Origin of the sequence: Tautonia marina (genome assembly GCF_009177065.1) — a bacterium.
Classification (GTDB): Bacteria; Planctomycetota; Planctomycetia; order Isosphaerales; family Isosphaeraceae; genus Tautonia; species Tautonia marina.
The window spans coordinates 1-115,343 of the sequence record NZ_WEZF01000005.1; the positions used below are offsets into that span (position 1 = coordinate 1).

The window sequence follows — 115,343 nt, forward strand, 5'->3', positions numbered from 1 at the left end:
AAATCTCAAGGATACCACTCAGGGAGCATGCTCGCGTGACAATTTCTGGGCAAATGTTTGGGGCTCGCGAAGATTTTGATGCACTGATTCCGTCGGGGAGTTTTGATCCGCGATTTTCGAATCGTTTGGGCTTGCATCGATGGAGCTGGGTGATGAACCTGGGAATCTCTTGAGATCGAATCAGACCGATTTCTCGAACCCGTATTTTCAATCAAGCAGGAGCATTTGGCGAAGATGATTGAGCGATCCTTGGGGAACAGCGGCCTTCGAGTTTCGGCCATCGGTCTCGGCTGCATGGGGATGAGCGAGTTCTACCACCCGAGTCAACGGAACGATGACGAATCCATTCGCGTCATTCATCGTTACCTCGATTCCGGAGGCAACTTTCTCGATACCGCGGATATGTATGGTTCCGGGCACAACGAGCAACTCGTTGGCAGAGCGATCAAGGATCGTCGTGATCGCGTCGTGCTGGCGACGAAATTTGGAAACGTCCGCGGGCCTGACGGTTCGTTCCTCGGTGTCCGAGGAGACGCCGCATACGTCCGGGAATGTTGTGAAGCAAGTTTGAAGCGACTTGGGATCGACGTCATCGACCTCTACTATCAGCACCGTGTCGATCCCAACACTCCGATCGAGGAAACGGTCGGCGCGATGGCCGAACTGGTCCAGGAGGGCAAGGTCCGTTACCTCGGCCTCTCCGAGGCCGCTCCGGCAACGATCCGACGTGCGGTTCAGGTCCATCCGATCACTGCGCTCCAAACAGAATACTCGCTCTGGACCCGTGATCCAGAGGAATCGATCCTGCCGACGGTTCGCGAACTCGGCATCGGATTCGTCGCGTATAGCCCACTCGGCCGGGGTTTCCTGACCGGGCAGTACCGGTCCATCGAGGATCTCCCTCCCGACGATTATCGCCGCAACGCCCCTCGATTTCAGGGCGAGAACTTTCAAAAAAACCTTGATCTCGTTGCGAAGATCGAAGAACTCGCCGCCGCAAAAAGTTGTACACCAGGGCAGCTCGCAATCGCCTGGGTGCTTGCGCAAGGGGATGATCTTGTCCCCATCCCTGGCACAAAGCGATCGCAGTACCTCGATGAAAACCTTGGTGCGATCAAGGTTCATCTCACAACCGAGGAACTTCAGCGACTCGATGCCGTTCTGCCGATGGGCTCCGCCCAGGGAAATCGTTACCCAGATCGCGCCATGCAAGCGATCGATCGGTGACCACGAGATCGATTCATGGTCCGTAGCCGGGCAAGGGAACGGGTCGGGGCTCGCCTTCTCTCACGAGGTAGCCGGCATCGATGGGCAGGTCGTCGAAACGATCAACATGGCCCGATGTCCAGGTGACCTCAACCGAGACGGCCCCCTCGCTCCTCCCGAGGCCGAAGTGGACCCGGGGGTCATGGGCCGACTGGTAACTCTGACCTCCGTGCCTCCAGGCAACTAGGCGATGATCGCCATTGGTCACGACGATCCGAGTCCCGATGGCGTCGCGAGACGAGGTGGTTCCCTCCAGATGGAAGGTTACAAAATGGCCACCGACCGTCCGGTTGCGAAACAAGGCGAGTGGACCGTCCTGAGGAAGCACCAGCAGGTCGAGCCGTCCATCATTGTCAAGGTCACCGACAGCGAGCCCTCGGCTCACTCGGGGGATTGTCCAGGGAGAACCCGCTCGCTCGGTCACATCGGTCAGCCGGCCACCTCGGCTCCCCAGCATCAGTTGGGTGGGCATGGCGTACGGATAGAGCGGCCGAGAGTCGTTGACCATCCCATTCGCGGAGGCCAGGTCAAGCGCGCCGTCGTTATTAGCGTCGAGGAAGGCGACTCCGAACCCGAGCAGGGAACGGCTCGGGGCCATTCCGATGGAGGTTGAGGCATCGGCGAAGAAGCCACCACCCAGATTCCGGTAGAAGGTCGTCCCTTCGCCGTAGAAGTTCGTGACCGCCAGGTCGGGCTTCCCGTCACCGTCGAGGTCGCCACAGGCAATCCCCATACCTGCCTGGTAGCCGCCATCGGCGTTTGACGCGACACCCGCCAGCTCCCCGACCTCCTCGAACCGGAGGCCCCCGCGGTTGAGGTACAGAAAATTGCCCGTCATATCGTTGGCCACATAAAGGTCAACGAGTTGGTTGCCGTCGAGGTCGGCCGCGACGATCCCAAGACCGCGACCATCTCGGCCGACAATCCCGGCATCCTCCGTCACATCGACAAATCGATCACCATCGTTCCGAAAAAGGCGATCGGGAACGGCTTCAAAGAGTAAGGGCTCGCAATAGGTCGGTTGTCCGGTGTCCTCGTTCACGCAGGAGCGAGGATTCTCCTCATCCCAACGCACGTAGTGGCAGACGTAGAGATCGAGGTCGCCGTCTCCATCCAGATCGGCCCAGGCCGCCGAGGTGGGCCACTCGGCCGGAATATCAAGACCCGTCGATTCGGTCACATCCTCAAAGGTGCCGTCGCCACAATTCTGCCAAAGTTCGTAGGCGTCGAAGCGGGTCAGGAACAGATCAGGAAAGCCGTCGTTGTCGAAGTCGCCGACCGCAATCCCATGACCGTATCCGCGGCCCGACGGGGAAAAGCCGGCCGCCACTGTCACGTCTTCAAAGGTCCCGTCGCCCCGATTCCGAAAGAGGCGATCACCACCATCTCCCGATCCGGTTCCGGAGGGGAAGTCCCCTCCCTGAGGCACGAAAACATCGATCCAACCATCTCGGTCGAAATCAAGCATCCCGACTCCACCCGACATGGTTTCCGGCAGGTGGTGGGCCGGAGAGTGATCGGCAACGAACTGAAAGTCGAGGCCAGCGGCTTTGGCCTCCTCCTCGAAGGTCGGGACCACGTCGACCACTGAGGTGTCGGGCGTCCGTTCCCTCAGAGGATCGTGTGATACCGGATCGGTCGCGACCAGCCGATCGGCAAGTGCCACTCCTTCCTCGGCCAGGACCCGTGCCGATTCCTTGAGCCGGGCAAGGGCCTCGCGGGCCTCGATCGCACCTGGCTCACGGCGAATGACGGCCAACCACCAGCCAATCGCCTCATCCCGACGTCCAAGGTTCTCGGCCAGTCCAGCCATCTCACGAGCGATCAGAGCCAGTTCGTGGTCCTTGAGATGGAAACGTCTTCCGTATTGATCACGAAGTTGGTCGACCTCGGCCTTCCGCCGTCGAAGGCCGGCCGCAACCTCGGTTTCCCCGGCTTCAATGGCAAGCTCAGCGAGACGATCAAGGGCCTCCGGATGGCCGGGAACCCACTCGATCAAGCGTCGGAGGGCCTCACGTTCACGGTCTCGATCCCCGTCCTGAGCCGCGAACCACGCGTCCAGTTCAAGCAACTCGCCAGGTTCAATCCGGTCGGGCGGCAGAAACTCCAGGGCACGTCGCGCCGCGCCCGAGTCACCGGCAACGATCGCCCAATCGAGTCGAGCCCTCCAGGTGGGAAGGTCGTCCGGGCGGGATTGCAGGCAGACATCAAGACCGTGGCCCGCCTCGTCGATCTGCCCAGCGCGCAGTGCGAGATTCGCCAACCCCAGTTGAACACGAACATCATCGGGATGTGTTCGCAGCGCCTCCTCGAACATCGCTCTGGTGCGATCCACGGGAACGGCTTCGGCCTCCAGGAGCCAAAGATCCCGGACAACCCGGATCGGATCCGTTCCCCCGGTCAGTTCATCACGAAGCCATTCGCGCGCCTCGGATCGCCTACCCTGAAAGCGGAGGAGTCGAACCATCATCTCGCGGGCCTCGGCCTCATGAAGCCCTTTCCGATCCAGGGCATCGAGAAGGAATCGCTCACCGTGATCGAAGGCTCCTCGCTCAAGTGCAACGGCCGCCCTCCGGGTCAAGGCAAGACCGGCAGAACTCGATTCCGGTGGGACCCGTTCCCAGGCAGCAAGGGCGTCGTCAAGATTCCCCTCCAGCTGCTCACAAAGGCCGAGCAGGTACGCAGCCTCACCCTGACCAGCTTCCCTCGCCGCAAGCGGCTTCAGGAGGACGAGGGCCTGAGCTACATCGCCCCGCTCCAGATTCCGCTTTGCCTCGGCCAGATGCCGCCGCTCCGTCTGTTCACGCATGATCCACTGCATTCCAAGCACGACAGGAACAAGCAACAGCACGACACACACAAAGCCAATGGCACGTCCAGACTTTCTAGGCATAAACATTCTCCCGCAAACTCTCTCGATTTCGGGATCGTCGAACAATAGAAGTAAGCCAGATTAACGAGTCACTGAGAAAATTTCCTTGACTCGGGGGAATTAAACCCGTTTATTAGCCTTGGGGTCAAGAGTTCCATCAACATCTCTGGACGTTTCTTTTCGGGATTTGATCGAAAATTCGTTCAATCTTACGGGAATTTCCGTCGGATTGGATGGGCGCTGATTGTGCGCCGATCGATCCCGAATTCAGGGTTCAGCCCCCGTTCCGGGGCGGGCCAATGCTCTGCCGCAGTGTGAAGGGCCGGCGTGAGCCTGATCAATGACCCCGACCTGCGTCGGCTTTGGAATGAGAGCGACCGAACGGCAAACCTCGCTCCCCAAAGGAGACCGAATTGATGCGTCACTCCGCGATTCGAAAGTCCGGCTTCACCCTGATCGAACTGCTGGTGGTCATCGCCATCATCGGCGTCCTGATCGCCTTGCTCCTGCCGGCCGTGCAGTCGGCTCGTGAGGCGGCCCGACGTGCCCAGTGCACCAATAATCTCAAGCAACTCGCACTGGCCTCGCACAACTACCACGATACCAACGGCGCCTTCCCCGCGGGGAGTTACTCCCCGGACTGGCTCGACCCGAACACCTTCCCCTCACCAGACGTGTGGCACGATCCGAACAGTACGTGCTGCCCGTGGGGAAGCTACAGTTGGGCCGGTGCCATTCTCCCCTTTGTCGAGGGGAATAATGTTTACAACGCGATCAATATCGCCCTGCCTGCTTACGCCTTTACTGTTCCCGAAGTCTCGGGTTGGGCCGGTCCCAGTAATGAACGCGGGCCGGCCGGTAGCCTGGCCAACTCGACCGCCGCAGGGGCAATGCCCAACGCCTTCGTCTGCCCGTCAGTCGACCGAGTCCAGCCGGAAAGCCAGTTCAAGGACTACGCCATCAACGGCGGAACCGGGATGTGCTGCCCGGAGCGAACCCGGACTCAGGCCCAGCGCCGGGCAGTCGGCGATGGAATGGGCGCGATGAATATGTACGTCAAGATGTCCGAGATTCGTGATGGAACGAGCAACACGATCCTTTACACAGAAAAAGCCCACAACGGCAACCACAGTTGGGTTCCTTTGAATGCGGGAAGCAATCAATTCCTCTGGGTTCATCACGTCTCGCAGGGATATGTCACCGCCGCCGAGCACAACGGCAACCCCTTCCCACCAAACTCGACCTACCCGAATTCACGAGGGGCCTTTGGACGGCATCCGGGCGGCGTCATGGTCGCATTTGTGGACGGCCACGTTGCATTCCTCAAAGAACATGTCAACTTTCAAACCTATCGCGCCCTGTTCACTCGGAGCGGGAGCGAGGTGATTTCGGCAGACTCGTACTGACGAGTTGCTATTGAGATCGAAAACCCCATACCCGGGGCCCTTTGCGCTTACCTTGGCGCGAAGGGCTTCTCGTGATCCCGGAACCGTGCCTGGACCGGCGACCCTGGGTCGAACCTAGCGCCGTCGGGCGCGGGCCTCCACGTTCCCTTTCTTGATTCGAGTGATTCTGAACATGAACAACCGAAAGTTCGTTCGGGTACCATTTCTGATCGCCCTTGTTATTACTCCGTTAGCCATGGTGGGCTGCGGTGGTGACCCCGACGCGCCAGAAATCGCTCGCGTTACGGGGCAGGTCACGCGAGGGGGGAAACCTGTCCCGAACCTCACCGTCAATTACATGCCGACCGAGGGACGGCCAAGCTGGGGAATCACCGATGCCCAGGGCCAGTACGAACTCGAGTACAACGCCGATTACAAAGGGGCCAAGGTCGGTCACCACAAGGTCTATGTTGTCTTCAACCCGACCAGCATGGATGGAAGTGTGGGGAGTGTCGAGGGGCTCACCGCCGAAGATCGACAGGCCATTCAGGAGAAGTATGGGAGTGAGCAGACCACCGCGATGGAGGTTGATGTCAGCGAGGACGGACAGGTCATCGACCTGAAACTCGACTGACTTCGGCCTCGGCCGGAAGGCCGGTTCATCGCTCACCTGCATTGCCTTCGAGAGTGCGTCCCATGCGGTCCCAACCCCTCTCGCGGTCTCAGGCTTCCAGGGACCTAGGCTGGCCTCTGCCCCACCGCGCTCTGATCTCGATGGCGGTGGTGCTGGTGGTGGTGCTGCTGATCGCGACTGGCTGTCACGATCCTCTGGCGAGTTCCGCGTCCGAAGCACCACCGCCCCCTCCCTCCCATCCCGCGTCCGGGCCGTGGTTCGTCGATCGAGCGCCGGAATTCGGCCTCAACGTGGTGACGATCAGCGGGTCCCCAGAAAAGCGGTCCATCCTGGAATCGCTCGGGGTCGGTGTTGCCCTTTTTGATGCCGACGGGGATGGCGACCTGGATATCTTCGTGGCCTCCGGGAGCCAGGTCGTCGAGGGCGAGGTCGTGTCCGCCGGTGGTCCCTGGCTCTTCCGAAACGACGGGCCCGGGCACTGGACCGACACCACCTCGTCATCGGGACTGCAGGCTCGAGGGTGGGCCCAGGGTGTTGCCGTTGCTGACTACGATGCCGACGGCGACCTCGACCTCTTTCTCGCCCAGCATGGCCCCGATGTGCTCTGGCAGAACCTCGGGGACGGCACCTTCCGTGACGTGACTGAAGAGGCGGGCCTCGGCCACGACTCGTTCTGGGGCGTCGCCGCGACCTGGGGAGACTACGACGGTGACGGATGGCCTGATCTTTACGTCACGAACTATGTCACCGTCGATGCTGCCGAGCCCCCGCCTCAAGTCGGTTATCGGGGCAGGTCCGTCCAGGTGTTTGCCGGTCCCGAGTCTCTTCGGGGAGAGCCCGACGTACTCTGGCGCAACCGAGGCGACGGCACGTTCGAAGACGTCACCGAATCCGTCGGTCTGCTCAGTCCCGAGGGCAAGGGAATGGGAGCTCTCTTCGCAGACTTCGATCGCGATGGTGATCTCGACCTCTTTGTGACCAACGACACCCAGCCCAACGAGTTCTTCCGCAACGAGAACGGCCACTTCCACGAGGAGGGTCAGCTCGTTGGCCTCGCCCTCAGCGAGATGGGGAGGGCCGAGGGGAGCATGGGGATTGACCTGGCCGACCTCGACGGCGACGGCTGGTTCGACCTCGCCTACAGCAACTTTCACAAGGAAGGGACCCGGCTCCTCATCAATCACGAAGGCCGGATGTACTCCGACATCGCTCGTCAATCCTCGGACGCACTCACCACAATCCTCTACGTCGGATGGGGCATCGTTCTCGCCGACTTTAACCACGATGGCCATCCCGACCTGTTCCAGGCCAACGGCCACGTCTACCCGCTGGGACCGACGGAACGCTACGACCAGCCTCCCATGCTCCTCCGGAACGTGGGAGCCTTGCGCTTCGAAGACGTCACCTCAGACTGGGGCCCGAGCCTGGCTGACCAGCGATCCGGCCGAAGCGTCGCGGCCGGCGACCTCGACCACGACGGCGACCTCGACCTGGTCATGACCACGATCGATGGTCCGCTCCGCGTGTTGATCAACGAAGGCCAACGCCTGGGCCACTCCATCACCCTTCGTCTCGTCGGTCGTCCCCCCAACCGAGACGCTGTCGGAGCCATCGCCGAGCTTCAAGCCGGAGGCAAAACCTGGATCAACACCGTCCGCCGGGGTGGCAGTTTCATGGCCGCCTCCGACTCTTCGCTCCACTTCGGCATCGGCCCCACCGACTCGATCACCTCACTCCAGATTCACTGGCCCGACGGCACCTCCTCGCTTTTTCCGGGCGAGTCGATCCCCATCAACTCCTCGATCACCCTTTCCCAGGACGACCCCACCCCGATCGTCCTCCCGTATCATCACACGGGCCGATGATTCCCCTTCAGAGTGCTGGTTGATCCACACCTTGATCGGGTCGGATGAACCAGCCTCACTACAATACGGCTGGCTGTCACCACCTTGAACCATCAGATTCAATTGACGAGGGCGAACTCGCGCTGAAACCGACCAATCTTCTCAGTTCCGACTGGACTTCATCGTCCACCATGGCCCCATTTCACAAGTGACTCAGAGTGGAGCGGAAGGGGATCGAACCCTCAACCTCAGCATTGCGAACGCTGCGCTCTCCCAATTGAGCTACCGCCCCTGAGCAAAAGAACTTTACCGCATTTCGGGGGCGGGCTCAAGAGACGATCGCTTCGGGAGTCGCAGGAACTGCGCTCACTCAACGGATCTCCCGGTTGCGAGAGGGAGGGCAGGGGGGGTAGGGTGTCGGGCATGCGATCAGTCACCGCATGATCCCGCGGTTTCGAGCGTCACCCGGAGAGGAAAAGCATGAGTCGCGTCATCCGATGGGGATTGCTGGTCCTGGTGTTGCCTCTTGGCGGGGCATCGGCTCAGGAACCTCGGCAAGACCAGGGATTTCCGGCATGGCTCGTTCAGTGGGAGCCGGTCGACGCCAACCCGCTCTTTGAAGGTGAGGGGGGAACGGCCTGGGACGCCAAGATCCGGGAACGAGGTTGGATCTGCCGAGAGCCGGACGGTTCCTATCGGCTCTGGTACACCGGCTATAACGAGGATCGATCCCCCACCCGATTCCTCGGCCATGCCACGTCGCCCGATGGCATTGTCTGGACCCGAGATCCGAGGAATCCGCTGCATACGGATCACTGGGTCGAGGACATGTGCGTGCTTCGCCAGGGCGATCGCTATTACATGTTCGCCGAGGGAAAGAATGATGTCGCCCACCTCCTGACCTCCGCCGACGGGATCGACTGGAAGCGCCAGGGGCCGCTCGACGTCCGCCTGACCAATGGCCAACCGATCCCTCCAGGGCCGTACGGCACACCCACGGTCCTCATCAAGGAGGGGGTCTGGCACCTCTTCTACGAGCGAGGGGATCGAGGAGTCTGGCTTGCCACGTCAACCGACCTCCAGGTCTGGACCAATGTGCAAGACGACCCGGTCATCCCGCTCGGTCCAGAGTCCTACGATCAGACGGCCGTGGCCCTGAACCAGATCATCGAACTCGACGGCGTCTACTACGGCATCTACCACGCCAACGCCCACCGACCCTGGCGCGACTGGACAACCTGTCTGGCTCGATCGACCGACCTGATTCACTGGGAAAAGTATGCCGGCAACCCGATCATTGCCGACAACCGATCGAGCGGAATCTTCATCGAGGAACCGGACGGCTGGGTCCTTTACACCATGCATCCCGATGTCCGGCGCTTTGAGTCCACCGGATCGGGCGATGAATCGAATCGTCCCTGAACAGACCGGAGGGTCGTGAGCGCGGAAACTCGCCATCGTCATCCCCTGTTTGCCGAGTCGGTCCCCAGGGTCCGGGGGATTCGTCCTGAACACGTCAGTGGTCCGAGGCCTCCTTGCCTCGGACTGGACGGCGATCCTCCGCTCGGGCCGCGGAGATCGTTCCAAACCCTTTTGAGTCATGAGACGGGGGGGATGATTCGACTCCCTTCGATCACCATCCGTGCCCGCGGTGACGACCATGCCCGTGGAACCCGCCGTGGCCACCCCGACCAGGGAAGCCGACGTGGCCAGGCACGCCGTACCCCGATCGGAATTCCCGGTACACCGAACCGCCGTAACCGTAGCCGTATCCCGGCCCATAGCCGGGAACTCCGCAGACGGGCGGGACCGGCGGCGGGCAGTAGCGAGGCGGTCGCACGTGCCCGCAGGGCGACTTGCAGCCGAGGTGGCAGCCGGAGGTCCGGCCGATTCCCACATTCACGCTGATGCCGCCAAAGCTGCCACCCGGGCCGATTCCGAATCCTGGGCGGTGGCCAAAGCCTGGCCCAAACTGAGCCGCCGCAGGAGTCGGTGATCCCAGCATGACCAGCCCGCCGGCCACCAGCGCACCGAAAAGACTCAGGGTCTTCAGATTCAATCGCATCGGAGATACCTCAATTCATGGGGTGAACTGCGAGTTGATTCCCGTGGGATGCTCCGCCGCCTCGAACCGCTCCGTCTCGGTCGTGTCCGGGGCATCCGTTGCTCCACGTCTCGAATCAAATCCAACAACCACGTGCCGCCCCGATCGTTCAGACGCCTCACAGAACCGTTCCCAGACGTTCCTTCCGCGTCGTGATGATCGACCGCTGGGCAGCGACGGTCTGATCGCACCCGCTGTGCCATTCCCACGATCCCGGCAATTAACCAACCCTGAACCTTTTTCAGGAAAACGACTTAGGTCGCGTTTCTCCGAAATCGAATTCCCTCAATCACGTGAACGAATCCACCAAAGTCCTGGCGAGGCGTGGGAATTCTGTTGCCTGCAACCGCGAGGGATCGTCCTTCGAATTGCCGAGATCAGAACGATCCCTGTCGCGGAGGATTTCGTTCAAACTGGGGTTTCCTGACTGCTGGGCATCTGGTATCAACCGACCCGCGGAGCAACACGCGCCGTGACGGGGGGGACCCGATCGGACGGGTCCACCGAGCCGACGTCGGGGCCTTCATGGACCGCTCGGTCCCGGCCCGTCCGTCGATTCGACGGAGCCCTCGGATCGGGACGACTCCCAAGGAGTGGGAGGCGAAACCATGGCCCGGTGGTGGCCGACCCGCTCAGAGAACGGTGAACAGACCGTTCGAGCACGGTTCCCAAGGATGGGGAGCGCAGGCATGCCCCTGCGGATGTCAATTGCCGCGGTGATCTCGCTGGGGCTGGCCGTAGGCGTCCAATTCGTCTCCGGTCAGGCCGCTCAGCAGCCGCCTCAGGTCGCCCAGCCTCCGGCCCCGAAGCCGTCGGCCGCCGACGATGCGCGGCTCGAACCGCCTCGGGTGGCGAGTCCCGCCGCGATCGCCAACAGTGACGCTCCCGCCGCAAGCGAGGTCACTCCGCCCCGAGTCGTCGAGCCCGACTCGAACGCTGCCAGGGGCTCGCTTCCTCAACTCCCCGTCGATTCCGCCGACATCGGGCCCCCCGCCGTCGCGTCTCCCCGGTCGCTCGACCTTCCTCCGAGCGATGGCATGGGCGAACTGCTTCCGCCCTCCGTGGCCGATCAGCCTGCAATGGCGATCGATCAGGAGCAGGAAACGCCACCCGCCCCTCCCGACCTGGCCGATGCCATGCCTTTCGACCTGGGTGGTGTTGCTCCGGATCTGCCCTCCCACGAGCCTCCGGACGAGCCCAATCCGGGCCTCAACGCTCCGATCGTTCCGGCCACCGTTCAGTTTGAGGAACTCCCGTCATTCGAGTCCGAGCCGGCCTCGGCATCGACCGATTTCGTCGGTGGCCAGCAGTCGCTCGGGTCTGAACTCCCTTCGGACGCTCCGGGAATCGAGTTCAGCGAACTCGCGGCTCCTCCCGGCGTTCCGCAGGACTCCCCCGCTGCGCCTGGGTTTGCCGACGCAATGCCCACGCCGGAACCGATTGAATCCCCCGAACTCGACTCGGCTCCAGTCTTTGAGGTGCCCAACGACCCTCCGGCCGACCTCGGGCCTCCGACCGACGACCCGGTCTTCGCCGGAGCAACGCCTGAGCCTCAAGACGCTCCCCCGGCTCCGGCCGAAGCTCCGGTATTCGATTCCCCGGCTCCCATGCAGGTCGAAGCCCCCCCGGCCCCTGCCTCCAATGGATCCCTGATCGGACGATCCCCAACGGATCCCCCATCGTTCTCCTCAACCGAACCCCCGGCCGACCCCTCAATTCGGACATCCGCCGCGCCTCAAGACGGCGTCGGTGCCATGTCGCAAAGCCTGGGAGACCGCTTCTCCGAAGGCCCTCGTGAAATCGGCCTGAACCTCGACGTGGCCATGCCGCAAACGTCGAACATCAACCTGCCGATGAAGGCCGTCATCACACTTCGGAATGACGGCCGAGACGACGCCTTCGATGTCGTCGTTCGCCTCCCGCTGCCCGACGGCCTCGAATTTCTCGAATCCTCTCCCCAGCCCGACGAACAAGCCGACGACGGCCGGATGCTGGTCTGGAAGTGGTCCTCTCTCGGCCCCAGCGACACCAGGTCCATCGACCTCACCGTCAAGCCCTTGAAGGCCGTGCCGATGGACCTCGTCCCCCGAGTCATGTCGGTCATGGCCGCCAAGTCGCGCACGACCGTTCAGGAGCCAAGGTTGAAGATCGACCTCGTCGGCCCCAACGACGATCAGGTCAAGGGGTCGGAAATCGACTTCAGCATCACCGTACGCAACAACGGCACCGGCCCGGCTCGACAGGTCAACCTGATCGCCACCCTCACCGGCGGCCTGAAGGGCTACGACCACAACGGCCAGCTCTCCGACGCTCCTCGCTTCGAGCAGATGATCGGCGATCTTGCCCCCGGAGAGGTCTTCGGCCCCGTGGTCCTCACGGTCCTTGCCGACAGCAAAGGCATGCAGAACTGTACGATCGAGGCCCTTAGTCCCGACGTCGTCCCCGCCACTCCGGTCAGTGCCAAGCCGGTCAATATCGTGGTTCCCGAGCTGGTTCTCGATGTCATTGGCCCCGAGAGTCGTCCCGTCGGCTCCGTCGCCGAGTACACGGTGACCATCACCAATCAAGGCACCCGCTACGCCTCCGATGTGGCCGTCGCCCTCTTCGCCCCCGAAAGCGGTGTGCCCGACGTTCCCCAGGACGCCAAGTACCGACAGGATCCCGACAAGCGCCTGCACAGCATCTACTGGCGCATCCCCCGGCTCGATAAGGGTGAATCCCGAGAATTCCGCGTCCCCATCCGGCTCGACCGCATCGCCCTCTACACCGTCGAGGCCGCCGCTCACTGCGAAGGCTTCCGCGAAGGGCGCGATACCAAACGCTCCCAGAAAACGACCGAGGTCATGGGGATCCCCGACGTCAAAATCGTCGACGTCACGCGCAAGGATACCGTGATCGACGCCGGAGACACCACCGAGTTCGAGATCCGGATCAAGAACATCGGCTCGAAGGAGGCCACCAACGTCTTCATCGACTTCTACACCAACGAATGGATCTCCGTCGAGGGGACCGACCCGCCCAACGCCAGGACGAGCGACGAGAACCCCTACCATCACGGCTTCGACCCCATCGATCGCCTCGCTCCCGGAGCCGACCGCACCTTCATTGTGACTGTGAAGGCCCAGAAACCCGGACCAGCCATCGCCAACTTTGATGTCCATGTCTACTGGGAAGGGATTCCGGACACCGCCGCCGTCCGAAGCAATAATCACGTCCGGATCGCCGAGGGCCAGATCGCCCGATCCGACTCGAACGCCCCGAAGTGATCGATCCATCTCGATCTTCCTCCGAACGACGCGCCGGCCCCTCATGTCCGGCGCGTCGATTCGTGCGCGAATCCGCGGCTTCCCCCCTCAATCCTCCTGCCGATCCCATTACAATGGCCTCTCTCGATGACGACCGGCCCTCCGCCGGACCATCGCCCCGCGATCCCACCGAGCGAGGCCACCATGCGACCGTCCTTCCTCCTCCTGCCGATTCCCCTCTCTCCCCGGAGTCGTGATTCCCGCTCCGTCTTCTTCTGGCTAGCCTCCCTGCTCCTGCTGAACACTGCCGGCCCCCTCCTGGCAAGTGACGGCACCAATCGCCTGGCCGATGAGTCGAGCCCCTACCTGCTTCAGCACGCCGAAAATCCGGTGCACTGGTTCCCCTGGGGTCCCGACGCCTTCGAGGCCGCCCGGCAGCAAAACAAGCCCATCTTCCTCTCGATCGGCTACCGATCCTGCTACTGGTGCCACGTGATGGAACGCGAATGCTTCGAAGACGAGGCCATCGCCGCCCTCATGAATGAGCATTGTATTTGCATCAAGGTCGACCGCGAGGAACGCCCCGACGTCGATCAGATCTACATGACCGCCTTGCTCGGCATCACCGGAGGGAGCGGCGGCTGGCCCCTCTCGATGTTCCTCACGCCCGACGGACGCCCCTTCTACGGCGGCACCTATTTCCCTCCCCAACCTCGTGATGGTCTTCCCAGTTTTCCCCAGGTGCTTGAGGCCATTCACGACGCCTGGACCAACCGCCGTGACGAGATCGAGCAAGACGCCACCCAACTCACCGCCTATGTGCGCCGCCTCTCCGATGTCGGCCCGGCCATCGAGGAGGTTCCGCTCTCTCGGGACCTCGCCGACCAGGGGCTCAATGCCCTCTCCCGACGCTTCGATCCTGAGTACGGCGGATTCGGCTTCGATCCCCAGCAACCGAAACGCCCCAAGTTCCCCGAGCCGTCGAACCTTGTCTTCCTCCTCGACCAGGCCCGCCGCGGCCAATCCCCGACCGGTTCCCTTCCCGAGCCGAAAGAGATGGTCCTAAAAACGCTCGACCGTATCTGCCGAGGGGGCATCCGCGACCACCTCGCCGGCGGCTACCACCGCTACAGCACCGATCGCTCCTGGACCGTCCCTCACTTCGAGAAGATGCTCTACGACAACGCCCAGCTCGCCTCCGTCCTCCTCGATACCTTCGAGCTGACCGATGATCCTCGATGGGCCGACGAGGCCCGCGCCACCCTCGACTTTGTCGCCGACACCATGACCCTCCCCGATGGCGGCTTCGCCTCCTCCCTCGACGCGGAAACGGAGGGAGAAGAAGGCGCCTTTTACGTCTGGACACCTGATGAGGTGAAAACCGCCCTTGGCGATGATGAAGACGCCTACGATCTTTTCGCCCGCTCCTACGGCCTGACTCGTGAACCCAATTTCGAAGGGGACCGCTTCGTCCTCCTTCACCCCGACACTCCCGGCGATCTCGCCGTCGCCCTCGGACTTGCTCCCGAACAGGTTGAAGACGCCCTCGCCCCGCTCCGCGCCCGGCTCCTCGACGCCCGCAACCAGCGCGAGGCACCCTTCCTCGACGACACCGCGCTGACCGCCTGGAACGGCCTGATGCTCGCCGCCTTTGCCGACGGGGCCCGGGTGCTCGATGAACCTCGATACCTCGACATCGCCAACCGCGCCGCTGACTTCCTGCTCGATTCCCTCCGAGACGACGACGGCAACTTGCTCCGATCCTTTCGAAGCGGCTCCAGCCGCTTGCCGGCCTATCTCGAAGATTATGCGTTTCTCATCCACGGACTCCTGCGCCTGCATGCGGCTTCCGATGACCCCGAACGGCTCGCCCAGGCCCGCGAACTGGCCGACCGGATGATTGCCTCCTTCGCCGATCCCCAGCGCGGCGGTTTCTTCTTCACGGCCGACGATCACGAAAGCCTCGTCGCCCGGGTCAAGGACCCGTACGACGGCGCGCTTCCCGGTCCGAATGCCGTGGCGATCCTCAGCCTGCTCGCTCTCCACCGCCTCACCGGCGACCCGATCTACCGAGACACCGCCCGAGACGCCCTGGACGCCTTCGCCCCGTCGATGGGACGGTCCCCGGCATCGGCTCCGCTCTTGCTCGTCGCCGTCGAGGAACTGCTCGATCTGGACAACGCCGCTCCCGCCCCGGCCGCCAACGCTCCGTTTACACCCGGCCGCCTCCGGCTCCCGACCGAGGCCCCCTCACCGACGACCAACCGGCTCAGGGTCGTCTCTCCCACCGTGTCCAAGCCTGAGGAACCCATCCAGCCTGGCAAACCGTTTGAAATCCGAGTCACCCTGACGATCGACGAGAAGTACCACCTGAACGCCAACCCCGCCGGCGCCCCGAACCTTGTTCCCACCCTTATCACGCTCCCAGACGACTCCCCGGTTCGTCTGCTCGACGTCTCTTACCCCCCCGGCGAACCCCTCACCCTTGCGGGGCAGGACGCCCCCATCTCCGTCTACTCCGGCTCGATCACGGCCGTCGTCCGCCTCTCGATCCCCGACGCCACCGAGGCCGATTCCCTCGACCTCACCCTTTCGATCCGCTACCAGGCTTGCGACGACCGCTCGTGCCTGGCTCCTGCCTCGATCTCCCTCCCCGTGACACTTAAGGTCGCTCATCCCTAAACGCTCACCAGCACAAACACCCAAACCGTTACATGATGATCCATCGGCCTCCCCTTGGCCTGTCCGATGGGTTTCGACGCGTTTCTGATCCGCCCCTTGCTGGAGTCCTCCGTGCCCCCCTCCGCCGTGCCGTTGTCTGGATTCCTGAATGTCGATAAACCCATCGGCCTGACCTCGCGCGACGTGGTCAACCGGGTCGTCCGCGCCTTTCGGAAACCGAAACCGAAGGTCGGCCACGCCGGCACGCTCGACCCCCTGGCCTCGGGGGTTCTGGTCGTTGCGATCGGTTCGGCCACCCGGTTAATCGAACAGGTCCAACGTCAGCCCAAAACCTACCTCGCCACCATTCTCCTCGGGGCGACCAGCGACACCCTCGACGCCGACGGCACCATCACCCCCGTCCTCGATCCCCCCATTCCTTCTGAAGCTCAGGTCCGTGACGCACTCGCCTCCCAGGTCGGCACCATCGACCAGCTCCCTCCCGCCTACTCGGCGCTTCGGGTCGATGGGAAGCGTGCCTATGACCTCGCTCGGGAGGGGAAATCGGTCGAACTCGCCCCTCGCCCCGTGCGGATCGATCAGATTTCCTTGCTCCGCTACGAATGGCCCCACCTGGAGATTTCGGTCGATTGTGGCGCGGGGACCTACATCCGGTCGATTGCCCGCGATGTGGGAGACGCCCTTGGCTGCGGCGGCCTGATCGCCACCCTCCGCCGGACCCGGATCGGCCCGTTTCTCGAAGACGACGCGATCTCTGCTGATCCCGAATTCCTCACGTTCGAGGCAATCGTCGGGCGACTTCGTTCCCCCCTCGATGCCGTGACCGATCGTCCTCACCTGCTCCTGAATGCCGAGCAGGCCGCCGCCATTGGCCGGGGGCAGGCGATCGAGGCGACTGCCTTCGACCTCACCGCGCCGAGTGTCGGAGAAGAGGTCGCGTTACTCGCCCCCGACGGCAGCTTGCTCGCCCTTGCCAAGGCCGATCCGACGTCCGGTCTGATTCAACCGCGCCGGGTCTTTGCCTCATCCTCGACCCCTTCCTCTCGATCGTCGAACTCGACCTGATTCGCTTGCGGGTGAGCCATTAGCGTCCTCCTCATGCAGCGTGCTCCGGAGGTGAATTGACTGAACATTTCTTTGCCGGCGGACGAACTTGGAGAAGACCCATTGTGTCTATCCCGATGCGGGGCGATCATGCTTCGTTGACGGCACGACACCCGCCGACCTAGAATCGGCGCGGGGTTGCAGCGTCACGGGAGAGCTTTGAGGCTCCCCAGGAGTGAGGCGAGGGTTTCTCGTCGCACCAAATCCTTTCCACTCCCCATCGAGGGTTATAGCCGCCTTGACTGAACTGAAGAGCACCGATCGGAAGGATCTCCGCGAACGGGCCATCCTTGTCGGCGTCCTGCTGCCCGACGGGCAGTATAACCCCGAGGACCCTCTCGACGAGATTCGAGGTCTGGCTCAGACGGCGGGCCTGGTCGTCGTCGGTTCCCTCCTCCAGAAGCGGCAACAGATCGACATTGCCACCGTCATCGGTTCCGGCAAGGTCGATGCACTCAAGGAGCTTTGCGAATCCCAGGAGGCCGACCTCGTGGTCATCGACCACGACATCGGACCCGCCCAGGGTCGCAACCTGGAGAAGGCACTCGGGGTGAAGGTCATCGACCGCACCGAGGTCATTCTCGACATCTTCGCCACCCACGCCCGCACCAACGAGTCGCGCTTGCAGGTCGAGCTGGCCCAGCTCGAATACTCGTTGCCGCGGCTGAAGCGGATGTGGACCCACCTCTCCCGTTACAAGGGGGGGATCGGTGTCCGAGGTCCGGGTGAAAAGCAGCTCGAAACCGACCGCCGGCTCGTCGAAGGACGCATCCAGGATCTGAAAGCCAAGCTCTCGAAGATCCAGGCCCGCAAGGAACGTGAAGTCGCTGCCCGAGACGCCGTGCCCACGGTTTCGCTCGTCGGCTACACCAACGCCGGGAAGAGCACCCTGATGAACGCTCTGACCGGCGCCGGCGTGCTGGTCGAGGACAAGCTGTTCGCCACGCTCGACACCCGGACCCGCCGCTGGAACTTCTCCGGAGGGGGCCAGGTCTTGCTTTCCGATACCGTCGGGTTCATTCGAGACCTGCCGCACTCCCTCGTCGCCTCGTTCAAGGCCACGCTGGAGGAGGCCCGCCAGGCGGATCTCCTGCTGCACGTCGTCGATGCCTCCAGCCCCGAGGCCGAGACCCAGATCCATGCGGTCAACGCCGTGCTTGAGGAAATCGGCCTGCGAGACCATCCCACAATCCTTGTGCTGAACAAGGCCGATCGTGTCCCCGATCGCTCCTTCCTTGATGTGCTTCGAGCCCATCACGACGAGTCGATCATCGTCAGCGCCGCCTCGGGCGACGGACTCGACCGCCTGGAACAGGCCGTCCGCGAGGCCCTCAACGAAAACGCCCTCGACGCCCGGATCGAAACCACCGTCGGCGATGGCCGCGTGCTCGCGTATCTGGCACAACACGCCTTGATCCGCAACCGGACCTACTCCGACGGCGACCGTGTGACCCTCGATTGCCGCCTCCCCCGCCGATGCCTCGGCTACCTCGCCGAGCAAGGCGTCGAGGTCAGCATCAACGATCAGGGCGTCTACGTCTGATCGTCCCGCGCCCCAGCGTTGCTCCGAACCCATCAAGGACCCGGCCGACCTCCGATCTCAACCCTCGGAGGTCTGCCGGGTCCTGCCCGTTTACCCCTCCCTCCGCTCAGACCACCCGCGCATGCGCTTCGCCTCGATGTTCGAACAGCATCGGGGCTGGGGTCGATTTCGCCACGCGGATCGAACCACTCGCAACCGGAATTCCTCACGGCCTGCGCGCCTCAGCAGGTTATCTCCCGATTCAAGCCCTGGTCTCGTTCACAAACCGGGAGCAGTCGGGACAAGAATTCAATCGGTTCCCCTGAAAACATGAATTTTCAGCCCTCATTCCCTGATACTTTGGGAGAAGGCGTTCCGTTCTCCCGGACGGCGTGCCCGCCATGATGGCTCATCGTTCCTGGCCCTGATTCCCTCTCATGCTGCCCTGACTCCCAGGATGATTGGCCATCCCTGCCTCACTTCTCGATCCAGGGACAAACGTGCTGTTGACTCCCGTCGTGCGCAACCAGACAAACCCAAATCTCGCCTCAACGGACGATGCAGTCTGGGATGAACACGCTCGACGATTTCGGCCTCCTCGACACACAACCTCAATCGCATCCCACAACGAAACGAACCGATTGAACGTCCCTCCGATTGCTAAAGACCGCGTCCTAACCTGCTTTACTCCAATAATTTACACCCATCATCCTCTGTCATCCGATCCGCGCACTGACAGCGCACCGCCGGGCGCACCGTCGCGCACCCGAGGGCCCGTCTTCTCCGTGTCGGTCCTCGACCCTCGTTCGGTCTCCCCACCGTTTCGCTCCAGCGCACGTCACGGAGCGCCCGGAACGGAACGAACCCAATTCGAGGCGATCACATCGACCACCGAATGAGCGCAAGCTCCTTTGAAATTAAGTGTTAGGTCAGCCACCCTACTTCCACAAGGAGCGATCCAAGAAGCGCTCCCGATCCGATCTGGCACAGAACCAAACCGCTTACCAGGCGAGCGATCGCCCAGAAACGCTCTTTGAGAATTTGGTGGAAGCATCAGGAGGGGCGATCCGATCTCGGATCGTCGAGCCTCAAGGAGCAACCTGGAAGGGAACGGACACAGTCCGCACATCCACGCGGGGCTCGATCCGTTCGAATACGTCGACCTCGAACGGCCGACCAATGCCATTTCCGGCGAGGTCTTCCAGGTCGGTATCGGCAACCAGGAGATATCGGCCGGGTCGCCAGGGCGCATCGGGAGTGAACGACCATCGCGTCTCGTGGTCCGTCACCTCGGACTGGCCAGACAGAAGACGCCCTTGCTCATCGGAGACGAAAACTAATCGACCCATCAGGGCATGATCGAGCGGTTCGGGCAACTGAACCCGGAGTGGTTCTCGGCTTCCGGCCATTGGTGTAGCGAGTTGCCAATCCGAGGGGTCGGGTGGAACCTCATCGGCGGGCAGTGTCTCAAAGACTTTGCGAAAGGGCTCCGCCAGAGAACGACCGGCAGAATCCGGCCATTCCGCCCCGATCTGGAGCGTGTAGCGTTGCCCCGCCTCCAGGACCGGGCCAAGCTCCTCCCGAGGAACAAGCCCTTGCTTGATCCGACCCGGATCAATCAGCAAGGTCAGACGAGTCCCCGACGGGTCCCACAGTTCCTCATCCAACTCAAGGAACGGGGACGGGACCGGATCACCGTCAGGCCCCAGCAACTGGAGGTGACGGTACACCTCTCCTCGACTCATGGGAGCGGAGAAGTGAACGTAGACGCGAAGCAGGTTTTCCGGAAGCTGATCCCCAGAGGGATAGACCGCAAGAATGCGGGTCGGTTCGGCGGAGTCGGCAGGGTCTGGGAGGGCCAGATCGGCTTCGATCGGCCTCACATCCGGGTCGGCGCCAGGGAGCAAGCCAGGCCGAAAGGTCGCTCGGTAGGTCGTTCCGGGTCGGATGGCGTATCGAGGTTCGAACCGGAGGCGATCCGAGTCCATCCGCAGGCGGCCGAGCATGGGCACATCTGCTCCGAGGACCGCGACCGTGAACAGCGTTTTGGGCCGAAGCCCTTCCTCCTTCAGGAGTTCCATCGTGGACGCATCGAGGCCGACGACCTCGAACGCTCCATCCTCCGCCAGCCGGATCGACGGCCCTTCGTTCCCGGCCGAGCCCAGAAGCCCGGCGACGCCCAAGAGCAAGGGGAGCCAGCAGGTCATGATGGTTCTCATCCCGGAATCGTGAAGGGCAGGGGAGTCCTGATCCATCTGGCTGCACACGACGGCCCGAGGCTCGGGAAATCCCGAGCCTCGGCGATCGCGAGCGAATGGCCCTTGAAATCAGGGGAGCTCGATCGACTGCAGGTCCTGGGCGCCGCTATCATCCTGGACAAGGATCAGGGCGTGCGTGTCGTTGAGCCGGTCGAGCTGGACCACACCGTTGAGGTGGCCGAGGGTCTCATAATCGAGCCCTGCGGTGTCCTCAATCCGGGTGGTGATCCCCTCGATCGACAGGGCCGGGCCGGCGTCGAGTTTCATGACGCCTCGGGCCGAGTTGGCGATCAGAAGCAGGTCGCGCCCGTCCTTCTGGTAGGCGACCATGTCGAGCGGGGTGTTGCGGTTGCCCAGCTCGGCGATGGTGGTCCCCTTCACATGGGCACCGGCCTGCAGCTCGTCCATCGGGATCTTCACCAGCGGGGTGCAGGTGTAGGCGGCCATCAGGTACGGCTCACCTTGAAGCTGCGTGGTGATGAAGGTCCGAATCGGCGACCGCGTTTCGAATCGCCCGTGTGCACCGTGGTAGATCTCCAGGCTGGCCGACTCGGCATCGGCCTGGAAGGGGACGGGAATCGCCATCAGGCGAGAGGAGAACTCCTCGTTCGACAGCCCGGCGACGAACAGGCGACCATCGACGAAGACCAGGTCGGTGATCGACTGGCTGCGAAGGCTCCGGCCGCGTTCCTCGGCGTTCGGATCGGGAGCGTTCGGCAGCATGGCCTTGGCGAAGGCCACGTCGGAGAGGTCAAGCACTTCGACTAGCCCCGATGGCTCGACGCGAACGATGGCCGGCTCGGCCTCCGGTCCCCGGCCTCGCGACACCGACAGGAAGGCGTTCCCCGTGGCCGGATTGACGGCCAGGTCGTTGATGAGGATCTCTCGGCTCTCCGTGCCAAGTTCGGCGGCAATCCGCTCGTTGATCTTGGCGGCCTGGATTGTTCCTCGGCAGGCGCATTCGGTGTCGCCCGTGGCAATGGCAAAAACGGCCGCGCCGGTGGAGTCGCCGACGAACAGGACCCCATCAGGCCCGAAGGCCAAGGCTCCAGCCGACTTCAGATCCGGTGTTCCCCGGTCCATCCCGGCGGTCAAGGTCTGGGCGTTTGCGGATGTGGCCACCAGGGCCCCGGCAGCCAGGGCCGCCAAGGCGGTGCGCATCGTCTGCGTCATGAGAAGACCCCTCTTAGGTTCAAACGTCTCGGGTGTCGATCGACGCGGGCGGAGTCGAGACTCCCCCTCAGGGAAAGTCGAGCGCCATCTTGGCCCCCACTGTCCCGAGAAATCAACCAACTACCCGATAATCGACCGGCTCCCGAGACGCCCTGGGTCTGAGACGTCCGGGAAGGCTCGGCCGATTCGGCGGGGCGATCAGTCGAAGTCGACCCGCTCGTTGCGAGCCCCTTTCGGTTCTTCCTCCACGTTGATCGGTTGCCAGTCGGCATCGGCAACGATGGTTTCCGAGTTGGGCAAGGCCGGATCCTGATCCACGCGGATCGTCTGCCGGAAGGGCTCACCATCGACCTCAAGGATGATCCCATAAGTACCGGGCGGCACGGGAGTTCCCCGGCTCCCCCGACCGGCGGTGAATCTCCTCCCTCCTTCCGGCCTTCGGGTCAGGTCCCAGACAACCCGGTGCAGGCCCGGCTGGCGCGTCGCGTTGAGGGGTTGCACGGTCTGGCCCGCGGCGTCGACGACCGTCAAGGCGATCTGCTTGGCCTCCTCGGTTAAGGAGTAATACAGCACGCCGCCGGTCGTCGGGTTCTCGCCATAGAACTTCCGATTGGTCCCCCCTCGGATTGGCTCCCGCTTCCATCGGACCGCAGGAAGGGGCTGATAGAGATGGGCCTTCGCGTTCCGGACTTCCTCGGTCAGCTCTCGGAGTGGGGTCACGTCGAGCACCCAGAGACTTCGGCCATGCGTGGCGGCCACGATCTCCCCGGCGGTGGGATGAACGGCGATCTCATGGATCGCCACCGTCGGCAGGTTGCTGTTGAGCGACTGCCACGACTCCCCTCGATCGACCGAGAACCAGAGGGCGAACTCGGTGCCGCAGTAGAGCAGGGCGGGGTTCTTGACATCTTCCCGAAGGCATCGGGTCGAACCGCGACGAAGGTTGCCGGTGATTGGTTCCCAGGTCTGGCCGTAATCCTCGGTGACGAAGAGATAGGGGTTATCATCGTCATTGCGGTGGCCATCGACGGCGACATAGCAACGGCCGGCCTCGAACCGGGAAGGTTCGATCGTGCTGATGCCCCTCGGACCAGGCAAACCAAGAGCCTCGGTGACATCGGTCCAATCCCCACCACCATTGCGGGTGACCCAGAGCTTTCCGTCGTCGGTCCCGACGTAAAGAACCTCTCCATCGACGGGAGACTCTCCCAAGGCCGTGGCGCTGCCTCGATCGGTTCGGGTGATCTCGGGAGAGATGATCCGAAGGTCATTCCCACGGTCGAGCGACTTGAACACATAATTGCCTGCGGCGTAGTAGATCCTGGGATTCTGGTTCGAGAGGATGAAGGGAGTGTTCCAGTTCCAGCGATATCGGCCCCCTTCGGAACGAGGAGGGCGAATGCTCCCACGCTCGCCGGTGCGGAGATTCACGCGCTGCAAGGCTCCGTACTGGCTGGTGTAGTAGATCAGGTCGGGGTCGTCGGGATCGACCCGGCAGCGGAATCCGTCGCCACCGCCCACGCGAATCCAATCCTCGTTGGTCGGGCCCTGACCGTTGCGGGTGGCGACCGGACCTCCCCAGGTGCCGTTGTCCTGGAGGCCGCCATAGGCGGAATAGAGGCGTCGAGGGTCGATCGCAACGTGGTAGAATTGCCCGAGCGCCAGGTGGTTCAGGTGGTCCCATTGCTCGCAGCGATCGTAGGTGACATAGGTGCCGCCGTCGTTGCCGAGGATGATGTGGCGACCATCGCGGGGGTCGATCCACATGGCGTGGTGGTCGGCATGGACGCCCTGGGCACCGTCGGCGGTGAAGGTCTTGCCGCCGTCCTCGGAACGGTGCAGAGCAACCCCCAGAACGTAGATGCGTTGCTCATCCGAGGGGTCGACGCGAATCTTGCTGAAGTACATCGGCCGGGGATTCAGGCTGTTGATCCGGGTCCAGGTGTCGCCGCCGTCGGTCGATTTGAAGACACCGCCGGTCTCGAAGCCTTCCGCTCCCTGTTCATCCTGCTTGTTTTCCAGTTGCCCGCCGAGGGACGCGGCGAATGGGAGTCTTGGTCCCTCCTGAGTTCGCCGAGCGTCAAACGTCACCATGAAGGTCTTGCCCTCGTCTCCACGACGAGCGTTGATCGTGACCGTCTCGCCTGCATGCTTCGATCGGAGAATGTCGATCAGATCCTGGTACGTCTCAACGTTGGATCCGTCGATCGCGGTGATGACGTCTCCGGGTTCAAGTCCAGCCCTTGCGGCAGGTCCGTCCGGACGAATTGCCGTTAGCCCCGCGCCGACCTCGGAATCCTCGCCCTGGATGCCCATCAGGGCGGGCTGTTTCCCTTCCGGGAGTTTGGGGCCTTCTCCAATGCGCTCCGATTCGACAATGGCGAAGACGATGTCCGGATTCGACCGGAAATAGGTCAGGCCGATGCGACCAAGCTTGCAGGTCGGCAACCCTTCCGTGATTCGGGAGAACGATTGACCGCCGTCGGTGGTCTTGTAGATTCCGGCCTTCTCACCAAACTTGACGGCGGGGTCGCCCACGTCGAATTCGTCGCGCCGACGCTCATAGGCGGCGACGAGCAACGTGTCGGGCTCTTTCGGATGCATGACCGCGTCGATGATCCCGGTGTTTTCGTCGAGTTCGAGAACCTTCTCCCAGGTTTCGCCGCCATTGGTGGTTTTGAACAGCCCTCGCTGCTCGTTCGGGCCGTAGAGTCGACCCAGCGCACCGACGTAAACGACCTCTGGATTCTCGGGATGGATCAGAATGCGGCCAATCTGAAACGACTCGGTCAGCCCCATGTTGGTCCAGGACTTGCCGCCATCGGTGGATTTGTAGACACCATCGCCGTATGAGACGGAGTTTCTCGGGTTCTGTTCTCCCGTGCCGACCCAGACGATGTTCGGGTCCGACGGGGCCACCGTGACGTCTCCAATCGAAACCGTGGTTTCTCGGTCGAACAGGTGAGTGAAGGAAATGCCGTTGTTCGTCGTCTTGAGTAACCCCCCGGAGGCTGTGCCAACATAGAATGTGCTGGGGTCCGTTGCGACGACTGCTAGGGCCACGATCCGCCCTCCCATGTTGGCAGGACCGATCGCTCGCCATTGTAGGTTGCCAATCCAGGTCGGATCGACCGGGAGAGCCGGCGGCCCAGCCAATGCCTGTTCCGCCTCCTCCTGCTTCAAGACTTCGAGTTGCCTGGTCAGGTCGTCAATCCGATCCTGAATTTCGGAAATGCGTTGATGAGGGTCGTCCTTCTCCTGAGCCCAAACCGGAGCCACCGCCAGGGTTGCGATGGCCAGTCCGACCACCATGCGCCTCGGTCCGCGAGGGATTTCGAACAGGGCGGTATTCCGATTCATTGAAGAAATCCTCAGGAGCCGATCTCAAAGGGGGCCGAACGAGCACAGCGAGGAGCGGCCTGATCTGCGTAATCGCCCAGGGTTTTCCATCTTACAAGAGCGATCGAGCGTGGGCATCCGGTCCTATCATTTTGAGAGTGCAGGGGGAACGAACCGATGAAACTGGAAGACTCCCGCCTCCACGAGATCGATTGTCCGCGAATCGCTGGGCTCAACTGGATGAATGATCGCAAGGAACCGGAGTGGAGACCCTGGACGAAGGCCGAGGAACTCGCCAATGCGGTGAGTCACGGGCTCGGGTTCGTGGCGGCAATCCTGGTGTTTCCGTTGCTGATCGACGGCGCTTTGAATGTCGGGGGGACAACCGCCGCCGTGGCCGCGGCCATCTTCGGGACCACGATGGTGGTGGTCTATCTCTCGTCGGCCCTTCATCATGCGCTTCCAGAAGGACAAACAAAGCGAACGATCGAGGTCGTGGACCGGGCGGCCATTTTCCTGCTGATTGCGGGAACGTATACTCCCTTCGCGCTCGGTGTGCTCCGAGGGACCTGGGGCTGGGTGTTGCTCGCAACGGTCTGGAGCCTTGCCATCTATGGAATCGTCCGGACCATCGCGGCCGGTACCATTCGGCCGTATCAGGGAACCAAGCTCTACCTGGTGATGGGCTGGTTGATTCTTCTGGTGGTGGGACCGGTCACGGAACGGATGGACCCGAGGGGGCTGGCCCTGCTGGTGGCCGGGGGAATGGCGTACACCATCGGCGTTGGATTTTATGCCTCGCATCGGATGAAGTTTCATCATCTGGTCTGGCATGTGTTCGTGATGGCGGGATCAGCCTGTCACGTGCTGGCTACACTCTGGTACGCGGTCGTCTGAGGGGGTCTGGAATCGCCGTCGATTCCCTGTCGATCGTGATCCGACGCCATCGATCCGTACCAATTCCGCCAGGCTCCCCCTTGCGTGGCCGGGCGACCGTGTCAGAATCGGGACGGGTCGAGGCGAAGAAGGCTCGGCGGTGTGCCGACTCGATCCGATCTGGCCTGATCGGTGAGTAACGCAACTGATGAACGACGATTCCGAGCAGCCGCGGATGCCCCCCGAGGCCACCGACCCGCCCCCGCAGGTCACGGGAACCAGTCCCGAGCACCGACCAACCGCGATCGACCGCGCCCTGAATCTGATCGAACGGCTCGGCAACATGCTGCCCGACCCGGCGGTCCTTTTCCTTATCCTGATGCTGATTGTCTGGGGAGCGTCGGCAGCCCTTTCCCCGATTGAGTTCACCGAGATTCACCCGGTCACCCAGGAACCGATTCGGATCCAGAACCAGTTGACCGGCGACAGCCTGGCCGACTTTCTGGCGAACATGGTGGCTACCTTCGTCGGCTTCCACCCGCTGGGAGTGGTGCTGGTGGCCTTGCTGGGCGTGGGAGTGGCCGAACACACCGGCTTCATCAATGCCGGGTTGAAGGCTCTGCTCGGGATCACGTCGCGGTCGCTGCTGACCCCCATGCTCATCCTGGTGGCGATCGTGAGCCACACGGCGGCCGATGCCGGGTACGTGCTGGTGATTCCGCTGGGCGGGGTGATTTTTCACGCGGCCGGACGGCATCCGCTGGCCGGAATCGCGGCGGCCTTTGCCGGAGTGTCGGGAGGGTTCAGCGCGAATTTCATCCCCTCCGGCATCGACCCGTTGCTCCAGGGGCTCACCCAGGCCGGAGCGCAGGTGATCGACGCTGATCGTCTGGTCAACCCGCTCTGCAACTGGTACTTCACGGCCGCTTCCTCCGCCCTGATCATCGTGCTCGGCTGGTTTCTCACGGATCGGGTGATCGAGCCTCGCCTGGCGATGACCAAGATCGATGGCGATCTTTCCGACCTTCAGCCGATGGAATCGCTCGGCCCGCGCGAGTGGCGAGGGCTGGTGGCCGCCCTAGTGGCGATGGTTGGGAGTCTCGTGGTGCTCGGTGTGCTCAGCTTCCCGGCTGACTCTCCCTTGCGGTCGCCCGAAGGGGGCCTGACCGACGCCAAGGCGCGGTTGATGCAATCGATCGTACCCTTGATCTTCCTCCTCTTCCTGGTTCCCGGCGTCGTTTACGGCTATGCGGCCGGCACGGTCGAGAACCACCGAGACATCATCAAGGGAATGAGCAAGTCGATGGCGGCGATGGGCTACTATATCGTCCTCGCCTTTTTCGCTTCGCTGTTCATCAAGGCATTCAACGATTCGAACATTGGTGCACTCATGGCCCTGAAGGGGGCCGATGGACTGCGGGCGCTCAAACTTCCGCCCCAGGTGACGATCGTCGGCATCATCCTGTTGACCGGAGCGGTGAACCTGCTGGTCGGTTCGGCATCCGCGAAGTGGGCGTTGCTGTCGCCGATCTTCGTGCCGATGCTCATGCAACTGGGAATCTCTCCCGAACTGACTCAGGCGGCCTACCGCGTGGGAGATTCGACCACGAACATCATCACCCCGTTGATGCCCTATTTCCCTCTTGTGGTGGTTTACTGCCAGCGCTATGTCAGAGGGACGGGGATCGGCACGCTCGTCTCATTGATGCTGCCGTACTCGGTGGTCTTCCTCGTGGTCTGGACGATTTTTCTCGTGCTGTACTGGATGCTCGGCATCCCGATGGGACTCGACGCGCCGTATCAGTATCCGTGATCCGGGCTCATGAGTGGTCGCGACGCTCAACGAGCCGCGAAGCCTCGGGGAGGGGAATTCACTACCTTCCCCGAGGTTGATTGGTCGTGATGGCAGATCAGGAGAGGTTCAGTCCCATGGCCGCGCGCCCCTGATCGGACAGTCGAGCGACCGTCCAGGGAGGGTTCCAGGTGAGGTCAACGACCACATCCTGGATTCCCTCGACTCTGCGAACATGTTCACGAATTCCTTCGCTCACGCGGCCACCACCTTGTGAGACCAGGAACTCGTGAACGGGACGCCCACGATGAGGCATGGTCACGATCACGTGGGCGACACCGGCGCGAACTCGGACATCGTAGATGTAGCCGAGATCGACAATACTCGCGTCGGCGGTATAGAGTTGCTCGTCTTTCACCCGATGAAGGGCTGCCCAGATGCTTCGTTTTTGATCGCCGAATTCCTCGGTTTCTCCAACCCGGGCGAGCGAACCCATCGCTTGAGGACGATCACTCTGGGGAAGCTCATCGGCGCGGCATGCGATCGGATTGAGGAGCCGTTGTCGCATCGCTTCCAGAGATCGCGCATCGTCTTCCCCTGAAAAGGGGAACAGGTGATAGGCGTTGCGTTGATGAAAGACGGTTCCGGCCTTCAGCACGGTCTTCTGCGCCGGGTATCGGCTCCAGAGTTGGCCGTGCCCTGCGTAATCGAGTGTTGGAGAGCCGGAATGGTCGATGCGATCATGCCCCTCGACTCGATGATCCAGCCAGAAGGCAAGGAAGGCATCGTGGCTCTGGTTGTGATAAAACCCAACGCCCCAGAGTTGGTTGGCGGCTTCGGGGGGAACGGGCCCGTCGTGCAGCTTGCCCGAGGCATCGAACCAGATCAGGTTCGTGTAGGAATAGCCGGAGAAGACCCATTCATCATCGCGCATCGCTTCGATTCGGAGATCCTTGATGGCTTCCATGGTCCCTTCCTTGAAAAAGTAGGGAAGCCCGGAATGGAAGGTGTAGGTTTGATCGATGTGCATGCGGCTCGGAGTGAACAGTGGATGGATGGGGCTATGGGGAAATCCCCAGCGGCGGACCCGAACGAAGATGGGACCACGCTCGACCTCGTAATCGGGACACTCTGCCCAGTTCCGCACCCGAAGTTTCTGGAATGAGCCATGATCGACGTAATCATGGGCCCAGTCGATTCCCGGAGGTTCACCATGCCCTTTTCCTCCGGCGTAGAGTTCCAGCCCATGCTCTCGACGTGAGATGAGGCGCTCGAGCTGTCCGACCTGGCTGGAGAGTTGAGCAACATAGTGGTGATTACTGATTTCCAGACCGTACCCCTCACCCTTGACCTTCAGGTCCGTGATGTAATCGGGGCGCTCGGCGTTCGGATTCCCGGTGAAGACGAGAACGATGGCCCGGTCGTGTTGCGGAACGTCTGCGAGGAAGGCCAACCGGCACCGCCAGTGCTTCTCGGTGCGCGTGACCCCGGACACCTGCGAGGGCACTTCATGGATGGTGCTGCGTTCGGCGTCGAACCGAGCGACCCGGAGTTCCCGGTCTGGGTCGGTGACCTGATCGGCTCGAAGACGGAGCCGAATCTCAATCGGCTCGTTGGTGCGGGCCTGGCCGATGGTCTCGAACAACGAAAGGGCCTGCACGAACCTCCAGCCGTTCCCCCAGTCGGCCCAGGGCTTCGGCAGTTCAGAAACAGCCACGAACTGCTCGGCATCCAGATCCGGTTCTTCCGGATCTGGCGTCACCTGGCGATCGAATCGAAGGGTATCCCGGATGGATTCTGCCAGCGATGAGGCCAGGTCGAGCCGCCCCTTCTGGTAAGCGTCTTGAAGGAGGCGGACCTTTTCCTGGACCGAGTCGGATCGATCGTTCGAGAGACTTCGACGCATGACGATTCTCAATTCCTCGGGAGATTTGAGGGGGACAGATGACCCGCGTTGTGCTTGACCAGGATGGTCAATGTCGATCCTGAAGCGCAACGCTGCCCAGGGTTCGGAGCCGATGATACGTCATGGAGCCGGCCATCGCTCGTTGGAAATGAGCGCCCCTCCTTGACATCGGACAATCGGAGTGCTGCCATAGCCCTCCAATCCGTCCGATCGAATTCCGATCGAGGCGGAATCAATTCGAGGAGCAGAAACGATGGCACTCCCAACCAACGGCCAAAGGTCCGAGGTATCGCGCCAGACTGTGTTGAACCCCATGTCTTCGATCTCGCGACGTGACTTGCTGGGGGGGGCAATGGCTGGTCTGGCCGGGCTGGCGATCTCGGGCGGATCGGAACGAGCAGACGGAGCTGTGCAGGAACGAAACACCGCTCAGACCACCGCCCGAGTGCGACCTCGAGGCCAGGTTGGTCCGCTGGATCTGAAGACGGAACCGCTCATTGATGCTCATTCGCATATCTGGACTCCTGATCTCGACCGGTATCCTCTTGCAGAGGGTTTCACTCGGGATGACATGCAGCCGGCCTCATTTACGGCAGAGGAGCTGCTGAAAACCTGTCGACCGCTGGGCGTGGGGCGGGTCAATTTGATCCAGATGAGCTATTACGGATTCGATAATTCGTACATGCTCGACATGATCGCGGCATATCCTGATCGCTTTGTCGGGACCGCGATCATCGACCCGGAAGGGGTTGATCCCGCGGCGGAGATGGCGAAGCTGGCGTCCAAGGGGGTTCGGGCGTTCCGTGTTCAGCCTCAGTTTCTCAATCTTCCGATCGATCGATGGCTCGATCATCCCGGCTATGAATCCATGTTTTCCTATGCTTCCGAGAGCAAACAGGCGATCAGCTTCCTGATTGATCCTGACGCGTTGCCGGAAGTCGATCGGGTGTGTCGAAAATACCCGGAGACGCCGTTTATCGTGGATCATCTCGCTCGAATCGGCGTTGATGGTGAGTTCCGAGAGCCTGAGATCGAGGCCTTGTGTGATCTGGCCCGGAATCCGAATGCTTACGTCAAGGTTGGGGCCTTTTACGCGTTGAGTCCGATGGGACCGCCGTATCGGGACCTCGCCCCCATGATTCGCCGCGTCGTTGCCGCGTATGGTTCTCATCGCTGCATGTGGGAAAGTGATTGTCCCTTCCAGGTCGTCGATCATTCGTATCAAGCAAGTATTGATCTGATTCAATCGCATCTTGACTTCCTTGATGATGACGACCGGCAGTGGCTTTTGGCCGGCACCGCGGAATCGTTGCTGTTCCCGGCCGCGAACTGATCTTCAGTAACCCAGCAGCGGCACCGAACGCGAGAGATCGGGACCAATCTCGGAGGCTGATTCATGAAGAAATTGATCAACGATCCGCGGAACGTGGTGCCGGAGATGCTGGAAGGCCTGGTTCGGGTTGATCCTGGGTTGACGCGCCTGGAGGGACACAACGTGCTCCTCCGGGCCGACTTTGCCGAGAACCGCGGGACTCACCGCCAGGTTGCATTGATTTCTGGAGGAGGGAGCGGCCACGAACCTGCTCATGCAGGGTATGTCGGCCAAGGCATGCTTTCGGCGGCCGTTTTGGGGGATGTGTTCACATCACCCCCTGCAGATGAAGTTCTCGCGGCGATCCGGGCGGTTGCCGGTCCAGCCGGAGTGCTGCTGATCGTCAAGAATTACACCGGCGATCGCATCAATTTCGGATTGGCCGCCGAACTGGCCCGCGCAGAGGGAATTCCGGTCGAAATGGTGATCGTGGCCGATGACGTCGCGCTGTCATCCTCGGTCGATCATGCAGGCCGTCGAGGACTTGCCGGAACGATCTTCGTTCACAAGGTTGCAGGAGCGGCCAGCGAAGCAGGGGCGTCGCTGGCCGCGGTCGCAGCCGAAGCCCGAGCCGCGGCCCAGGCGGTACGAACCATGGGGGTCGCGCTCTCCCCGGGTATTGTCCCCGTCTCAGGCAAGCCGGGCTTTGAGCTTGGGCCCGAGGAAATTGAGCTCGGGCTCGGGATCCACGGAGAACCAGGGATTCGACGTGTTCCGCTTCAACCCGTTGATGACCTCGTCGATCAATTACTCGATCCGATTCTTAAAGACCTGAATCCGTCGGAGGAAACTCCCGTTGCGCTCCTCGTGAATAACCTGGGTGCGACCCCTGTGATGGAGTTGATCCTTGTCGCCCGACGAGCCTTGTTGGTTCTGGACGATCGAAGACTCCTGGTGGAGCGGGTGTCTCTCGGCAGCTTCCTCACCTCGCTGGAGATGGCGGGAGTCTCCATCTCTGTGATGCTCCTTGACCGGCAACGTCTGGAACGGCTCGATGCCCCCACTCGAGCAACTGCCTGGCCCAATGCGGCCGATCGAATCCGTACCGGCCCGGTGTCAATTCCCGAGGCGTCGGGTCAGGGGATCGAAGCCGCTCGCTCCGACGCTCCGCCACAAACCGAACAGGGACGATTGCTAAAGCAAGCCCTTCACCGCATCGTCGACGCCGTCCTGGATTCGGAAGCATCGCTTACCGAATCGGATCGAGTGTCTGGGGATGGCGATCTGGGGATCAGCCTGGCTCGGGGGGCTCGGGCGATTGAGAAACTCCTTCCCTCACTTCCGACCGACGATCCGGCCGCCACGCTTCGAGCCCTGGCCATGACCATCCAGCACGCCGTGGGAGGGACGACCGGTCCCCTGTATGCGGCAGGCCTCTCTCGAGCCTCGACCTGCTTCGACCCTGCGTCCCCCCATGACGCTCGAACCTGGGCGAACGCTTTCCGGGTCGCAATTGACGCCATCGCCGAACTCGGCGGCGCCCAACCTGGTGATCGAACCATGCTCGACGCGCTCGCTCCCGCCTCGGCCTCCCTCGATCAGGCGATCCATGCCGGCGCTTCTCCTGATCACGCCTTACGCGAGGCCATCTCCGCTGCCGATGCCGGGGTGCAATCCACGCTTCAGATGCTCCCCCGCCGCGGACGAGCCAGCTACCTTGGCACACGTGTTCTTGGTCATCCCGACCCGGGCGCAGAGGCCGTCTCAATCTGGCTCCGCGCCCTCGCAAACTTCGGGTAACTCGTCCCCCACTTGCCCTCACGCGTGTCTCACATTTCCATTCCTCTCACAAATCTCCCAACTTCTGCACGATTTCGACTCCCCTCCATCAATCGGACTTGAAAGACGCGGCTCGTACTGATTTAATACAAACCCTGGCGTGTGAGACCCTGGCTCCTGTGATTTTTTCGTTGAATTTATAAGTTTATCCTCTCGGCTATCCAAATTGGGGAATGGTGTAACGGTAGCACGCTTGACTCTGGATCAAGTAGTCTAGGTTCGAATCCTAGTTCCCCAGCTTCCAAGAAACCCGCTGAAAAGGCGGGTTTTTTCATGCGCTGGAAGGACTTACGACGCCTTCGGCTTGCGTCGCTTGGTGTCAGAAGGTGCCCCGAAATGCCCCGGAATGTCGGCAGGTAGTGCTACCGAGAGTGCTACTGAAGGGGAACCGGAACCGGCGGCAGGGGGAACTGAAGACGACGCAGGCGGCGTATTCACTGCCCTTATCACTGCACCAGTGATTAAGACCGGAACCAGCGGCAGGGGGAACCGAAGGGGAACCGGCGGCAGGGTTCACCTGCTCTCTCATACCGAATTTCGCAGATGACTTACCATTGAGGGCGACGGCTCAGCGGAAGCCGGCCACCCTCGGACGACCTCGGGGTGGCCGATCAGCCACCGGCACCGCTCGACCAGCGTCCGCTCCAGCTGATCGAGGTCGTCGAAGCCCTGGTTGGCGACCGCCTCGCGCAGCAGCGGCCAGGTCGGCTCGACCCGCTGCAACTCCGGCGTGCAGGGGGGCAGCCGGTGCAGCACCCCGTTCGGCGGAACGACCAGCCGCCGGGCGACGGGCCAGCCGGTGTTGTCGACCAGCACGACCAGCAACCTGCGGCCCTCCGGGTCGGCCCACCGGGCGAACTCGGCCAGGGCCGCGCCCATCCAGTCGGTGTCGGCCCGCGGCAGCAGCAGCTGCAGGTTGCGGCCGCTGGCCGGCTGGACGAAGCCATGATACCGGGCACGCCCCAAGGCGACGAGCCGGCGTCCCCGGATCGCCAAGACGCGGCGGGCGACGGGCTTGAGCCCCAGCCGGGCCTCGTCCTCGGCCCACAGCTCGACCCGCCGGTCGGAGTGGCGGGCCCGCAGCTCAGCGAGCCGGCGGCGCAGGCGATCTTTTCCACGCCCGCCGGGCGGCAGGCGTGGCGGCCTCCGGGTGCCGCGGCCGCGAGAAGCCCAGGCCGCGCAGCCAGGGCCAGTTGCTGGGCTCGGAGGCGGCCACGCCCCAGCGGTCGCGGACGTAGGCGACGACCTTCGGGCCGGTCCACAGGCCGCCGTCGGGGGGCGAGCCCTACAAGGCCGCCCAGAGCTCAAGCGGCTTCTCGGTGGTCAGGGCGGACTGGCCGCCGTTCACGGCTTTGAGGCGGTCGGCCAGGCCGTCGGGGCCCTCGGCGTTCCAGCGGCGGATCAGGGCGCGGACCCAGCCGTCGCTCAGGCCGATCGCCACGGCGACCTCGGCGGGCGTGGGCGGCTCGTCGGGGCGGGTCAGCAGCCAGAGGGCCTGCCAGTGGGTCTTCTCGACGCCGTCGCGGCAGGCACGGTAGCGACGGGCGATCTCCTCGTGCGAGAGGTGGGGCGAGAGGGCAACCTGGGGCGAGCCATGGGACAGCCCTCCGTGATGGACCACCCCTATGATAAGGTCAGCGATCCGTGAAATCCGGTATCAGGTGGGCCCGGATTGCTTGACCACTGCCAGGCCCGGGACACTCGCTCGGCGAGATTCCAACCGAGGGTCAGCGCGTCCCGTCGGTGGAGGCCGCGCCAGAGTGTCGTCACGCCGGGCTCACCGTCGCGGGTGCGACCCAGGAAGCCTCCCAGCCGGGCCAATTCCGAACGGCTACTCTCAATCCGGGAGCCCTTTCCGGCGGCTCGGATCGCTCGACGGCTCGGTGCAAGATCTGCCACGACGCTTCGGGGAAGACCGCGTGTCAGACGGCCTCGGGATCGTGTCTAGCCCGGCATGTCAGCCAGAACAACCGCCAGGCGACCACGGCGGAGGTGGCCAGGACGCGTTGAAGGCGAGACGCATCCTCCAACGGGAGCCGTTCCACTTGGCAACCGCTCTTGAGGACGGAGAGAGAGCGCTATACCGCCCATCGTGTCCCGGCGACCCGGACCAGCTCCGTCCACGGCGTCTCGGCCGGGCTACGAGCCACGGCACAGGTGATAGGCCCGCTCGTCGCGTCTCTCCCGGTTCCGCCGGACCAGCAGCCAGAGCCGCCAGCCCCGTTCGTCGACCGAGCCGAAGGACACAGCCGCCCACTCGGAGCACCGCGGCCCCTTCGTGCTGGCCCCTGCTGGCAGTGATCAAGAGGGAGAGGGGTTCCGGAAAGGGGTGGCGAGATACGGACCGCTTACGTCGAAGTCACTCCTCGTGTTTCGAGGGCCGATCACGAGGAGTGCACGAAGCCGAGATTGATCGCCGCAAGTCCGACCTCGTCGGCATTGCCCGGATTCAGGAGATCGAAGCCCCGGGCGCCGAGCGAGAAAACCGCTCTTCCGCCGGCCATCACAATCAATGGTGATGTTGGAACGCCGCATCGTCAGGGTTGCCGCCGGCGAGCAGATAGGCCAGCAGGTCGAGGACTTCTTCCTTGTCCAGCGTGTTCAGCAGTCCGCTGGGCATGATGGACACAGGTGACGTGACGCGGTCATCGATGGATTGCTTGGCGATTTGCAGTTCTTGGGGTGGGCTTCCGTAGAGCATCGTCAGCGTGGACTCGTCCTCCGAGGCAATGACGCCGATCTGCGTCGTCCCGTCTTCGAGTGCGACGATCACCTGGCGGTACTCTTCGTCGATATTGCGTGAGGATTCCAGAATCTCCCGCAGCAACGCGCTCGCATCATGCTTGTACTTCTCCACCGTGGCATCGATATCGGGACCGACGGAGTGGTTCAAGCCGCCCGCGAGACTCGGCGAACCGGTCGCGTCATCCTTGCCCATTCTGTGGCACTGGATGCAGCCGAGCGTGGAGAACAGTTGCTTGCCGGTGTCGAAGCTCCGGTGTTGCGCGACGCGCTTCAGGTCTTCGACGAAGTCACTGTGTTTCCATTCGGTGACCTTGAGCTCCTGCTGGGGATTCTTGGCGAGAAACTCCTGGAGGTTGTCGGTGACGTAGAGCATGCCGCGCATCAGGCGATGGTGGCCGGGGAAGGAGCAGATATAGGGATAAGCCCCTTCCTCAGTCGGCGCTGTGAACTCGATGACCTCCTCCTGGCCGTAGTCGATCAGCTTACTATGCCAGAGGATTTCCGGACTGTCGGGCACGAAGCCGAGATCGAAGCCCCGAGCGCCGAGATTGATCGCTGCGAGTCCGACCTCGTCGGCCTTGCCCGGATTCAGGAGCATGATGTTGTGCGGCATGAAGTCGTAGTTGGCGAAGGTGAGCGACACCTTCGTGCCCGGCTTCAGGGTCAATTCCCGCACGTCGTACATCATCTTCTCGGGAACGGTGGCGATGCGGATCGTTGTCAGTTCGGGCGTCTCGCTGAGGATGCCGGACTCCTGCGACGAAGCGAGCGTCGCCTCAGCAATGATGCCGCCGCGCAGGGTCTTCTCGACGTTCAGCCAGAAATGCTGCACGGTCTTCGCGGCGATCCGGGCGTGCGGCTCGGGCGAATCCAAGACCATCTCCAGCAGTTCGAAATCCCGCACGTTGTGCTGCTGGTGCAGCCAGAGTGCCTCGAGCAAGTGGTGCGCGTCGTCTCTCTTCCTCGGATCGAACTGCTTGATCCATTCCTTCGTCGCGGCGATGACTTCCCGGGAATCGCGCTCGCTCAGCTCGATCCGTGTGCGGTGGCGGATGCCATCGACGGGTGACTTCAGATTGTCAAGCAGCGCGGCGATCGGCTGGCCGTCGATCGGGACGGGTTCCTGGAGCGGCCGGCCGACGGCGGTCATGCGGTAGATTCGGCCGTGTGCGTGATCGCGATTGGGATCGCGCACGTTATGCTGCATGTGGCCGATGATGACGTTGTGCCAGTCGCTGATGTACAGCGAACCATCAGGGGCGAAGATGGCGTCCGACGGCCGGAAGTTCTTGTCGCCGCTCATCAGCAGGCCACGCGACTTGTCCTCGGTCTTCGAGCCGTCGGCATTGATGACCGTGACCGTCAGTTCGTCTCCCGCGGGCTCGCCCCACACGGTCCCGGTTTCCGGGTTGCGCTCAAGGTCATAATGCTTGATGCCCAGGAAACCGATCACGTTGCAGATCAAGAAGTCTCCCTGCATCGACTCGGGGAAATGTGCGCTGCTGACGACTTCGTTGGCGGTGACGGGTCGGACTTCTTGCTTCAGCAGCTCGTGCATCTGGAAGCCGTTGCCCTCGGGCCGCACCTGGTACGCCCGGCCGCCGGTGCCGTCGGTGGCGTAGTGATAACCCCAGGAGTCGAACGAGATGCCGTGCGGGTTCGGCGAGTTCGTGGCGTGCATCGAAATCGTGTACCGCCGCGGGTCGAAGCGATACATGGCCGACGCCGAAGACTGCAGTGACGGCCCCCAGGGGTGCTCGTGGTTATGGACCATGAAGACGCCGCTCTGCCAGTAGATGCCGCCGTCGGGTCCGTAGATGAGATTGTTCGCGCCGTGATGCGTGTCGGAAGAGTCGAGCCCCTGCAGCACGTGGGTGCGCACGTCTGCCACGTCGTCCCCGTCGGTGTCTCGCAGGAACAGCAACTCCGACTGGCACGTGACGAGCACGCCGCCGTTCCAGAACTCGAAGCCGAGCGGATTTTGCACCTTCGCGAACTCCGTCACGCGATCCGCCACGTTGTCGCCGTCGTCGTCGTGAAGGATAATCAGCGCATCATTCATCTCTTTGAGCGGCTCCCACTTCGGATAGGTCGGCCACACGGCGGCCCAGAGCCGGCCTCGCGTATCGAACTGCAGCTGCACAGGATTGACGAGCTGCGGGAAGCGGGCTTCGTCGGCGAACAGGTTCACCTCGAATCCCTCGGCCACCGCCATGTGCTCGAGCCCCTCTTCGCCGCTGATGTACTTCAGCGAACCTTCCTTCACGGCGCTGGAACTCTCGCTGCCGCCGCCGACGTTCGAGACGACAGGAACCGGCCTGGGCACGTTGCTGTCGTCGACCTGCTTGTCGTCGCCGGCGGCCCGAGCCCACACGACCTCATCGCGGTTGGCCGTCATCACATCGAGCATCACGAGCTCGGGCTGGAGCACCTGGGCGTTCGTCTGGCCGTCGACGAATGCCAGCGTCGAGCGGCCGCCCCAGATGTCGTTCCCGTCGGAAGCATGGTAGCGGTTCCACCAGTGCATACTCTTGTCGAGCACGGCCTGACGCAACGCATCCGGCGAGTTCGAACTGCTGACCGGCCTGCCGAGCAACTCCCCGGCGATCACCTCGGCGAGCTGCCGGTTGCCCTCCTCGGAAAGATGCACGCCGTTGATCGTGAGCGGATCCGTCGAGTTCTCGTACAACTCCAGCGACGGATGGAACAGATCCACGAATGCAACCCCCGCCTCCGACGCCGCGGCTTCCGTAGCTCTCGTGTAAGCGGCGAGTCGCACGTTGTGGACTCGGCCGTCGGGCAAGTTGGGATTGCCCGTATCCTCGAACGCGATCGGGCTGAAGAGTACGATCCGCGGAACGTCCGCGCCGTTCGGCTTCGCGCCGCGTGTCCTCTTGACGAATTCGAGCAACTGCTCCCTGTAGTCTTCCGGTTTGGCGTCGAACGACTCGTTGTAGCCGAAGAACGCGAACACGACGGTCGGCTTCACATGCTGAAGATACGCGGTCATCGACATCTGCCCGGCGCTGCGCGGGTAGTTGTTCGGGCGATCGCCGCTGGTGCTCATGTTGCGGAAGCGGACGTGCCGGCCGACGAGTTGCGATTGCAACAGGGTCTCCAGCCAGCCGTCGTGCTGCATCCGATCCGCCAGACCGTTGCCGAGAATCGCGACGACATCCCCTTGCTGGAACGCAAACGGCAGCGTATCGCGATAATCGGCGGGCACTTCGGCCAGCGCGGTGTCGGGCGGCGATTGGGCCGGCTGCCTCCCGTCCGTGGCGCCACGCTGTGCCAAGCTCGGTCCGCCGGCGACGGGCATCCCCGGTTTCCCATCGTAAGTGAGATAAGTCAGCTTGCCGCTATCACGGATGTCAATCTCCATCGCTTGCGGGGCCGCGATGCCCGCCGCGCGGAAGACCTCGTCGCGCTCCGCGTCCAGCAGCGTGATCGTGAAGCCGTCCAGCCGGTTCTCGAACCCGCTGCGGTTCCAGACGCCGATCCGATCAATCTCGACCGATCGACCGAGATCAAGCTCCCACCACGGGTCCTTCTCGCCGTCATTCGAGGTGTGGGTCTGTCCTTGCTTGCGGTAGTCGGGATCCTTGTTGCCGTCGATCGCCCTCGACGCCAAGCCGCCGGCTCCCGTACTCGACTGCGTCGCCTTGCCTCCCGTACCGACATTCTTGCCGGCGTTGATCACTTCCACTTCAGCGAGCGTGAGGATGCGATTGTCGCCCGGCAGTTCGATGCGTACAAAGCGTGCGGGCTTGCCTGTGGCCAGTGTCGCAGCGGCCGATCCGTTCAGCTTTGTCGTTCCATCCTCCTTGCGATTGCCTATCTTTGGTGCGGCCGCGTTGGGCATCTGTGTCTTGTGGTTCGCCGGAATCGGGCTCTCGAATCCTTCGTAGGCTTCCGGCTTGATCCCGCGCGCGTGGCTGCCGTTGCCGAAGCTGTTCGGCTCGAACGGCCCGACAAGGGCGACGTTCGCATCGGGCTTGATCTCATGTTCCAGCCCCAGCGCCCAGAAACATCCGTTGATCAGCATCCGACGATAGCCGTCATTCAGCAGATCTTCCGACGCGCCGTAGAGCGACGTGAAGACTCTTCCCGCTTTCCCTGACTTGCTCTTGTACGATCGCGTCCACTCGGAAGGCATCGGCGGCTTGGTTGTATCGGCCGGAGAGTCGGGCGTCATGCCGTGAAGCGGCTGCGCCATGGTGAGGATCTCACCATCCGTCGGCTTGCCGACGTAACCCCCGGCCTGCACCCACACGTCTTCCACGCCGCGCAAAATCGGATGAGTCTGCTTGCCGTCGATGATCGTGATGCGAGTGCTCTGCCGATGATTGCCGCCGTAATGTCCGACCCAGGTCTGGCCCAGTACCTGATGCCCAAAGCCGAGTTCGTAGTCTTCGCCTTTATAGTCGAAGGAGTACTTGCCGAACGGGTCGGTCGCCTCCATCCTGAACGCATGAGTCGCCGTGCGCAGCCCGACCACCGGCCCGCCTCGATTGAGATAATCATCGAAGTGCCGCATCTGCTCGCGGGGAAAGTCCTGGAACCGGAGGAACACGACAGCCAGATCCGCCGTGTCCAGCGCCTCCAGCCCCGGCATGTTCGAGTTGCCGGGGACGATCTCGCCCGATTCCTCGTCGACATCGAACAGCACGGTACATTTGAAGCCATGATGCTTCGCGAGAATTCGCGCCAGCGCCGGCAGCGTCTCCTCGGACCGATACTCGTGATCGCCCGCAAGCAGCACGATGTGCTTGCCCGCGCCCGCGCCGCTCGCCCCCTCGTAAACAACTCCCTGAGCCTTCGCCGGCGCCGCAGTCATTGCCACGAGCAAGAGCGCTGCGATCATGAAATTTCTGCCAGGCATCAGCTTTCCTCTGTTTCGTTCCAGGGCCTCGTGAACGCGGAGCGGACTGGCGTAATTGTGGGTCATCTGAGCCCTCGGTCAGGTTTGTGAATCGGATCGTGACCCGCAGCATCGGTGAGGGACGGTTCCACCCGGTTCCTGGACACCGCGTCCGTTCACGGATCCCCGTCTCCCGGGCGATGCCCTTGTTGTAACACGGACACTCCTGTTGGCCAACGATGCGGCCGAGATGCAACCTTCAGAAGGGAAGGAGTCACCGCATGCCCGAAGTCGACTTTGCCGACTCCCAGCTTCCGCCTGATGAGCTGGCGACCTCTTGACCTTCAGGTTGTCAGGTTCTTGCGATGTGGGTCGCCCCGATTGGAGCTCCCGGTGATGGGAAACACATCGGCGTTCGGGCTCACGCCTCGGAACGGGAAATATGCACGCGAAGCGCTCCGGATCAGGCTTCGGTCGATGGCGTATTGGCCGTAGAGGAGCACGTGGTCCCACTCGATGGGGCTGACGTGATCGACGGGGAGAGGTCGATCCCCTCGACCCCCGGCCCGCATCCGCCCGCGACCCGCTCGCGTTTGTGGAGTTCGAGGGCGCGAAGGCAATGCCGCTCAGCCTTGTCCTTCTCGGCGAGGCCGAGGTACGTGTTGCTGAGGGTGTGATGCAGAGCAGCTTCCACGAGGGGTTGACCCTCAAAGCGTGTCCACACCTGTTCCGCTGCGCGATCGAGCACTGTGCGTAACTTGATGTCCCGATCGGGTTCGAGATTGGGATCAGCCAGAGCGAGAAGATCCTCATTGATGAAGTCGTTGACGGCCTGGGCAATCGCCGCCTCGTTCCGGGCGCGTTCGGCTTCCCGCTCGGCGGTGGCCTCGGCCCGCTGGGCGCGGAGGCGGGCACGCTGCTCATCCTCAAACCGGGATTGGGCGAGTTGCTCGGCCGCCCGGGCATCGTGCTCGGCCCGGGTGGCGCGAACGGCCTGCCAGGCGGTGCCGACGAGGCCGACGATCAGCGAGAAGAGGACCGTAGCGGTCGCGGCGAGGGCGGGGCGGTTGCGGCGGGCGAAGATGCGGAAGCGGTAGCCGGGTGTGTGAGGACGGGCGGCGATGGGCTCGTCGTTCAGGTAGCGCTCGATGTCGGCGGCGAGGCCGTTGGCCGTCTCGTAGCGGCGGGAGCGGTCCTTCTCAAGCGCCTTCATCGCAATCCAGTCCAGCTCACCGAGCAGCAGCGGGCCGAGGCGGCTCGGCTCGATCGAACGGTCGGCGGCCGCGGCGGGGAGCGACGCGATGGCGCGGAGCCGGGTGCTGGGGCGGGGAGGCTCGTCCTCCCGGATGATGCGGAGCCGCTCGTGGAAGGAAGCCGAGCGGAACCGCTGACGGTCAAACGGCATCTCGCCGACGAGCAGCTCGTAGAGGACCACGCCCAGGGAGTAGATGTCGCTGCGCGTGTCGATGTCGAGCTCGTCGAGCCGGGCCTGTTCGGGGCTCATGAACTCGAGCGTGCCGACGACCTGCCCGACCTGCGTGGCCAGCGTCGACTCCGTCAGCGCCGGGCCGACCGCCTTGGCGATACCGAAGTCGATCACCTTGGGCTCTGCCCGGCCGTCATAGTCGGTGACGAGGATGTTGCTCGGCTTGAGGTCCCGGTGGATGATCCCCTTCTGGTGGGCATGCTGCACGGCCTTGCAGACGGCGACGAACAGCTCGAGCCGATCCTTGATCGGCAGGTGACGTGAGTCGCAGTAGGCGTCGATCGGCTCGCCCTGGACCAATTCCATGGCGAAGTAGGGCCGGCCACCCTCGGTGGTCCCCGCGTCGAGCACGCGGGCGATGCCGGGGTGGTCCATCAGGGCCAGAGCCTGCCGCTCGGCCTCGAAGCGGGCGATAACCTGCTTCGAGTCCATCCCTGGCTTGATGAGCTTCAGGGCGACCTGCCGACGGACCGGCTCGGACTGCTCGGCCCGGTAGACCGTGCCCATGCCCCCCTCGCCGGCCGGCTCGAGGAGGGTGTAGGCGCCGATCCGGCCGTCGAACCCGTCGGCGATGCCCGGGGAGGGATCGCCGGTCGTCGCGGCTCGGCGCGGGCGAAGTGCCGCCCCAGTCGCTGGCCCACGCGCTCGAGTTCATCGGCCCATTCGAGGACATCCGCGGCAGTCGGTGGTGCAGACATGGCTCGGCCTCCGTGTGCGTAACACACTACGGGACCGAGACTTCAACTACAACTGTAGTATTAAGGAATTCATTGCCTCAGGCACCGGAGGGGATCCGCTGGAGCAATGTCACAACGAAGAGTGGTTCGTCTCGAGGATGCAAAGCAACGATGGCCATGACAACTCCCCCAAAGACATTCGGCCTCCAATTTAATTATAAATTGATGATTTTATCATTATTTTCGAAATTCTTTCATTTGTCTTTGCGGGAACGTGCCTCCTCAACGTTGTGATCCCTTTGAGGATGCTCTCGAACAGAGGCACGTTTACGGAAGCTCACCAGACCGAGGGGCGACGATCCCCTCAGACGCCTCGTCTGAGATATTCAAGGGAAATCTTGAAAACTCTCAAGCCATCAACAAATTCAGAGAGCCTGTCAGGTCACGGTTGAACCCAGACACAATCAGGCTGTATTATGATTGCATTACTCAAGCCGGGTCACCAGGCGAGGTCAAGATTGCAAGCGGCATCAGCGAGGCGGGGCCAGGCACCAGCTCCCTCCAAGGTTTCGCGAACTCCGGTGTGGTTGCGACATTGATGTCCTCCCTTTCCATCGAAGCCCGCCCCCTCGTACCGGAAGCCCTCGAAACGGACCAGAAGGCCCATCATCGTGAACCGATCCTGCTCGCCGAGGGCACGGTATCGGGGGAGTTGCAACGCAGAGTTGCTCCCAGTGAACGGGATCCGGAGCCCCTTCTCGACGCCAGACCTCCTCTCGGCGATCTGAGAGACTGCGGCGCAGACGACCGAGAATCCACACCGCTCCATGTCGCAGAAGGGCAAATTGTCGTGACGGACGATCACTCCGAGGACCAGCCGACTGAGGGCGATCAACACCACGACGCACCGCTTCCAGATTGGCTGGCCGAAGCCGATTTGCATGAGATTTTCCTCCACGGCGAGACCCTCCCCGACGACTGGCCAGCGACGGGCGATCTCGAACTGGAGCAGCTTGCTGATCTGCTCCACCTGCTGGATCAAGCCCAGCAGCCCCCGGTGTCGTTTCCAGAGACCGCGGTTGAAGGTTCCTGGATAGGAGGGCGTTCCACGGGCGACTCGGGCGGATTCCCTCCCCTGGGCCGATTTGTCATCGAGCGAGAACTGGGCCGCGGCGGGTTCGGCGTTGTCTATCGCGCCTACGACCCGGAAATGGACCGAACCGTCGCCCTGAAGCTCCCCCGTGCCGACGCCCTGGTCACCTCCGACACCCGCCGCCGTTTCCTGCGCGAGGCCCGCATCGCTGCCCGGCTGGACCATCCCCATCTGGTGCCCGTCTTCGAAGCCGGTCAGATCGGCCCCATCTGCTACATTGCCAGCGCCTACTGCGAGGGACCGAATCTGGGGCGATGGCTCCGCGAGCAGCCCAGGCCCCTCGAACCGCTTCTGGCGGCCCGGCTGGCCCGAGTGCTGGCCGAGGCCGTTGCTCACATTCACGCTCGGGGCCTTGTGCATTGCGACCTCAAGCCCGGAAATGTCCTGGTCGAGCCTCCCCGCGCTCCCAGCGGCGACCCGGTGCTTCGGCTCACCGATTTCGGTCTGGCCCGCCTGCTCGATTCCGCTCCCAGCGCCTCGACCGCCGCGAGGCCCATGGGGACGCCCCCTTACATAGCCCCCGAGTTGATCGAGGCCCGGCCCGACGCCGCCGGTCCCCCGGCCGATCTTTATGGTCTGGGAGCCATCCTGTTCGAACTGCTCATCGGTCGGCCTCCCCATCAGGCCGAGACCCCATTGAAGCTGATGCAAGCGGTTCTCGCCACGCCCCCGGACTCCCTCCGGAAGCAACGCCCGGAGATCCCCCGCGACTTGGAGGCCGTCTGTCTTTGTTGTCTGGAGAAGCGCCCCGAGGCTCGATACGCTTCGGCGCTCGACCTGGCCGACGACCTCGGGCGCGTGCTGCTGGTCAAGCCGACCCAGGCTCGGCCGTTGGGTCGCGTGCATCGAGCCGCTCGATGGACAACCCGACACCCGGCCGGGGCGGCGCTGATCGGCCTGGGATTGGTTCTACTTGTGCTCAGCCTTGGTTCGGCAATCGCGTTATCTCGGTCGAACATGCGGCTGGAACACGCACAGGCCGAGACGAAACGGGTCCTGGAAGGGGAGCGGCGGTTGCGATATGTGGCTACGCTCGCCCTGGCTCAGGAAGACGCTCGCCAAGGTCGGATTGAACAGGCTCAGCAACGGCTCCTGCAACTTGTCCCCGCCTCCGGAGAGGCCGATCTCCGTGACTTTGCCTGGCATTTCCTCGATCGCCAACTTCGTGTCGATCGCACGGTGATGGGCGTCCTGCCCGGTCTGGTCGAGCACGTCGCCGTTGGGCCCCGAGGCGATCTGCTGGCCAACACCAGGGGGCTCGTCCAATGGTGGCGGGTCGAGCTTCGTTCCGGAGACCGTCCCCGCATCCGGGAACTGCCGCCGCCGAAGATCGGCGGCCTCTACACCTGGGCCGTCGGGCCGATCTCCCCGAACGGTTCCCTCGCGGTCCTCAACGTGGATGACCGTCTGCTGGACGACCTGGATCAATGGCGAGCGATTGCCTCGCCGCCGCTGGACGTCGAGCCGAAACCCGTACCGGAACGTCGCGAGGCCATCGCGTTGCTCTCCCTCACCGACGGCCGGGTCGAGCTGGTGGAGGTCGAGGATCTGGAGCTTTCCATCCCCGGCGCCTTCTCGCCCGACGGTTCGACCCTGGTAGTCAGTCGGCGAGCCGAGGGGCAGGGGGTGCCGCTCATCGAGTCCCGGCAGGTCACGCTCGCCCCAGGACAACGGCTTTCGCTCGTCCTGGTCCGTGAGGCACGGGCGTTGTTCGTGCGCCCCGACGGCCGATGCATCGCCACTCTGCAGCCTGCTGTGGGTCAGTCGGCCGGAGAACAACCACGCGACCTGGTGATCTTCGACCTCTCAAGGGCAGAGGCCCTTCACCGCGTGCCACTGGCCGAGGGGGCATACCTGGCTGTCTCTCCCAGCAGTCATGGTCCGATCGTCACCACGGCGTCCGGCAATCTGGAATTCCGCGACGTGAACTCGGGAACAGTGAACCGCGTCGTCTCATTGTCTGAAGAGCCCGTCAACGGAGTCGTCGTCTCAGGTGACGGTACACGTCTGCTCGCCACCGACGAGACACGGCAGGCCGCCCTGATCGATTCGGACACGGGTACGGTCTCTCAGGCGATCACATGGCTGCCTAGCCCGGTCACCGCCGCCGGATTCCTCCCTGGAAGACCGGATCTCGTCCTGGGGCTGGGGAACGGGCAGGTTCTTCTCTGGCACCCCCGACCACTCTCTGAGCCCCCTCAACCGAAAGGCCACGACGATGAGGTCTGGGACGTCGCCTTTTCCGACGACGGACGTCTCCTGGCCTCGTTCGGCGGCGACGGACTCGTCAAGCTCTGGGATCGCCAAACAGGGGCGATTTTGAAGGAGCTGGAGGGGCACGACGGCTGGTCTTCTTGCCTGGCCATGGCCCCCGGCTCCCGACGACTGGCCTCGGCCGACTTCCTCGGGCGGGTGCTCACCTGGGATCTCAACACCGGTCGAATCGCTCAGGAGTTCCAGGGGCATGATGCCCGGGTCCGCGACCTGGCCTTCAGCCCCGACGGAAAGCCCCTTGCTGCCGGCGGCGACTTGGGCGAAGTGGTTCTGTGGGACGCCAGGACCGGGGCGGAGAAGGCTCGGCTCTCGGGAGCGGGGGCAAAGGTCCGGAGCCTGGCGTTCCGGCCCGACGGTCGCGTACTGGCCGTGGCCGACGACGTGGCTCGAGTGCAGCTCTGGGAGGTTCGAGGACACCGTCGAATCGGTTCGTTCGCGGCCGGTTCGATCACCTCGGCATCCTCGGCGGTCACCTGCGTCGCCTTCAGTCCCGACGGGCAGACCCTCGCCGGCGGCGACAACCTCGGATCGGTGATCCTCTGGGACGCGACGAGTGGCCGGGAAGTGGTGCGACGGTCGCTGCTGCACGCGGAAGAGGTCAGCGACATCACGTTCAGCCCCGACGGGCGCTTGCTGGCCACGGCGGGGCAGGACGGCGTGGTGGCGCTCCTGGACGTCGCCACCGGAGAGGCCCACCTCGCGTTCACCGACCACCAGGGAGGGGTGAATGCGGTTGCGTTCAGCCCCGATGGCCGCACGCTGGCCTCGGCCAGCCACGACGGCTCGGTTCGTCTCTGGTGGGCCGGCCCCGGCGAGCCACTCGATTGACCCCGAACCAATCGGGGCTCGGACGGTGCTTCCACCGAATCAAGAGAGAATCTTCCCTGGTGTTCACCCCGAGGTGTTCATCGGTGATCGTTGCGACCACAACCCGATCTGTCCGAAGTGGGATCGGGCCACCCGATAACGGGTCATTGCGTGCGATGACCGGCGCAATCGTCGTCGCTCGACCTCGGCACGACATTCTCCCGAGATGCCGCAATTCGATCCCAGGTCAGGGACGCTCGGGAGGCGCCTCAAGGCCGTCGAGGATCGGGAAGGGAAAGAGGGACGACGGTGTTCTCGCCTCGAACATCAAGCGTTCGATCCGGGAGACGAGCTCGGGGTGTTCCGCAGAGCGATCGTGCAGTTCACCGGGGTCGGATGCGAGATGATACAGTTCAATGCCCAGATCCTTGCCGCGCATCAGGTCGGTACGAACACCCTTCCAGTCACCGAGCCGGAGGGCCTGCTGACCTCCGTAGGCGGGGAATTCCCAGTAGAGCACCTCATGCTGTTTCTGGTCTTCCGGTTTGCCGAGCAAGGTTGGTGCAAGGCTTAGACCGTCAATGGAGTCAGGGATCAGGTCGGGTGCTCCGACCAGGTCGAGCAGCGTGGGCATGACATCGGGGAAGTAACCGGCGACCTCGCTGGTGGTTCCTGCTGGAATACGGCCAGGCCATCGGGCGATGGTCGGGACGCGAAGGCCACCTTCGTAGACTTGCCCTTTCAATCCTCGGAACGGTCCGGTGGAGTCGAAGAAGGGGCTATCGGCCCCGCCGACTCGATCGTGAGTGGGGCCATTGTCTGACGAGAAGAAGACGATCGTGTCGTCGGTGAGGCCGAGTTCGTCGATGCGGTCGAGAATCCGTCCGATCTCATGGTCGAGGTAGCTCACCATCGCCGCATATCCCGCGTGGGGAGTTGGGTGAGAGGTGTAGCCTCGTGGGTTCTCGTTGATCCATTCGGGATCGTCGCCAAGTGTCCCCCGGTACTGAGCAATCCACTCCTCGGGGGCCTGGATCGAGACGTGAGGAATCGTGACCGGCAGATAGAGAAAGAACGGGCGATCCTGATGCTCATCGACGAATCGAAGCGCCTCCTCGGTGAATCGCTCCTGCGAGTGAATGGCGCCCGTCTGGCCGCGATCGTTGCCCGGAAGGGGAACCTGCTCGCCATTCCGCCAGAGAAACCGAGGGTAGTGGTTGTGCGCATGAGCCTGGCAGAGGTAGCCGAAGAACAGGTCGAAGCCCTGCCGGTTCGGATCGCCGGACGAACCTTCGAAACCAAGCCCCCACTTGCCGATCGCTCCGGTCGCGTATCCTCGACCTTTGAACAACTCGGCGAGCGTTACCTCACTGTCGGGAATCGGGTTCTGACCAGGAAAAAGCCCGCGGTCGTCATCCCGGACCCGTCCGGGCGGGTTCCCATTGTTGCGGATGTAAGAATGCCCCGTATGCTTTCCGGTCAACAGGGTGCAGCGAGACGGCGCACAGACGGGACTGCCGCTGTAAAACGAGGTCAGACGCATTCCCTCAAATGCCAGCCGGTCGAGCACCGGCGTCTGAATTCGCTTCTGACCAAAACACCCGAGTTCGGCATAGCCAAGGTCGTCGGCCACAATCAACAGGACATTCGGGGCCCGGTCTTCGGCGACGGTGGAACCGGAAAATCCCCCCGAGGCCAGCATCAGGGCCAACCCTGCCCAAAGGATCCTGCTCGTCTGTGGTCGACTCATGGCGTTTCCTCGATTGCAACGTCAGGGTTCACAAGGTCCGGCTCCGGATTCGCCCCCCCGAGGCGACCATCCTCTCGGACGATCCACCGGGGATCAAGCGGGAAGACCTGATGACGCGATCTCCTCTCGTTGTGACGTCGGCTCGCAGACAAGGCAACCCATCCGAAAGGAACCAGACCCTCTCGGTTTTTGCGCGATTCTCCCTACAATCATTGAGCGACGGCGGACACGAATCATCACGCATGACGATTTGAACGAGCAAACCCATGGATCTGGAGCAACTGCACGACATTGCCCGCCAGCAACTGAACCGGCACGGTCTTCTCGGCTGGAGCTTCGGGCTGTCGAAAACGAAGCGCCGTCTGGGTGCGTGCAAGTACCAGAAAAAACGCATTGAGATTGCCGAATACTACGCCCGGCACAGCCCGGCCGAGACGGTACTTGACACACTCTTGCACGAGATTGCCCATGCGATTGCCGGTCCTGGTGCCGGCCACGGCCCGGCCTGGAAAGCCGTGGCGAGGCAGCTCGGAGCAACTCCCCGATCCTGTGAGACCTCAAACGCGGTCGTGGTGGAACCGGGCGACTGGCAGGCCACCTGTCCCTCGTGCCAAAACACCGCCCATCTCTATCGACGACCGAAGAGCCTCAGCGGATACCGTTGCAAATGCGCAGCCCGATCGCCCCTCACCTTCGAGTACAAAGGTGATCCCGCTCGAAGGCCCGTCGTTCCGCTGACCACTCAGGACGCGGCGCGGTGGGAATCGACATGCGGCGGCTGCGGAGCCCGGTACGTCCGCATTCGACGACCGAGGCAAGGGGTCTATCGGTGTCGATGCTCCCACGGCCACGTGCTCGTCTGGCGAGCCCGGTCTCCAGAGTGAACACCGATCGCTTCGGGAATCCGCAAGTTCAGCGAAAATTGAGACGACAACGCATCGAGTGCTGTTTGAGGTTCGTTTCGCCCAGAGTGAAACGTCTCCTCACGTCTGTCTCTCCGGAAACGAATCAAGGAGAGCGTGGGCCGTGGCCCATCATGAACTGCCGACCCGACCTGAGACATCACGCACGAGCCAGCACCAGCTGCGAGCCGGGGATGGTATGAACCCACACCATCCCCGAACCACGGACTTCGGCGAAACGCCCAACCCTCAAAGGTCGCCGTCAGACGCCTTCAGAGCCCCCGGAACCGGGTGTTGACGGTTCGGAAGCAGCCTTCGCCACCTTGGCCTTGGGTCGAGGTGGTTCCGCCTGACGCACGGCGCACTGCGGATGGATACCGGCCCGAGAGTAAACGGGCTGCTGGCAGACCGGACAGCGAGCCCGCGTCGAAACCGGCATATGCAGATGCTTCGAGTTCATCAAGGCCTCCCGGTGGAAGGGGAACAGGTCACCGAGGAAGCCATTCCAGGGGCGACCGCCGGAGCGACCGAGGAGTCCGCACGCGCGGACTCCTCAAAAGGACTTGTCGTGGCGGGCGATTAATAACGTCGGCCGCCACCGCCGCCGTAACCCCCTCCGCCATAACCGCCACCGCCGCCACTTCGACCCCGGCCGTAGCCACCGCCACCACCCCGGTCTTCTCGGGGCTTGGCCTCGTTCACGGTCAAACGCCGACCGTCATGTTCGCGGTCATTCAAGCCGTCGATGGCGGCCTGAGCCTCGGCCTCGGTATCCATCTCGACGAAGCCGAAGCCCTTGCTACGGCCCGTCTCCCGGTCCTCGATGACCTGCGCACTCTGGACGGTGCCAAACTGCGAGAACAACTGCTCCAGGTCTGAACTGTTGACCGAGTAGGTCAGGTTGCCGACGTAGAGTTTCTTGCCCACCACTGCTCTCCTGGACGCAGACATACCGGCCCTACGTTACTTTCCGGGCCGGAGAGAAAGGGGCTCAGCGTAAGCCCGATTTGGCGGGAACGGCGAAGGAGGAAGACGGATGGAGGCGCTAGAAACGGTCCCACCTCGCTCACTCTGTCGTCAGACCAACCGGTTTTCATCATAGCAGAGACCAGGGAGCGAAGATAGCATGTGATACAAGATGCGAGAAAACTCTCTCGACACGCGTCTCTGCATCGCGTCACTGCAATCAAGAATCCTTGCCAATCTCCACCCCAAACCGTGAACCACCTCCGGTTCCGCATGCTTTGCGCATCGATCCATCTCCGAGCCGAAGACGGGGGAAGGCGAATGCCCCGAAGTCTCATCCGGCTCAACAGGCCAGCGAAGGCTCACTCCGCATGAATCAAAGAGTGAAAGATCAAGGATCAGTTACTCCTTGAAATTCGATTCAGGAGCGGTGTTTGCGTGAATCGGCGAAACGAAGCCTTCAGGTTTCACGGCCAGAATCGAGCAATCTGCCTGGCTCAGGAGCGACTCGGCCGTGTTGCCGATCAGCATTCCCGCGACTCCCGATCGAGCCATCGTGCCCATGACGATCAGGTCGATCTTTTGCTCGTCCACAAACTCGGGAATGACCGTGTTCGGCATGCCCCGAAGCAATTGAACCGCGTCCGGATCAATGCGCCCCTGGTACGGCTCAAGAAGTCGTTCGAGTGTCCGGGAGACTCCAGATCGGACGTTGTTCACATAGGTGTCGATTTGATCTTCGGTGTATCCGCAATTGCGCAAGATCCCCTGTGCCGTCGCATCCCAGACATGCGCAACGATCAGCTCCGCCTGCTCGGCCTCGACCAGTTGCACCGCGAGGTCGAGAATTGTTGTGCTGACCGATTCACGATCCGCGGACGACGCGGGAGAACTCCCCAAGGGAGCGGGATCCACGAGCGCCAACATGCGTTCCTTCCCTACGGGGGCGTGCGGGCGATCGGACCGGGAGAGCCAGACCGCACAAGGACAGTTGCGCAGGATCTGTCGGTCTGCCGAATGAAACGCCCCCTCCTTGGACGTAGCCGCATCCTTCAGAAGAAGGTCGTGACCACCTCGGATTGCCTCTCGGACACTCTCAAGGGCGGGCCGACCATGAACCACCCGTGTCTCCACCCGAATCCCTTCGACCGAGACTGTCCCGGCAAGACGTTCAACTCGCCGTCTCGAATCCTCAACAACCGCGTGGTCCACTTGCTCCGCATCATGCAGGGCAATCCGAGCGTACCAGGGCAACTCCTGGACGACGCCGAGCAACGTGATCGAGGCCTGAAAATGCTTCGCCAGCCGGATCGCGCGATCGACGGCGTTGGGAGACTCGACCTCATGCTCCAAGGGCACAAGAATTTTTTGAATCGGTTTCATCAGGATTCGCCCCCCGAACACGAACAAGGAATCTCGGTTTGGAACACAGGTTCCGTCATTCCATCGCGTCAAGCGTCGCTCGAACGAGTGGGACCCCGCGTCGAGGGATGGACCGGTTGGATTCCCGAGCCTACGGCATGCGTGAGTGACCACGTCGACTCCTGCTCGATCGAACACAGTCGCATGCGATCATCGGTGAGGCCTCAGAGACGGCGAAGGGCCTCCTTCAGCAAGGCGACCATGCTCATCGAATCGGTGATTTCCCCTCGATCAAGCATCGCACGCGCATCTTCCCAGGAAATCCGACGCACTTGAAGTTGTTCGGTCGGTTCGGGCTGGTTCCTGCCAAGTGTCAACTGAGTGGCCCGATACAGATATCCCACCTCATCACTAACAGAGTTGGACAGGTGCATCGTCCCGAGGAATTCCCAGTGTCCGGCGGTCAGTCCCGTTTCCTCGACCAATTCTCGACGAGCGGTTTCCTCGGGAGACTCACCGGGCGGGCATCCGCCTTCGGGAATCTCCCAGGAATACGCATCGAGCGGATAACGGTACTGCCCCACGAGCCAGAGGGATCCATCCTCCTCCACCGGTAGCACACCAATGGCGCGATTCTTGAAGTGAACAACTCCATAAATGCCGGGAGCCCCGTCGGGCCGAAGGACTTGATCTTCCCGAACCGCAATCCAGGGATTCTCGTAGTGAACCGTTCCGGAAAGGGTTGTCCAGGGGTTCTCGAACGCTTTGTCTGATGGTTCGGCCCGGGTGTCTCGGGAATCGGCAGCTCGATCAGGCGCCAACGGTCGCTCAGCTCCCAGAGGGTTGAGGTCGGGTCAGGGACCAGGCCCGATTGTGTCAGGCGTTGGCCATGGCCGATTGGAGCGTGACCCCCATGTCGGCCGGACTCTTCGCCACCAGGATCCCCGCGTTTTCGAGCGCGGCGATCTTGTCCGATGCCTTCCCCGATCCTCCGGAGATGATCGCCCCGGCGTGCCCCATGCGCTTGCCGGGAGGAGCCGTTTGACCGGCGATGAAGGCCGCGATCGGCTTGGTAAACGCCCCCGACTTCACGTAGGCCGCTGCCTGTTCCTCGGCGTTCCCACCGATTTCTCCCATCATCATCACGGCATCGGTGTCGGGATCATCCTGGAACATCTTCAGGACCGCGACGAAGTCCGTGCCATTGACCGGATCGCCGCCGATGCCGACGCAGGTGCTCTGGCCGATTCCCAGGTTCGTGAGCTGCCAGACCGCCTCATACGTCAAGGTGCCGGATCGGCTCACCACGCCAACTCGGCCGGGCTTGTGAATATATCCCGGCATGATGCCGATCTTGCAGGCGCCCGGCGTGATCACTCCCGGGCAATTCGGACCCACGAGTCGCGCCGAGGGATGATGCGCCTTCAGGTAGGCCACGGCGCGGGCCATGTCCATAACCGGGATCCCCTCGGTAATCGCGATGATCACCCGAATTCCGGCATCGGCCGCTTCCATGATCGAATCGGCGGCGAAGGGGGGCGGAACGAAGATCATGGAAGCATCGGCTCCCGTCTCATTCACCGCCTCATCGACCGTGTCGAACACCGGAACGCCCAGCGTGGTCGTGCCCCCTTTGCCGGGAGTCACGCCACCCACGAGTTGAGTGCCGTAGGCCTTGCACTGCTCGGAATGAAAGGCACCGGCCTTTCCCGTGATGCCCTGGCAGATTAATCGCGTATTCTTATCGACAAGGATGCTCATGGTCGTTTGGGATTCAGGGCGTGTCAAGGTGGGCAACCCCACCGATCAAGGAACGATGGGCGGCGCCCACCCCACATGATTGCGTCGTGATTCCAACACCGGAACCAATCACCAAGCCAGGGCAGATCAGCCCGACTTCGCCGCGGCCACCACCTTCTGGGCCGCATCGGTCAGGCCCTTTGCGGTGATGATCTTGCGACCCGAGTCTTCAAGCAGTTTCATCCCTTGCTCAACGTTGGTCCCTTCCAGTCGAACGACGAGCGGGAGCTTGAAATCAATCTCGTCGTACGCGGCCAGCAGCGCGGCGGCGATCGTATCGCACTTCATAATCCCGCCGAAGATATTGACCAGCACCGCCTTGACCTTGTCCGAAGCGAGCAGAATCCGGAACGCTTCCAGCACCTGATCCTTGTTCGCCCCACCCCCCACATCGAGGAAATTCGCGGGCTCTCCGCCGTGATATTTGATGACATCCATCGTCGACATGGCCAGACCCGCTCCGTTGACCAGGCAGGCGATGTCGCCGTCGAGTTGCACGTACGAGAGGCCGTGTTCGGCGGCTCTCATCTCGTTCGCGTCTTCCTCGGCTGGGTCGATCAACGCGGCGATGTCGGGGTGCCGGTACAGGGCGTTGTCATCAAAATTCAGCTTGCAGTCGAGCGCCAGCACCTCGCCGGCATCGGTCACGATCAGCGGGTTGATCTCGGCGAGCGAGCAATCGGAATCCAGAAAGAACTGCACGAAATTCTTGAAGAACTTCTGGCCGTTCTTGGCCGCCGGACCCTCCAGTTGCAGGGCCTTGACTAGCTTTCGAGCCTGGAAATCCGCCAGGCCCAGCCCCACGTCAATCGTTTCCCGGTGAATCTTCTCGGGAGTCTTCTGCGCGACCTCCTCGATCTCGACCCCGCCCTCGGTCGAGGCCATCAGGACCGGAGCTTGCACCGCGCGATCGACGGCCAGTCCCAGATAAAGCTCTCGCGAGATGTCGTGACCGACGGCGACGAGAACCTTGTTGATCTTCGCCCCATCAATGCCGGTTTGATAGGTAATCAGGGTCTTGTTCAAGAGGCTTTCGGCGGCCTTGCGAGCCTCGTCGGCGCTTCGCACCAACTGCACCCCTCGCGCCACACCCTCAGGGCGCGGCTTCTGGCCCGAGGCAATAGCCAGGGCCTCGGCCCGGTCGGCGTCGGGACCAATGGCGATCCCTTTCCCACGGCCGCCGGCATGAACCTGGGCCTTGACCACCGCAAGATCGCAGCCAAGCTGCTCAAACGCGCTCGCGGCTTCTTCGGGAGTCGTAACGACCTTCCCCTCCTGGACGGCGACTCCGGCGGCCTTTAAAAGGTCCTTCCCCTGGTATTCATGAATCTTCATCGTCGGTCGCTATCCTTCGGAATTCGAGTCGGCCTCGGACTGCGGGAGTCGGTCGAACCCAGTGTGTCGCATGCCAGTGTGTTCGAGAGGAAGAACCGGCCGGTTCTGGAAGGAGGAATTCCCGTTGCGTTGCGATTCGGGAATCGTCTCGAACCGAGTGCCGGGGGACCGGGTCAGGGCGGTTCGATCGGCTTCGGGTCGAGACGGCAGCCGGAGAGGATCCTCTCGGATCGTGATCCCGTTGATCTCAACCGATCGCGCCACTGAACGCAGGTCACACCGAAACGTCTCGCCGTTCCTCGCATCGTGACTGCGATTGGTTTTACCAAAGGAGCGAGGCCCGCTGCCAGTCCCCACCGCACGACCTCAACGTCGAGGATCTCGGGGAATCAGCTTGAGATGCTGGTGAAATTCACGCTCGACCTCCTGAGCCACCTGCTCCAGGTCGAGATCGCTCCACCAATCCGAGGACGTGGTCGAATCCTGAGGTGTCTGATCCAGCGACGTGATGGGCTCACCAAATTCGAGAACCCACGCATCGACCTCCTCAGGAGCAAGTCGATCCAGGCGAAGCCGTTCGACGTCCTTCCCACCTGCCTCGGTCTTCACGCGAGGCGCTCGGCGCGAGCGGAGGTTCTCTAGAAAATCCAGGAAGTCGTCCGAGGATTGCGAAATTGCCCGACGCCGTTGCGCGGCCCGTCGAATCCGACGATCGCTCGATACGACCGTGAGCGAACGAGGGGCCGAATCCTGGGCAATCAGCCGTTCGATCCTCGTATCGGCGTCCTCATCGTCGATCGCATAAATGACCTTCATCCCCTTACAGACCGACTCGGGAGCCTGATTGAGCGGCAAACTCGATGCATCGAAGACAATTGTCGTTGCGCTGGCCTGGTGGACACCCAGGTTGATCGCCAGTTCGTTCAGGAATCGGAGTCGAGCCCGGCGCAAGCCATCCGGGCCGAATCGACGGTTCATCCGTCCGGCAGCATGCATCAGGTTGTAGCCGTCGATCAGCAATCTCATCAGGCTCATCCGTTCGACGGTTCTGCGGGTCGGTGGTTGCGCTCCTTATCCAAAAGCATAGTCAACAAACGGTCTTGCGGCAAACGACACGATCAGGCTGGCCACTGGCTCAGAACCGCGTCGTCCAGGCTCGAAAAGGTCTCAACCAGCGTCGAAATCCCGACGACCTCCAGCGCAACCCGAACCGAGGGAGCCGGTTGAGCAAGTCGGAGACTGCCACCCTGCCGCCTCAGTTTCAGGTGTTGGGCCAGAATCAGCCCAATGGCCCGTCCAGAGAGAGAGGCAACGGGAGCGAGGTTCATTACAACGTTGACGATCCTGTTCGGCCGGCGAATCAAGCGATCAAGACACGCGCGCAATTCCTCAATCGCATCTTCCTGGTCCAGTTGACTGTACGTCGGGGCCAGCACCATGACATCATTGATGAACTCAACGCGAACGCATGGTGAACCCTGATCGTCTGAGGTGGTGAACGCCTCATCATTCTCCTGTGAATGCTCCTGCCATGCATCAGACGTTGTGCCTTGCCTCGCAGGCTCTGGCACATCCCCACCGCGTGAGTGTTCACCAACGACAGGAACGGCTGTCGCGAGACGGTACGGGCCAATCGAGAACGATTCTCCCTCCCTCAGCACAACCGAGGAGGATCGGAATAGTTCCTCCCCTCGCATCGTTCCGTTGCTCGACCCGAGATCCTCAAGATGCAACTGGCCATCGCGGAAACCGATCCAGGCATGCACACGGCTTACCGAGGGGTGACGAAGCCGAAGTTCGCAAGGAGCATCGCGTCCGATTCGTAAGCCGTGCGGCGGAATTCGGAGCGTCCCCAGGATGACTCCCTCCCGTCGGATCGTCAGATGGACCGGGGGATCGAGAACCCCGTTCAGATCACCTGAAGACGAGCAAGATTCCCTCATACGGGGAGACTCCGATCCAATTTCCCATGGCTTATCGAGGAAACCGAGCAGCTCGATCGGGACTCGACAGCCACCCGTTGGCCACGGTCCATCCAGGGCGGAAGGAAGATTCGGAGCGACCTCGAAAAACCGTTCGAGTCCGCAGAGTTCGAGGATCCGTTGGACCTCGGCGCCAACGCCGGACAGTTTCAGGCGACCACCGGGTCGGCTGGAACAAAGGCGATCGAGCGTCGTCAGGATCTCAAGAAACTGGCTGGAAACCTGCTCGACCCGACCCAGGTTCAGGATGATGCGCGAACAACCGGCCGTCGTCACGGCTCGAAGTTCACTTCGCAACTCCGCGAGCGGCCCCTCGTGGATCAAGCAGGGATCAACCAGGTGGACCACCGTCACCTCGCCTCGATGGTCAAGGCGAAGCCGTTTCCATCCCTGCGCTTGAGCGAAGCGATCCGAGTCGGGTGACCGGTGCGATTGGACCCGGCGAAGCGAGGGTTCAATCGGCACCGACCGAGGACCGAACCCCATCTTCGAGCGATGAGAAACCCCTTCAATTCGAGACGTGATCCAATCCTCAATCAAGCGATCGGAGTCTCGCTCTCGGTCATTCTGGGCGCGGACCTCATCCGGTCCGCGATCGGCCCGATCGGCCGCCGAGGTGCGCGCGCAGTTCATCATCAAGGCTCCCCACCACGAGGAGAACGGTGCAGGCGAGGGACCCGGCATCGTTTAAGGACATGCCGGGCCGCCGGTTTTCGGTTCGAACCGCGTCGAACCTCACGATGATCTTCAGCGTGATCGGCGCGAGGTCCGGCCCGACTTTTTTCTCAGGAACTCGTCGGCGAGGGGAGACAACTCACGGAGAAGTCAGCTCACCGGCTCGGAACCGGACCTCACCATTGACGATGACCGTGTGGGCCCGTCCTGTGACTTCCCAGCCGCCGAACGGGGTGTTGCGGCTCTTGGAGCGTGATTGACTGGGATCGACAACCCATCGGGCGGACGGGTCGAGAATCGTCACATCTGCGTCGAAGCCGGGTCGAAGGCTTCCCTTGCGATGATCCAGCCCCAGGAGCTGAGCCGGAGCGATGGTGAGCATCCGGATTGCAGTGGACCAGTCGAGGTGTCCCGGCTCGATCAGGTAGGAGATGGTCAACGGGACCAGCGTTTCGAGCCCAATGATTCCGAAGGGGGCCAGGTTCAATTCGCGAGCCTTTTTCTCGGGAGCATGAGGCGCATGGTCGGTCGAGAGAATCTCGATCGTCCCATCGGTCAACCCTTCAATGACCGCCTCAACATCGGACTGCGTGCGCAAGGGGGGATTCATCTTGAAATGAGAATCGAACGATGCAAGCCGATCATCGGTCAGCGTGAAGTGATGCGGGCAGGCTTCGGCCGTCACGCGAACACCGCGCCGCTTCCCTTCCCGAACACAATCGACCGCCCTGGCGGTCGAGATGTGCTGGATATGTAAGCGGCCTCCCGTAACCTCGGCCAGGCGGATATCTCGGGCGACCATGATATCCTCGGCCTCCGGCGGCATGCCGGGAATCCCGAGGCGCATCGACTGAAACCCGCCGTTCATCACCCCGCCTTCGGTCAGTTCCATGACCTGGCAGTGCTGCATGATGACCTTGTCAAACATGCTTGCATATTGTAATGCCCGCTTCATCAGGGCGGGGTTGGCGACCGGGGCGCCATCGTCGGTAAACGCAACGGCACCGGCCTCGACCAGGCGGCCCAGTTCGGCCAGTTCGTTCCCGGTTCGTCCTTTACTGACGGCGCCCACAGGGTAGACGTTGCACTTCTTCGCGCGTTTGGCTTGCAGAACAATGTACTCGACTCCCGCCGGTGTATCGAGCGGTGGGATCGTGTTCGGCATGCAGGCCACGGTGGTCACGCCACCGGCCAGGGCCGCATCGGCTCCGGTGGCGATGGTCTCGTCTTCCTCGTTGCCCGGTTCGCGGAGGTGAACGTGACAATCGATCAGACCGGGGCAAACGATCAACCCGGTCGCGTCGATGACCTCGTCCACCTGCTCCGGGCCGTCGCGCCCCACGGCAAGCACTTGCTTTTCGCGGAGCCAGAGGTCGAGTGTGGCATCAATCCCCTGGCTCGGGTCAATGAGGCGTCCGCCCTTGATGTGGATGGTGCTCACGGCAAGAGATCCTTCACGGCAAAACGGGCGACCTCGCGTCCGTCGAGCACGAGCGGGGCCTCCTCGACTTCACTTCAACGAGCGTTTCGGCTGCCGAGGTCGACCACGGCCAGCCGCCGATCACTCCATCCGGTTGTCACGCACAGTACTCGGCATGACTCCAGACACACGCGCCCCCACGAAACGAACCGCTGTCGATCAATCGGCCCGATCCCCCTGCGAAGCCCGCCCACTGACGAGGTAAAGGACCGCCATGCGAACCGCAAGGCCGTTGGTCACCTGATCGAGGATCGCCGAGTGGGGGCCATCGGCCACTTCGGGAGTCAACTCAACCCCCCGGTTGATCGGGCCGGGAGCGATGAGCAAGACATCGGGACGCGACCGAAGAATCCGCTGCTGGGTCACACCGTAAAAGTAGAAATATTCTGATACGGAAGGAAACAGCCCTCGCTGCTGACGTTCGGCCTGAATTCGGAGCACGTTGATCACGTCGAGCCTCGGCAGAACGTCGTCGAGGTGGTAAGCGACCTCGCAGCCGAGTTGTTCAAAGCTGCGGGGAACCAGGGTGGGAGGGCCGCACAGGATCACCTTGGCCCCGAGCTTCGTCAGGCCCCAGATATTCGAGCGGGCCACCCGAGAGTGGGCGATGTCGCCGACCAGCCCGACGGTCAAGCCCTCGATCCGGCCTTTCTTGCGACGGATCGTCAGGAGGTCGAGCAGGCCCTGGGTGGGATGCTCATGGGCGCCGTCTCCGGCGTTGATGACCGACGATCCCACGTGCTTGGCGAGCAGGTGAGGGGCCCCCGAGATCGAGTGGCGGACGATCATCACGTCGCAGCCCATTGCCTCAATATTGCGGGCCGTATCGATGAACGACTCCCCCTTGGAGAGGCTCGACGTGCTGGCCGAGAAGTCCTGGACATCGGCCGAAAGCCGCTTGGCGGCCAGGCTGAAGCTGGTCCGGGTCCGGGTCGAATTCTCAAAGAACAGGTTGAAGACAACCTTTCCCTGCAGGGCGGGGACCTTCTTACGGGGGCGGTCGGAGACCTCGGCAAAGGACTCCGCGGTGTCGAGAATCGCGGTGATCTCCTCGGCGGACAGTTCTTCGAGTCCGAGCAGGTGGCGGCGGGTCCAGGTCGCGGCCGAGGCCGGCGCAGTGCTCACGGCGGTTTCTCCTTCGCCGGAAAGCCGATCAATCAGGAAGGGAACGTCATGCGGAATCAAGGCCGACGCGGACGACCTCGTCGACCGGGTCGATCGGGTTCAGGCGGACCTCGATCCGATCGCCGGAGTCGACCTCGAACACCTTGCCCGAGTAATCCGCCTGGATCGGTAACTCCCGACCGCCTCGATCAATGAGAACCGCCAGGCGAACGCGGGCCGGTCGTCCCAGGTCGCAGACGGCGTTCATCGCCGCCCGAACGGTTCGGCCGGTGTGGAGGACATCGTCCACCAGCACGACTTCGGCGTCGTCGACCTCGAACGGGATGTCGGTCCCCTTGAGCACCGGCCAGTGTCCCTGTCGACCCAGGTCGTCGCGATAGAGGGTGATGTCCACCGCTCCCACGGGGGGAAGGTCGCCACCGATCAGCGCGGCCAATCGCTCGGCGATCGGAACCCCTCGGGTCCGAATGCCGATCAGGCAGAGACGGGTGTGGGGCATCCTTCCGTCGGCAATCTGGCGGGCGAGGAGACGGAGCAACTCCTCCATGACGTCAGGCCCGCAGACGCGCGATTCGGCTCGTGACATCATCCGATTGACCTCGGTCCTCAATCCGCTCACGCCCAGATTCGATGAGGGGATCGTACCAGCCGAAGGCGGTTCCGACAAGCAAGCGAAGCCGAGCCTCGGCGACCGCACCGGCACCAGGAAGGAAGTGAAAGGCCAACGCCGGGGGGGTCGGTAGGGGTCGTGCAACCCGGCGTTGGCCCAGGGGGGATGTGACTGAGAGAAGGATACGGAATTTCTCAGCATCCTTCCCTCAGGAATCGCCAAAGGTTCGATGAAGCTTTCGTGAGGCCTCGGGATGCCTGGTGATCGCCTCTCGATCGCTCGGTCCTTTGGAAGTCTACTCCCTGGACTTCAAGGTGGAGAACAGGTCGAGGACCTCCTGGGTGATTTTCGAGGCGGCATCGACCTCCAGATAGCTCGATCGGGCTCGCCAGGTCTCGTAGCCGCCGAGTTCGTGGTGGGAGGCGGTGGGCAGGTAGCCATTGTAGCCGTTGGCAAGGGAGACGGTGAAGGTCGAGGGGAAGGGGCTCTCCTGCTTGAGCTGCAGACCGATCTCGACGAAGACCTCGCAGGGGATCGCCGCGATCGACAGGTCGCCGATCCGGAGCGCCTGAATCGTGGCCGGGACGGTTTCGGGATACTCGCTCAGGAGGATCGATTCGCGGGCGTAAATCTGTTCGAGCGTGGTCATGATTGGCCCTTCGGCGGCCTCGACGATCGCTCGGGCTCGCTCCAGGTCCTCGGAACTCGGCAAGCGGACACCAAGCTGAAGCTGGGTGGTCTGGGCGTCGAGGGTCAGGTCGGATCGGTAGTCGAGCGATTGGGTCACCCTCACCGCCTCGGTCGCAAGCTCGTCGGCCACGAGCCGCATCTGTTCGTAAGGCGGGCGAGCGGCCCGGGGCTCTCGGAAGTTGATGTTGTTGATGTCGCCACTGGTGCCGTTGGACATGATCCCCACGAAGGGAGGGTCGAGCCGGTCGGCGTCGAGCAACTCGGCAACCCGGTTCGCGAACATGCCGAAGTAGTCGGCCGACACCTCGCCACCGCGGGTCCCGCCGACGTAGTGGAGGGAGTAGTTCGCCAGGAGGGCGATCGGGCGGCCGTCTCGGGATCGCGCGGAGAGGACCCAGACCTCCGGATCAATCGGCCCGGCCGGCTTGACGAGATCGGGACTGGCGGCCCCCGGATTCATCCGGACCTTGTCGGTTCCGCCAAACGGGTTGGTGAGGGTGACTTCGGGCTTCAGGTGCCAGCGACGGTTGTGGACCTGGCGATCGTTCGATCCGGCTCCCCAGGCAACCTCGGCCGGTTCGAGGTTGTTGACCGCGCGTCGGACACCGTCGCTGATGCGGCGGGCGAGGAACTCGGGATAGCCCGGAACGGTGTCGCTCTGGAAGACCGGGGCACAGGTCGGGGCCGAGTGCGTATGGGTCGCCGAGATCAGGACGTGATCGGCCGGGATGCCGGTGGCGGCTTCGATCTGCTGCTTGGCGTCGAGGACCACTTCTCTCGGAATCATACAGAGATCGACCACGACGATGGCCAGGCGGTTGGTTCCGTCGTCAAGGACGAGGCAACGGGCATGCGTCTCGTCGTGAACGTTCGAGGCGAGCTGGTCCCTCATGTTGCCGTTGAGAGACGACCCCAGGGCGGGGGTGGTGTTGCTCGTCGCCGCCCCGGCGCGAAGGCCGACAGGCTCGGCATCCTGGGCATTGATCGTCGAGGAGCCGACCAGCATCGAGGCCAGCGTAAGGCACGCAGCAAGGAGCCTTCGGGAAACCAACCGATCGGGGGGAATTCTCGTCATGGCATCGAATCCTGTCGACGTGGACAATCGAGGGGCGCGGGCGGTCCCGGACCACGAGGGCCAGTCTCCCGATGCCGGTCAAACGATGCAAGGCCCCGGACGCGGGATGCTGCGTTGAATCACGGGGGCCTGACGGGACCGCCGCATGGGGGACGGCGGCCGTCATCACCAAAGTCTCAGGGAGAAGGGCCGAATCGCCTGACCCTGGAGCGGCGGGAGGTTCGGCGGGAAGGATTTGGGAGCATCCCGCCGATCGGACGGAAGGCCGGACAGACGTGGAACTCGTCCGGCGCTTCGTGAGCGAGATTACCAGCTGGCCTTCTTCATGCCGGGGATCTTGCCTTCGTGGGCGAGCTGGCGGAGCATGATGCGGGAGATGCCAAACTTGCGGTAATTGCCGCGGGATCGGCCGGTCAGGGCGCACATCTTGCGGTGGCGGACCTTGCTCGAATTGCGGGGCAGGCGGGCCAGGGCGGCGTAGTCACCGGCTTCCTTGAGCTGCTTGCGCCGTTCGGCGTACTTGGCGATCAGCTCCTCGATCTTCTTCATCTTCTCGACGCTTGACTTCGAGGCCATCTCGGCCCTCCAACTCAGGACTCAGCGATACCCGGACCGGACCCGGAATTCCTCCCTCACGTTGGTCCGTGCAGGGGACCATCGACCGCGAGGCTTCGAATCAGACGATCATACCCGCCCGCAACGCCTTCCGGGAAGATGGTTCTTCTGCTTCCGTTCGATTTCGAATTGCCAAGGAGCGAGGGACGTGGGGCTCGTGGTGGATCGGAGCGACGTCAAGGGCGGTTCACGTTGGGGCGGCCGTCGTCTCAAGGATGCTCGCAAGGTCCAATCCGAAGGGAGCAGGGGGAATCCTCGGAGGGGACGTTGGACGCGGCTCTTCAGATCCGAGGGGCTTCGGGGGTGGCTGGGATGAGGGAATGGGTCGGTCAGGGTGAATTCGGGGTGTCTCGGGGGGTTCGGGGGGTGGTCTGCGGGGGGACGATCGCAGCGGACGGGGGGTTCGGATCGGTCCGCTCGGTGTCGGTGCGCCCCTCGGTGCGCGGTTCGGTGCGCTGAGAGACGGGGGAGGAAGGGTCGGAAGTGGTATTGCGGATCACCTGATCTGATTGGGGGTTATGACGATCGGCCGCCTCGGAATCGGGCCGCTGCGGGGGTTCGTTTCGAGATTCGAGGGGAGCCGGTTCGGGACGGGCTGGGGGCGGGGGAGGAACGAAGGCGGGGGCCTCGGAGCGTCGGGAAGTGGAGGCGTTCATAAGCTTCGCCTCGCGGGCGTCGTTCTTCGAACGTTCGGAGCGGAGGCGGGTCAAGGCATTGAGGGATTTGTGGAAGTCGCGGAAGGCGTCGCGTCGGTAGCGGTGGCGGAGCTGGCCGTCTTTCGACGTATCGACCAGGGCGGCGGTTTCGATGGCCTCGGCCTGGGGGGCGTCGACCTCGGCCCAGACGATCGGGCGGAGGGTTTCGAGCCGGGCGATCTGATCGTCGAGAAAGGGAATCAGACGGTCGGCGGCGGCGCGATCGCCGGGAACTTCGGAAAGGGGTTGGAAGGCCTTGGGGAAGGCGGCGGCCGCCTGATTCCAGACGAAGGCCGGCTCGCCCTCTGGGTCGTCCGGTGGGGTCGTACCGTGGCCGAGCAGGTTCATGGCGGCGATCAGGTCTCGGCCGCTCCAGCCTCGCCCCGAGATGATCGTCGCCCGCAACTGTCGCCACTGGCGGAGCATCCAGTCGATGCCGAAGGCGGATTCATAATACTCGTCGATCACGGTGTCGGGGTTGTTTTTGAGATCCTGTGCCTTGCGGCGCACGGCATGACGACGCTGCTCCTGCCAGTCCTTGAGTGCCTGCCGCGTGCCCGACTTCAGGCGAGCTTCCTCCGCATCGACGCAGCGCAGATAACGCACATATTCGATGGCCGCCGACGCGATCAACGCCTCTTCCGGCGGCGTTTCCGGGAACGCCTTGGTCGTCCATTGCGCGACGATGACTTCCATCCGCTCCCGCTCTTGCTCACTCAGCGGCCGTTTCGCGGTGAGGCCGTGCGTGATCGCGTTGGCGCTGGGTGGTTGCTGAGTTTCTTCAAAGTTCGGACCGCTCGTTTGCGAAAGGTGCGCGTTCATGGTGCTGCCGCCTCGATTCGAAGGGTGCGAGGGTGACTCTCGGTGCGTCTGAATTCGTGCTCGACCCGCGTTTCGTTCCGCTGTGCATGACGAGGGACGGACAGTCGGAGCGGACCAGGATCGAGCGGACACTTGATATCATCGTGAAAATCGAGGGGCGTAGTCACTTTTTCCTGGTTGTGAGGCGGGTGTCGAGCAGTTCGGACATGGTTGCCTCAAGTGCCCGCGTTTCTCCCGGATTTCGCTTGCCCGATCCCAAGAAACCCGAGAAAATCAAACGAGTGGATGGGGTTATACGGACGAACAGAAGTGTTTCAACACGGAATTTCGTCCGCCTCCTTTTGGTGAGGCCGGGGCTCGACATGTGGTTCGGACGTTCGCGAGTTTCGTATGGGATGTCCCTATCCCGGCCGACGACCACGCGCCGTTTGCACGGCCTGCGGTCGAAGAGTTCGTCGCGGCGCTCTGTGCGGCAGGGCTGGACGTGACACCGCCGGAGGATGAGCAGTACGCCTGGGGCTTCGCCTGCCGGCTGCCCCACCTGCGGATCGACTGCCAGATCGGCTTGGTCGGGGGTGAGCAGGAGCGTTGGCTGCTGGCCTGCTACCCCTGGCGCGGATGGGCGGACTGGTGGCGGGGCCGGTGGCGGGAAGACGAACAGGGACAGTTCGTGGAGGTGGCCGACGCCGTCTTACGAACGGACGGGCGGGTAGCCGACCTGCAATGGTATACCCCGCAGGAGTGGGACCGAGTCGACCCATGAGTGAATGCAGTTCATGGCCTCCCCATGAACTGAATGGGGAAAGATACGGCTGGGTGGTACTCTTGACTTCACCAGGGCTCGGAAGGCTCTGCCGAGACGACCCGCGACCGAATCGTTCGTCGATGGAACCACGCGGGTGGCCCGGACAACTTCCGAGTTGTCCGGGTCGCGCAGCGACGAGAGGCGTTCAGAAGAAGCCGAGCATCATTGACAGGCGACGCGGTGTCTTCGGCCTCCTGCGGCTGCGCCGCCCGGACAACGTGCCGTTGTCCGGGCCACCCGGCGAAATGACACAAGGTTTTCAGGGGACGCAGAGATTGACTGATCGGCGAGTCATGATCGTCGGCCTCCTATGGCTGCGCAGCCTCGACAACGACGGGTGACCGGGGCAAAGCGCACGTCACCCGACCACACCGCAGTCTGGAGGACGGTTCATGCGTCTTCGAAGAGGGGTTCTTGGGGCCTTACTCGGGGTAATACTGATCGCCCTCGGCCTTGCGGCTGAGCGAGAACGCCGCATGCATACCCAGCGTGATCGGAGCGTTCTCCGTGAAGTCGCGCACTGGCGAATGGCCGCCAAGTTGCTCCGAGAACGCGAGCACTGCCTGGAGCAGGTTCGCCTCCGGACTCCTTACGATCGGGTCGAAAGGGGGCGGGTTTGCAGTTCACTAGGCTACACCTTCACACGTTGGGATCTTGACAACGATGACGTGTACTTGTTCGAGGATTGGCAGGAGGAAGCGGCGGGGCACGTGAGTACCGCTGACTTCCTCATTCGCAAAGCCGAGGCACTTGCTGGAGGGCGGCTTGCCATCGAACGTCGCATGATCTGGCCGTGAATGGCGGCGGCCGGGTGGCACTCTACCGGCGGGTTGGCACTGGCGGATGAAAGGTGCTAATATCTGGGTGTTACTGGCTCTGCCAGTGCTCCGGTCCGGCCCGGCACTGGCAGAGCCAGTGGCACCCAGCATTCGATTGAGACATGAGCACGCGCACACAATAACATAAAGGCGGCTCCGATGCTTGATAGCCTTACATGCGATCGACAACGTCGATGCCAAGGACGTTGAGGCCGAAGGCGAGGGTGCGGCCGGTGAGGTCGCAGAGGGCGAGGCGGCTGGAGCGGCGCTCGGGGGATTCGGCCTTGAGGACGGGGCATTGCTCGAAGAAGGAGCTGAAGTCGTTGGCGAGGCCGAAGAGGTAGTCGGTCAGGATGTTCGGCTTCAGTTCCGAGGCGGCGGTGTCGAGGGTCTCGGGAAGGCGGACGAGGGTCAGGGCGAGGGATCGCTCGGCGGGATGGGTGAGGAGGATGGGGGGAACGGCGGAGCGGATTGCCTCGGGGGTGGTTTCGCCTTTGCGGAAGATGGAGCGGGTGCGGGCGTAGGCGTATTGAAGATAGGTGGCGGTGTTGCCGGTCATGGCGACCATCTTGTCGAGGTCGAAGACGTAGTCGCTGAGCCGGTTCTGCGACAGGTCGGCATATTTGACGGCGCCGATGCCGACGACCTCTGCGACGCGGGAGCGTTCGTCGTCGGAGAGGTCGGGGCTGTTGGCGTTGACGACCTCGCGGGCCTTGGCGACGGCCTCGTCGAGCAGGGATTCAAGGCCGACAACGTCGCCGGATCGGGTCTTGAAGGGGCGGCGATCGGCGCCGAGGATGGTGCCGAAGGCGACGTGGTCGAAGCGGACGTCGGCGAATCCCCAGCGTTTGGCCACGTCGAAGACCTGCTTGAAGTGGTCTCCCTGGCGGCTGTCGACGACGTAGAGCAGGCGATCGGCGTGGAACTCGTCCTCGCAGTATTTGACCTTGGCCAGGTCGCTGGTGGCATAGGTGAAAGCGCCGTCACGTTTCTGGACGATCATCGGGGCCTTGGTGGCCTTGGTGAAGACGACGGTCGCCCCTTCGCTGGGTTCGGCGAGCCCCTTGGCCTTCAGGTCGTCGACCACGGCGGGGAGCATGGTGTCGTAGAAGCTCTCGCCGAGCTGAACATCAAAACGAACGCCGAGGCGCTCGTAAATGCCTTCGAGAGCGCCGAGGCAATGGGGCATGAACTGCTCCCAGAGCTGGCGGTTCTCGGGGTCGCCGGCATGGAGCTTCGCGGTTTCATCGCGGGATTGCTCGACGACGGATTTCCCTTCAGCAACGGTTGACTCGATCTCGGAGCGGGAGAGGCCGGAATCGCCGAGGAGCTTGGCGAACAGGGCGTCGGCCTCGTCGGCCTTGCCTTCGGCTTCGAGGGCGCGGACCTTGTCGAGCTTCGGGCCGAGATCCTCAGCGAGCTTCATCTTCGAGGCGGCCAGGCGATAGAGGCGGGCGAGTTCGCCAACGGGGTCGCGGTCGTAGGCATCGGGGTCGCGGTGGTGCTTCCATCCCCAGAGGATCTGGCCGAACTGGAGGCCCCAATCGCCCAGGTGGTTGTCGCGGATGACCTTGTGACCGAGGCAGCTAAGGAGCCGGGCCAGGCTTTCGCCGATGACGGTGGAGCGGATGTGGCCGACGTGCATCGGCTTGGCAACGTTCGGCGAGGAGTAGTCGATGATGATCGACTCAGGAGCTTCGACGGGTTCGACGCCGAGCCGGTCATCGTTCAGAAGGGTTACGAGAACCTCCGACAGCCATTCCGAGCGCAGGCGGACGTTGAGGAAGCCGGGGCCGGCGATCTCGGGGGGATCGGCGATGGGATCAAGCTGGACCCGATCGGCGACCTGGGCGGCGAGTTCGCGGGGGTTTTGCTTTGCGCGCTTGGCCGCGGCCATGCAGCCGTTGGCCTGGTAGTCGCCGAATTTGGGGTCGGTGCTCGGGCGAACGGCCTGGGCGAATTCGTCGGGGGAGACTCCCTCGGGAGCGGCGTCGGCAAACGCTCGGCGGAGGCGCATCAAGACGTTCATGGGTGGCAATCGCGTCCGGGAGAGGCGGGAGGGTCGCAGCGGGTCAGGCCGAGGGCTGGTCGGGAGCGGTCGAAGCCGAGGAGGAGTCGTCCGGTTGCTCATTCCACTCGATCCGGGGGGCATCGCCCCAGATGTCCTCGATGGAATAGAACTCTCGGGCGTCTTCGGAGAAGACATGGACGACGAAATCGCCGTAGTCGATCAGGGTCCAGCGGCCTTCCTCGGACCCTTCGATGCCGAGTTTGAACTCCTTGCGCTGCTTCATCTCGTGATCGATTTCCGAGATGATCGCGTTGAGTTGTCGGCGAGACGGCGCGGTGATCACCACGAAGTAATCGAACAACGGGGTGGACTGGCGCAGGTCGAGCAAGACGACATCGCGGGCGCGATTTTCGTGGGCAATCCGGGCGCAGACCTTGGCCAGCGCGAGGGCCGCTTCCTGGCGTTCGGGACTTGATCGAGAGACCGTGGCGGGGTCGATCTCGTCCTGAACGTCGTGGTATCGAGCCCGGCGCGGGAGGACCGGAAATTCCTCTCGGAGCGATTCCTCGTCGGGCGAGCCTTCAGGATGGGGAGAGTTGGTGTCGGGCATGGGTGCTCGGGAATGGGCTCGGATCAGCCGAGCGATGGAGGAGACCGATCGGGTCGCCGGGATCCGCTCTCTATCGACCCGGAACTCCCTGTTCCGGTTCGTGCAATACATTGATTCTACCAGGCGAGGCGGCTCTCGACCACGGCCGGACCCCCTGAGCATGGGTCTCGGTTCGGAAAAAGTTTGGGTGTTTTGTGACTAAGGGTCGGTTGAATCTCGATAGTGAAGTTAAGGGCCGAGGAACGATGACCACGATTCGTCGGTTCCAGACGCCTTTGATCCTTGGTCTAGCACCGTTGCAACGCGAGCACGTGCGCTCTCGGAACGATTTCGAATCGTCGCCGGGAGACTTGTCCCGCGAACTTGAACCACCTGTTGTGTCACACACCCTGGAGAGAAGTCGAATGGCGCTCAATCCCCTTCGAATAACGCTTGGGCCGCTCGGTGTTCGAAGCGCCGAGACCGGCTCGGCCTTCACGAGCGAAGCCGAGGCGGAACTGGCCCGCTTCCGAGCCCGTCGTGACGAGCTGCAACGCAACGTCCGGCGAGGCGAACTGACCCCAAAGGTCGCCCGTCGCCTGGCGGCGGAAACCGCGAGCGAGATTCGCCAGTCGCTTTCGCAACAGGCGGTTGGCTTCAGCGCGGTTCCGCGATCGTTCCTCGATCGCCTGGCGGAAGTGGCCTCGACCCGAGAACGGTCGCGCAATGCCGCCTCGCTCGAAGCCCTGCAACGGGAGACAAACCGGCTGCTCCGCGAATCGTTGATCGAGCAACAACTGCGCAATCGGGAGGAGGAATTCCGAGGCCAGGCGTATCTTCGCCCGGTGGCGGGGGGCGTTCCGGCCCCTTCGCTGGACAGCCTGCTCCGATTCCACGAAACCGCCACCCTCTCCCGAGACGATGCCGCTCGGGAATGGGCCCGGAGACAACTGGAAGCCTATCGGCCGATGGCTCCCGACCCTGACGATCAGCGGCAGATCGATCTGGCCTGCGATCGGCCGGATCGGGTCAATCCTCGACTCGTCGGCCGCTACCTTGAACAGCTCGACGGCGAATCGACCGACGATCTGGAATCGTTCGCCGAGCACGCGCTCGACGCCCAGGACGCAAACGCCTGTGTCGCAGCCTTCATGCTGGCGAGGAATGCTCCCGAAGGCCCCTCGCTCGGCTGGGTCCGGCGGGTGCTCAACGGGCTCGATCACTTTCCCGACGCCGCGCTGGTGACCCTTCGGGCCTGGGAAGCTGAAGCCCGAGCCGAGGAATCAGAGGTCGCGCGGGCCGAGGCCGATCGCATCGCCATGATCATTGAGGCCGAAGCCGCGATGCCTGCGCTTCAGGTGCCGTCCGACGCCGACCTGGAACGAGCCTCCCGCGTGGAAGGGATGCCCCTGGCGTCGCCCGACGAACCGATCGGCCTGGCCTTTGGCCGCCGAGGGTTCACCCCCGAGGAGTTTTCCGCCCTCAAAGCGATGCCTTCGGAGGATGCCGAGGCATCGATGGATCTCGACTCGAACTCCTGAGCGTTGGCTCGTCTCGCCCCGCGTCCCAAGTGCGGGGCCATCGCCTGAATTGAGAACCAACCACTGAACCCGATGAATTCTCGACCCCCTCGCCAACGCGCCCCGACCTCGGGGCGCGAGCGATCTTCGACCGGAGTGTGAGCGGTGAGTACAATCCCCTCCTTCTCAACCACCGACATCCCCGACCATTGGAGTCGGATTGTCAACGCCATCGTCGACGCTCAAGTCGCCTGGAGCACGCCTGACGACCTGGTTTCGGCGACGGGAATCGACGAGGAATCCGTGATTGACGCCCTCGCGGACATGGATGTGGACGGCTTGATTGATGTCTGGGAGCGTCCCGACGAGCTGGTCGTGACGCTTTCGGTGCTCGCGGCCGAGCGATTCGGCTACCACCTGATCGAAACCGGACCTCCGCTCATGCTCCGATGGGCCAGGGCAGGGGAGCCGGAGCCGGAACCTCCGAAGTCGACCCAGGTGTTGCGGTCGGCCTCGATGGCTCCGTTCCTGGCGTTGATCGACCCTCATCCCGGACCTGAGGTGGAGGTCGAGACCAACGAGCAAGCGGAGCGATATCAGGCCAACGGACATTTCGGCACCTTTCGGCGAGGGGCAGGGCGGGGGGAACCTCCCCATCCGACACTGCTGCTCGGCACCAACGTCAACGGCTGGTCCGGAGACTCGGTCGAAGGCCCAGAAACGTGCCCGGCCTGCCACTCGCGACCGCTCCCCGCGTACGCCTACTGCCTCTGCTGCGATCGGTGGGGGCTCGACGCCCCGAATCCGGTCCCCTCATCGGCCCGGGGAAGAACCTGGGAGGCCGCCTCTCGAAATCCCGGAGGCGCTCGGATCAACCCGACCGATCGTCGGGATCGTGCCAGGAAGGCGCATCAACCGCCGTTGGTCCGACTCCGGAAGGAACACGAGCGTCGGGAACGGTTGATCCATCGCGAGCAGAGACGGAATCAACGCCCGGCCTGATGCCGAGCGAAGCTCACCGAGTTCGCCCGGCCTGCTCGATCTGCAAAGGAGGTCGCGTGCGAGTCGACACGGAGGTCGCGCCGGAACAGGCAATCGAGTTGCGCAGCGATGGTCGTGTAACAATCGTCCCACGAACAGCCCTGCGCAACCCGAAGACGTCCGGCATCACCGAGACGGCGAGCCGTTTCCGGCTGATCGATGAGCCATTCCAGCGCTGAGGAGAGTTTCTCGACGTGTCCGAACGGCACGAGGACGCCGGTTCGGTCGTGTTCGACCACCTCGGCCACGCCGCCGGCGGCAGCGGCCACGACCGGCTTGCCGTTGGCCCAGGCTTCCAGAAAGACAATGCCGAACGAGTCGGTCCGAGACGGCATGGCAAAGATGTCGATCGCGTCGAAGAAGTCGGCCTTATCGGTGATTGAGAGGGGGCCGGTTCGGATCAGCCAGCGACGGGTCTCCGAGGGCAATTCGTCCGCGAATCGCTCGAAATGGGGAGAGCTGACCCCGGCCAGAACCAGGGCGACCGGATCATCGGCCGGCCTCGTGGCGTTCAGGGCCATGACCGCCCGGACCAGGTCGTTCGTCCCTTTGTTCGGGTCCAAGGTGGCGAGATGACCAATTATCGGCTGCCCCGGCCGAATCCGTCGCGAGGCCCGAAACCGATCCCCCTGACCGCCGCAAACCTCGGACGGTTCAAATCCCATCGAGACCTTCACGATCCGGGATCGGGGGATTCCCCAACTTGCCACGGCGTCGGCTTCCAGATCGGTGACGACCACGACGGCATCGGCTTCGCGGAGCAATCGCACCTGATGCGGTTTCGTGTAATGGCGGTGGACCGGATCGCCGGGCGTTGCCAGGTGGAGGAAGGGGGTGAGGATTAAGGGCGCTCCGCTCGACCGGGCCTTCTTCCAGGCGGCGAAGGAAAAATTCGTGAACGGAAAACCGACCGCAAAGACAGCGTCGTAGGTCTCGCTCGCCCGTTGCAGGTCGGGGATGAGGGGCATGTACGAGGCATATCGGCATTGGGTGGGCCAGTGGGGGACATAGCTCAGGAGCTTGCCGACATAGCGCTGCATCGGAATGTGTCGAACCGGGAAGCGCCGCACCCGAGCGCCGTCGATGGTCGAGACGGCCGGCTCATCGAGGCGGGCACGTCGGGGATCGTTGAAATACCAGAGATCGCGAGCATCGCTTGTCAGCACATCGACGTCATTACCCTCAGCCACCAGGCGGCGGACCATCGCCCGACCGTAGGTTTCCGCACCGCCGAGACACGGGGCATAGCGGTGGGTGTACCAGGCAATCCGCATCGGTCGATGTCTCCTCGCGCCTCGGGCCCTTTCGACGGTGCAGGCCCTTCGTTTCCGCAGTCGGCGTTGACGATCGTTTGAAGGTGACGCCTTCAGATCACGAATCAACTTGCATGAGCATGGTGACGCGCGCCGAACCTGTTACCGATTCCGATGGGGCGTTTCTGCCTTCGGTCCGAATGCCAGGACATGCTGGGAACCTCGCTCCGCGTCATTCGCCCATCGAAGGCAGACGCCCCGCACGATCATTGAGACCGGCTCGCGTTCTCCTTCAAAGCGTTTCCGGACGCGAGAGAGGGCGAGCGCTCCGTCACTTTCAAGGTGGAACTGCCCCTGCGATTCGGGCAGCAGGAAGGGAGGGCTGACGTGCAGGCCAAACTCGCCGGGAGCGACCGTCCAGGTCCAGACGGCCCGATCACCGTCCTTCAGGGTCACTGTGCGCGGGCCACCGAGCGCCCGGGCCTCGAAGGCGAAGACCAGCGGTTCCTCAGGGTCTGGATTGACGAACTCGATCGCTGGAGACGCGGTCGCCAGGCGAACGAATCCATCCTTCGGCAAGAGATAATAGCCTCCCCAGTCTTCCGATCCGAGGGCGATCGGAGCGCGGGGCTTCGGCATCAACTCGCGGTCAAAGATGGCCAATGCGCCATCGTCGTAGCAGCGGGCGTGATCGAGCGCCGCGTCCATCCGACTGATCTGTTCCGCGGGCATCTCACTGGCACGATGCAGGACGACGAACCGCAGGTCGTGATGCGTGAGATAAAGCCAGGCATAATCATGAAAGTCGGCATTACGGATCAGGTCGAAATGTTCCGTGCCGGAGGGGCCGGGGAAGCTGGCTTCCATCATCCGGGTGTCGGCAAACGGGGAATTCCAGCTCATCAGGTCATCGTGCGGCCGGTTCTGATGGCCGGAGTAACCGGCCGTGGTGCGTCCGCCGTGCAAGGCTTGCCAGTAGGTGAGCCGAGCGTTGAAGGAGTGAGCATTCCCAGAATTCATGTGCGGAATGTCAATCCAGGCAGCGTCGGGATGATGTTCGCGAAGCCAGGTGTACCCTTGTGGAAGCGCAGGAAGTGCCTCGGCACCGTAAGGAACCTGGGCCAGATCCACCACCGCGACCACCAGAACGATCGCCAGCGCGAGTCCCCGCGTCATCGGCCGCGACCATCGCGCACGAAGCTGCATCCAGGCCGCTCCGGCAAGGATTCCCGTACAGACCGGCACAAAGAGCTTGAACCGCGCCGGGACCCGGATCAGCCGGAAGGGGACGAACCACTCCCAGTCGCGGAGCCAACCGGCCGGCATGGCAATCCGGTGAGGTCCGTACTGAAGATGCGAGCCCAGGGAGAGGACGACCAGAATGGCCGCCGACCACCACCAGAACCCTGCATCCCGGAACCGGACGTTCCCCCACCACGCCCGAGCGACGAGGGCCAGGGAAACGATGCCGAGATACGCCATCCCCTCGCCCGATGTTCGCGTCGCGCCGTGGAGATCGATCGGGAAGAACCCCTGAAGCACCTGGCCCGGCATCGGGACGACGTAGGCCCACCAGGGGGCGCCGTAACGCTCAAATTCCGCCTTGGGACGGATTCCCGCCTGACCGTTCACGACGTTCCAAAGTTGACCGGCGAAGAGGACCATCAAGACCGGAAGGCAGATCGCGATGAACGCGGTCATCCAGGCTCCTCGAACCCGGAGCCACCCGAGCCTCGTTCGCTTCGGCTGTCTCGTCACCTTCCAGACCAGATACAGGGCGGCCGGAAAGATCGCAAAGACCATGAAATACGCCGCGCACATCGCGAGGAGGATGAACCCGGCCACGGCGGCGATCAATCGCCCCCAGCCCGGCCGCTCGATCAATCGCATCCAACCGAGGAAGAAGATCGGAAATCCACCGACATAGATCAGTTCCAGGTGAGCATGCGAGTGGATCAGCACCGGACCGCTCAGCATGGCCAGCAGCCCGGCCAGCGTTGCCGCGGCATCATCCCGAAGGACAAATCGCGCCAGGAAGAACGTACCCAGGCCCGTCAGCAAGAAGCCGAACAGCCAGATCAGGTTGAAGCAAAGCACATCATTGTCACTGATCGTTGAAATCACGAGATAGATCAGCGATTGCACGTGAAGCGGCGAGAAGTTCCCGATCGGGGCACCGACGGGATATTGCAAGTCGGGGCAGACCAGGGGGGATCGTCCTTCGATCAAACACTGCTTGTACCAGCGCATGACCCAAAGGTGTTGAAGCGGATCACCCGTCGAGGGAAGTCTCGTGGTGAACGTCTTCACAAAGGGCCAGGTTGCCCCTGCGATGGCCACCAGATAGAGAGGGACCACCGCGATCGGTGTCCACCAGCGTCGAACGGGATCGAGGTGCTCGGGGTCGTGATCGGTCGCTTCGGTGTCCACGTGCCGGTTCCCATTGGCAGAAGGGATGACGGGGGTTCGCGTCGTCGTTTCTGGTCCGAACGTGATACTCAATCAGCGCCGGACCACATCCGAGGGGGTTCCCATCAGCACCAGGTCGCCCGGCACCTTGCGGTCGAAGATGTAGACACGAGCCTGATCAGGGTCAGCCCCTTTCGGCACGATGGTTTCGGGTTGCAAGGGGCCGATCAGGGATCGGAGAATTTCGCAGTAGTCCCACTTGCCGTAGACGTGGGCCTCGCGTGCCACAACCCAGCGGGCGTCCTGATCGGCTCCGGCATAGATCACGTCGGCGAAGGTGTAGCCGGGATAATCGCCGTAAAACTGGCTCCACCCGGTCAGGTCAACCACCTTTTCGCCAGGCTGCACATGGTCGGTGAGCCACTCGGCCGCGTCTCGGTAGGCGGCAAAGGGCCCATTCAACGGGGCCTGATGTCGGGGAACCGACGGCAGGATGAGTGCGGCAATGGCCAGCAACCAGAAAATCGGACCGGGTCGAATGGCCTCTCCCGGGGCTCCGATCAGGCGTCCCGGAATTGTGACCCACCGCAGGAGATGATCAACCGCGAGCGCGGCGAAGGGAATGAGCATCATCGCCGGAATCATGGCATGCCGAGGGCTGCAGTAGCCTCCGGTGGCGTGCAACCTCATCAAGCCGAGGAACGAGATCACCAGCAGCAGCGTTAGAAACAACGCCTGACGCGCGGACCTCGCATTGCGTTTGGCCCGATACAGGCCAATGGGGACCAGCACGAGAATGGGAATCGTCACCGCGTCGCGGATCGACTCGAACACGACCTTGGCGGCGACCAGATAGGTTTTGACGACCGACTGATTCGGGTCGAAGGGTCGGTTTCGCTCGACGGCCTCGGCTCCGGAAGGGGCAGCGGTGCCAATCAACCGAGCGATGGCGGGCTTCGTTCCCACGCCTCCCTTGCTGATCATGAAGGGGGCGATAACGAGGGCCGGAACGATTACGAGCAAGCCCACTGCCGCCCACCAGCGCGACCATTCCAGTCGCGTGCTTTTCAGGGCCGGCATCAGGGCGAGGGTCGCGGTCATCGTCAGCGGAAGGAGCAAGCCTTCCGGCCGAGTGAAATAGGCCAGAATGGTGGCGGCGATCATGGGAGCGAGCCAGGCGAATCGACCGTCTTTCAGGAACCGCAGGCCGGCCCAGACTCCCCATGTCCAGAACAGGAGGAACGTTCCTTCGCTCAGGACATCGGCCAGGACGTTAGACATGACCGGCGCCCCGAAGCAAAGGACGCAAGCCATCCAGGCCACGCGGCCCCCCACCAGTTCCAGGGCCACCAGATAGAGCGGGAGGACCAGGAGAATGCCAGCCATGACCGACGCCATTTGCGCCGCGCGTTGCCAGTCGAGCGGAGCCTCTCCCCCCTCCAGCCCGTGAGCCAGGGCGATGGCAACCGGATAGGCCGGATGGTCGATCGACTTGAGCAAGCCGCCGACGATCTCACCGGCTTCAATCACCTTGGCCTGGCGAATGTAGCGGAGCCCATCGGCGTAGATGATCGACGTCCGGGAGGTTTTCCAGATGAGGAGGTTTCCCGCCGCGACCATCAACAAGACGACGACGAATCCATGTTGCAATCGGCTCATGCGACCCCTCCCTGGGACGCGAGATTCCGCGGCCTCCCGTCACGATTCGTGGCAGGATGGTTCTTTGGAAGTCGGGTTTTACCGCGATCGGTTGCGATCGTCGAGACGAATCGGCCGTCTCCTGTAGGAATCGCGGGGCCTTCGGCGCGGAACTGTTCGGACGGCGGGGGACGCGCCCAGGATGCTCCGTTCGGCAAACCGTCGCACCTCGACTCCCCGGAGCCCTCGATCGGAGTCGAGCGTTCGGGCAACCCATTCGACGGCGTTCCAGGCGTTTGCGTCATCGGTGCGGCCGGCCATCCGGCACACGAGCCGTCGAAACCTTGCCTCGCAGGCGATCACCCAGCCCAGGATTCTCGCCTCCCAGCGGGGACGGAACTTCAAGAAGTAGAGCAGTTTGCTGTGGCGGGTCACGATGCGAAGGACCGGGCTAATCGCCCTCGACTGCAACGGGCGAAGGTGTCCGAGGGTAATCGAGTCGTCGAACTCGACCGACCAGCCCCGATCGCGAGCCGATCGACAGAGCGCAACTTCCTCATGATAGAGGAAAAAGTCCTCGTCCATCCCTCCGAACTGGTCCAGGACCACCGTTTGAACAAGCAAGCAGGCACCCGTGACCCAGGGAACCGGGCCGGGCCGTGTGCGGGACAGGGACCAGTACTTGCGACGCGACCGAGGGGTGCAGACTTCCAGGAGACAGCCCGCCAGGGTCGGGAACGACCCGACCGAGTGCTGCCGCGATCCGTCCTCGTTGCTCAGGGCGAAGCCGACGATCCCCGGAGGCCCTTCGGCCCTGGCCTCGTAGGAGGCGATTCGGTCGAGGATTTTCGAAGGAAGATCCGAGTCGGCGAAGGTGTCCGGGTTCAGCAGAAGGAGCCAGCGAGCGGCAGTCTGTCGCCAAGCCGTATTGACTCCTGCCGCAAAACCGGCATTGTCAGGGCTCAGAAGCACGCGAATCCCGGATCGGCCCGTCACACCGGACGGCGGTGGGGCATCCGAGGCATTGTCGACGAGAATCAGCTCGCACCCTCCGTCGATCCGCGTCAGCGCCGCCGCCATCGCCTCCACCAGCCGCTCGCAATCGGGCCAGGAGTTGAAGTTGACGATCACAATCGCCAAAGTCGGGGGCGTTGGGCATTGCGGCCCTTCGAGCGGTGCGATGGTCATCCGAGCTCGGCCCTCGTTCGAGAAATGGCTCCGGGGGAGAGATCGTGAGAATCACTGGAATCCCCTGGAAGACCAGACCGATGGTAACGCTTGAGCCGATTCGCTAAAGGCCGATTTCGCGGCGATCGCGTGGCCGGCTCGAATCCGGCCGCTTCCCACGACACCGAGGGAACGGTGCAGACCCGATGAAGGAATCATCCTCCCCTGATCAGCCCTCCGTTTCGGCTCGGTCGAGCGGTTCTTCGGAATCGGGCCGGGTTTTGATTGTCGGGGCTCGTCGCCGGCTTCGGCGCCTCGGAACCATGCTCGACCAGCGGCCCTGGTCTGGATTGCGGATTGTCGGATTCGTGGATCGTTCGGGCAGAGGTCGGCAACTGGCCCTCCATCCCGGTTCCGAACCGATTCCGGTCCTCGGTCGCCTGGAGCGGCTCTCCGACGTAATTCGAAGCTCGCGAGCGACGCATATCATTGTGGCCCTCTCCGATCATCCGAGCCGGAATTCCGATCCGGAACTCCATGCGCTCCAGAACCCCAAGCTTCGAGTGCACTGGATGGCAGACGAGACGGGATCGACCGCCCAGGAGCGAGGTTCCCGGGCCGATCTTCCCCACCACCGCTACCAGCCCGCTCACACGATCGGCGAGTCGATCCATTCTGGTCGGATCGCCAAGCGATTGCTCGATCTGATATGCGCGGCGTTAGGGCTGCTGGTGATGTCGCCGATTTTCGCGGCCATCGCACTCTTGATCTACACGACCTCGGGTCGGCCGATCTTTTACACACAGGATCGAATTGGGCAGGGGGGCCGGCTGTTCAAGATCATCAAGTTCCGCAGCATGAAACCGAACGCCGAGAGTGATACCGGCCCCATCTGGGCGGCCAACCACGACGACCGCTGCACCCCGATCGGCGACTGGCTCCGGCATTCCTGTCTCGACGAACTGCCCCAACTGATCAATATTCTTCGGGGCGACATGAGCCTGGTCGGCCCTCGTCCCGAGCGTCCCATTTTCGTCGAGCGCTTTCAGGAGGAGGTGCCCGATTACCCCCTGCGACACGTTGTGCCGGTGGGTCTGACCGGTTGGGCACAGGTCCACGGCTGGCGGGGCCGAACGTCGATCCGCAAGCGGCTGCAGTACGACCTCGACTACGTGCGCCGCTGGTCCTTCTGGCTCGACGTGAAAATTCTGTGGATGACCGCCCTGCACGTGGCCTTCGGCAAGGTCGATTGGGGCATGCCTCGCAACCGGAGGGTAGACCGTGAACCGACCGACGCTCTCGGTCGTGATACCCACGCATAACGGCCGGCACCTGCTGCCCGCTTGCCTGGAGAGCCTCCGCAGGCACCGTCCCGAAGGGCTTCACCTAGAAGTGATCGTCGTGGACGATGCCTCGCTCGACGGTTCGGCCGAATGGCTCCATGCGCACGCTCCAGACGTTCGGCTGATCCGCCTGGAACGCAACGCCGGGTTCTGTGTGGCCGCCAACGCCGGAATTGCCGCGGCCCGGGGCTCGATCATCCAGCTCTTGAACAATGATGCCGAGGTCTGCGAAGGGTGGACCGAGGCCGGTCTGGCTCCCTTTCAGGACTCGAGCGTCGGCTCGGTCGCTCCCCTGGTGCTGATCCGATCGCGGCCCGAACTCGTCGATTCGGCCGGCGATTGCTACGCGTTCTTCGGCTGGCCGTCGAAACGAGGGCATCGTCAGTCGGCCGATCGCTGGAGGCTCGAACCCGCCGGGGAAGTCTTCGGCGCGAGTGCCTCAAGCGCCTTCTATCGGGCCGAGGCCCTGCGGAAGGTGGGGCCGTTTGACCCTTCGTACGGGTCGTACTACGAGGATGTTGACCTGGCGTTTCGGCTCCGATGGGCCGGGTATCGTTGCGTCTTCGAGCCGGAGTGCCGGATCTTGCACGACGTCTCGGCCACCTACGACCACGGCAGCCCAAGCCTGCACCGCCGCATGGCGAAGAACGCTGAGGCCCTGTTCTGGTCGAACCTGCCCGCGGGATGGCTCGTCGCGGCCCTGATTCCCCACCTGGGATTTCTGGTGGTTCAGTTCGCCTGGAAAGTGGTGAAGGGCAGGGGACGGCCGTTTCTGCTGGGGAAGCGAGACGCGATTATCGAGCTTCCTCGGTTGCTCAAACTTCGAGCGCATCGCAAGCAACTGGCCCGATCGGCCGTGGCTCCCCTGAGCTTTCGGCTCGGACTGGTGCCGGTCGGGGCGGCGGTCGATCACATCGCGCAACCGATCCAGGCCGGGGCTTACGTCAATCCGTAAGGCTCCGGCCTGGCTCGCTTGCACGGTTCGTTCGGTCCGCTTCGCTCAGGCGTTCTTGGCGGAGACAGCTGCCTCGGCGGCCTCGACGACCTTGGAGGCGGTCAGGCCGTACTTCTCGAGCAGGGCCTCGGGCGATCCGCTTTCGCCGAACGAGTCACCGAGATTGACGTAGCGGATCGGCACCGGTTGAGCTTCCGCGAGGGTCATGGCCACGACGCTGCCGAGTCCGCCGTGGGCCAGGTGCTCCTCGGCCACGACAATCGCCCCCGTTTCCCGAGCGGCGGCCAGCACGGCCTCTCGGTCGAGCGGCTTGATCGTGTGCATGTCGAGCACGCGAGCGTTGATCCCCTTGCCGGCCAGTTCGTCGGCGGCATCGAGGGCCGAGGCAACCATCAGGCCATAGGCAATGATGGTGACGTCCTTCCCATCGCGGAGCTGGTTCGCCTTGCCGATCGTAAACGGGGCCGAGTCCTCGGTGTAGACCTTCGGCACGTCGGGACGGCCGGTCCGGAGATAGACCGGTCCCTTGTAGTCAAGAATGGCCTTGGTGGCCGCGTTGGTGGAAGCTTCGTCAGCCGTGACGATGACGACGAAGCCCGGCAGGGAGCAGGCCAGGCTGACATCCTCGATCCCCATTTGCGAGGCACCATCCTCGCCGATCGAGATGCCGGCATGGCTGCCGACCACCTTGACGTTCAGCTTCGGATAGGCAACCGCCATCCGCAACTGGTCGTAGGCATTGCACAAGATGAAGGCCGCGAAGCTGGCAATCACCGGAGTCTTGCCACACGAGGCCAGGCCGCCGGCGATGCCGACGAGGTTGCTCTCGGCAATGCCGATGTTGAAGAAGCGGTCCGGGAACTTCTTGCCGAACCATTCGGTCCGGGTCGAGTTGGAAACGTCGGCATCAACCACGACCACATCCGGATAGTCGCCGCCGAGCGCCTCCAGGGCGCGGCCAAACGCGTCCCGGGTGGCCTTGCCGATCGCTCGCTTGGACTGCAACGCAGAGGAAGCGCCCGCCATGAGTGTCGTCACCTATGTCTTGTGTTGAATGATCTTGCTTGAATGTTCGATCGTTGAGCTGCGGAGGGAAGACTCAGGGCAGGTCAAGCGGTTGCCTCGACCTCGGCAATGGCCTCGTCCAGGTCCTGGGGCTTCACCGGCTTGCCATGGAAATTCTCGTCCGAGAGCTTCGCCAGGAGCTTGAGCATTCCTTGACCCTTGCGCGTCAGGGCGACAATGCAGGTCGGCTGTCCCTTGACGGCTCGGGCACGCTCCAGTGCGGTGACCACCTCTTCCATGTCGTTGCCGTTGATGACCTGGGTCTGCCAGCCGAAGGCGGCGAACTTACCGTCAATCGGGTCCATGTTCAGGACGTCTTCGGCGGCTCCGGTCTGCTGGTAGTGGTTGCGATCGACAATGCAGGTCAGGTTATCCAGCTTGTACTTCGCGGCCGAAGCGGCGGCTTCCCAGATCTGCCCCTGGCCCAGCTCGCCATCGCCCGTCATGACATAGGTGTGGTACGACTTGCCATCGACACGGGCGGCCAGTGCGTGGCCGACACCAATCGAGAGCCCTTGACCGAGTGATCCGGTGGACGCCTCGATCCCTGGCAAGCGGTTCATGTTCGGATGCCCTTCGAGCGGGCTGCCGAGCTTGCGGAGGGTCATCAACTGATCTTTCGGGAAGTAACCCGCCTCGGCCATGGCCGCGTAAAGCACCGGCGCGGCGTGACCTTTCGAAAGGATGAAGCGGTCACGATCAGGCCAGCGGGGCTGCTTCGGGTCGTAGTTCATGAACCCGCCGAAGTAGAGCGCCGTCACCACCTCGGCGGCCGACATGGAACTGCTCGGGTGGCCCGAGCCGGCCTCGGTCGTGCTCTTGAGAATCTCGATGCGGATGGCCTTGGCGCGCTGTTTGAGCTCGTCGAGGTTGGCGGGCACGGTCAATTCCTCCAGGATGCGGCGTCGAAACGGCCCTTGAACATAAGGATCCCGCATGGGTTTGGGCAAGAGCGCTTCCCGTGAAGCCCGAGGCGAATGGTTGAGAGCCGACGCTCGTGTTAGGATCGTGAGACGAACCTCCGCTCTCGCGACCGATGGTCCTGTCGCCGCGCAACCCATGTCTTTCCGATCGAGCGACGGAAACTGATTGTGCCCCGATTCGTTCCCGAAAGCCCTGAATTTCTCCAGCTTCTCAACGGGAATCCCAACGCGGATCTCGTGCGGATTGCCCTGGAAATTGCCCGAGACGCCTGTCCAGGGCTAGAGTTCGGTCCCTACCTTCAGCAACTCGACCAGCTGGCCGAGCGGGTTCGGTTTCGGATTCCTGAGGACGCCCCGACCCGGCTGTTGCTCCAGCAGATTAACTGGGTGTTGTACGTGGAAGAGGGATTCACGGGGAACGACTCGAACTACTTCGATCCGAACAACAGCTATCTCAACGAAGTCCTCGACCGCCGTACCGGGATTCCGATTTCGCTGGGCGTGCTTTACCGGGGGGTGGCCGAGCGACTCGGCCTGCCCCTGCATGGCGTCAATCTGCCCGCTCATTTCGTTCTCAGGGCCGATCAGGAGTCGGTGGAGCCGGTGTTCATCGATCCCTTCCACGGGGGCAGGCTCCTCGATCGAGACGCCTGCCAGAATCTGGTCGCCTCCCGAAGCGGAGCCGCCGTCGAGCTGACCGAGGAGCAGTTCCGTCCCATGTCCACGGCCGAGGTCGTGGCCCGGATGCTCCGGAACCTCCGCGCCCTTCACCTGCAAAGCGGCGATGCCGTGCTAGCCTTCGCGGTGTTGAAGCGGCTGGTAGCGCTCGAACCGATGGAAGGGGCGTATCGTCGAGACCTCGGGATCGTCGCGCTGGGGCTTGACCGGCTGGACGAGGGGATCGAACAGCTTTCGGCCTACCTGGAACAGGAACAACAGGCGACCGATGCCGGACGCATCCGGTCCCTGATCCTCGACGCCCGGCAACGGCGGGCCGAAGGGGATGGGCCGGCGGCGGGATGATCGAAACGATGGGCACAATCGGCTCAAGTTGCTCCCGGCTCTTGCCGATCCTCAGATGAAGGAGCAAGAGGCGAACGGCCCGGCCTCGGGTCGGATGCGTTACGCCTCGATCGCAGGAGTGCCTTCTGGGTCGCCAACTCGTGGGGCGAATCGAGGGGGACGGAGGAGTGTCCTTGCAGACGCGAAAGGTCGGATGGATCATCACGACCGCGCTGCTGGTGGTCGGATTGGCCGGTTGCCGAAACCTTCCCAGGGGCGGCCTTGGTCGCGGCCCGGATGTCAGGACCATAGCGGGCGTCGGGATCGGTCCCGAACGCCTGGCGATCCGGGAAGGGGCACCCTCGACGATTTCGAGTCGGGTGGATCCCCCGGCCAGCGACGAGGAGCCGGATGAGATCGTCGGCCAGGTGGTCGATGATCGCGGGGTTCCGGTCGCCAATGCTCGGGTTCGCCTGGCCGTCGACGGCACTCCTGGAGGTCGGGAGGTTGTCGGGACAACGAACCGATCGGGCCAGTTCCTGCTTCGAGGGCTTCGTCCCGGCGAAGAATACACGCTGATTGCCGAGTGGGATGACGGCCAGGAGTTCCTACTCGGTCGCTCGCAGGTTGCGGCCCCCTCGGAAAAGGTCCGGATCGAAGTGGCCTCGGTCGAGGGTTCGGATCGGCCGACGATGGCGTCGAACGCCGGCCTGGAATCGTCTCGAGTGGCCTCGTTCAACCGGGAGGATCGAGCCCCGGAACGCATCTCCCTGCTCGGGAATCAGCGAGAGGATGCGCCCGCCTCGCCTCGGCCCGACGATCGAGCCCCGTCCCGGAACCGAGCAGGGTGGATCCCCTTCGACTCGGTCAATCGAACGTCGCTCGATCCCTCGCAAGCGGGCGAGGACCGGGACGAGGGGCTTCGGTTTCCCGAGGCTGATCCCGTCGTCGAACAACCCAGGCCCGAGGGGAACGGTAATCCGAATTCCCCGCCTCCCCGAGCCGAACCCGACCCGCTTCGGGAACGCCTCGAATCGATTCAAGAGTCCTCGGACCTCGATCCAAACGACTTCCCCCTGCCGATGGCGGCGGTGGGTGAGCCGAGGCCGATTGAACAGGGTCAACCCGCGAGACGAATTCAGCCCGTGCCGCCGGCTTCGACTCCGGCACCGAGACCGATGACGGCCGGTTCTCCGCGGACCACGGCAGAAACCGTCCCTCTGGTCAGGCGGTTCGAACCGGCATCGGAGCACGATCGGGAGGAACCCGATCCGCCGCTTCTCATGACCGATGTTCCCCCCGAGATCGACCCGGCCGCACTCGAATCGGCGACCGACGCTCGGGGCTCAGGCTCGGCGGCCTCGGAACCGGGCTCCATGCGGCTGCCGGACCCCGAGCCCGAGATCTCGACCCCCTCGATGCCGGACGCTCGATCAGCGGTCGCCCCCTTCTCGGCAAGTGCGGAGGACGCCTTGGCCGCCCCGTCGCCAGAGCCGGAGAGCGAGCTTGCCTTTCCCGAGTCTCTGGAACCCGCCGAGCTGCCCTCGAGTGGGGATGCGACCGTCGAGGCTCGAACAGGGGCTTCGGCCCCGTTCTCCGAGCCGCCCGCTCCAGCCGAGATGGTCGAGACCGATCAAGGGGGATCGCCGTCGTCGATCGACTCGGGGCCAGCCCCGGAGCGTTCAGAGCCGATGACCGCCGAGAACGCTCGGACGTTCCGATGGTCCGACCTCCCGCCACCGGCCCCGTTGACCGCGGGATCGGCGGAGGAGAAGGAGAGCGACGGGGATGCCTCCGCCTCCGATGAGAACGGACCGGCAGGGTGGACGCGAGGACTCCTGAAATGGGTGTCGAGAGAGCGGGACGACACGGATCAGGAGGTTGCCTCGGTCGAACCTGCGGCTCAGTTTGACCCGCAGCGGAATCGTCTGGATGACTTCGTGCTGCCCGACCTCAACGGTCAGACCTTCCGGCTCAAGGAGACGGATGCGGACTACGTCTTGCTCTGTTTCTGGGGCACCTGGTGCGACCCTTGCGTGGCCGCGATGCCGCATCTGGCGGACCTGCAGCGCCAGTTCGGTCCCAGTCGGTTGCGTGTGGTCTCGATCGCCTACCAGCGGAACGGAGAGGGCGGGCCGAGGTCGTTGGCTCGTGTGTCGCGTCGCCTGGGCTTGAACTATCCGATCTTGCTGGCCCCGACCGATCAGCCGTGCCCGGTCGCCGGAGCGATGGCGGTGCAATACTACCCGACGCTCGTCCTGCTCGATCGCCAGGGGAACGTCGTCCACCGCGAGACGGGAGCAACCGGCGACAAGCTGATGAGGCTCGACCGGGCGATCGCCGCCGCGATGGACGAGTCGGTCATGACCGTCACGAAACGCTGAGAATCTCCCTGATTTTTGTTAGGAAAGACCAGTGATATTCCCATTCGAATCGACATCGATCCGAAGCGCGGCCGGTTGACGAGGAAGTCCGGGCATCCGGACGATTTCGCCGGTCAAGGCCACAAGGAATCCGGCCCCGGCGGCGATCTCGATGTCGCGGACGGTGATGGTGAAGCCCCGGGGGCGACCGCGGAGCTTCGGGTTGTCGGAAAGGGAGTCCTGGGTCTTGGCCATGCAGATCGGCAAGGACCCGAAGCCCAGCCGCTCGGCCTTGCGGAGCTTGGCCTGCGCTTCGGCGGTGATGGAAATGCCGTCGGCTCCGTAGACCGATCGGGCGATGGTTTCGATCTTCGCCTCGGGGGATTGATCGAGGTCGTAGAGCGGTCGGTAGGGGGTTTGCGGGCGGTCGGCTGCGGCCACGACCAGCTCGGCCAGGTGGGTGGCACCCGCTCCCCCTTGACCGAAGACGTCGGCGGTCGCGCAGGGGATGCCAAGCCCCTCACAGAAGGCGTGAATGACGCCCAGCTCGCCGTCGGTGTCTTCTCGACGGCGGTTGATGGCCACGACCACCGGCTTGCCGAAGTGCCGGGCGGCGTCGAGGTGAGCGGCCAGATTTTCCAGGCCGCGCTCGACGGCCGAGGGGTCGGGGTGGGTCAGGTCGTCGAGGCTCACGCCACCGTGCATCTTCAAGGCCCGAACGGTGGCGACGATGACCACGGCTGAGGGGTTCAGGCCGGCGGATCGGCACTTGATATCGAAGAACTTCTCGGCCCCGAGGTCGAAGGCGAACCCGGCCTCGGTGACGGCGTAATCGGCATGAGCCAGGGCCATCCGGGTGGCCAGCACCGAGTTGCAGCCGTGGGCGATGTTGGCGAACGGCCCGCCGTGGACGAAGGCAGGGGCCCCCTCAGCCGACTGCACAAGGTTCGGCATCAGGGCTTCGTTGAGGATCGCCACCATCGAGCCGGTGACGCCGGTCGAGGAGGCAAGCACCGGCTCTCCCTGGCGATTGTAGCCGAGGAGAATGCGGTCGAGCCGGGAGCGCAGGTCCTCATACGATTCGGCCAGGCAGAGGATGGCCATGACCTCGCTGGCCGCCGTAATGTCGAAGCCCGACTCACGAGGGACGCCTTGACCGGGTCCGCCGAGGCCCAGAACGATCCGCCTTAAGGAGCGGTCGTTCATGTCCATCGCGCGCTTCCAGAGGACGCGGCGCGGGTCGAGGTCGGTCTGGCCGAAGTGGAGCTGGTTATCCATCGCCGCCGCGAGCAGGTTGTGCGCGGCGGTGATGGCGTGGAAGTCGCCGGTGAACTGGAGGTTGATGACGTTCGAGGGCTCGACCGTGCTGGCCCCTCCGCCGGTCGCTCCCCCTTTGCGGCCGAAGACCGGCCCCATCGAGGGCTGCCGGAGTGCCAGGCAGGCATCCTTGCCGATGCGGCGGAGCCCCTGCGCCATGCCGATCGAGGTGGTTGTTTTCCCCTCGCCGGCCGGAGTGGGGGTGATGGCCGAGACGAGGATCAACTTCCCTTCGGCTCGGCGTTCTCTGGCCGCCGCCAGGGCCTCAAGGCGGACCTTGGCCTTGTCTCGACCGTACGGTTCGAGCGATGAGTCCTCCAGCCCGAGCGCGTGGGCCACTTCGGTGATCGGTCGGCGAAGGTTGGTGGCATCTGCCATGCGAATTCCAGGCTCCCCAGAATGGCGTCGGGCGACCCTCGCGGGGAGGCCCATCAGTCAGCGAGTTTCGGTGTTGATGATTCAGGCGGCCCGGAACGCGTGGGCCGGGCCATCACACGGCGTCTTGATTGATGTCGAGCGGAGACGGAAACGCCGGTCACCCAGGCCATCCGTCTCGGATTCAAACGGAGTTCACGACGAGGAATCGTCGAGGTACTTGGCCAACCACTGATGGATCTCATTCCACCAGGTCACCCGGTTGGCGGGCTTGGCGATCCAGTGCCCTTCGTCGGGGAAGAAAAGGTAGCGACTGGGGACCCCTCGGCGCTGCAGGGCGGTGAACATGCCGAGCCCCTGGGCATCGGGAACACGGAAGTCGAGCGCGCCGTGGATGACGAGTGTCGGGGTCTTGAAGTTCTGAACGAAGTTGCTGGGGGAGTGGGTCTGGTACGCCTCGGGGTTTTCCCAGGGGGGGCCGCCGAACTCCCACTCGGGGAACCAGAGTTCCTCGGTGGTGAAGTACATGCTGTGCAGGTCGAAGACGCCGGCGTGGGAGATGAGCGCCTTGAAGCGGTCGGAATGGCCGGCGATCCAGTTGACCATGTAGCCGCCGTAGGAACCGCCGGCGGCGGCGATGCGGTCGGCATCGAGGAAGTCGTAGGTGTCGAGGGCGTGGTCGAGCCCCTTCATCAGGTCCTCGTAAACCCGGCCGCTCCAGTCGGTGCTGATTTGGTCGGTGAACTGCTGGCCGAAGCCGGTCGAGCCTCGGGGGTTGACCGCGACGACGGCGTAGCCGGGGGCGGCAAAGAGGGCGAGGTTCCATCGGGAGTGCCAGCTATCGTGCCACGAGCCCTGCGGGCCGCCGTGAATCAGGAACAGGACGGGGACCTTCTTCCCTTCCTCCAGGCCGGGAGGCCGGACGAGCCAGCCCTGGACCTCGTCGCCGTCGGCTCCGGCGAAGGTGAAGGACTCGGCGGAGGGGAGGTCGAGGGGTTCGATCAGGGCGTTGTTGTGCGCGGTCAGAGTTCGGTAATTGTCTGGGCCGGGTGGATCGGCCCAAAGTTCCGTGGGTCGAGCCGCGGAGGACCGGGTGAAGACGATGACCCCATCCGCGGCGCGCTGAGCATCGCCATAGGAGCCGTCGCCGGTGAGGATCGGACGGGGAGCCATCCGGGCGAGGGCGGGAACCTCGTAGACGACACTGTCGCCGCCATCATCGACGATCGCGAGCAAGGCGGGGCGGTCGCGGTCCCAGGAGAAGGAGGAGACGGGACGGTCGATCACGGCGGTCAAGGGGATCGGCTTTCCGGTGCCGAGGTCCGAAGTCGGGATGACGTTCAGGACCCACTGGTCGGCCTCGAACCCGGCGCGCTTCTGGCTGAGGTAGGCGAACCACTTCCCATCGGGGGAGAACGAGGGGTGCGCGTCGGCCGCGGGGTTACCGGCGGTCAGGTTCGTTAGCTCGCCACCGTCGACGGGGACGGTCCAGAGGTCGGAGTTGGTCGACCAGGGACGGTTTTCGAGGGGCTCGGCGGTGAAGGCAAGGGTCTTGCCGTCGCTCGAAAAGGCGTAGTCGGTCGAGCCGCCGAAGGGGGCGGGGGGGACGTTGACGGGGAGGTCGGGGGTCAGGTCGCGGGCTGCGCCGGTCTTCGCATCAACGACGAACAGGTGGCTGCGCTTGCCATCGTTCCAGGACATCCAGTGGCGGACCATCAACTGGTCGTAACTCTGGGCGGAGGTCTTAACTTCACCCTTCTCCTTGTCCTTCTTGGCGGTGTCCTCGGGGGACAGGCCGGGATAGACGTGGGCGACAACGGCCAGGTGATCGCCGGTCGGGGACCAGATGGGGCCATCGACGTCGATGGGCAGGTCGGTCAGTTGCCGGGCCTCGCCGCCGTCGAGGGGAAGGAGCCAGACCTGGTTCGACCCGCTCCGGGAGGAAACGAAGGCGATCGACGCACCGTCGGGGCTCCACCGGGGGTGCGTGTTGGCCCCCTTGGCGGTGGTCAGTTGCTTCGGCTCGCCACCGGCGACCGGGACAACCCAGAGGGAGCTGTTCGACCGTCCGGCCTCGCGGTCCACCTCGGAGACGACGTAGACGACCTGGGTTCCGTCGGGGGAGACCTGGGGATCGGCGACGCTCTTGACGGACAGCAGGTCATCGACCGTCATCGGCCGACCGCCGGCCGCGGCAAGCAAGCGGCCGGTAAACGCCAGGGAGACGAGGAGCAGGAGCGGGACGAGTCGGGTCATGGGGGCAATCCTCATCAAGGTGCGCGGGTCGGTGCGCCGTCGGGTGCGCCAGGCGGTCATGACGGAAGCGGAAGAGCTATTGGAGGTTGTATCACGTGGAGACGTTCGTTTCGGGAATCCGCCGCTCGGGGGGCTCGTCAGGTCTAGTGCGCCCTGGGTGCGCTCGTCGGTGCGCCAGGGAGTGATGACGGAACCGCTTGTTCCGAGGGACGTTCCGGCATTTCAGGTCGTTCGTTTCGGGACTCGGCGGTGCGTGACAGTCTGGTGCGGGCCCATGGGAGTCATCGATTCCGGCCGGTGCGCCGGGTGGTGCGCTTCAGGTGCGCCAAAACGTTCAGGCGGAACTTTTGGAATCAATGGGGGTTATGTCGAACAGGGTTGCTCGTTTCGGGTTTTTCGATCTTTACGAGCAACGGTTTAGGAGAACGGACCGCCGAGAGACGAGCTGAGGCGGAGGATCGGGGAGTGAGCGTGGATGCGGTTTGTCAGCGACCGAACCGGATCGCATCCTTTGAGCATCCCCAAGCATTGAGTATCGGGAATTCAGGCTCGGGCAGTCACTCGACGCACGAGAATCGCGGAGCGGCTCGGGAGCATGGGCGCGTGGTCAGGGCGAATTGACAGGTAGGTTACACGATTTGAGGCTTCGGCGCAAGCCCTCGGACGGGGCGTGGCCTGGCAATCGGAGGGACGATCTGGCAGGATGTCCGCGTCGATCGACCTTGAGCCCACCGCTGGCGGCTGGCTCGTTCCTCTCCCCGAGACCCGTTGTCAATCCTCGATCGCGTGCAAGCCAGGTGAGGCGGGCACGCGGCTCGATCCGTCGGCGCGGTCGGGTCTGAACCGATCTCACGGAGCAAGAACGCGATGAGCAGTGCGGCAGACGCGGGCGGAGCCACGCGCCGGGGACTCCTCGGCTACCTGGCTCACCATCCGAAGGGGTTCTGGTTCATCTTCTGGGGAGAGCTGGCCGAGCGGAGCAGCTACTACGGCATGAGGGCAATCTTGTTGCTCTACATGTCGACGCAGCTCGGTCTGGGAGACCAGATGGCCAGTTTCGCGATGAGCCAGTTCATCGCCGCGGCCTACTTCCTGCCTTTGGTCGGGGGGTACATCGCCGACAACTACTTCGGCAAGTACTGGACGATCGTCGGATTCTCGATTCCGTATATTCTAGGACACGTGATCCTTGGGGTTGAGAGTGTGCCGTTTCTCATCATCGCCCTGGCGTTGCTGGCGATGGGAAGCGGCGTGATCAAACCCAACATCTCGACCTTGATGGGCTTGACGTACGACCAGAAACGGCCGGGAGAGGAACAATTGCGAAGCGATGCCTTCGCAATGTACTACGCGGCGATCAACATCGGGTCGGCGATCTCGACCTTCATGCTGCCGTTCCTGCGCGATCGGTACGGCTATGCGATCGCCTTTCTGTTCCCGGCGGCGTTGATGGCCGTGGCGTTCGTCTTCTTCGCGGCGGGGAAGAAGCATTACGCGGTGGAGGTGATCGACCGCACGCCGCCCAGTCCGGAAGAGAAGCAGCAGCGTCGGCTGGTGATCCGACGGATCTTCGGCCTGTTTTTCGTCATCTGCTTCTTCTGGAGCATCTTCGATCAACAGGCGAGCACCTGGACCTTCTTCGCCCGCGACCTGCTCGACCTGAGCCTTTTCGGCGTGACGCTTGCTCCCGACGCCGTGCAGGCGTTCAACCCGGTCTTCGTGCTGACCCTTTTGCCGATCGTCACGCTGGCCTGGCGCGGGTTCGCGGCGTGGGGCTACCCGTTGCGGGCCACCGACAAGATGATCGTCGGCTTTGTCTTCACGGCTCTGAGCATGGCGATGATGGCCGTTCCGGCCTGGATGGCGCATCAGACGGTCGATCGGCTGTCGAAGGAAGGGGCGCACTTCGTTCTGTTTGACGACGAGGCAACTCCCGAGGTGGCCGAGATCGCCGAACGAGGGGCGGGCTACTCGATTGTGCATACGGTCGCCGATGTCCAGGCACTGGAGTTGGATGACCCCGAACAGGTCGTCTATGTGCCTCAGCTTCCGCTGTCTCCCGAAGGGATTTACGCCAATTACATTGCCGACAGGTACGACTTCATCACGCTGAGCGAGAAGGCGGATCTGGCCCTGAAGCTCCAGCTCAATCGAACCGAATCGCCGACGAACCGGGTCGCCCGGGTGCGGTCGGTCGAGGAGGTGGGGAGCGTCGAGATCGAGCCCGAGGCCGAGCGGGTGGCGTTGATCGGCGCCGAAGATCTGGCAACGGGAGAATCCGCAGCGCTCGTGGAGGCGCTTCAGGAACGTTACCCGGGGATCGTGAGTCCTCGGGTCGGCGGCTCGGAGCTGGTCAAGGCGGTGACGCAGCGGTATCAAGGGGCGATCGAGTTGCCCAAGCCGTCGGTGATCTGGCAGATTCTGGCGTATGTGATTGTGACGGTTGCCGAGCTGTGCATCTCGGTCGTCGGCCTGGAGCTGGCCTTCACGGCGGCGCCGAAGTCTATGAAGGGGTTCATCACGGGATGCTTTTTGCTGACCGTCTTCTTCGCCAATCAGCTTAATGCGGTGATCACCCCGCAGTATCCGAAGATGCCGGCGTACGTCTTCTTCATCCTGATGGCGGCGATGATGATTCCCGTGTCGTTGGCCTTCCTGTTCATCGCCCGGCGGTTCAACCGATCGGTCGAGCGGTTGAAGGAAGAGGAGGCGCATCACGACTCGGAAGGCAATCCCCCTAAAGGACCGATCGAGGGACACGTTCAACCGGGGGATTGATCGGTCGGCGGGGATGAAACTCCCCCCTCGGCATTTCCGAGGGCATTTCGAGGAGCCTCGGCCGGATCGACCGGCCGAGGCTCTCGATCGGAACGGTCAGACGAGGAGCCTTCGATTACGAGCCATTGCCGCCGACTTCGACAACGGCTTCAACCTCGGCTTCGGTCTCGGCCTTGACCTCGGTGAGCGTCGTGATCGGCAGGGACTCGGCCAGCCATCGAGACACAAAGGGGTGGCAGGCGACCGGGCCGGGATTGGGATAAAAGATAGGACCTCGGATCAGTTCGACGTGATTGACCGGGATGACGACATGCTCGGTCGCCCCCTCAAGCCGGGTCGAGGCGACCGCAACGGCGCCGTCTCCAGTCCCTTCGGTGAGCACGTCGAGGACCTCGGGCAAATTGCGGAGGGCGAGGCCCGCCAGCTCGCCCAGGAATCCGGCTCGGCGCTGGACCTGGCGGTATTGGGCCTCAATTGTCTTGCGAACCTCCTTCGTAAGGAAGCCCACGTCCCCGGCGAGAATGTAGTAGGGGACTCCATCTCGCGGACGATTCCGAGCGAGCCTTGAGAGAAAGGTGCTGCCCGGCGCGAGGTCCTTGGCGGCCGCGCCGATTCGCTCGCCGAGGACCATGAGCGTGCGGCCTTCGGGATCGATCGAGGCGCGGAAGGCCTCCAGAACCTGGATCATGTCCTGCGCGGGAGCCAGGGCGGACCCGGCGTTGGGCGGACCGATCAGGATGAGGGCGGCCACGTCGTCGGCGTATTCCGGGCCTTCGACGTAACTTCGGGCGAGTAAGGCCCCCATCGAGTGGCAAAGCATTCCCCACGGTCGCTCGTCACGATGCTGATTGCGAAACGAGCGGAGGGACTCGACGAAGGCGGGGATCGTCCGAGAAAGTTCCTGATTGTACGGGTAGTCGTAGAGGACGACGCCGTAGCCTTCCCGTTCGAGCAAGGGAGCGAGGTGGACGAACGAGCCGGAGGTGGAGTTGATGCCGTGGATCAGGCAGACCGTCGGGCGGTTCGGGTCGTTGGGTCGGTAGGAGGGGCGAGGATGGAGCCCGATCCGTCTGAAGCCGACGCGAGGGGGAGGCGCTTCGCCCCGGGAAGCCTCGGCGCGAGCGGGTTCGTCGGAAGGGAAGGGAGCGGGGGGAAGAGGCTCGGTCGCGGTCAGGGCAGGCCATCCAGCGAGCAGCAGGAGAAGCGTCGGCAGCATGGGATCTCCTCGATGCGGGAGTCCGTGGTGATTGGGAGAGGAGCCAATCCATCAGCCCCTGAAAATAAAATACACCGCACCGAGCAGGCAGCACCCCGCCCAGAGGTAATTCCACCGAAGCGGTTCCCCGAGATAGAGGAACGCGAACGGAACGAAGACACTGAGCGTGATGACCTCCTGGAGAATTTTGAGCTGTCCGACGTTGAGAACCTGATGCCCGATCCGGTTCGCAGGGACGTGGATCAGGTATTCGAAGAACGCAATCAACCAGCTGACCAGGGCGACCAGCAGCCACGGCCTTTCCTTAAAGCCCTTCAGGTGAGCATACCAGGCGATCGTCATGAAGACGTTGCTTGCCATCAATCCCACGACCAGCAATACGACCCGAGACATCTCCCGGAATCCTGTTGAAGACGGTGCGAGCGAGTTGCCCCGGCGGAGTCGGCCCCGGTGGCCAGGACCCGCGGGTCGGTCGTCAGGCACGTTCCTTTATCATAGGAGCGAAGGGAACGGGAAGGGGAGGAGAAGCGGTGCAAAAGAAAATCCCGGAAGGGACACGCCGGGCCAACCAAGGTCGGCCCGGCGAGTTCGCAGTCACTGGATGATGGAGGACTTGCCGGCCGCGGCCTGTTCCATCAGGTCCTGAACGCGGGCGACCATGTCTTCGGGATCGACGAGGGTTCCCTCGATCGCCAGGGCGTTGGACCAGAGTTGCAAGGCGCAGAGGGTGAGAAACGGCTCGTTGGCCGGGTTGCCGGAAAGCTCGGCCAGTCTCCTGACGAGGGGAGCATTCGGGTTCACTTCCAGCACGCGGCCGATGGCGGGGACGTCTCGGTTGGCCTGCTGAAGAATGCGTTGCATCTGGGTGCTGAGGCCGCCCGAGGCGTTGACAAGGCAGCAAGGGCTGTCGGTCAATCGCTTCGACTCGCGGACATCAACCACGCGGTCGCCGAGGGCCGATCGGAACACTTCCAGGACCTTTGAGAACCCGGTGCCGGAGGTTTCCGTCGGGGGCGTCTCGATCTCGGGACCGGGCAGGTTGAGATCCGCCGCGTCGATCGACGTCAACTCCTTCCCCTCGAACCGGCCGAGGGTGGCCATGACGAACTCGTCGATGGGGTCGGTCAGGAAGAGGACCTCGATCCCTCGGCGGCGGAAGATTTCGAGATTTGGGCTCTTACGGATCGAGGAAAGGTCGGGACCGCCAAGGTAGTAGATGGCCGTCTGGTCGTTCGGGGCTCTGGAGACGTACTCGCTCAGGGAGGTCAGGTCCTTGCCTTGCTCGTCCCGGGACGAGGGGTAACGCAGAAGCGAGGCGAAGCGGTCGCGGTGCTCGAACTCGGAGATGATCCCTTCCTTGAGGATCGAGGCGAACTGGTCGTGGAAGGCGAGGAAGGTTTCGGGGTCGTCCTCGGCGAGTTTGGTCAGGCGATCGAGGACCGACTTGACCAGGACCCCTCGGATGCGACGGATGACCGAGTTGTCCTGGAGCGTTTCTCGGGAGACGTTCAGCGGCAGATCCTCGCTGTCGACCAGGCCGTAGAGGAAGCGGAAGGAGTCGGGCAGGAGGTCTCGGCAATCGTTCTGAACCAGGACGCGACGGGCGAGGAGGTTCATCCCGTGCTCGGTCCGGCCGAGCCCGAGGCGTTCGAGGTTCGACCGGGGGCAGTAAAGCAAGGCGCGGAACTGGATGGGGGAATCAACGGCGATGTGCAGGTGCCAGAGGGGGGATTCGTCGCTTCGGTGGGCGAGGTGCTGGTAGAACTGGGCGTGCTGCTCGTCGCTGACTTGCCCCTTCGGCTCGACCCAGATGGGGCGAACGTCGTTGACCACCTCGCCTCCGACCCGGATCGGGTGAGGAATGAAGCGGGAATAGGTGCGGACAATCTGCTTGATGCGATCGTCTCGGGTCAGGTCGCGGACATCGTCCTTGAGATGGAGGATGATCTCAGTGCCGCGGTCAGACTTGTCGATGGGGCGGATCTCGAACTGTCCGGAGCCGTCGGAGCGCCACTCCCAACCCTGTTCATCGCGGTAACTTCGGGAGCGAACGGTTACGTGCTCGGCCAGCATGAAGGCGGAGTAGAAGCCGACACCAAACTGGCCGATGAGCGAGACATCGGCCTTGGCCTCTCCGAGCTTGCGGAGGAATTCGAGCGATCCGCTGCGGGCGATCGTGCCGAGGTTTTCGACCAGCTCGTCGCGGGTCATGCCGATGCCGTTGTCTCGGACAATCAGATCGCGCGAGTCGGGCAAGCCTTCCAGGGTGATCGCAAGGTTCTCGGCGGCCTCGCGCTGCGTCTCGTCGGTCAGGGCGACGTAGCGCATCTTGTCGAGGGCGTCCGAGGCGTTTGAGATCAGCTCGCGGAGCGCGATCTCGCGGCTCTGGTAAAGGGAGTGGGCCAGCAGGTGAAGGAGCTGGGTGATCTCGGCCCGAAACGTGAATTGCTCGGGTTCTCGGGTGGCCGTCGACATGGATCGAGACACTCCACAGGTCACACGACTTGGTTTCGTAAGGCTCGCGAACCGGTCGGGAGCGAGCCTGATGCGGTCGTCTCGGACGCAGCCGGCGTGCCATCGAGGGATCGATTCGCGCAACTCGCTGAGATACAATACGTTAATAACACGAACTTCACGGTTGAGCCTTGTTGGCCGAATCGAGTAACGCTGCCAAAATGGCAGGTTTGCTGGGATCGAGCGAGCGGGGCATCACCGGATCGCGACGCCTCCACCATTGAGGGACCAGCGTCCTCGGATAAGATCCGTTGAGGAAGTCGAATTCTGTCTGCCGGGTCTTGTCGGTCGATCGCCGAGGAAGGGACACGAGCCATGTCAGATCAGCACGGGCGGGGAGAACGCAAACAAGGCCCTGGATCGCCTCAAGGGGGGCGGCGGGGGATGATTGGGATCAGCCGGATCCATGACTCGGAGGATTTCGAGCTGGTTCATCCGCGGTGCGTCCTGCAACGACGCTCGGATTACGAGGAAGGACTGACCCTCTGGAAGGAAGGGGACCCGGAAGGGGCCCGCGATGCGCTGCGCTTCGCCTTGGAAGGGTGCGGCGACAATCTGTGGGTTCATGTGGCCCTGGGACGGATCGCGCTGGAGTGGGACGAAGATTTTGTGCTGGCCCGTGGGCATTTCGGCTACGCCTTCGAACTGGTCGAGCGGGCCTTGCCCCGGTCGTTCACCGGAAGGCTGCCGAGGAAGCTTCCGGGGAACAAGCCGTTTTACGAAGCGGCGGAAGGACTTGCGTCTTGCTACGAAGGGCTGAGGCAGCGAGCCGAGGCGCTCCGCGTGCGGCATCAGGCCGAGCGATTGGCCGGCTCGGAACGGTGACGCATCAGAATCGACCTTCGGCAGAATCGTCGAAATTGAAAAAATGACCGTCGCCTCGCGGTTCCGTTTTCCGAGATTGTATTTTTTCTATATTGCGAGGTTTCTGGGATCGTTATAGAACGACCGCCGAACGAGACGGGACCGCGAGGCGAGACGAAACGCCCGGCCCGGTGATCGGGACAGATTGGCTGGCGTGTTGGCGAACGTCGCGACGCATCCGGCGATCATCTCGAACCACCAGGGTCGGATCGACCGGAACCCTCTGGTCGGTCTTCGGCGCGACGCTCCCGAACCTTTGACGCTTGCGGTGGTCCTCATTGGGTCGATCGCGACGACATCCGGGGTATTGCCTCAATGGTCATCCGTCCCCTTGCCGAGGGCGTGGAAGTGCTCGCTCCGGCAAAGCTGAATCTCTTCCTTGAGGTGTTGGGCAAACGGCCCGACGGCTTCCACGAACTCGAGACGTTGATGGTCGCCATTGATCTTCATGACCGCCTGACCCTCGCCGCCGACGACTCGGGGCAAATCGTGCTGACGTGCGATGACCCGAGCTTGCCGACCGGCGCGGAGAACCTGGTGGTGAAGGCGGCCGAAACGCTTCGAGCGGAGGCCGGCCCAGATGCGTCAAAGACGCTCGGCGCCCGGATCTCCCTGGAGAAAGCCATTCCGGCCCAGGCCGGTCTGGGAGGGGGATCGAGCGACGCCGCGGCGACCCTGGTTGCCCTGGATCGCCTCTGGAACCTGCACACCCCGGCCGGTCGGCTCCGCGAGCTGGCCGGTCAGATTGGCAGCGATGTTCCGTTCTTTCTGGACGCCCCCGTGGCCGTCTGCCGCGGCCGGGGCGAGCGCGTGGAGCCCCTGAACCTCAACCCGGACACGATTGCTGGGTTCCACGCCATCCTGGTCTGCCCTCCCGTGGGAGTTCGCACCGCGGACGCCTTCGCCGGGCTGACCCCGCCGGATCGGCCCGAGCCGATCGAGCCGGTGATCGACGCTCTGCGGAGCAGCGACTCGGAGCGATTGGGCAGGCGCCTGTTTAACCGGCTGCAACCCGTGGCCGAACGGATTCAACCGGCCTTGGGCCGGGTCCGAGCGGCCCTGAACGACCTCGGCTCGTCCGTTTTGGACGGGCATTTGATGAGCGGCAGCGGCTCGGCCTACTTCGGCCTCGCTCGCAACCGCGAGGCGGCAGAGCTCGCCGCCAGCCGGCTCGGCGACCTCGGGATCGGGATGGTCCGGGTTGTCCGATGCGGTCCCTGAGCCAGACATTCACCCCGCGTAAAGGAGTACGGCCGTGGAAATCACCGAAGTGCGCATCAAGCTCATGGAGGACAACTCCGGCAGCAACGAGCGCCTGCAGGCCTTCTGCAGCATTACGTTTGATGACATGTTCGTCATTCGTGATCTGAAGATCATCGAGGGGGCCAAGGGCTTCTTCGTGGCCATGCCATCGCGCAAGCTGACCGACCGATGCCACCACTGCGGCACGAAGAACCACCTGCGCTCTCGGTTCTGCAACCAGTGCGGCGCCCGCCTGGATGAGAATCGCGCCCTTCGCGACGCCGACGGCCGTGCCAAGCTGCACGCCGACATCGCGCACCCGATCAACTCCGGCTGCCGAGAAAAGATTCAGGCCGCGGTCCTGGCCAACTACGCCGAGGAGCTGGAACGCTCGAAGATGCCCGGTTATGTCTGCCGGTACGACGATTTCGACGACGATTTCGACCCGATGCCGGCCGCCAACCCCTACGAAACCTCCGTGCCGGCCGCGCAGTCGGCTCCTCCGCTGCGTCGAGGGCCCTTGCGAAGCCACACCCAGCACGCCCGAGGGGGCCAGTCGGTCCTGCGTGGGCCGCACGTCGCCCCGCGCTCCGACGCCCGGCACCATCAGAGCGCCCCGGTCGATCGCGACGCCGAGTTTGGCTCGGGCCTTTGAGATGACGGTGCGGTCGATTCGACCGTAACGAATCGGTGCTCAACAACCGCCGATCTCCTCGCCACGCGCGAGGAGATCGGCATTTTTTGTTGTTCAGCCGGGCTGGCACGTTGTCCGGTGTGGATCTTCGATCCGGGGGGACATCGCGATCAAGGCATCGGAGGGTTGGGGAATCCCGATCGACGCTACCCCTCGACCTGCCCCTGTGTGGGGATGCCCTGGCGCATGAACCTGTTACTCAATCGAAACCTTTCCGGTATCGGATGCAAGCAGATTTCTCCGGGCAACCGTGTCGTCGCTCAACGCGTCTACCCCAAGAAAAGGGACCTCAAGAATCGAGACCGTCACACAATAATCACCGGGTAACATCGGGATCCGTTCGGTGAAGGTAGGACGAATGTGCGTCCCTTTCCTGCTCGATCCAATCTGGTTCCCATAAGTGTGAGAGAAGACCGGCAGTCTTTCTCCCTGAGTGGTCACATCCAACTTCCAGATGAAGTTTCTTCTTCTCGCGGAGTTTCGAAGGTCGAAAACCGCGGAGACATCGATCTGACCAGGTGTCGATTCAAGGTGTTTGATCCTGACCGAGCTCGTGGCCGATGGGTATTGGTCCGAAGTCAAGGTGATGATGTTGCCAGGGTCGTTCGCCGGGGCACCAGTCGGGGCGGCTGACTCAATGATGGTGACCTGAGTGGGCTCTGACGGAGGGACGACCTTCGCATCGACCACGTAACTGGCGGTCAGGAAGGAGGTAACGCCGAGCGCTGCAAGAACGCAGGACCCGAGCAGGGTATTGTGACGCATCGAGACCTCTCCTCGTGGTGGCGGGATGTCGGAGCTGGTGATTTCGCGAGACATCTCCGATCGCTTTCGCCAGCGCCTCAATACCTCGATCATGACGTGTTGGAAGATTGGTTCGTCACTCGTTTGTTGTCGATCACGCAACAGCGTGTCAACAATAATTCCGGAAAGAATTCCACCGGCAACGATTCTCAGCGAAGGAGAGAAATTGGCCACCGCGAGCCCCCTGACGGGAGGCACTCGGGCGGTCGGCATCGGTTCGGAGGTGGCCTCCCGTCCCGGGAACACTACAATCGTCAGAGAGGACTCGACGATCGGAGGCCACGCTTCGGAACGGAATCTCGCCCGATGACGATTGATCGTGCCGACCCACCGAAGATCCGACGCTCCGGAAGGATGACCGCCATCCTAGTGCGCGCGATCCGGATGGTGCTCCTGGTCTACCTGGGGTTGATGCTCGTGCTTTCAGGATTTCAGGCCAAATTGATTTTTCCGGGCCAGGCGTCGCAAGGGTTGGCCGCATACGCCGTCGTTCCCCGCGATGGGGTGGAGCGCGTGGAGATGACGGCCGAGGGGGGAGAGCCGGTGGTCGGGCTGTTCGGCGCGGCCCTTGAGGCAGACGGATCGCCTCGGGAAGATGCCCCGCATCGGCCGACGATTCTGTTCTTCTACGGCAATGGCGACAGCCTGTCGGGGAATCTGCAACAGCTCGAATCGTTCCGTAGGCTGGGCGCGAACGTGATGATCGCCGAATACCTCGGCTATGGCCTGAGCGGCGGTCAGGCCAGCGAACGCGGGTGCTACGCCACGGCCGACGCGGCGCTGGCTCATTTGAGGAGTCGAGCGGATCTTGATCCGAGTCGGATCATCGCCGCGGGATGGTCGCTGGGGGGAGCGGTGGCGGTGGACCTGGCCAGCCGGGAAGAGGTGGCGGGGCTGGCGGTTTTCAGCTCGTTCACAAGCATGCAGGACATGGTGCGCCGGTTCTACCCGATCCCGGGCCTCGGCCTGTTCCTGAAGCACCGCTTCGAGAATCTGAAGAAGATCGAGGGCATTCGCTGCCCGACCCTGATCGGCCACGGCTCGGACGATCAGATGATTCCCGCCAGCATGTCGGACCGGTTGGCTCGGGCAGCCGGCGGGCCGGTGACGAGCTTTCGAGTGCCGGGGGACCACAACGACTTCTTCTTCCTGGGATCGGCTCGGATCGAGGAGGAGATGAAACGGCTCATCGAACAGGTTGCCGAGTGATTACGAGCTGCAGCCGTCATCGGTTGGGGATTTCTCGTTGCTGGACGGATGGAGTGCGTCCGGGCGGCGAGGGCGACGGGTCGCATCACGGTCGATGCCGTTGAGGTGGGCGGTGGTGTAGCGGCCGAAAGAGTCGCGGGCGAGGTGGGCGTCCTCGGGAGAAGATTCGAGGAGGTGTTTGGAGCGGGCGCGGACCTTCTTGTGGCCGGCGCGTTTCAGCTCGCGCTTGGTTTCTCGGAGTTGCCGCTTCTCGTCGTGGCGAGGCATGGGTCAGGCTCCGTGAGGGTTGGAGAGGGTCGGGATGCGGTGTTCCGAAACGTTCCGGCTCAGGTCAGAGGCCGAGCGGGGAGCGGAGGTTCGGGGACGGTTGTGGCCCGCTGAAGACGATCGCGGACGGCAGCCCACGAGGGGTGATCGGGAGGCATCCGGACGATGATCAAAGAGGCTCCCGAAGCATCACAGCAGTGCAAGGAATCATAGAGGGTGCGGGAAGCCCGTGCGGGATCGGGCAGGTCGATCCGGAGGGAGGGGCGGAGTGAGCCAAGCTCCGGAGCGAGGGGGCCGAAGACGATCAGGGCAACCGAGGTCTCGGCCGGGATCGCGGGAGGAGGAGAGCCGGGTTCGAGGCGAATGGCCGGGGTCCGGGGGGCGTAATGGATCGCCATGAGGCCAGGGCTAGCGGCGGCGCGGTCGGCAAGAGGGAGCGATTCGGAGGAGACGGAGGAGAGGACTGGAACGCCGAGGACGGCGGCGAGTTGATCCGCGTCGATCGGGCCGGGGCGGAGGATGCGGGGGGGTTTGCTCGTCAGATCAAGCACGGTCGATTCGAGGCCGACGGCGGTCGGGCCGGCGTCGAGGATCAGGTCAATCCGGCCGTCGAGATCCCGCGAAACGTGTTCGGCCCGAGTGGGGGAGATGCGGTTCGATCGGTTGGCACTGGGCGCGGCAAGGGGACGGCCGACCCGTTCGATGAGCGCGCGAGCGACGCCGACATCGGGCACGCGAACGCCGACGGTGTCGCGACCGCCGGTCACGATGTCGGGGATGAGGGGCGATCGAGGCAGGACGAGCGTGAGCGGGCCGGGCCAGAAGTGGCGGGCCAGAGTTTCGGCGGCCTCGGGCCAGACGGAAACGCAACGGCGGGCGAGGTCGGGGCCGTCAGCGTGGACGATCAGGGGGTTAGTGGACGGTCGCCCCTTGGCGAGAAAAATGCGGGCGACGGCCTCGGGGTTGGTGGCATCGGCACCGAGGCCGTAGACCGTCTCGGTCGGGAAGGCAACGAGGCCGCCGGCGCGGAGCATCGCGGCGGCCTCGATCAGGGCAGGGGCGTCCGGATCATCGGGCGCGATCGATCGTATCGGGGTGGCTGGGGTCACGGGAAGGCTCGTCGGGCCCTTGGCTTTTCTGCTTCTGACGGGCGGCGATACCGGTGGGCAGGCCGCTGGAAACGCGCTCGTCGTAGGAGGCACGGAGCGTCTCGTACAGCTCGTTGCGGCGGTCGTAGAGCCGCTTGAGCGGCCGGGGTTCGCGTCGAGCGAGGGCGTGGGCGGTCAGTAACGGGAGGGCGATGGTGCTGTCGGTGTAGCAGACGACGGCGTCGGGCAGGCGTTCGGGATCGACCTTACCCCAGGTCATGGCCTCATGAGGCGTCGCGCCGGAGAGGCCGCCGGTGTCGGCGCGGGCGTCGGTGATCTGGAGGAAGTAATCGTGGCCGGATTCTTCGAGGCCGAGAACTTCCTGAATTTGAGGCTCGGTCTGGAGGATGAAGTTCTTCGGGCTGCCGCCGCCGAGGATGAGGACGCCGGAGGTGCCGCCGCTGCGCTTAGCGGCGTACACGATAGCGGCGGTCTCGTTCACGTCGCGAAGGGTGTCGAGCTGCAAGGCTCCGCCGGCGAGAGAACGCTCGGCGGCGTTCATGCCGATCGAGCTGTCGCCGGGGCTGGAGGTGTAGATGGGGACCCCGGCCTCGTACGCAGCGGCGAGGAAGCTATTGCCGGGCGTGCCGCCGAGGGCACTGGAACGGGCATGGAGATACTTGCCAACCTCGAAGTGGAACTCGGCGGTGCTCATGGATCGGGAGAAGGCGTCGCTGGCAAGCAACTCTCGGTAGAAGGCGTCCGTATCGAGCAGGGTCTTGTAGTCGAAGACGATGTCGTAGATGCGGATGATGTCGTGTTCGCGGAGACGGAAGTCGTCGAGTCCGGGGAGGCTCTGGTGGAGCGGAAGGTCGAGGGCGTAGTGGGTGTCGTGGTAGAGGTTCGCTCCGGTGGAGACGATCCAGTCGACAAACCCGGCCTTGATGAGGGGGATCAGGCAGCTCATGCCGAGCCCGGCGGGGGTCAAGGCGCCGGAGATCGTCAGGCCGACCGTGCAATCCGGTTCGAGCATCTTGCGGGTGAAGACCTGGCAAAGCTCGCGGAGCCGTCCGCCGTTGTAGCTGAGCATCGCCTGGTCGATCAGGTCGGCCGCCGAGACGGAACCGGTAACCGCGGGAGGGGCGATCCGGTGACGACTGATTTGATGGAGATACGCGTTCTCTGCCATGAACCAACCCTCAAGTGCTTGCTCGAACGATCTCGAACGAACGGCAAGCAACAGGTCGAAACCGCCACAAGACAAGGGGAAGGGAGTCGGCCATCGGGGAGGCGAGTTGAGGCTCCCTCCCCCAGCCAGGCGTCGATTGACAGCCGATGGAACCGCGTCACTCAGGGCAACAGGATGGCCGCGGCGACGACCGTGGTCCAGTGCCCTCGGGCGTGGCCGACGGCCGTGGCGGTCACTTCCTTGGTCTGGTAGATGACGTCGGCGATCTTCCAGATCTCGCGCTTCTCGTCCCAGGAGCTATCGGGATCGAACTCGACGCCGAGGACGGTGGCGAGCATCTCGGCGGCGAGGTCCTCGGCATAGTCGGCGGCGAACTTCTCGCTCTGGCCGTAGGCGTGGTGCTCGGAGAGGTAGCCGAAGCGATTGCGATCGCGGGGGATCGCCACGCCGACACTGGCGGCGCAAAGGCGGTTCGGCTCGGCCGTGGCGCACTCGCTCATCACGCAGTGCACAATCTGGCCGGGTTGAAGCTGCGGTAACCCTTCGTCGATCGAGACCTCCTCGCAATTCGGCGGGAAGATGCTCGAAACCCGGACGAGGTTATAGTAGGCGATCCGAGCATCGCGCAGCGCCAGCTCGAAGCTGGAGAGCTTCTCACGATGCACGCCAACGCCCTTGGTGAAGAACAGCTTCTTGGGGACATACATTTCGGAGTTCTTGCTCCCGTGAGTGGTCATCCCAGGGTCTTGCGCGACCGGGATGCGGCGAATCGAAGCGTCCGGAGGGTCCGGGAAAGTCGAATGGATCACTGTATCCGTTCGGGGTCCTTCTCGACAAGAGATGCACCCGCGCTTCCTCGAAAGCTCGGGAACGGAAGATTCCATCGGTCCGGTTCGGGTAAGATCCCTCACGAGGGATGAGGGCAAGTCGTTACAGGACCGGAGCCGAGGCTTCGACATCGATGGTTCAGGTGGTTGGGCAAGGGATCTCCGGGTCGATGGGAGCAGGGCGGATGCCTGGATCGGTCGTTTGCCTCGCGTTCCTCTGGGCTGGGGAAGACGCGATCGTCTGGGTGCTGATCGGGCTGGCCGTGCTGGCGAGCGGGGGAATGGTCCTGGCGGTAACAGCCGCGAGGCGGCGTCGGAACGGGAGCCAGAATGATCGGGACGCGATACCCGTCGATCGGGACATGGTCCCGTTCCCCACGCCTCACGACACTCGTGCCGCGGACGGGGAGGTCGGCACCTTGCCGATTGGGGGGGCCATCGCGAGCCAGCCGATCGAAGGATGGGAGTTTCGACGGTTCGAAGGGCTGGAGGCTCGACCGGGTGAGGGAGACTTCCACGGATTCCGGATCTGGGGGCGACGCTATCCTCCATTACTGGGAAAGGTGGCGATTGTCTCGTTGTTTGTCGGTCGGGACGGCAAGGGCTGGTCGATCGACGAGCTGATCAAGGCCCATCGCGCCCTGCGAAGGGCCGGAGCCTGGATCGAGCGAGAGGCGATCCGATGGCAGGTCCCCGTCAATCTCGATCTGGTCGAGTGCTACTTTGAAACCGTCGAGGACGACACGAACCGCGAGGTTGCGATCTTCAGGCCCGACGAGTGGGGAGACGTCGGCCTGCCCGATCCGGACGCCGAAAACCGGATTCTCGGAATCCTCGGCCGAGCGGCCGGCCGGCTTGGGTTCAAGGACCCAGTGGACCTGCTCGGCCGGATCGGTCGCCGGATCGAGGCCGATCAAATCGTCTGGCTCCTGCACGTTCGACGCGCGGGCAAGTCCATCGCCCTGCCAAGCGACGCGACCGGCATTCCCGGCGTGGCCGTGGCCGTTTGCTACGCTCGGGAGGACGACTTCGAGGCTCCGATGGCGGGGCCGCCCTTCGCGGATCCCATCACCTTCGTTCACGAACTGATGCACCTGTTCGGCGCCAGCGACAAGTACGACGTTTCGCTCTCCAGCTTCCCCAGGGGGACGGTCAGCGAGCGCGATATCATGGTTCTGGGGATCGAGGCCCTTTCCCGGCTGCACGTCGATCCGCTGACGGCGGTTGAGATCGGCTGGGCGGCGTCCCCTTCCGATCGTCCAATCGGTCCGAACCGCCCGTTGAGGAGTCCGACCGAACGGGGTCAAGGCCCCTCGGCGCAGAAAAAACGCCCGAGACGATCGTGAGTGATCCACGATCGTCCGGGCGATTGGGCGATTGCCAGGAATTGTCAGTGAACGTTCCGACCGGTCGATGATATCAAAAGGAAAGCGTCGATCAGTTGACCTCGGCTGCCTGACCCGATTCGACGAGACGATTGATGATCTCCAGGGCGTCTTCGGCCCTTCGGAGGTCAGCATATTTCGCCATCGGAGCCGAGGACGAGCCGTCGCCGTAAATTCCGACGATGGTACGAAGCCCATTCGACTCGCCGAGGTCCGCCCGGAGGAACAACCCCGACCGGATCAACGAGGCGAGGTTGCGCTGCCAGAGCTGGACATCGGACAGTTTCTTCGTCGAGAGCATCGGCGAGTCCCCCCGCGGTATGAGGACCATCCCTGGCCGGTCTCGGCGTCGTGAGACGCCCCAATGACAATGTAGACGATAGAAAACCGGAGTGTCGCTGGACGGCTCGATTTTCGACCTTCGAATTTCGGGACGAGCCAATGACGCTTCGGATCGAATCGTCGGGAGAAATGAGAACTGATCCGCCCCTGAGCCCCGACGAGTCTCAGCGGGCCTGATCCTTCCGGAAGCTTCCGGAATCGGAAGCTCACTACCACTGACATCGGTCATGAAACTGTAGGAGCAAACCAGGGACCGGGTCCAGAAAAAGGGGCACAATTTCATCCAACCAATCCCTCTGATTCCACCAGAATGTTTCGTTCAGAAAACATGACACACCGGGCACGGGCAGAGTTCACCCGAAGGCCAACCGGATCTGGGTTCTCCGCTACCTGTTTTCTGAAAAATGGTTACGCCTCGGAAGCTCGGACGCATTGGTCTGTTTTGAACGGTCTGACGCCCAATCCGAACCGGACACGAACGGCACACAAGTTCCCCCACGAGAACCGGACCGGACGAAGGAAACCGTACCGAGGAGCAAGAGACATTTTGGCAGTCGATTGTCGAAACGGCATCTTGCCCAAGGAACGGGCAATCGTGCCAAGAAGGTGGACGAGGTACGGCAAAGGTCTGGGGATCACCTCAGAGCTTGCCGCTTGTGCCAGTCGGGGGCGAAGATGTTGAAGTGCCCGGGTCGGAAGGGCAGGGCTCGAATGACCTCCTCATTGAGTGAGACGCCCCAGCCGGGGCCTTTGGGAAGAGGAAAGGCCCCGTCCGACACTGCGGGGCATCCGGAGGCCGCGGCCAGGGCCGGATTGCCGGCCTGGCCGGAGGGCAGGGGAGCATCGGCCTCGAAGTCGTTGAAGGTCTCCATGATTCGGAGATTCGGCAACGTCGCCGCGATGTGCAGGTTGGCGGCCATGGCAATCGGTCCGGCAACGTTGTGCGGAGCGACCAGCATCCCGAAGCGATCGGCGAGGCTGGCCAGGGTTTTCAACTCGGAGACACCACAACAGTGGGTCAGGTCGGGCTGCAGGATCGCACAGGATCGCTGTTCGAGGAAGGGGAGAAATTCTCCCGACTGGTAGAGCCGTTCCCCGGTGGCGATGGGGACGGAGACGGCATCGGCCACACGGCGATGACCGACGGCGTCGAGCGGATCGACCGGCTCCTCGGCCCAGCCGAGGTCGAGCGGTTCGAGCGCTCGGATCATCCGAATCGCGTCGGTCACGCCGAACCGGCTGTGCATGTCGAGGAAGAGCTCCACGTCAGGCCCGATCGCCTCTCGAACAGCTTCGCAGAGGCGGACCACCTCCCTCAGGTCGGATCGGGAGAGAGAGCCGTGCAGCGTGCCGAACGGGTCGAACTTCAAGGCACGGTAGCCTCGGGAGACGACCGTTCGCGCAGCCTCGGCGAAGGAATCGGGGGTCCGATCGACGCGATACCAGCCATTCGCATAGGCGGGGATCGTGTCGCGGACAGCGCCTCCCAGGAGCTTGTAGACGGGAACGCCAAGGGCCTTCCCCTTGAGGTCCCAGCAGGCCATCTCGATCAGGGAGATGGCGGTGGTGACGATCTCGCCGGGCCGGCCCTGATCGCCGTGGATCATCCTGTGGACGAGCCGTTCGGTGTCGAACGGGTCGATGCCGAGGACATAGCGATCCTTGATGGCGTCGAGGTAAGCCAGCAGGGCCTCGGTCCGGTTCGTGAGACGGGCTTCGCCGAGACCGATAAGGCCGTCGTCGGTGATCAGCTTGACGAACGTGAGGTTCCGCCAGGAGGTGCCGAGGACCAGGACTTCCAGATCGTCGATTCGCATACGGGCGATCCCCCTTGATCCCTCTTAATGGGAACCCTGTCGGCTCGCGATCAAGGCATCGCGGGCCAGGGCCAGGGCGCCGTGGATCACGACCGACTCGCCGAGGGCGGACGGGACGAGATCGAACGAGCCTCGGAATCCTGGAAAAACCAGTTGGTCGAGGCGGCGACGGATGGGAGCGAACCAGAGATCATCGCCAATCAGGGAAACGCCCCCGCCCAGGACGATTCGCTTCAGACCGATCAGGGTGACGGCATGAGCCAGTCCCACCGCAAGGGCCTGCGTCGCTCGGTCGAGAATGGCAAGGGCACTGGCGTCTCCCAGGCCGGCGGCCATGGCCACGACCTCGGCGTTGAGCTGTTCGGCGTCGCCATCCACGAGATCGGAAAGGGTTTCCGCCCCCGAGCTTCCGGAGGCAATCGCCTCTCGGGCGAACCGGGTGATCGACCAGCCGGAGGCGGATTGCTCGACGGTGCGGCCCCCGCGGCCGTCGGGATCGGGAGGAGTGACCCAGAGGTGGCCGATCTCAGCCGCGCCGAGGCCGGAGCCCCGGTGGATTCGGCCGTCGAGGATCAGGCCGCCACCGACCCCGCTGCCGATCGTCACGTAGAGTAAGGGGGAGGCCCCCCCTTTGCCGGCTCCGAAGCGTGCCTCGGCCAGGCCGGCGGTATCGGCGTCGTTTTCAATCGCCACGGCCTCGGTGTGGAACTGCGATCGACACCAGTCACGCAAGGGGAAGCGATCCCAGCCTGAAACGTGGTGCGAGGTGGTCGTGATCCCCTGCTCGGCATCGAGCGGCCCGCCGAAGCCGACGCCGACAGCTTCGATCGCGTCTCGGGTCAGGCTCTGAGCCCAGCAGGCGCGATCGGCTTCGTCGAGAATTTGCTCGCGGATGGCTGAGGCCCCGGCGGCGGGATCGATCCGGGCGCGTCGCAGTTGGACGATCGAGCCATCGCCGTGGCCGAGGCCGACCTGGAGCTTTGTGCCGCCGATCTCGACGCCAAGCAGCAGCGGTTTGGCCATGATGAGCCTCCTCTCAGGCTCACAAGGGAGATCAGGCCGGGCGTTCCGCGGTTTCAGACCCGGACATGCGGCGGTAGAGGTCGCCGATCAGCCAGTGGAAGGCGACCAGGTGCAACGACTCGGCCGTGCCCATGTCATCGACCGGGCAGTGAAGGCTGTGGTGAGCGATCTCTCGGAGCTTGCCGCCAGAATAACCGGTGATGCCGACGGTGGTCAGGCCGTGAGCATTGCCCCATTCGACCCCTTTCAGGATGTTCGGGCTGTTCCCCGATCCGGAGATCGCCAGGAGGAGATCCCCCGGGGAGGCATACGTTTTCAATTGCTCGAGGAAAACGCGGTCATAGCCTTCGTCGTTGGCCCAGGCCATGATGCCGGCGGTGTTGTCGGTCAGGCTGAGGACCTTGAGACGCTTCTGGGATTCGAAGTCGCGTAGGGTGCACTTGTTGAGGTCTTCGCAGAGGTGCGAGGCACTCGACGCCGAGCCGCCGTTGCCGATGACGAAGACGAACCGATCGGCGTGGAAAGCCCGCTCGATCAGATCGGCCACCGTCTCAAGCTGCGCGGCGTCGATCCGCTGAATCTCGCGGCAGACGCGATCGAGATACTCCCTAGCGCCGAGGTTCGCGGCGAGCATGTGGGGTTCCGTCCTTGCTGAGGTCGCTCGGAGCCCATCAATGAGTTGGGCGATCGGGACTGAGCATAGCCGGGATGGGGGATCGCGCCAATTCCAGGACAAGCGAGTTCAAAGGAGGCCGTGTCTCGCACCGGGCGGTTCGGGTCGGTCGGATGACGCGGTCGGAGGAGCAAAGCGGGCTTGAGGAAGGCCAAGGCCCCCTTGCCTCGGAAGGGCTGGGCGGAAATGATCGAAAGACCACATCATCGCGGAATTGAGGACAGGCAGAGAGGGGATCTCGGCACCCTCGATCTCGATGCCGTTCGGGATCGAGTCGGTGACGAGCTCGGACGCAGGGACGGGCCATCCCATGCCGAAGTCGAGCCAAGCGCAAGCGGAGGGCACGTCCCGATGTCGGATCAGGTGAGGAACGCTCAGGACCCCGTCGACCGTCAGGTGGCCGCGCTTCAGGCACTGGCGCAGCGGGTCACCGAACGCACCACGGCCGAAACCAAGCTGGAACAGGACCACGCCCAGCGGACCGACGCCGCTCGTCGGGCGTTTGAACAGGCAAGCAAGGCGAACGACGCTCAATATCAACAGCAACGCACCGCCCTGGATCGCCGCGCGAAGGAAGTCCCCACCGCGGCCACCGCCTCGTTCGAAGCCTCGAAGGCCGAGGCCGATACCACCTTGCAGGCGGCAAAGACCCGGGCCGAGCAGCAGTATCGGGAGCGGATCGAAACGATCAAGCAGGCCCAGGCCGACCAGCGTTGGGAGGTCGGCACGATTTGCGAGGCCGGTCTCAACGACGCGAAGGGGGAACTCGAACGGACCCAGAATCAACTGACCGAGGTCAACGGCCGCCTCAAAGCCATTCGCGTCGAGATTGACCAGCACCTGAAATCGTGTCGGCTCCAATCGGCCGCAAGAGGCGTGGAGGTCGAGCCCCAGGCGACCGCGAATTCGGTCGAACATCCCACGGCCGACGCCGCCAACCAGGCCCTCGACGAGGCGGAGCAGCGGTTCGACGACCTGCGTAATCTGACCCTTCCCGGCCTGTTTCGCGGCATTCGCCCGGCGGCCCTGGTGCTTGTCCCGTCAGTCCTGGGAGCAGGGGGGGGGTTCTTTCTCCAGCAGAGCTGGGTTGGCCCCGCAGCCGGTGGCGGAATTGGAGCCATCGTGGGGGTGATCCTGGCGACCTGGCTCTACGCAACGGCTCGGGTTCAGGTGCAACGGGCCCTGGGACCCTTACAGGAGGCGATCGGACGGGCTGCCGATCAGGTGGTTCGCTCTCGGAAGGAGGCGGTTGCCGCTCATGGGAGGCGGGAACAGGATCTCCTGAGTACCCGAGATCGTGAGCAAGCCGCCGCCGACGCCCGCGCCAAGGCCGCCGCGGCCGAGGCGAAATCGCAGGCACAGACTGCGATCGCCCGGGCAGACGAGGCTCATCGGGCCGCGATCGCCAAGGCAACCGCAACGCGAGACGAGCTTCTCCGAAAGATCCAGGAGGAGGTCGAGCGGTTGACCCCCGAGATCCAGAAGCATTTCGAGACCGAGCGCGACCGGCTTCGAGTCGAGTACGATCAAGCCACGGCCGCCGCTCGGCAGCGGACCGGAGCCGAGGCCACGACTCTGGCCGATCGCTGGCGGAAGGGCCTCGCCCAGGTGCAAGAGACTCTGGCTCTGGTCGATGCCGAGATCGCCACCCGATTCCCCTCGTTCGAAGCCGCGGCGAGGGAGGATGCCCCTGTCCCGAAAGAGGTTCCCCCGGCGCTCCGGTTTGGTCGGCTTCGCGTCGATCTGGACATGTTCCCGCAGGGGAGGCCCGCCGACCCGGCCTTGATGGAAGGGCTGCCGGACCATTTCGAGCCGCCGGCGATCGTCCGGAGCCCTGACGGATGCTCGTTTCTCCTGAAGGCCGATGCCGAGGGGCGATCTGCGGCACTCGGGGCGATGCAGGCGGTGATGCTTCGGATCTTGACCGGCTTTCCGCCCGGCAAGGCACGGTTCACGATGATCGACCCGGTCGGGCTCGGTCAGACGTTTGCCGCGTTCATGCACCTGGCGGATGTGGACGAGCAACTCGTCACAAACCGCGTTTGGACCGAAACGCAGCACATCGAGCAACGCCTGCAAGACCTGACCGAACACATGGAGAACGTGATCCAGAAATATCTGCGCAACGAATATCACTCGATCACCGAATACAACGCCCGAGCCGGCGAGGTGGCCGAGCCGTTCCGGTTTCTGGTCGTGGCCGATTTCCCGGTTCGGTTCAACGAGGCGGCAGCACGACGGCTCCTGAGCATTGCACAAAGCGGCCCGAGATGTGGTGTTCATGTGATTGTTCTGGTGGATGTTCGTCAGGAGCTTCCCCAGGGGATTGATTTGAAAGACCTCGAACGGCACTGCGCGGTCTTGCATTGGCGGGAAGGACGGGTGAGGTGGTCGGATCCGCTTCGGGGCGGGTTTCCCTTGAAGCTCGATGAACCGCCGCCACCCGACGTGTTCTCGGGGGTGGTTCGAGCCGTGGGGAAGCGGGCCGAAGGGGCAAGCCGGGTCGAGGTGCCGTTCGACTTTCTCGCACCGCCGCCGGAGGACTACTGGCGAGGCGATAGCGGGAAAGGGGTGGCGATCCCGCTTGGTCGGGCCGGAGCAACGAAGATTCAGCAGCTCAAGCTGGGGTCGGGCACGGCGCAGCATGTGTTGATCGCTGGCAAGACGGGATCGGGAAAATCAACGCTTCTCCATGCGATGATTACGAGCGCCGCGCTGACGTATGCCCCCGATCAGCTTGAACTGTACCTGATCGACTTCAAGAAAGGGGTGGAATTCAAGGCCTATGCAACGCACCACCTGCCCCATGCTCGGGTCATCGCGGTCGAAAGTGAGCGGGAGTTTGGGCTTTCGGTTTTGCTACGGCTCGACGCTGAACTCGGATCGCGGGGGGATCTGTTCCGGGAGGCGGGCACGCAGGATGTCGCCGCCTTCCGGGTGGCTCGTCCTGACGTGCCGATGCCGCGCATCCTGCTGATCGTCGATGAGTTTCAGGAGTTCTTTGTCGAGGACGACAAGATTGCCCAGGAGGCGGCGTTGCTGCTCGACCGGCTCGTCCGGCAGGGGCGAGCGTTCGGGATCCATGTGCATCTCGGCTCGCAGACCCTCGCGGGGGCGTACACGCTGGCTCGGGCGACCATTGGGCAGATGGCGGTACGGATCGCGCTTCAGTGTAGTGAAGCGGACGCGAGCCTGATCCTCAGCGACGATAATACCGCGGCGCGGTTGCTTTCTCGCCCTGGAGAAGCCATTTACAATGACGCAAACGGCAGACTTGAAGGAAACAACATCTTTCAGGTGGTCTGGTTGCCTGACGAGCGGCGAGAGGAGTATCTTCGCCGGATCGCAAGCCTCGCTGATGAGCGCAACGTGCGGGTCCGAAAACCGATCGTCTTCGAAGGGAACATCGCCCCCGACCCGGCCAACAACGAACCGCTGGCCACCTTGCTTGAGGCAGAGGCATACCCCGACCCGCTTCCGAAAGCCTCGCTTGCCTGGCTCGGCGAGCCGGTGGCGATCAAGGCCCCCACGGCGATGCACTTCCGAAGGCTGGCCGGGGCGCACCTGCTGATCGTTGGCCAAAACGAGGAGGCAGCCCGAGGCCTGATGGCGATGACGATGATTAGCCTCGCCGCTCATCGGCCCGACGCTCGATTCGTCTTGCTCGACGGCACACCCGCGGACGATCCGAGGGCGGGTGATCTTCCCCGAATCGCACTAGCTTTGCCGAATGAAGCCCTCGCGAGTACCTGGGGTCAGGTGGAATCGAGCATTGCGGATGTCGCCGCCGAGGTTGAGCGGAGGAGGGACGAGGGAATTACCGATGCCGCGCCCCTCTACCTGCTCATTCACGACTTGCAACGCTTCCGCCAGCTTCGTAAGAGTGAAGATGATTTCAGCTTTTCGACTCCCGACCCGAACGAGCCGGCCAAGCCCTCGGAGTTGCTCGGAACGATTCTTCGGGATGGTCCGATCCACGGCGTTCATGTGATTATGTGGGTCGACACGCTCAATAACCTGAATCGAACATTCGACCGCGCGACACTCCGCGAGCTGGAACACCGGGTGTTGTTCCAGATGTCCTCTGCCGATTCCTCCACGTTAATTGATTCACCGCTGGCCAATCGCCTTGGAATGCAACGGGCCTTGCTGGTGAGCGAGGAGGCAGGGCAGTTGGAAAAGTTCCGCCCCTATGGCCCGCCGTCGGAAGATTGGGTCAGAGAAGCGGTCGATCGCCTCGGCCGTCGATCGTCACGTCCGAGCGAAGGATCGGTTTGAACCAATCATGATCGAGGAGTCTGATCGAGCCCGGCGACGCGCGGTGATGGCCCTGATATTGATCGTCCCGGCCCAGAGTCTGGGCGTGGCCGCGATGTTGCTCGCCTTGCCAGGCTCGATCGGTCTTGGAATCAACCTGATGAGCCGGGTCTGGATGGTCGCATTTCCAGTGGTGTGGACCTTGCGGGTCGAGCGACGCGCGATTCAGTTGAAGCGGCCGAGTCGGGCCGGAATGATCGCCGGGCTTGTGACGGGTGTGATGATGTTGGGAGTGATGCTCGGGGTCTACGGGCTCGTCTCCGATCAGATCGACCTGTCCCGCCTTCGAAGTCGGGCCAGGCTGACAGGATTTGACGATCCCGTCCAGTTTGCGGCCATGTTCGGCTTCATCATCCTGCTGAACTCGTTGTTGGAGGAATTCGTCTGGCGATGGTTCGTCTACCGGCAGGTGGAGCTCTTCCTTCCTGCTCGCATGGCACGGATGGCCCGGCAAGGGGGGGCGGTGGTGATCGCAGCAGTCGCGTTCACGATCCATCATGTGATCGCCCTGTCGGCCTGGGTTGACGGTGGGTTGGTTTTGCTCGGGAGTCTCGGGGTGTTTCTGGGAGCGGTGGTGTGGTCGGCCCTGTATGCCTACGACCGCACCCTCTGGCCGTGTTACGTCAGTCATCTTTTTGCAGATGTGGCGATTGTGATCATTGGCTACGACGTTCTGTTTCGCATGGCGATTTGAGCCGAACACAGCGGCGGTCGACGAGCGAGACGGCCGCGACGGGGATGTGAAGCGGATCTTTCAAGTCGGATTCTGCCCCTGGCCGAAATCACTCGATGACTCCCCGGGTGATCGCACCTGCGATGACCCCGAGCGCAGAGGATTTCAAACTCGGTTTCGGGCCAGGTTGACTCAATCTGTAACATTGAGACCGACCGCAACGACGCCAGTCGTGGGAGAGAGCCGTGACGGACCCGGAACTATTCCAATCGGTGACCGAAGCGATTCGCGCTTGCAGCCCAGCCGCCAGGGAAATCGTGATCGAGTCGAACTCACGATTGTTTGAGGATCTGTCGCTCGACTCGCTCGATCTGGTGGCTGTCTTGATGCAACTTCAGGATGCCCATGAAATTGAGCTTGATCTCGACGCAGTCCCCGATTTCCGACATGTTTCTGACTTGATGGCCGAACTGGGGCGTCAGCTTCGCTCGAAGGCCGCTGCCTGATCGTGTCATCTCCGCAGCACCCGTT

80 protein-coding genes, 2 tRNA genes and 1 pseudogene are annotated in these 115,343 nt (G+C 63.4%); 33 read left to right on the top strand and 50 right to left on the bottom strand.

Annotation, left to right across the window (positions count from 1 at the left end):
• Positions 1–234: 234 nt before the first annotated feature.
• Positions 235–1,227, top strand: coding sequence for an aldo/keto reductase (locus GA615_RS07450; RefSeq protein ID WP_152050661.1), 993 nt, complete (start codon positions 235–237; stop codon positions 1,225–1,227).
• A gap of 13 nt (positions 1,228–1,240) precedes the next feature.
• On the opposite strand, the gene GA615_RS07455 is transcribed toward GA615_RS07450, so the two are convergent.
• Positions 1,241–4,159, bottom strand: coding sequence for an FG-GAP-like repeat-containing protein (locus GA615_RS07455; RefSeq protein WP_161602216.1), 2,919 nt, complete (start codon positions 4,157–4,159; stop codon positions 1,241–1,243).
• A gap of 395 nt (positions 4,160–4,554) precedes the next feature.
• Here GA615_RS07455 and GA615_RS07460 point away from each other — a divergent pair, with 395 nt between their 5' ends.
• From GA615_RS07460 to GA615_RS07470, 3 genes are all read left to right on the top strand, one after another.
• On the top strand, positions 4,555–5,544 hold the full coding sequence (locus GA615_RS07460) for a DUF1559 domain-containing protein (RefSeq protein ID WP_152050663.1): 990 nt from the start codon (positions 4,555–4,557) through the stop codon (positions 5,542–5,544).
• A gap of 172 nt (positions 5,545–5,716) precedes the next feature.
• Positions 5,717–6,157 carry a hypothetical protein gene (locus GA615_RS07465; protein WP_152050664.1) on the top strand — a complete coding sequence of 147 codons (441 nt, stop codon included), beginning with the start codon at positions 5,717–5,719 and terminating at the stop codon, positions 6,155–6,157.
• A 62-nt stretch (positions 6,158–6,219) separates the two neighbouring features.
• On the top strand, positions 6,220–8,022 hold the full coding sequence (locus GA615_RS07470) for a CRTAC1 family protein (RefSeq protein WP_235905194.1): 1,803 nt from the start codon (positions 6,220–6,222) through the stop codon (positions 8,020–8,022).
• A gap of 198 nt (positions 8,023–8,220) precedes the next feature.
• On the opposite strand, the gene GA615_RS07475 is transcribed toward GA615_RS07470, so the two are convergent.
• Positions 8,221–8,293 (bottom strand) — tRNA-Ala (locus GA615_RS07475).
• A 188-nt stretch (positions 8,294–8,481) separates the two neighbouring features.
• Here GA615_RS07475 and GA615_RS07480 point away from each other — a divergent pair.
• On the top strand, positions 8,482–9,423 hold the full coding sequence (locus GA615_RS07480) for a glycosylase (RefSeq protein ID WP_152050665.1): 942 nt from the start codon (positions 8,482–8,484) through the stop codon (positions 9,421–9,423).
• 211 nt (positions 9,424–9,634) lie between these two features.
• Here GA615_RS07480 and GA615_RS07485 read toward each other — a convergent pair whose 3' ends face one another.
• On the bottom strand, positions 9,635–10,066 hold the full coding sequence (locus GA615_RS07485; protein ID WP_152050666.1) for a hypothetical protein: 432 nt from the start codon (positions 10,064–10,066) through the stop codon (positions 9,635–9,637).
• 728 nt (positions 10,067–10,794) lie between these two features.
• On the opposite strand from GA615_RS07485, the gene GA615_RS07490 reads away from it, so the two are divergent.
• From GA615_RS07490 to hflX, 4 genes are all read left to right on the top strand, one after another.
• Positions 10,795–13,371, top strand: a complete 2,577-nt coding sequence (locus GA615_RS07490; RefSeq protein WP_152050667.1) for a COG1361 S-layer family protein — start codon at positions 10,795–10,797, stop codon at positions 13,369–13,371.
• 183 nt (positions 13,372–13,554) lie between these two features.
• The gene (locus tag GA615_RS07495) at positions 13,555–16,032 is read left to right on the top strand and encodes a DUF255 domain-containing protein (RefSeq protein WP_161602217.1); all 2,478 of its coding nucleotides are present in this window, start codon (positions 13,555–13,557) and stop codon (positions 16,030–16,032) included.
• 111 nt (positions 16,033–16,143) lie between these two features.
• The gene (truB, locus tag GA615_RS07500) at positions 16,144–17,097 is read left to right on the top strand and encodes a tRNA pseudouridine(55) synthase TruB (protein WP_235905196.1); all 954 of its coding nucleotides are present in this window, start codon (positions 16,144–16,146) and stop codon (positions 17,095–17,097) included.
• A 277-nt stretch (positions 17,098–17,374) separates the two neighbouring features.
• Complete coding sequence (hflX, locus tag GA615_RS07505; RefSeq protein WP_152050670.1) at positions 17,375–18,679, top strand: GTPase HflX; 1,305 nt, start codon at positions 17,375–17,377, stop codon at positions 18,677–18,679.
• Positions 18,680–19,746: 1,067 nt separating this feature from the next.
• Here the strand turns inward: hflX and GA615_RS07510 are convergent.
• The 3 genes from GA615_RS07510 to GA615_RS07520 form a co-directional block, all read right to left on the bottom strand.
• Complete coding sequence (locus GA615_RS07510; RefSeq protein ID WP_152050671.1) at positions 19,747–20,865, bottom strand: hypothetical protein; 1,119 nt, start codon at positions 20,863–20,865, stop codon at positions 19,747–19,749.
• A 120-nt stretch (positions 20,866–20,985) separates the two neighbouring features.
• Positions 20,986–22,089, bottom strand: coding sequence for a hypothetical protein (locus GA615_RS07515; RefSeq protein ID WP_152050672.1), 1,104 nt, complete (start codon positions 22,087–22,089; stop codon positions 20,986–20,988).
• A 198-nt stretch (positions 22,090–22,287) separates the two neighbouring features.
• Positions 22,288–25,449 (bottom strand): VPS10 domain-containing protein, encoded by a 3,162-nt coding sequence (locus GA615_RS07520; protein WP_152050673.1) that lies wholly within the window; start codon positions 25,447–25,449, stop codon positions 22,288–22,290.
• 219 nt (positions 25,450–25,668) lie between these two features.
• Here GA615_RS07520 and trhA point away from each other — a divergent pair, with 219 nt between their 5' ends.
• Both trhA and GA615_RS07530 read left to right on the top strand, forming a co-directional pair.
• A complete protein-coding gene (trhA, locus tag GA615_RS07525) occupies positions 25,669–26,325 on the top strand; it encodes a PAQR family membrane homeostasis protein TrhA (protein WP_152050906.1) in 657 nt (218 codons plus the stop codon).
• Positions 26,326–26,512: 187 nt separating this feature from the next.
• A complete protein-coding gene (locus GA615_RS07530) occupies positions 26,513–28,117 on the top strand; it encodes an AbgT family transporter (RefSeq protein ID WP_152050674.1) in 1,605 nt (534 codons plus the stop codon).
• Between the two features lie 97 nt (positions 28,118–28,214).
• Here GA615_RS07530 and GA615_RS07535 read toward each other — a convergent pair whose 3' ends face one another.
• Complete coding sequence (locus GA615_RS07535; protein WP_152050675.1) at positions 28,215–30,002, bottom strand: metal-sulfur cluster assembly factor; 1,788 nt, start codon at positions 30,000–30,002, stop codon at positions 28,215–28,217.
• 313 nt (positions 30,003–30,315) lie between these two features.
• Here GA615_RS07535 and GA615_RS07540 point away from each other — a divergent pair, with 313 nt between their 5' ends.
• The 3 genes from GA615_RS07540 to GA615_RS07550 all read left to right on the top strand — a co-directional run bounded on the left by GA615_RS07540 (position 30,316) and on the right by GA615_RS07550 (position 33,391).
• Positions 30,316–31,335, top strand: a complete 1,020-nt coding sequence (locus tag GA615_RS07540) for an amidohydrolase family protein (RefSeq protein WP_235905198.1) — start codon at positions 30,316–30,318, stop codon at positions 31,333–31,335.
• A 63-nt stretch (positions 31,336–31,398) separates the two neighbouring features.
• Complete coding sequence (gene dhaK, locus GA615_RS07545; RefSeq protein WP_152050676.1) at positions 31,399–33,114, top strand: dihydroxyacetone kinase subunit DhaK; 1,716 nt, start codon at positions 31,399–31,401, stop codon at positions 33,112–33,114.
• A gap of 206 nt (positions 33,115–33,320) precedes the next feature.
• Positions 33,321–33,391: transfer RNA gene (locus GA615_RS07550), tRNA-Gln, on the top strand.
• A 287-nt stretch (positions 33,392–33,678) separates the two neighbouring features.
• Here the strand turns inward: GA615_RS07550 and GA615_RS07555 are convergent.
• The 7 genes and pseudogenes from GA615_RS07555 to GA615_RS07575 form a co-directional block, all read right to left on the bottom strand.
• Entirely contained in the window at positions 33,679–34,119 is a 441-nt protein-coding gene (locus tag GA615_RS07555; RefSeq protein ID WP_161602218.1) for a hypothetical protein, read from the bottom strand.
• A 118-nt stretch (positions 34,120–34,237) separates the two neighbouring features.
• A complete protein-coding gene (locus GA615_RS28670) occupies positions 34,238–34,417 on the bottom strand; it encodes a helix-turn-helix domain-containing protein (protein ID WP_152050908.1) in 180 nt (59 codons plus the stop codon).
• Between the two features lie 21 nt (positions 34,418–34,438).
• Positions 34,439–34,774, bottom strand: coding sequence for a helix-turn-helix domain-containing protein (locus tag GA615_RS07565; RefSeq protein WP_152050678.1), 336 nt, complete (start codon positions 34,772–34,774; stop codon positions 34,439–34,441).
• Positions 34,775–34,776: 2 nt separating this feature from the next.
• Complete coding sequence (locus tag GA615_RS28675; protein WP_390622222.1) at positions 34,777–35,052, bottom strand: IS4 family transposase; 276 nt, start codon at positions 35,050–35,052, stop codon at positions 34,777–34,779.
• 610 nt (positions 35,053–35,662) lie between these two features.
• Positions 35,663–39,124: a PVC-type heme-binding CxxCH protein gene (locus GA615_RS07570; RefSeq protein ID WP_449343056.1), complete on the bottom strand. Its 3,462-nt coding sequence runs from the start codon at positions 39,122–39,124 to the stop codon at positions 35,663–35,665.
• A gap of 264 nt (positions 39,125–39,388) precedes the next feature.
• A pseudogene (locus GA615_RS28825) lies at positions 39,389–40,846 on the bottom strand (ThuA domain-containing protein); the annotation flags it as partial.
• A 376-nt stretch (positions 40,847–41,222) separates the two neighbouring features.
• Positions 41,223–42,752 (bottom strand): serine/threonine-protein kinase, encoded by a 1,530-nt coding sequence (locus GA615_RS07575; protein ID WP_152050679.1) that lies wholly within the window; start codon positions 42,750–42,752, stop codon positions 41,223–41,225.
• Positions 42,753–43,772: 1,020 nt separating this feature from the next.
• Between GA615_RS07575 and GA615_RS07580 the strand changes: the two genes are divergently transcribed.
• Positions 43,773–47,177 (top strand): WD40 repeat domain-containing serine/threonine protein kinase, encoded by a 3,405-nt coding sequence (locus GA615_RS07580; RefSeq protein WP_161602219.1) that lies wholly within the window; start codon positions 43,773–43,775, stop codon positions 47,175–47,177.
• A gap of 226 nt (positions 47,178–47,403) precedes the next feature.
• Here the strand turns inward: GA615_RS07580 and GA615_RS07585 are convergent, their stop codons facing one another.
• A complete protein-coding gene (locus GA615_RS07585; RefSeq protein ID WP_201750134.1) occupies positions 47,404–48,906 on the bottom strand; it encodes an arylsulfatase in 1,503 nt (500 codons plus the stop codon).
• A 266-nt stretch (positions 48,907–49,172) separates the two neighbouring features.
• On the opposite strand from GA615_RS07585, the gene GA615_RS07590 reads away from it, so the two are divergent.
• The gene (locus GA615_RS07590) at positions 49,173–49,790 is read left to right on the top strand and encodes a SprT family zinc-dependent metalloprotease (RefSeq protein ID WP_152050681.1); all 618 of its coding nucleotides are present in this window, start codon (positions 49,173–49,175) and stop codon (positions 49,788–49,790) included.
• A 597-nt stretch (positions 49,791–50,387) separates the two neighbouring features.
• Here the strand turns inward: GA615_RS07590 and GA615_RS07595 are convergent.
• From GA615_RS07595 to GA615_RS07655, 13 genes are all read right to left on the bottom strand, one after another.
• The gene (locus GA615_RS07595; protein WP_152050682.1) at positions 50,388–50,735 is read right to left on the bottom strand and encodes an RNA recognition motif domain-containing protein; all 348 of its coding nucleotides are present in this window, start codon (positions 50,733–50,735) and stop codon (positions 50,388–50,390) included.
• A 441-nt stretch (positions 50,736–51,176) separates the two neighbouring features.
• A complete protein-coding gene (locus tag GA615_RS07600; RefSeq protein ID WP_152050683.1) occupies positions 51,177–52,157 on the bottom strand; it encodes a universal stress protein in 981 nt (326 codons plus the stop codon).
• Between the two features lie 203 nt (positions 52,158–52,360).
• A complete protein-coding gene (locus tag GA615_RS07605; protein WP_152050684.1) occupies positions 52,361–52,957 on the bottom strand; it encodes an NUDIX domain-containing protein in 597 nt (198 codons plus the stop codon).
• Between the two features lie 55 nt (positions 52,958–53,012).
• Entirely contained in the window at positions 53,013–53,897 is an 885-nt protein-coding gene (sucD, locus tag GA615_RS07610) for a succinate--CoA ligase subunit alpha (RefSeq protein WP_152050685.1), read from the bottom strand.
• A 126-nt stretch (positions 53,898–54,023) separates the two neighbouring features.
• Positions 54,024–55,271, bottom strand: coding sequence for an ADP-forming succinate--CoA ligase subunit beta (gene sucC / locus GA615_RS07615; protein WP_152050686.1), 1,248 nt, complete (start codon positions 55,269–55,271; stop codon positions 54,024–54,026).
• 366 nt (positions 55,272–55,637) lie between these two features.
• Positions 55,638–56,297 (bottom strand): NYN domain-containing protein, encoded by a 660-nt coding sequence (locus tag GA615_RS07620; RefSeq protein WP_161602220.1) that lies wholly within the window; start codon positions 56,295–56,297, stop codon positions 55,638–55,640.
• A gap of 92 nt (positions 56,298–56,389) precedes the next feature.
• Complete coding sequence (locus GA615_RS28680; protein ID WP_152050688.1) at positions 56,390–57,937, bottom strand: STAS domain-containing protein; 1,548 nt, start codon at positions 57,935–57,937, stop codon at positions 56,390–56,392.
• A gap of 130 nt (positions 57,938–58,067) precedes the next feature.
• Positions 58,068–59,369: a dihydroorotase gene (locus tag GA615_RS07630; RefSeq protein ID WP_152050689.1), complete on the bottom strand. Its 1,302-nt coding sequence runs from the start codon at positions 59,367–59,369 to the stop codon at positions 58,068–58,070.
• Between the two features lie 198 nt (positions 59,370–59,567).
• The gene (locus GA615_RS07635; protein ID WP_152050690.1) at positions 59,568–60,533 is read right to left on the bottom strand and encodes an aspartate carbamoyltransferase catalytic subunit; all 966 of its coding nucleotides are present in this window, start codon (positions 60,531–60,533) and stop codon (positions 59,568–59,570) included.
• 46 nt (positions 60,534–60,579) lie between these two features.
• A complete protein-coding gene (gene pyrR / locus GA615_RS07640; RefSeq protein WP_152050911.1) occupies positions 60,580–61,119 on the bottom strand; it encodes a bifunctional pyr operon transcriptional regulator/uracil phosphoribosyltransferase PyrR in 540 nt (179 codons plus the stop codon).
• Between the two features lie 319 nt (positions 61,120–61,438).
• Positions 61,439–62,908, bottom strand: a complete 1,470-nt coding sequence (locus GA615_RS07645; RefSeq protein ID WP_152050691.1) for a neutral/alkaline non-lysosomal ceramidase N-terminal domain-containing protein — start codon at positions 62,906–62,908, stop codon at positions 61,439–61,441.
• A gap of 306 nt (positions 62,909–63,214) precedes the next feature.
• Positions 63,215–63,484, bottom strand: coding sequence for a 30S ribosomal protein S14 (rpsN, locus tag GA615_RS07650; protein WP_152050692.1), 270 nt, complete (start codon positions 63,482–63,484; stop codon positions 63,215–63,217).
• A 368-nt stretch (positions 63,485–63,852) separates the two neighbouring features.
• Positions 63,853–65,040 carry a hypothetical protein gene (locus GA615_RS07655; RefSeq protein ID WP_152050693.1) on the bottom strand — a complete coding sequence of 396 codons (1,188 nt, stop codon included), beginning with the start codon at positions 65,038–65,040 and terminating at the stop codon, positions 63,853–63,855.
• A gap of 484 nt (positions 65,041–65,524) precedes the next feature.
• Here GA615_RS07655 and GA615_RS07660 point away from each other — a divergent pair, with 484 nt between their 5' ends.
• Together GA615_RS07660 and GA615_RS07665 are read left to right on the top strand one after the other, a co-directional pair.
• Positions 65,525–65,803, top strand: a complete 279-nt coding sequence (locus tag GA615_RS07660; RefSeq protein WP_152050694.1) for a hypothetical protein — start codon at positions 65,525–65,527, stop codon at positions 65,801–65,803.
• A 434-nt stretch (positions 65,804–66,237) separates the two neighbouring features.
• The gene (locus GA615_RS07665; RefSeq protein ID WP_152050695.1) at positions 66,238–66,642 is read left to right on the top strand and encodes a hypothetical protein; all 405 of its coding nucleotides are present in this window, start codon (positions 66,238–66,240) and stop codon (positions 66,640–66,642) included.
• A gap of 193 nt (positions 66,643–66,835) precedes the next feature.
• On the opposite strand, the gene argS is transcribed toward GA615_RS07665, so the two are convergent.
• The gene (gene argS, locus GA615_RS07670) at positions 66,836–68,692 is read right to left on the bottom strand and encodes an arginine--tRNA ligase (RefSeq protein ID WP_152050696.1); all 1,857 of its coding nucleotides are present in this window, start codon (positions 68,690–68,692) and stop codon (positions 66,836–66,838) included.
• Positions 68,693–68,735: 43 nt separating this feature from the next.
• A complete protein-coding gene (gene rsfS / locus GA615_RS07675; RefSeq protein ID WP_152050697.1) occupies positions 68,736–69,284 on the bottom strand; it encodes a ribosome silencing factor in 549 nt (182 codons plus the stop codon).
• A gap of 404 nt (positions 69,285–69,688) precedes the next feature.
• Here rsfS and GA615_RS07680 point away from each other — a divergent pair, with 404 nt between their 5' ends.
• Positions 69,689–70,804 carry a hypothetical protein gene (locus GA615_RS07680; protein WP_152050698.1) on the top strand — a complete coding sequence of 372 codons (1,116 nt, stop codon included), beginning with the start codon at positions 69,689–69,691 and terminating at the stop codon, positions 70,802–70,804.
• A gap of 144 nt (positions 70,805–70,948) precedes the next feature.
• Positions 70,949–71,785 carry a hypothetical protein gene (locus tag GA615_RS07685; RefSeq protein WP_152050699.1) on the top strand — a complete coding sequence of 279 codons (837 nt, stop codon included), beginning with the start codon at positions 70,949–70,951 and terminating at the stop codon, positions 71,783–71,785.
• Here GA615_RS07685 and GA615_RS07690 read toward each other — a convergent pair.
• From GA615_RS07690 to GA615_RS07705, 4 genes are all read right to left on the bottom strand, one after another.
• Positions 71,770–73,098 carry a glycosyltransferase family 4 protein gene (locus GA615_RS07690; RefSeq protein ID WP_152050700.1) on the bottom strand — a complete coding sequence of 443 codons (1,329 nt, stop codon included), beginning with the start codon at positions 73,096–73,098 and terminating at the stop codon, positions 71,770–71,772. The genes GA615_RS07685 and GA615_RS07690 overlap by 16 nt on opposite strands.
• Before the next feature lie 141 nt (positions 73,099–73,239).
• A complete protein-coding gene (locus GA615_RS07695; RefSeq protein WP_152050701.1) occupies positions 73,240–75,507 on the bottom strand; it encodes a hypothetical protein in 2,268 nt (755 codons plus the stop codon).
• Between the two features lie 72 nt (positions 75,508–75,579).
• Positions 75,580–77,145 (bottom strand): glycosyltransferase family 39 protein, encoded by a 1,566-nt coding sequence (locus GA615_RS07700; RefSeq protein ID WP_152050702.1) that lies wholly within the window; start codon positions 77,143–77,145, stop codon positions 75,580–75,582.
• Between the two features lie 78 nt (positions 77,146–77,223).
• Complete coding sequence (locus GA615_RS07705; RefSeq protein WP_152050703.1) at positions 77,224–78,312, bottom strand: glycosyltransferase; 1,089 nt, start codon at positions 78,310–78,312, stop codon at positions 77,224–77,226.
• 185 nt (positions 78,313–78,497) lie between these two features.
• On the opposite strand from GA615_RS07705, the gene GA615_RS07710 reads away from it, so the two are divergent.
• Both GA615_RS07710 and GA615_RS07715 read left to right on the top strand, forming a co-directional pair.
• Positions 78,498–79,613, top strand: a complete 1,116-nt coding sequence (locus GA615_RS07710) for a sugar transferase (RefSeq protein WP_152050704.1) — start codon at positions 78,498–78,500, stop codon at positions 79,611–79,613.
• Positions 79,573–80,589 carry a glycosyltransferase family 2 protein gene (locus GA615_RS07715; protein ID WP_152050705.1) on the top strand — a complete coding sequence of 339 codons (1,017 nt, stop codon included), beginning with the start codon at positions 79,573–79,575 and terminating at the stop codon, positions 80,587–80,589. Before GA615_RS07710 ends, GA615_RS07715 begins: the two co-directional genes overlap by 41 nt.
• A 45-nt stretch (positions 80,590–80,634) precedes the next feature.
• On the opposite strand, the gene GA615_RS07720 is transcribed toward GA615_RS07715, so the two are convergent.
• Together GA615_RS07720 and GA615_RS07725 are read right to left on the bottom strand one after the other, a co-directional pair.
• Positions 80,635–81,615, bottom strand: a complete 981-nt coding sequence (locus GA615_RS07720) for a transketolase family protein (RefSeq protein WP_152050706.1) — start codon at positions 81,613–81,615, stop codon at positions 80,635–80,637.
• 83 nt (positions 81,616–81,698) lie between these two features.
• On the bottom strand, positions 81,699–82,535 hold the full coding sequence (locus tag GA615_RS07725; protein ID WP_152050912.1) for a transketolase: 837 nt from the start codon (positions 82,533–82,535) through the stop codon (positions 81,699–81,701).
• Positions 82,536–82,745: 210 nt separating this feature from the next.
• Here GA615_RS07725 and GA615_RS07730 point away from each other — a divergent pair, with 210 nt between their 5' ends.
• Together GA615_RS07730 and GA615_RS07735 are read left to right on the top strand one after the other, a co-directional pair.
• Positions 82,746–83,600: a SirB1 family protein gene (locus tag GA615_RS07730; protein WP_235905209.1), complete on the top strand. Its 855-nt coding sequence runs from the start codon at positions 82,746–82,748 to the stop codon at positions 83,598–83,600.
• Positions 83,601–83,773: 173 nt separating this feature from the next.
• Complete coding sequence (locus tag GA615_RS07735; protein ID WP_152050708.1) at positions 83,774–85,963, top strand: redoxin domain-containing protein; 2,190 nt, start codon at positions 83,774–83,776, stop codon at positions 85,961–85,963.
• An 18-nt stretch (positions 85,964–85,981) separates the two neighbouring features.
• On the opposite strand, the gene GA615_RS07740 is transcribed toward GA615_RS07735, so the two are convergent.
• Together GA615_RS07740 and GA615_RS07745 are read right to left on the bottom strand one after the other, a co-directional pair.
• On the bottom strand, positions 85,982–87,637 hold the full coding sequence (locus GA615_RS07740) for a formate--tetrahydrofolate ligase (protein WP_152050709.1): 1,656 nt from the start codon (positions 87,635–87,637) through the stop codon (positions 85,982–85,984).
• Positions 87,638–87,829: 192 nt separating this feature from the next.
• Entirely contained in the window at positions 87,830–89,890 is a 2,061-nt protein-coding gene (locus tag GA615_RS07745) for an alpha/beta hydrolase family protein (RefSeq protein ID WP_152050710.1), read from the bottom strand.
• A gap of 867 nt (positions 89,891–90,757) precedes the next feature.
• Here GA615_RS07745 and GA615_RS07750 point away from each other — a divergent pair.
• Entirely contained in the window at positions 90,758–92,668 is a 1,911-nt protein-coding gene (locus tag GA615_RS07750; protein WP_152050711.1) for a POT-type proton-dependent oligopeptide transporter, read from the top strand.
• 115 nt (positions 92,669–92,783) lie between these two features.
• Here the strand turns inward: GA615_RS07750 and GA615_RS07755 are convergent, their stop codons facing one another.
• The 3 genes from GA615_RS07755 to htpG all read right to left on the bottom strand — a co-directional run bounded on the left by GA615_RS07755 (position 92,784) and on the right by htpG (position 96,359).
• A complete protein-coding gene (locus GA615_RS07755) occupies positions 92,784–93,884 on the bottom strand; it encodes an alpha/beta hydrolase (protein ID WP_152050712.1) in 1,101 nt (366 codons plus the stop codon).
• Between the two features lie 51 nt (positions 93,885–93,935).
• Entirely contained in the window at positions 93,936–94,277 is a 342-nt protein-coding gene (locus GA615_RS07760; RefSeq protein WP_152050713.1) for a DMT family protein, read from the bottom strand.
• Positions 94,278–94,478: 201 nt separating this feature from the next.
• Positions 94,479–96,359: a molecular chaperone HtpG gene (gene htpG, locus GA615_RS07765; RefSeq protein ID WP_152050714.1), complete on the bottom strand. Its 1,881-nt coding sequence runs from the start codon at positions 96,357–96,359 to the stop codon at positions 94,479–94,481.
• A 423-nt stretch (positions 96,360–96,782) separates the two neighbouring features.
• Between htpG and GA615_RS07770 the strand changes: the two genes are divergently transcribed.
• The 3 genes from GA615_RS07770 to GA615_RS07780 all read left to right on the top strand — a co-directional run bounded on the left by GA615_RS07770 (position 96,783) and on the right by GA615_RS07780 (position 99,159).
• The gene (locus tag GA615_RS07770) at positions 96,783–97,223 is read left to right on the top strand and encodes a hypothetical protein (RefSeq protein ID WP_161602222.1); all 441 of its coding nucleotides are present in this window, start codon (positions 96,783–96,785) and stop codon (positions 97,221–97,223) included.
• Between the two features lie 354 nt (positions 97,224–97,577).
• The gene (gene ispE, locus GA615_RS07775; protein ID WP_152050716.1) at positions 97,578–98,483 is read left to right on the top strand and encodes a 4-(cytidine 5'-diphospho)-2-C-methyl-D-erythritol kinase; all 906 of its coding nucleotides are present in this window, start codon (positions 97,578–97,580) and stop codon (positions 98,481–98,483) included.
• Between the two features lie 34 nt (positions 98,484–98,517).
• Positions 98,518–99,159 carry a SpoVG family protein gene (locus GA615_RS07780; protein ID WP_152050717.1) on the top strand — a complete coding sequence of 214 codons (642 nt, stop codon included), beginning with the start codon at positions 98,518–98,520 and terminating at the stop codon, positions 99,157–99,159.
• Between the two features lie 234 nt (positions 99,160–99,393).
• Here GA615_RS07780 and GA615_RS07785 read toward each other — a convergent pair whose 3' ends face one another.
• Positions 99,394–100,215, bottom strand: a complete 822-nt coding sequence (locus GA615_RS07785) for a hypothetical protein (RefSeq protein WP_161602223.1) — start codon at positions 100,213–100,215, stop codon at positions 99,394–99,396.
• A gap of 93 nt (positions 100,216–100,308) precedes the next feature.
• Here GA615_RS07785 and GA615_RS07790 point away from each other — a divergent pair, with 93 nt between their 5' ends.
• Entirely contained in the window at positions 100,309–101,211 is a 903-nt protein-coding gene (locus GA615_RS07790) for an alpha/beta hydrolase (protein ID WP_152050719.1), read from the top strand.
• Here the strand turns inward: GA615_RS07790 and GA615_RS07795 are convergent, their stop codons facing one another.
• The 4 genes from GA615_RS07795 to GA615_RS07810 all read right to left on the bottom strand — a co-directional run bounded on the left by GA615_RS07795 (position 101,212) and on the right by GA615_RS07810 (position 104,462).
• Positions 101,212–101,478, bottom strand: a complete 267-nt coding sequence (locus GA615_RS07795; RefSeq protein WP_152050720.1) for a hypothetical protein — start codon at positions 101,476–101,478, stop codon at positions 101,212–101,214.
• Positions 101,479–101,537: 59 nt separating this feature from the next.
• Positions 101,538–102,587: an L-threonylcarbamoyladenylate synthase gene (locus GA615_RS07800; protein WP_235905211.1), complete on the bottom strand. Its 1,050-nt coding sequence runs from the start codon at positions 102,585–102,587 to the stop codon at positions 101,538–101,540.
• On the bottom strand, positions 102,547–103,755 hold the full coding sequence (locus tag GA615_RS07805) for a homospermidine biosynthesis protein (RefSeq protein WP_152050721.1): 1,209 nt from the start codon (positions 103,753–103,755) through the stop codon (positions 102,547–102,549). The genes GA615_RS07800 and GA615_RS07805 overlap by 41 nt, the downstream gene beginning before the upstream one ends.
• A 161-nt stretch (positions 103,756–103,916) precedes the next feature.
• On the bottom strand, positions 103,917–104,462 hold the full coding sequence (locus GA615_RS07810) for a pyruvoyl-dependent arginine decarboxylase (protein WP_152050914.1): 546 nt from the start codon (positions 104,460–104,462) through the stop codon (positions 103,917–103,919).
• Positions 104,463–104,767: 305 nt separating this feature from the next.
• Between GA615_RS07810 and GA615_RS07815 the strand changes: the two genes are divergently transcribed.
• Positions 104,768–105,928 carry a hypothetical protein gene (locus GA615_RS07815; protein ID WP_152050722.1) on the top strand — a complete coding sequence of 387 codons (1,161 nt, stop codon included), beginning with the start codon at positions 104,768–104,770 and terminating at the stop codon, positions 105,926–105,928.
• Between the two features lie 91 nt (positions 105,929–106,019).
• Here GA615_RS07815 and GA615_RS07820 read toward each other — a convergent pair whose 3' ends face one another.
• From GA615_RS07820 to GA615_RS07835, 4 genes are all read right to left on the bottom strand, one after another.
• Positions 106,020–106,268, bottom strand: a complete 249-nt coding sequence (locus GA615_RS07820; RefSeq protein WP_152050723.1) for a hypothetical protein — start codon at positions 106,266–106,268, stop codon at positions 106,020–106,022.
• 676 nt (positions 106,269–106,944) lie between these two features.
• Positions 106,945–108,126, bottom strand: coding sequence for a mandelate racemase/muconate lactonizing enzyme family protein (locus tag GA615_RS07825; protein WP_152050724.1), 1,182 nt, complete (start codon positions 108,124–108,126; stop codon positions 106,945–106,947).
• 24 nt (positions 108,127–108,150) lie between these two features.
• Entirely contained in the window at positions 108,151–109,149 is a 999-nt protein-coding gene (locus GA615_RS07830; protein WP_152050725.1) for an ROK family protein, read from the bottom strand.
• A gap of 31 nt (positions 109,150–109,180) precedes the next feature.
• A complete protein-coding gene (locus GA615_RS07835; protein WP_152050726.1) occupies positions 109,181–109,783 on the bottom strand; it encodes a D-sedoheptulose-7-phosphate isomerase in 603 nt (200 codons plus the stop codon).
• A gap of 390 nt (positions 109,784–110,173) precedes the next feature.
• Between GA615_RS07835 and GA615_RS07840 the strand changes: the two genes are divergently transcribed.
• The 3 genes from GA615_RS07840 (at position 110,174) to GA615_RS07850 (ending at position 115,318) form a co-directional block, all read left to right on the top strand.
• Complete coding sequence (locus GA615_RS07840; protein ID WP_161602224.1) at positions 110,174–114,100, top strand: FtsK/SpoIIIE domain-containing protein; 3,927 nt, start codon at positions 110,174–110,176, stop codon at positions 114,098–114,100.
• A gap of 7 nt (positions 114,101–114,107) precedes the next feature.
• Positions 114,108–114,833, top strand: coding sequence for a CPBP family intramembrane glutamic endopeptidase (locus GA615_RS07845; RefSeq protein ID WP_161602225.1), 726 nt, complete (start codon positions 114,108–114,110; stop codon positions 114,831–114,833).
• A 224-nt stretch (positions 114,834–115,057) separates the two neighbouring features.
• A complete protein-coding gene (locus GA615_RS07850) occupies positions 115,058–115,318 on the top strand; it encodes an acyl carrier protein (RefSeq protein WP_201750137.1) in 261 nt (86 codons plus the stop codon).
• Positions 115,319–115,343: the final 25 nt, after the last annotated feature.

Excerpts from the sequence above, each read along its gene's own strand:
- trhA (WP_152050906.1), top strand. The coding sequence starts at position 25,669 with ATGAATGATCGCAAGGAACCGGAGTGGAGACCCTGGACGAAGGCCGAG.
- htpG (WP_152050714.1), bottom strand. The coding sequence starts at position 96,359 with ATGTCGACGGCCACCCGAGAACCCGAGCAATTCACGTTTCGGGCCGAG.
- GA615_RS07845 (WP_161602225.1), top strand. The coding sequence starts at position 114,108 with ATGATCGAGGAGTCTGATCGAGCCCGGCGACGCGCGGTGATGGCCCTG.
- GA615_RS07655 (WP_152050693.1), bottom strand. The coding sequence starts at position 65,040 with ATGAACGCGCACCTTTCGCAAACGAGCGGTCCGAACTTTGAAGAAACT.
- GA615_RS07835 (WP_152050726.1), bottom strand. The coding sequence starts at position 109,783 with ATGCTCGCCGCGAACCTCGGCGCTAGGGAGTATCTCGATCGCGTCTGC.
- GA615_RS07815 (WP_152050722.1), top strand. The coding sequence starts at position 104,768 with ATGCCTGGATCGGTCGTTTGCCTCGCGTTCCTCTGGGCTGGGGAAGAC.
- GA615_RS07740 (WP_152050709.1), bottom strand. The coding sequence starts at position 87,637 with ATGGCAGATGCCACCAACCTTCGCCGACCGATCACCGAAGTGGCCCAC.
- GA615_RS07690 (WP_152050700.1), bottom strand. The coding sequence starts at position 73,098 with ATGCGGATTGCCTGGTACACCCACCGCTATGCCCCGTGTCTCGGCGGT.
- GA615_RS07665 (WP_152050695.1), top strand. The coding sequence starts at position 66,238 with ATGCGTCTTCGAAGAGGGGTTCTTGGGGCCTTACTCGGGGTAATACTG.
- GA615_RS07530 (WP_152050674.1), top strand. The coding sequence starts at position 26,513 with ATGAACGACGATTCCGAGCAGCCGCGGATGCCCCCCGAGGCCACCGAC.
- GA615_RS07620 (WP_161602220.1), bottom strand. The coding sequence starts at position 56,297 with ATGAGATTGCTGATCGACGGCTACAACCTGATGCATGCTGCCGGACGG.
- GA615_RS07680 (WP_152050698.1), top strand. The coding sequence starts at position 69,689 with ATGGCGCTCAATCCCCTTCGAATAACGCTTGGGCCGCTCGGTGTTCGA.
- GA615_RS07540 (WP_235905198.1), top strand. The coding sequence starts at position 30,316 with ATGTCTTCGATCTCGCGACGTGACTTGCTGGGGGGGGCAATGGCTGGT.
- GA615_RS07645 (WP_152050691.1), bottom strand. The coding sequence starts at position 62,908 with ATGACGAGAATTCCCCCCGATCGGTTGGTTTCCCGAAGGCTCCTTGCT.
- GA615_RS07600 (WP_152050683.1), bottom strand. The coding sequence starts at position 52,157 with ATGAAACCGATTCAAAAAATTCTTGTGCCCTTGGAGCATGAGGTCGAG.
- GA615_RS07490 (WP_152050667.1), top strand. The coding sequence starts at position 10,795 with ATGCCCCTGCGGATGTCAATTGCCGCGGTGATCTCGCTGGGGCTGGCC.
- GA615_RS07575 (WP_152050679.1), bottom strand. The coding sequence starts at position 42,752 with ATGGGCACGGTCTACCGGGCCGAGCAGTCCGAGCCGGTCCGTCGGCAG.
- GA615_RS07470 (WP_235905194.1), top strand. The coding sequence starts at position 6,220 with ATGCGGTCCCAACCCCTCTCGCGGTCTCAGGCTTCCAGGGACCTAGGC.
- GA615_RS07805 (WP_152050721.1), bottom strand. The coding sequence starts at position 103,755 with ATGGCAGAGAACGCGTATCTCCATCAAATCAGTCGTCACCGGATCGCC.
- GA615_RS07810 (WP_152050914.1), bottom strand. The coding sequence starts at position 104,462 with ATGTATGTCCCCAAGAAGCTGTTCTTCACCAAGGGCGTTGGCGTGCAT.
- sucC (WP_152050686.1), bottom strand. The coding sequence starts at position 55,271 with ATGAAGATTCATGAATACCAGGGGAAGGACCTTTTAAAGGCCGCCGGA.
- argS (WP_152050696.1), bottom strand. The coding sequence starts at position 68,692 with ATGAACGTCTTGATGCGCCTCCGCCGAGCGTTTGCCGACGCCGCTCCC.
- GA615_RS07790 (WP_152050719.1), top strand. The coding sequence starts at position 100,309 with ATGACGATTGATCGTGCCGACCCACCGAAGATCCGACGCTCCGGAAGG.
- GA615_RS07760 (WP_152050713.1), bottom strand. The coding sequence starts at position 94,277 with ATGTCTCGGGTCGTATTGCTGGTCGTGGGATTGATGGCAAGCAACGTC.
- GA615_RS07830 (WP_152050725.1), bottom strand. The coding sequence starts at position 109,149 with ATGGCCAAACCGCTGCTGCTTGGCGTCGAGATCGGCGGCACAAAGCTC.
- GA615_RS07510 (WP_152050671.1), bottom strand. The coding sequence starts at position 20,865 with ATGACCTGCTGGCTCCCCTTGCTCTTGGGCGTCGCCGGGCTTCTGGGC.
- GA615_RS07455 (WP_161602216.1), bottom strand. The coding sequence starts at position 4,159 with ATGCCTAGAAAGTCTGGACGTGCCATTGGCTTTGTGTGTGTCGTGCTG.
- GA615_RS07795 (WP_152050720.1), bottom strand. The coding sequence starts at position 101,478 with ATGCCTCGCCACGACGAGAAGCGGCAACTCCGAGAAACCAAGCGCGAG.
- GA615_RS07495 (WP_161602217.1), top strand. The coding sequence starts at position 13,555 with ATGCGACCGTCCTTCCTCCTCCTGCCGATTCCCCTCTCTCCCCGGAGT.
- GA615_RS07515 (WP_152050672.1), bottom strand. The coding sequence starts at position 22,089 with ATGACGCAGACGATGCGCACCGCCTTGGCGGCCCTGGCTGCCGGGGCC.
- GA615_RS07480 (WP_152050665.1), top strand. The coding sequence starts at position 8,482 with ATGAGTCGCGTCATCCGATGGGGATTGCTGGTCCTGGTGTTGCCTCTT.
- GA615_RS07450 (WP_152050661.1), top strand. The coding sequence starts at position 235 with ATGATTGAGCGATCCTTGGGGAACAGCGGCCTTCGAGTTTCGGCCATC.
- GA615_RS07465 (WP_152050664.1), top strand. The coding sequence starts at position 5,717 with ATGAACAACCGAAAGTTCGTTCGGGTACCATTTCTGATCGCCCTTGTT.
- GA615_RS07745 (WP_152050710.1), bottom strand. The coding sequence starts at position 89,890 with ATGACCCGACTCGTCCCGCTCCTGCTCCTCGTCTCCCTGGCGTTTACC.
- GA615_RS07750 (WP_152050711.1), top strand. The coding sequence starts at position 90,758 with ATGAGCAGTGCGGCAGACGCGGGCGGAGCCACGCGCCGGGGACTCCTC.
- GA615_RS07710 (WP_152050704.1), top strand. The coding sequence starts at position 78,498 with ATGAAGGAATCATCCTCCCCTGATCAGCCCTCCGTTTCGGCTCGGTCG.
- rsfS (WP_152050697.1), bottom strand. The coding sequence starts at position 69,284 with ATGCCCGACACCAACTCTCCCCATCCTGAAGGCTCGCCCGACGAGGAA.
- GA615_RS07785 (WP_161602223.1), bottom strand. The coding sequence starts at position 100,215 with ATGCCGACCGCCCGAGTGCCTCCCGTCAGGGGGCTCGCGGTGGCCAAT.
- dhaK (WP_152050676.1), top strand. The coding sequence starts at position 31,399 with ATGAAGAAATTGATCAACGATCCGCGGAACGTGGTGCCGGAGATGCTG.
- GA615_RS07755 (WP_152050712.1), bottom strand. The coding sequence starts at position 93,884 with ATGCTGCCGACGCTTCTCCTGCTGCTCGCTGGATGGCCTGCCCTGACC.
- GA615_RS07705 (WP_152050703.1), bottom strand. The coding sequence starts at position 78,312 with ATGACCATCGCACCGCTCGAAGGGCCGCAATGCCCAACGCCCCCGACT.
- ispE (WP_152050716.1), top strand. The coding sequence starts at position 97,578 with ATGGTCATCCGTCCCCTTGCCGAGGGCGTGGAAGTGCTCGCTCCGGCA.
- GA615_RS28680 (WP_152050688.1), bottom strand. The coding sequence starts at position 57,937 with ATGCCGGGTCCCTCGCCTGCACCGTTCTCCTCGTGGTGGGGAGCCTTG.
- sucD (WP_152050685.1), bottom strand. The coding sequence starts at position 53,897 with ATGAGCATCCTTGTCGATAAGAATACGCGATTAATCTGCCAGGGCATC.
- GA615_RS07590 (WP_152050681.1), top strand. The coding sequence starts at position 49,173 with ATGGATCTGGAGCAACTGCACGACATTGCCCGCCAGCAACTGAACCGG.
- GA615_RS07770 (WP_161602222.1), top strand. The coding sequence starts at position 96,783 with ATGATTGGGATCAGCCGGATCCATGACTCGGAGGATTTCGAGCTGGTT.
- GA615_RS07720 (WP_152050706.1), bottom strand. The coding sequence starts at position 81,615 with ATGGCGGGCGCTTCCTCTGCGTTGCAGTCCAAGCGAGCGATCGGCAAG.
- GA615_RS07520 (WP_152050673.1), bottom strand. The coding sequence starts at position 25,449 with ATGAATCGGAATACCGCCCTGTTCGAAATCCCTCGCGGACCGAGGCGC.
- pyrR (WP_152050911.1), bottom strand. The coding sequence starts at position 61,119 with ATGTCACGAGCCGAATCGCGCGTCTGCGGGCCTGACGTCATGGAGGAG.
- GA615_RS07535 (WP_152050675.1), bottom strand. The coding sequence starts at position 30,002 with ATGCGTCGAAGTCTCTCGAACGATCGATCCGACTCGGTCCAGGAAAAG.
- GA615_RS07700 (WP_152050702.1), bottom strand. The coding sequence starts at position 77,145 with ATGAGCCGATTGCAACATGGATTCGTCGTCGTCTTGTTGATGGTCGCG.
- GA615_RS07840 (WP_161602224.1), top strand. The coding sequence starts at position 110,174 with ATGTCGGATCAGGTGAGGAACGCTCAGGACCCCGTCGACCGTCAGGTG.
- GA615_RS07485 (WP_152050666.1), bottom strand. The coding sequence starts at position 10,066 with ATGCGATTGAATCTGAAGACCCTGAGTCTTTTCGGTGCGCTGGTGGCC.
- GA615_RS07585 (WP_201750134.1), bottom strand. The coding sequence starts at position 48,906 with ATGAGTCGACCACAGACGAGCAGGATCCTTTGGGCAGGGTTGGCCCTG.
- GA615_RS07460 (WP_152050663.1), top strand. The coding sequence starts at position 4,555 with ATGCGTCACTCCGCGATTCGAAAGTCCGGCTTCACCCTGATCGAACTG.
- GA615_RS07820 (WP_152050723.1), bottom strand. The coding sequence starts at position 106,268 with ATGCTCTCGACGAAGAAACTGTCCGATGTCCAGCTCTGGCAGCGCAAC.
- rpsN (WP_152050692.1), bottom strand. The coding sequence starts at position 63,484 with ATGGCCTCGAAGTCAAGCGTCGAGAAGATGAAGAAGATCGAGGAGCTG.
- GA615_RS07825 (WP_152050724.1), bottom strand. The coding sequence starts at position 108,126 with ATGCGAATCGACGATCTGGAAGTCCTGGTCCTCGGCACCTCCTGGCGG.